This window comes from Massilia litorea, assembly GCF_015101885.1.
Lineage (GTDB): Bacteria > Pseudomonadota > Gammaproteobacteria > Burkholderiales > Burkholderiaceae_D > Telluria > Telluria litorea.
The window spans coordinates 908,412-1,023,754 of the sequence record NZ_CP062941.1; the positions used below are offsets into that span (position 1 = coordinate 908,412).

The window sequence follows — 115,343 nt, forward strand, 5'->3', positions numbered from 1 at the left end:
GCGAACGGCGTGCCGTAGCAAGGGCCTCTGGTAAGATCGCCCCTGACCATGTCCGACCATTCTTCCTCCGATCCCCGCTTCAGCCAGCCCGGCCATCCGCCGGCCACGACCACCGAATTCGAGGGCGTGCGCTCGCTGCACCTGGGCACCTCATGGGAGCAGGGCGCGATGCGCCTGTCTCGCCCGGATGCGATCGAACTCGAATACGTGCAGATGATGATGGCCTGGCTGCTGTTCCAGTCGGCGCCGAAGCACATCGTGCAGCTGGGCCTGGGCAGCGCGGCGCTGACCAAATTCTGCTACCGCCGCTTTCCCGACGCGCGCGTCACCGCGGTCGAACTCAATCCGAACGTGATCGCGATCTGCCGCGCCCTGTTCGAACTGCCGCCGGACGACGAGCGCTTGCAGGTGCGTGAAATGAACGCCTTGGAATTCGTGCTGGACAAGAAAAACCACGGCACGGTCGACGCCTTGCAGGTCGATCTATACGACGAGGAAGCACGCGGCCCGGTGCTCGATACCCCCGAGTTTTACCAGGGCTGCTTCGACTGCCTGACGCCAGGCGGCATCATGACCGCCAACGTGTTCGGGGAGTTCGGCAACTACGACAAGAACCTGGAAGCGATGACGGAGGTGTTCGACGCCGTCGTCTGGCTGCCCGAGGTGCACGACGCGAACATCGTCGTCATCGCCTTCAAAAGCGCGCCGCAGATCGATTTCTCGGTGCTCTATGAGCGCGCGGGCGACATCAAGCGGCGCCTGAACCTGCCCGCGAAGAACTGGGTCGAAGGGCTGAAGGAGTGGATGCGCGACCAGCATGGAGGCTGAGGAAAGCGCATTCAAATCCGCGCCAGGCTGGTCAACACCAGGGGCACCACCAGCACCATCGCGACCAGTATGCGCATCGTTCGGGAGGAGCCGACGCCTGGTCCGGCATTGCCTTTTTCGACAGCGGCCGACCATATGGCGCTGCTGCCGCTGACGATGAGGGCAAAGACGTAAGCGAAAACGACTTTGCCGATCGCCAGGAAGGCAAGGCCGATCTGGCTCTGCTTCTGGTAGTCGATGCCGGCCAGCGTGGAGAACATCCAGCAGCTGCCGATCAGCAGCGGCACGAGCCCCAATCCCATGAGAACGTTGGCGACCCGCAGTTTGTTTTGTGGTTTCATGGCGGCGTAGTTTATAGCGTGTTTTGCCTTGAAAATGCGCACATTGTCACCCGGCGAACAGGCATGCCAGCTAGTGGCACCCCTGCGGCAGCGCCTGCGGCAGGATGCCCTCCGCCGAGCAGGCCCAGGCGATGCGCTTGTGCTCGTCCATCGAGGGTTCGAACACCAGCACGCCGGCGCCTTGCGCGCCCTGGACACCCGCCGTGACGCGCAGCACGGCCGTTTCCGGATCGATGGTCAGCGCGCCCCCGCCGACAGCGACGCCGGCCTGCGCCAGCGTCGGAACCTTGCCGTGTTCGTTCAGGTAACGCTCCACCCTGGTGCTCGCGGCGAGGCCGGCCGCATAGGCGCCGGCAACCGCCGCCTTTTGCTGGTAGCCCTGGTAGGCAGGAATCGCCACCGCCGCCAGCATGCCGGCGATCGCCAGCGTGACCACCGCGCCGCCGGCGCCGCCCGCCACGCCCAGGCGCGGCACGAACAGCGCCAGCAAGGTGGCCAATACGTGCCGGCGCGGCTGTTCGGCTTCGCGCCCGGCGGCCAGCGCGCGCACGGCGGCCATGCGTTTGACTAACCACGGATAGTCGCCGACCAGTTCATGGAAGGACATCCAGAAGCCTTCGGTTTCGCGCGCCTGCTCGATGTAGGCGCTCTTGTTCATGGTGCGCCAGCGGCGTCCGCCGGCCGCCAGCGCGGCGAGGCCGAATTCGGCATTCAGGGGCTGCTCGCAGGCGGCCAGGCCGTGGCGGTCGCAGGTGTACTCGCGCGCCCGCGAATAGGCCGCGCCCACCAGCGGCAGCAGCGAGGCCGGCAGCAGCACCGTGGCCCAGTTCAGGTGCTTGCGCTTGATGTGGCCGATCTCGTGGCCGATATAAAAATTCAGTGCATCCGGGTTGTCGTGCAGCCCATCGACCACGTCCGAATACAGCACCAGGAAGTCGCGGCCGAGAAAACGGGTGGCGAAGGCGTTCAGCGAGCCGCCCATCTGCAGCAGGTAGGCGTCGGGCTCGCGCTCCAGACCGAGCTTGGCGCAGCAGGCCGCGATCTGGCGCTCGAGGTCGGGGAACTGTTCGTGCGTGATGCGCACGCCGGTGCCCTTGATCCAGGAAATCAGGGCCGACTGCGCGAAACAGTAAAACAGGAAGAAGGCCAGGCCATAAGCGAGGGCGATCCAGCCGGCGCCTGTCACCAGGACAGCCCAGACCAGCAAGGAGAGCACGAGCATCAGCGCGAACAGCGTCTTTTCATTCTTGTAAACCAAGTCCATGTCGCCCCGTCCAATAGATTGTTTGTTATTTCAAAATAACAACTATAACTTATTGTTGGCGGGAAACATACCATCATCCTGACTAGGTGTTGCCGAGTAGATACGTGTGATTGGCGTGTTCCCGGGCGCCTTGACCTGACACAAGTCTTCAGAAGTTACGGCGGGCAAGATTCGATGAGACTTCGCGCAGCGCCAGCACGGGCATGGTGCTGCGTCCGGTCTCCCACTTTCGAGTGCAGGCGCGGCCGGGTTTGCGCTTCCGGAGCGGTCAACGCGATCCGTAGCGGCGTTCAGGCGCGATGTCCGCTGGGGCCAGCGCGATGCGGTCGCGGCCGGCCTCCTTCGCCTGGTAGAGCGCCTTGTCGGCGCGGCTGATGGTGTCGGCAAACGGTTCGTCGGCACGCCGTTTGGCCAGCCCGGCGGAGAAGGTGATCTGCCGGCCGTCGAGCCCCGGCACCGTCATCGCACGCACCTGCTCGGCCATCCGCTGCAGCACCGCGCGCGCATCGTCCGGCGCGGCGTCCGGCAGCAGCAACAGGAATTCCTCGCCGCCCCAGCGCGCCAGCACGTCGTTGGCGCGCAGCGCTGCCCGTGCGGTGGCCGAGAACACGCGCAGGACGGCATCGCCGGTCGCGTGGCCGTAGCGGTCGTTCACTTGTTTGAAGAAGTCGATGTCGAGCAGGGCGATGCAGGTGTCGGCGCCCGGCGCATGGCGCCGCTCTTCGCGTTCGAGCACTTCGTTCATGTGGCGCCGGTTGATCAGGGAAGTCAGCTCATCGACGGTGGCCAGCACCTTGATGGTCTCGAGGGCGTCGGACAGTTCGCGCTTCTGGCGCTTGGTGCGCGAGCGGAGTTTGCTCATCTCGCCGCTCAGGAGCGCGGTCGACACCAGTGCGCCGGCCAGGTAGCCGAAGGTCAGCAGCTCGGTGATCGGCGGAAAGCGCAGCGGGTCGTGCGCCTGCAGCCACCACATGGCCGTCCCCATGCCGGCGATGGCAGTGGCCGACAGCATCAGGGTCTGGCGCGGGCGCAGGGCAAACATGCAGAACACGATGATCACTACCGTCATGGTCAGCATGGCCGCACGTAGCGGCCCGGAAATGGCATAGGCCCAGATGGCGCACACCAGCGAAAACGCAGCCTGCGCCACCGCCAGCTGGTCGGGTGCGAGCTTGAACACGCCGTTTGCGCGGATCAGCCCATAAAAAGACAGGGCGCCGCAGGCGCCGAATGCCATCAGGCCGCGCGCCGCGTCGGGATCGCTCAAGCCATGCGCGACTTGCAACGACAGCAGAACGATGCAGATGACATACAGCACCCAGGTCGCGGCCCAGTACTGGAGCATGCGGCGCATGCCGGGATCGATACCGCACAGGAGGGCCGCCAGCCGGCGCAGCGCGTTCACGGCAACCTCCCCCGCGCGGCCGCTGCGGCCTGGCTCCCGGCAAGGCAAAGCGGCCAATCCTGAAAGGTCTGTGATGTCATCGTGGTTCGTGAGCGGCCGACTGGCCTTGCCGAGCTGTGGACGGATGCATGCGTGCGAGCGTTCAGACTTTACTGAACACAGTTGGGAAAGTCGAGATGTTTACTTGAGGTAACGAATCGCCGTGGATAGAGTCGTTGCCATATGACAACGATCGCGTTCGCCTTTGTCAGTCCGGTGACGCGCGCCGTTCGCGCCACCACAGCGCCAGCATGGCGAGCGCGAACAGCACGGCGAACGGCCATTGGAGCAGCGGCCGCCGCGTCGCTGCGGCGGGGACCGGGGTGCGCGCCGCATAGCGCGCGGTCGCATCGCGCCGCTCGGCAGCTTGCCACTGCGGCCAATCCTGCGGCGCGAACACGTAGATCTGGCCGGCGGCCGGCTTCGTTCCGTCGGTCTCCATCCTCAGCCAGCCGGGCGCACGCGGCCAGACCGCCACGCAGGACGCATCGACGCGCTCAAGCCGGCGCTGCCAGTCGAGGATCTGGTTCAAATCCGGGAAACGGACCTTGCCGCGCACGCCGAGTGCGCACATCTCCAGGCGCTGGCCGGGCAGCGGCATCTCGCGCGGCACCAGCCAGTTCACCTCTTCCGCACGCTCGACGCGCAGCGTGTCGAGCACCCCTTGCCACCACAGGGCGAGCGCACGCGGCTCGGTGATGGCCAGGCGGTGCCAGTCGGCGGCGCCCAGCCAGCCGATACGTCCTTTGCCCCACTGGCGGGCCCAGACCGCGTTGCCGTCGCCGGTCCAGGCGCCGGCCACGCGCGTGGCCGGCGCCAGCGGCGCCAGCGGCAGCGGCAGCGCGCCGCCGCTCAGCTTGCCGTCCGCCTGGGCCCGCAGCGGCAGCTGCAGGCTGCGCGACCAGACGCCGGCGTCGTTCGCATTCGCGCCCAGCACCAGCAGCGCCGCGCCTTCGGCCGCCTGCTCCAGCAGCGCCGCGCGCGCGCCTGGGGCTGCCCGCTCGAACCAGGCGGCGTCGATCACCAGCAGATCGGGCGAATCGACCGTTTCGCGCGCGCGCTCGCTGCGGGTGACGGTTTTGCCGAGCGCGACCTGCCAGTCGACCAGGGCGCGGCTTTGCACCAGCAGATCGTTCAGCACGCGCAGGTCGAACGAGGGTGCGCTGAAGCGGCCGCGCACGGACAGCGGACGGGTGTCGTCGACCACCACCGGCACCGGTCCCTCGGCCAGCACTGCGTCCTTCTCGCCCAGCAGGCGCGCTTTCAGCACCAGCGTCTCGGCCAGCGGCGGCAGCCAGGAGACGGTCAGGTCGCCGGCACCGCGCGTCTCCGCCAGTAGCTGCCCGTTTTCGGCCAGCAGCTGCAGGCGCGCCGGCGCCTCGCCGCCGCGCCTCACCGTCAGCGCAAACAGGCGGCCCAGCGCCAGCCGGCGCGGGAAGTCCAGATGCAGCACCTCCTTCTCCGGGACGGTCCATGCCAGCGGGCGCGCGGGCAAATCCGCCCACTGCGCCGCGCGCAGGCCATCGCCTTCGATGCGCAGGCTGCGCACGCCAATGAGCGATGCCGGCGGATCGCGCGGGTCGATCGCCAGCGTGGTGCCGGACTCGCCCGGCATGTCCAGGTTGGAGGCGAGCAGCGCCAGCGCCGCGGCGGCGACCAAAGCCAGCAGCGCGTCGAGGAAGCGCCGCCGCCACAGGTACAGGAGCACGCTGGCCGCGCCGATGAGGACGATCGCCAGGATCATTTGTTGCTTCCTTCACGCCAGGCGCGCGTAAACGGTGTGTGCGTGACCGGTTGCGCCTGGAGCAGCACCGGCGCCTGTTCGATGCCGGCACGCAGCCAGGCCCGCAGCGCGGGACGGCAGTGCAGGCAGCCGTCGAGCACGTCCTGGATCGCGCGCTGGGCCGCCAGGCGCTGTTCGTCGTCCTTCAGGCGCGCGCGTACCCAGTCGTGCGCGGTGCGTGTCCACAGGGCCGGCAGCGCACCCTCGTTGGAGAGTGCCGCCACCAGTTCGCGCAGTTCAGCTGGAATCGCCTCGTTCGAGCCGCCCTGCTCGCGCGCATAGCTGGCGGCGCCGAGGACGTCGCCCGTCATGCGGATGGCTTCCTTGATCGGCGGCGGCACGAAGGCGGTCTTGTGGAGGTAGATGCGGTCGGCCTGCTGCAGCTCCTTGATGGCGGCAAGCGCCTTGTGTTCGGGAGCGAGCGCCGTCTTGGGTTGAATGGCGCGCAGCGACTTTTCGGCGTCCCACATGGCCGCCAGCGCACGCCGCAGGACCTTTTTCGTGCCCTCGTCGTACAGCGTCGCGTTTTCCACCTCGTCGTGGGCGTGGCCGAACTGGTGCAGCACGTCCATCTCGCCGCCCTTTTTTTCGCTCGCTTCGTGTTCTTCGTGTTCTTCGGCGCCGAACAGGCTCGACTCTTCGCCCAGGAACTGGCCGTAGCGGCGGCGCAGCTGGCCCTGGTCCGCCGCTATCGCCTCGCTGCGTTCACGCACCGTCTCCGCGCTCATGCGGGTCGACTTCATGTCGGCAATGAGCTGCTCGGTATCGATGATGATCTGGCGCTGGCTGCGCAGGCTTTGCGGTTTGACCAGCACCGGCATGGCCGAGGTCTCTTCCTCGTCCTCGGGTTCCGGCGCGGGCAGGCGCAGTGTGTATGTAGGCGACTGCACCGTGTGCGGACGCGCCGCGTTGTCGGCCGCGCGCACGAAAAAATAAAGTTCATCGCCGGGCTCCATGCCCAGTTCCGCCAGCGTCCAGGTTTTAGCCCAGTTGCGCAGGCGCGGATTGTTCGAGGCCGGCAGCGGCATCTCGCGGTCGGTGAATTTGATGTTTTCTCCGCTGCCGCGCGCCAGCGTCAGGTGCAGGGTGGCGCGCTGGACGCGATAGTCGTCCTGAACCGACAGGGCCATCGCGGCGGTCGACGCGCCAGTCTTCAGTTCCTGCACCATTTGCGCCGGCTGCGTGACCGTGATCGTCGGCGGCGCATCCGGCGTCACTTTTATCGTATAGCGCGCGCCGCGCCAGCGCCAGAACAGGGATTCGGTGGCGACCAGGGCCGCGCATCGTTCACCCACTTCCAGTTTGCGGCCGTCGCTCAGTTCGAGCGTCGTCGCGCCCGCCTCGGGATTTTTCAAGCACCAGGACACGGAACCGCCTTCGGGCAGGCCGATATCGCGCGGCGCGCCCGTCGTGCGTGCCGCGCCCGTGTAGGCGGGCGGCGTGGCCGTCACCGTCAGTTGCGCAATAGCCGGCGCGGCGGCCGCGGCCTGCGCCGCCGGCCTGGCCGTGTGCGCGCCGGCGGCGGGCTGCTGGCCGAAGAACCACGCCAGTGCCGCCAGCGCCAGCCAGGGCAGCAGCCAGATCAAACCGGTACCGACATGCGCGCGCACGGTGCGGCGCACGGCCGCTCCATCGAGCGCCGCATCCAGCCGCGCCAGCAGGCGCCGGCGCTGCATCCGCGCCAGCGGCGTGTCCGCCTCGACCAGCAAGGCGCTGCTGTCTTCCATGTCCGGGACTGCTGCGTCCAGCCAGCCGGTCCAGCCATAGGTCACCTGCCGGCGCAGGCGCGCGCCATCCCACATGCACCAGGCAACCCAGGCAAGCACGCCGGGCAGCAGGCGCAGGCTCAGCCAGGGCAAGGTGCCCAGCACCCACAGCGGCAGGCGCCGCAACAGGGCCGCACGCCACAGGCGGCGCAGGATGTCAGCGTCGCCGTGCATGGGCCAGGATCCTCTCGAGCGCAAACAGGGCGACCAGCGCCAGCATCAACACATCGCACAGGGCGCCGCTGGCGTAGGCGCGCGCCGGAACCTCCGTGCGCGCAAAGGCGAGCGCCGGCGCGGTGTAGGGAAGCGGTGCGTAGTGCAGTTCGCGCCAGGTTTCGAGCAGCGACCTGGCGGCGGCCGGATCGCCCGGCGGCCAGGCGTTCGAGACCCACACGCGGCCGCGCGCGCCATCGGCATACCGGATGCCCGCGGCCGCCTTCGATTGCGCCAGTTCGACAAAGGCGCCGGCGTCCGTAGCCCACCACAGCGGTACGTGCAGCGTGGCCGGCGGCGCATCTGGCCGGTCCCAGACGATCAGCTCCGTTTTCGGATTCGGCCCGTCGTCGACCACAACGCGCAGGGGTCCGTCCTGCGCGCCGAACAGGCGGCGCCATTCCCCGGCGCGGGTGCTGAAGATCGCCACGTGCGCCTCGACCTGCGGCGCCGGCTTCGCCAGGGTGCGCAGCTCGACAGAACGACCGAACTGCGGCAGCGTTGCCGGCATCGGGACATCGCCCAGCACCAGCAGGCGCGCATCAGGCTTGAACTCGCGCTCGTGGGCGCGGATCCAGGCCAGCGCCGCATTCGCCGGTAGCGGCAGGCGCGCCGCCTCCTCGTAGCCTGCGGCTTTCACTTCGCGTTCGGCCCAGCCGCCGTCCGTGCCGTCGGCCACGATGACCGTATTGCCGCGCCACGGGAAGACCGGATCGGCCAGCCAGGCGATCGCGCAGGCCAGCAGCAGGCAGCGCACGATCAATAAAACAATGTCCGACCAGCGCCAGACCCGCATCTGCTTCGGTTGGGTAGATGGCAGGAAGCGCGCGCTGGCGAGCAGTTCGGCCTTTACCTGCACGCGCTTCTTGCGGTGCCACCAGACCGGCAAAAGCAGCGTCGGCAGCGCCAGCCACCACAGGCTGTTCATCGGCGGCCTCCCTGGCGCAGCATCTGGCGCAGCACCTCACCGGGTGCCTGTTCGATGCGCGCCGCTACCTGCAGCACGTCGTGCGCACGCAAGCCGGCAGTCACCTCCGAAAAATGCTGCTCGCGCTTGCGCAGATAGCCCGCGCGCAGGTCTGCGCCGAAACGGAACACGCCTGCCTCGCGCTCGGGATCGCGGTAGGCGGGACCGCTGCTGAAGCCGCCCGTGCACTCGGCCTCGGTCTGCAGGCAGACGGCTCGCACGTCATGGCGCATGTGGCGCAGGCGCACCAGCGCTTCCGACAGGCTTGATGGCCAGTCGAGGAAATCGGTGGCGGCAAAGATGAGGGACGGCGCACCGGCGAAACGCAAGCCGCTGCGCAGCACGTCCGCATCGGGCAGCATGCCCGCGGCCTGCACCTGTGTCAGTTTGGCCAGCACCCTCTGTAACTGGCGCGGTCCGCGCGCGGCCGGCACCAACTGCGCGCGTCCGTTCGAGAGCACGGCCAGGCCGAAGGCGTCGCCCTGGCGCTGCGCGATCGCGGCAATGCAGGCCAGCAGCGTACGCGCATAGCCCAGCTTGTCGAGTCCCTCGATACTGCGGCTCGGTTCCAGCATCGAGGCGCTGGCGTCCAGCAGCAGCCAGACGGCGACGTGGCTGTCGCGTTCGGCCTCGCGCACGTAATACCGGTCGGCGCGCGCCAGCAGCTTCCAGTCGACGCGGCGCCACTCGTCGCCAGGCGCATAGGCCCGGTACTCGGAGAACTCGACGCCGGCTCCGCGCTCGCGGCCGGCGTGCACGCCCTGCCCCAGTCCCGCCAGCACGTGGCGGATGACGAGTTCGAGGTCGGTCGTGTGCGCAATGAGCGCGGAGCTAGCAAGAACCAATTAATCGACCCGGATCTCGGCGCGGATCGCCTGCAGGATGTCGGCCATCGCGACGTTATCGGCTTCGGCCTCGAAATTGCGCAATACGCGGTGCGCCAGCACCGGCAGCAGCATCGCCGCGATATCGTCGCGCGTGACCGCCAGGCGCCCTGCCATCAGCGCGCGCGCCTTGGCCGCCAGCACCAGCGCCTGGCCGGCGCGCGGACCCGCGCCCCAGCCGACGTGTTTTTTCACAGCCGCGACCGTGGTCTCTTGCGGCCGCGTCGCGCGTACCAGGCGCGTCGCGTAGCGCAGCAGGTGTTCGCCGATGGCGATATCGCGCACCAGCTGCTGCAGGCGCAGCAGCGTTTTCAAATCCATCGCCGGTTCGGCATCCTGCAGGCCCGATTGCGTGGTCCTCGACACCATCATGACTTCTTCGTCTTCGGTCGGGTAGACGACGTCGATGCGCAGCAGGAAACGGTCGAGCTGGGCCTCGGGCAGCGGATAGGTGCCGCTTTGCTCGATCGGGTTCTGCGTGGCCAGCACAAAAAAGGGTTTTGGCAGCACATGGGTGTGGCCGGCAAAGGTGACCGAGCGCTCCTGCATCGCTTCCAGCAACGCCGATTGCGTCTTCGGCGGCGCACGGTTGATCTCGTCGGCCAGCAGCACCTGCGTGAACACGGGGCCGGGCTGGAAACGGAAGGAGCGCTGGCGCGTGGCCTGGTCTTCTTCCAGGATTTCGGTGCCGATGATATCCGAGGGCATCAGGTCAGGCGTGAACTGCACGCGGCGGAACCGCATGTCGGTCGCCTGTGCCAGCGATTTTACGAGCAGCGTTTTACCGAGTCCCGGTACGCCTTCGACCAGGGCATGGCCGCCGGCCAGCAGGCAGGTGACCAGCAGGTCCACTACCTGTTCCTGGCCGATGATCACGCGCGCCATGCTGGTCTTCAGCGCCCCTACCTTCGCCACCAGGTCGGCCACTTCCGACTCGCTCCACGCCACTGCTGCTTGCTCTGCCACTTGATGTTCTGCCACTTAGGCTCCCAACGCATACTGAATGATGTTCACCGCAAAACGGGTATTGTCGACCGCGAGAAACCGTTTGTTCCGGAAGTCGTAATCCCACTCGCAGCCGTAGTCCTTGTTCGAGTACAGCACCCGCACCCTGCCGCCGATCTCGATCGCTTTTAGATATTCGTGCACCAGGTCGTCGCCCCAGCCGTTCAGCTCCACCGAGGTGTTCGGCGGACCGTCGAATTTGAAGAAGCTCGAATACACGGGATGGTTATTCGGGATCTTGCGCAGCGCCGAGCCGCCGAAGATCTTCGCCATCTCGGCCTCGAAGGATTTCGCGAACAGGCCGTCGATATCGTGGTTGCAGTCGTCCACAAAAACGAAGCCGCCGCCGCGCACGTAGCGCTCGAAGTTCTTGCGCTCGGCGGGCGTGAACTGCACCAGCTTGTGTCCGGCCAGGTAGCAGAACGGCGCCTCCAGCACCTTCGGATCGGACAGCGCGATCATCCGCTCGGCCGGATCCACCTTCAGGGTGGTGTACTCGACCAGCGAATTGAGCACGTTGCTGGGCATGCGGATGTCCACATCCCAGTCGCCCGACTCGTACAGCAGGCGGGTGAAGTAAAAATCATAACGTGCCATCACCGAGCCGCCATCTACACCGCGTCGGACAGCGAAGTAAAGTTAAAGTCGCGCACCTTCATCGGCGGCAGCACCATCTGGTAGGGCACCTCGTCGCCGCCGATCACGACCGGCTTGCCGAGTTCCTCGACGTTGTTCAGGATCGTCACCGGGCTCTCGTTGAAACGGAAGTTCTTGATCGGGTACTTGATCTTGCCGTTCTCGACATAGAAGGTGCCGTCGCGCGTCAGGCCCGTCAGCAGCAGCGATTGCGGGTCGACCATGCGGATGTACCAGGTGCGGGTCACGACCACGCCCTTCTTGGTCGAGGCGATCAGCTCTTCCAGCGACTTCGAACCGCCGGCCATGATCATGTTGCCGTGGCCGGCCGTCGGGGCGACGCCCTTCTTCTGCGCCCAGTAGCGCGAATAGTCGAGCGAGGCGATGCGGCCGTTCTTGATGATGTCGGTACGCTGGCGCGCCAGGCCCGACTGGCCGTCCCAGGGCGCGACCGGCACGTCCGGATTCCACGGGTCGGCCCAGACGTTGATCTGTTCGTCGAACAGTTTATCGCCCAGCCGGTTCTTGCCGCCGGCCTTGGTCAGGAAACTGCGGCCCTCGTCGGCGTCGCGCGCCTCGAAGCTGCCGAACATATTGCCCAGCACTTCGGAGGTGGCGGCCGGCTCCAGGATCACCGTGTAGCGGCCCGGCTCCAGCGCTTTCGCATCGACCGAGCGCAGCGCCTTTTCGATGGCGACGCCGGCCGCTTCGCGCGCGTCGAAACGGCGCGCATCGGTGGCCGAGCGCGTGACCCAGCCCGAGCCGCGTCCGTCTTCGGTGCGCACGGTGCAGGTGTAGGCGAGATCGGTCGACTCCTGGAAGCCGAACACGCCGTTCGAATTGGCGATCGCTTCGAAGCGCTTGCCGTCGTTGAAGAAGCCGGCCGCGACCAGGCCAGCCTTCTTCGCCGCCTCGATGCTGTAGGCCGCGACTTGCGCGCGGTACTCGGGATCGATGTCGGCGGTGGCGCGCGCAAAGGTCGGCGTCGCCTTGTATTCCTGCTTGCCCACGGCCGGCATGAATTCCGGGTTTTCCGGCGCCAGGCGCGCCAGCTCCTCGGCGCGGCGCACCGCCTTTTCGAGCGACTTGTCGTCGAACTCGTTCAGGCGCGCGATGCCGGCCTTCTTGCCGAAGGCGACGCGCACCGTCAATTGCATGTCCTCGTTCAGGCCCGCGGTCGAGATGCTGTTGCGCGCGAAGCGCACGTTGCCCTCGCGCTTCCCGTCGATCGAGACACTGCATTCGTCGGCCTTCGAGAATCCGATCACGCGGTCGCAGATGCGTTTTGCTTCTTCCTGGTTCAGCTGTTTCATCGTCTTTTTCCTTAACCGATCTTGCGGGCGGTGTTGATCACGTTGATGCCGTTGAAGCGCGTCGTGCTCGAGCCATGCGAAACCGCGCTGACCTGGCTCGGCTGGCCTTTGCCGTCGAAGAAGGAGCCGCCCATGCGCCAGTCGCGCTCGTCGCAGATGGCGCTGCAGGCGTTCCAGAATTCCTGGGTGTTCGACTGGTAGGCCACATCCTCCAGCGGATTGGTGATCTTGCCGTTCCTGATTTCGTAGAACAGCGTGCCGCCGAACTGGAAGTTGTAGCGCTGCTGGTCGATCGAATACGACCCGCGGCCGACGATATAGATGCCCTTCTTGACGTCCTTGACCATGTCGTCCGGCGTCAGGCGTGCCTTGCCGGCGGCCAGCGATACGTTCGGCATGCGCTGGAACTGCACGTTGCTCCACGAGTCCGCGTAGGAGCAGCCATGCGATTCCTTCTCGCCGATGATGTGGGCCTGGTCGCGCGTGGCCTGGTAATTCACCAGCACGCCGTCCCTGATGATGTCCCATTGTTTGGCGCGCACGCCTTCGTCGTCGTATCCGATCAGGCCCAGGGAACCCGGGGTCGTGCGGTCGGCGATGAAATTCACGCGCTCGGAGCCGAACTTGAAATTCTTTGACTGCCATTTGTCGAGCGTGGCGAAACTGGTGCCGGCGTAGTTGGCCTCAAAGCCGAGCACGCGGTCCAGTTCCGTCGGGTGGCCGACGGCTTCGTGGATGGTCAGGAACAGGTGTTCCGGCGCCAGCACCAGGTCGTATTTGCCCGGCTCGACCGATTTCGCGCTCAGCTTCTCGCGTGCCTGCTTGCCGGCCAGGCGCGCGTCCTCGATCACGTCGTACGATTTCGTGTAGAGCGTGGTCACGCCGCCGGCGGCTTTTACCTTGTCCTGCGCGCGCACGTCGAAGTATTCGTAGCCCATGCTCACCGGTGCGCCGAGTCCGCCGCGCGAGCGGAATTTACCGGTTGCCTTGTCGACGGCGGTGGCGTTGATCGGCGCCCACAGACGGTGGATGTCCTGGTCGATGTAGGAGCCGTCGGTCGAGGCGAAATATTTTTGTTGGTTGATCTGAAAGAGGTTCGCCGTCATGAAGCTGGCGCCTGCCTCCAGGCCGGCTTTATTCGCCGCGATCAGCATCTCGGCCTTGTCCTTTACGGGAACGGCGCGCCAGTCCTTCTTGATCGGCGTGGCCCAGGCGACCTCGCCCACGCCTTTGACGGGCGCCAGCTGCACCGGCTCGGTCTGCAGTTTGGCATTGGCTTTCGCAATCGCCACGGCCTGGCGTGCCGCGGCTGCCACGGCGTCCGGGTTCATGCTGTTGGTGGCGGCAAAACCATAGGCGCCGCCGGCGATCACGCGCACGCCGATGCCGGTCGATTCGGTGTTCGTGATGTTCTCGACGTTCAGGTCGCGCGTCGTGATGAACTGGTTCAGGTAGCGGCCGATGCGCACGTCGCAGTAGGAGGCGCCGGCCTGCGTCGCCGCGTTCAGGGCGGCGTCGGCCAGGGCCTTCTTGAAGCTGAGCGCCATCGGGTTCAGCAGCTCTTCGGCGGCGATCGCGTTGCCGAAGACCGGCACGAGCATGGCGCCCGCCGTGCCGGCGCCGATTTTGAGGAAGCTACGTCGTTCCATTCTGTCTCCAATTACTATGCACGTGTGCATAACGTAGGGTGCACACCGGCCAACGCATATGCCGTCGGCCGCGGGCCGTTTCTTTACACCGCGTCCGACAGCGACGTGAAATTAAAATCCCTGACCTTCATCGCCGGAATCACCATCGGATTCGGCCCCTCGTCGCCACCGAGCACCACCGGCGTGCCGATCTCCTCGATATTGTTGAGCATCGTGACCGGACTCTCGTTGAAGCGGAAGTTTTTAATGGGGTGCTTGATCTTGCCGTTCTCGATATAGAAGGTGCCGTCGCGCGTCAGGCCCGTCAGCAGGACCGATTGCGGGTCGACCATGCGGATGTACCAGGTGCGGGTGACCAGCACGCCCTTCTTGGTATTCGCGATCAGCTCCGCCGTCGATTTATTCGTGCCGCCCATGATGATGTTGCCCGGGCTGCCGACCGGACGTACCCCCTTCTGTTTGGCCCAGAACAGCGAGTAGTCGAGTGCGGCGATGCGGCCGTCCTTGATCAGGTCCTGGCGTTCGCGCGGCAGCATGGTGTCGTCCCATGGCAGCACCGGCACGTCCGGGTTCCAGGGGTCGGCCCAGATATTCACCTGCTGGTCGAACAGTTTATCTCCCAGGCGGTTCTTGCCGCCGGCCTTCGACAGGAAGCTGCGGCCCTCATCGGCGCGGCGTGCATCAAAACCGTTCATCATGTAGTTCAGCAGGTCGCTGGTGGCGGCCGGCTCGAGGATGACGGTATAACGGCCCGGTTCCAGCGCTTTCGCATCGACCGAGCGCAGCGCCTTTTCGATGGCGACATCTGCCGCTTCGCGCGGGTCGAAACGCGCCAGGTCGCGCGCCGAGCGCTTGACCCAGCCCGAACCGCGGCCGTCTTCGGTGCGGATGGTGCAGGTGAAATCGAGCGAAGTCAGGGCCTGGTGGCCGAACACGCCGTTCGAATTGGCGATGGTCTCGAACGAGGTCGAGTCGGTGAGGAAGCCGGCGGCGACCAGGCCCTTCTTGCGGCAGGCCTCGATGCTGTAGGCGGCCGCCTGGGCGCGGATCTCGGGGTCGATGTCGGCGGTCTTCTGGACGAAGGTGTTCGAGGTCTTGAATGGCGACCTGGCGACGGCCGGCATGAATTCCGGGTTTTCCGGCGCCAGGCGCGCCAGGTCTTCCGCGCGGCGCACGACTTTTTCCAGCGACTTGTCGTCGAACTCGTTGATGGTCGCCGTGCCCTGGCGCTTGCCGAAGGCAACGCGCACGGTAATCGCCGTGTCGTCGATCAGGCCGGCCGTCGACACGGCGTTGCGCGCGAAGCGGATGTTGCCGTTGCGCTTGCCGCCGATGGTGACGATGCACTCGTCCGCTTTCGACAGCGACAGCACGCGGTCGCAGATGCGTTTCGTTTGGTCCTGGGTCAGGATGGTCATGAATGTCCTTAGCCGATCTTGCGGGCGGTGTTGATCACGTTGATGCCGTTGAAGCGCGCGGTCGAGGAACCGTGCGAGACGATGCTGATCTGCGGCGGCTGGCCCTTGCCGTCGAAGAAGGAGCCGCCCATGCGCCAGTCCTTCTCGTCGCAGATGCCGGCGCAGGCGCTCCAGAATTCCTGGGTGTTGGCCTGGTAGGCCACGTCTTCCAGCATCTGCCCGATCTTGCCGTCCTTGATTTCGTAGAACAGCTGGCCGCCGAACTGGAAGTTGTAGCGCTGCTGGTCGATCGAGAAGGAACCGTCGCCGACGATATAGATGCCCTTCTTGATCCCCTTGACCATCTCGTCCGGGCTCATCTTCTTCGTACCCGCCTTCAGCGAGACGTTCGGCATGCGCTGGAACTGCACATTGCTCCACGAGTCAGCGTACGAGCAGCCGTGCGATTCCTTCTCGCCGATGATGTGGGCCTGGTCGCGCGTGGCCTGGTAGTTGACCAGGATGCCGTCCTTGATGATGTTCCACTCCTTGCAGCGCACGCCTTCGTCGTCGTAGCCGACCGCGCCGAGCGAACCCGGGGTCGTCTTGTCGGCGACGATGTTCACCAGCGGCGAGCCGTACTTGAAATTCTTCGACTGCCATTTATCGAGCGTGGCGAAACTGGTGCCGGCGTAGTTGGCTTCGTAGCCGAGCACGCGGTCCAGCTCCGTGGGGTGGCCGACCGATTCGTGGATCGTCAGGAACAGGTGTTCCGGCGAGAGCATCAGGTCGTACTTGCCAGGGGTGACCGATTTCGCGGTGAGTTTGCGCTTGGCGTCGCGCCCGGCCGCGCGCGCATCCTCGATCATGTCGTAAGACTGCGTGTAGAGCGTGGCGACGCCGCCGGCGGCCTTGATCTTGTGCTCGGGACGCGCGTCCAGGTATTCGTAGCCCATGCCGACCGGGCTACCCAAGCCGTTACGCGAGCGGAACTTGCCGCTCGCCTTGTCGACGGCGGTCGCGTTAAAGGGTGCCCACAGGCGGTGCAGGTCCTGGTCGATGTAGGAACCGTCGGTCGACGCGAAATACTTCTGCTGGTTCACCTGGAACAGCATCGACTGCATGAAGTTGGCGCCGTTGTCCATGCCGGCCTTGTTCGCGGCGATCAGCAGCTCGGCCTTGTCCTTGATCGGCACCGTGCGCCAGTCCTTTTTGTACGGCGTCGCCCAGCTTACCTCGCCCACGCCTTTGACGGGTGCCAGCTGTACCGGTTCGGTCTGCAGTCTGGCGTTGGCCTTGGCGATCGCGACGGCCTGGCGCGCCGCGTTGGCGATGCCGTCCGGCGTCATGTCGGAGGTGGCGGCGAAGCCGTAGGCGCCGTTGCAGATCACGCGCACGCCGACGCCGGCCGATTCCGTGTTGACGACATTTTCCACGTTCAGGTCGCGCGTGGTGACGAACTGGTTCAGGTAGCGCCCGATGCGCACGTCGCAGTAGGACGCGCCGGCCTTGGTGGCGGCGTTGAGCGCGGTGTCGGCCAGCGCTTTCTTGGCCGCGACGGCCATGGGACTGAGCAGTTCTTCGGCCGCGATCGCACGCCCGGCAACCGGGATGAGCATCGAACCGAATACCAGGGTGCTGATGTTGAGGAAGGTACGACGTTCCATTCTGTCTCCTGAATTCAACCTGCGTCTTGGGGCGGCGCGCACACCGGCACTGCCGCGTATGTATATGTATTCCTCGGTACTTCCTCGCGCTGGAACGCGCGGCAAACCGTTCAACATTATCAGTAACTCAAGCGTTTGAATAGGCAATCTTCATACCAGCCGCAGTGCTGCACAGCAGGCGGTCTTTGCGCGTATTGACAGCGTCCGCAGGGTGTCCGGCTGTCCGCCGCGGACACGCGGCGGACAGTACATACGCGGGACAAGCCACTGGATTCGCTTGACTGCAAGGGTTGCTTGTTCGATCATCGGCGCGGCGGCAACGGCACCGGCCGGCGGCCCCTTACCACAACGGAGATTCCATGAAACGACTGATCCTCGCCGCCTTGTTGGCCGTGAGCGCAGCAGGCGCAGCCAGTGCAGCCCCGGCCGACGACGCCCTGAAAGCCGCCATCGCCGCCGAACACCGCGCGGACAACGCCAAACGCGACGTGTACCGCCATCCGTACGAGACCCTGAGCTTCTTCGGCATCAAGCCGACCATGACGGTGGTGGAACTGGTGCCGGGCGGCGGCTGGTACACCGAGATCCTGGCGCCCTACCTGCGCGACAAGGGCAAGTACATCGGCGCCGGCCAGGCACCCGACAAGAAGGGCGGCCTGGCCTTGCGCGCCAAACTCGATGCGAATCCGGGCTTGTACGGCAAGGCCGCCACCGCCGTGTTCGAGCCGCCCAGCCGTTACGAGATCGCGCCGGCGGGCAGCGTCGACATGGTCCTCACCTTCCGCAACCTGCACAACTGGGTCGGCGACGGCGACGAAGCGGTGCGCACCACCTTCAAGGAGATCTACAAGGTGCTGAAGCCGGGCGGCGTCCTGGGCCTGGTCGACCATCGCCTGCCCGTCTCCATGAAGCAGGACGACAAGGCCTCGAGCGGCTATGTGCACGAGGCCTATGTGATCAAGATGGCCGAGAGCGCAGGTTTCAAACTGGCCGGCAAATCCGAGGTGAACGCCAATCCGAAGGACAAGGCGGATCACGAAAAAGGCGTGTGGACGCTGCCGCCGGTGTTGGCGAACAAGGACAAGGACCGCGAGAAGAATCTGGCGATCGGAGAAAGCGACCGGATGACGCTCAAGTTTGTGAAGCAGTAATCGTCATGGTGGGCACGGGGCGCCCACCATGCAAAACGGGCCGCGTCGAGCGGCCCGTTTTCTTTTACAGCTTCGCCTTCTGCTTCACCGGCGTGAACAGCAAGTCGTGAAAATCGTAGCTGAAGTCGGTCTCACTGGACACCGCCTTCATTTTGACGTGCTCGATGCTGCCGTCGTAGTCGAGCGCGAAGGTGACGTAGGCGTCGGCGTTGAAATTGCGCTCCTTCCAGCGCACGATGAAGGTGTCGTGCTGGAAGTGCTCCATTTCGCCCGTCAAATCAGGCGTGCGCGCAAACGACATGATGAGCTTCCTGCCGTCGCGCTTGATCGTCATCGGGCCGTACCACGGATCGCTGTACTGGCCTTCGTAGGCGTCCAGCGCCAGCGACGGTTTCGACGCGGCGACGCGCGTGGCCGAGGTCTTCTTCAGGCGCGCCAGTTCTTCGGCGTGCTTGCGGTCTTCGTCGTCGGCGATCAGCTTGATCCAGTCGGTCGGCGCGCTGCCGGTCATGTACTGGTCGAGCAGGCGGTATTGCAGCGCGTTGAGGGCGCCGCCGCTCTCCGCATTGGTCAGGATGGCGATGCCCAGTTTCGATTCCGGCACCAGCAGTACGCGCGAATAAAAGCCCTGCAGCGCACCGCCGTGGTTCGCCACCAGTTGGCCCTTGTAGTCGCGCAGCTGGAAGCCCAGGCCATAGGCCAGGAAATTTGGTTTCACCGGCGCCAATGGCCCCTTCGGCTGGCCGATCTTGATCGGCGTCTGCGCGGTCCACATCTCGCGCGACTGCGCTTCGCTGAACAGGCGCAGCTCCTTGCCGTCGGCGCCTTTTACTCCCTCGACACGGCCGCCGTCGAGCAGCACCTTCATCCACTTCGCGATGTCTTCGGCGCTGGTGTTGATGCCGACCGCGCCGACCGCATTATTCACCGGCATCGACTTGACGGCGGCGATCTTGTCGTTGATCTTGCTGTGCGCGTTCGAGGCGTTCGGGTTGGCCGCGCTCTCCGCCAGGCTGGTGGTGGTCGTGTTCATGCCGACCGGTTTCAAAATACGCTCGCGCACCGTGTCGCCCCAGGATTTACCCGACTTCTGGGCGATGATCTTGCCGGCCACGATATACAGCAGGTTGTCGTAGGCGTAGCTGCTGCGGAAGCTGGTCGCCGGCTTTACGTAGCGCAGGCGCTCGATGATTTCGTCGGTCGTAAAATTCGTGGTCGGCCACCACAGCAGGTCGCCCGCGCCGAGTCCCAGGCCGCTGCGGTGGGTCAGCAGGTCGCGCACGGTCATCTCGCGCGTGACATACGGGTCCCACATCTGGAAGTCCGGGAGGTGTTTGACGACCGGGTCGTCCCATTTCAGTTTGCCTTCGTCGACCAGCATCGCCAGTGCGGCGGCCGTAAACGCTTTCGAGTTGGAGGCGATCTCGAACAGGGTCTGGCCGTCGACTTTTGTCGGCGCGCCGAGTTTACGGACACCGAAGCCCTGCGCGGCGACGACCTTGCCGTCCTTGACGACGGCGATCGCGATGCCCGGCACGTCGAAGGCTTTCATGACGCGCGTGACGTCCTGTTCGAGGTCGAAGGCAGGGACGGCGACAGGCGCCGCGGTCGGCACCGCGGCGGGCGCCTCGGAGGCGTAGGCCGCGCTGGCGGAAAACGCGATCAGGATCGCGGCTGCAATGCGTTTCATCTGTTGCACTCTTCGGTTCCTTTACTGTTTGACCATCTGCTTGTCGACACTGCTTTGCGTCTCTGGATGGTAGCGCTCGCGCGCCGCCTTGTACACGTTCTCCGCCCAGGCACGGTCCTCGTCATTCGCGCGCAGCGCCGTGTACAGGGGCACCACGAACTTCTGGCGGCCGACGCTCATCAGGAAGGCCTGCATGTGCGGGCGCACCTCGCGGTAGCCGGCGTGCGCGGCGGCGCGGTAGAAGCGGAAAGCGACTTCGTTGTTGCCGCTCTTCGCCAGGCCGTAGGCGGCGTCGAGTTCTTTCAACCTGGCGGCGTCGGCCTTGCTGTCGATGTCGTTCAAGAATTTCATCCACTCGAGCGCGGTCCAGTCCCTGGTGTCGAGTTTCGACGTCGGCAGATCGCCTTTCAGCCAGCTTGCCGTGGTCGCATCGAGCGCCACCAGGCGCTGCGACTTCGCATGCCGCGCGCTGGCCGGGATGCCGGCACCATGCAACCACTCGTCCAGCTCCGCCTCGCTCATCACCTGCGGGTGCTTCGCCAGCAGCTCGGTGCGCAGGTAGTCGACGAACTGTTCGGTCGTCACGCTCTGGAAGGCATGGCCGTCGAACCAGCCGCGGAGAAAAGGATCGAAGACGGCACGGCCGGCGCGTTCTTCGAGGGTGCGCAGAAGCCAGGCGCCCTTCGGATAGGCCAGGCCTTCGTCGGTATAGGTGCTGGAGGTGGTGTCCGGGTCGCGCGCGAGCAGCGCCTGCTTGTCGACCGGGATCTCCTTGAGCGACTCGATCGCCTCTTCCTGCTCGAGCTGCAGGTTCATGGTCGCGACCTCCTGACCATAGAGCTTTTCCAGGATGCGCGTCGTCACATAGGTCGTGAACCCTTCGTTCAGCCACCAGTGCTTCCACGAGGCGTTGGTGACCAGGTTGCCCGACCAGCTGTGCGCCAGTTCGTGGGCGATCAGGTCGACCAGGCTGCGGTCGCCCGCGATCATGGTGGGCGTCAGGAAGGTCAGGCGCGGGTTCTCCATGCCGCCGATCGGGAAGGAAGGCGGCAGCACCAGCATGTCGTAGCGCCCCCAGCGATACGGGCCATACAGCGATTCGGCGGCGGCGACCATCTTTTCGGTGTCGGCCAGCTCATAGGCCGCGGCCTCGATGCGTTTCGGTTCGGCGTAGACGCCGGTGCGTCCGCCCAGCGTGCGCGCTTCCAGTTCGCCGATGCCGATCGCCAGCAGATACGAGGGAATCGGCTGCGGCATGCTGAACTTCCAGCCACCTTTACCCGTTGCCTTCGGATCGTTATCGGCGCTCATGACCACGCGCAGGCCCTCGGGTGCCTCGATGCGCGCCGTGTAAGTAAAACGCACCGAGGGCGTGTCCTGCACCGGCGCCCAGGAACGGGCGTTGATCGTTTCCGACTGGCTGAACATGAAGGGACGCTTGCCGGACAGGGTCTGCGCCGGCGTGAGCCACTGCAGGGCGCTGGCGGTGGGCGCGGTGCGATAGTAGATGCGGACCTGCGGCGCCTGCCGTGGCAGGTCGATGTGCAGGGCCTGGCCCTTCTCGGCGTCGAACTTGTCGAGCGTGTAGCGCACGGGCGCCCAGCGTCCATGTGCATCGAGCGCTTCGATCTTCGAGATCGCCAGCTCGCGCGTGTCCAGGTCGAGGCGGCGCGCGGCTTTATCCAGCCAGTCGAGCGTCAGGACGGCGTGGCCGGCCAGCGTCTTTTTCGTAAAATCGGCTTTCAGGTCGAGGTGCAGGGCGCGCGTTTTTACCTGGTCGTAGTTGGCGTAGCTCAGCGGGTCGAGGGCGAAAGCTGTGGCGCCGTGCAGGCCGAGGATGGCGCAGGCGGCGGCGCGCAGGAGGGTAAGAGTGTGCATGTGATGAATGGCTGAGCGGAGAGGCGCGAGCAGAATAGCACTTTCATAGAGGCCGCGAAAGCGCGCCTTTACTGACGGCCGTTGTGTGTATTGACGCGCTGCGGATGTGCGGACTCTGCTATGATCCGCGCTCTGCTTAACCTGCCTTATCCGCTGCTCCCTATGGATGCCTTTCTTGTCGCAACCGGCATCGTCGCCCTCGCCGAAATCGGCGACAAGACGCAGCTCCTCGCCTTCCTGCTCGCCGCCCGTTTCCGCCGCCCGCTGCCGATTATCCTCGGCATCTTCGTCGCCACCCTGCTGAACCACGCCTTTGCCGCCGCCGTCGGCGCGCTGGTGAGCGAACTGCTGGGACCATCCGTGATGCGCTGGGTGCTGGGCCTGTCCTTCCTCGCCATGGCGATCTGGGCCCTGATCCCCGATCACGTCGACGAAGCCGATGCGGCGCTGCCGAAACTGGGCGTGTTCATGACGACCCTGCTCGCCTTTTTCCTGGCCGAGATGGGCGACAAGACGCAGGTGGCGACCGTGGCATTGGCGGCGCGTTATACGGAAATCGCGGCGGTGGTGGCCGGGACCACGCTGGGGATGATGATCGCGAACGTGCCGGCCGTGCTGTTCGGGGAGCGGATCGCGAACAAGATTCCGCTCGGGCTGGTGCACGGGATCGCGGCCGTCATCTTCATGGGGCTGGGGATGGCCACGCTGATGGGGGCGGGTAATGGCTACGGGTTTTAGCTGTAGTAAAACCTGTGGCAAGATCAGCGCGTTCTAAAGCGGATCTGGTGCGTATCAACGCGTGTGCACGAGTGCCCACCCTACGTTACGCAACTGCCAACGTGTCAACTGACGTAGGGTGGGCTCTCGAGCCCACGCGTTGACGGACGCATGAAAACCCTTACCGCCAGCGCGTCATCCACTGATCGTAGAACCCCAAATCGCGCGGCACCGCGCCGGGGATCGCGCAGATCGCGCCGGCGAATTCGTTGGCGCGCGCCAGCGTCAGCTCGAGCGGCCAGCCGCGCGCGCGGCCCAGCAGGAAGATCGCCGAGAACGCATCCCCTGCGCCGACCGTGTCGATGACGAAGGGGGGAGAAGGCGCGTCGCGGGTGTCGAGCGTGACGCCGCCGGCGCCGAAGTAGACCGAGCCGCGGTGGCCCAGCGTGACGATCAGCGCCTCCAACCCGAACATCTGCAGCAGCGCCGCGCAGGCGGAGCGCGTTTCGCCGGCCGCCATCGGCGGGTCGTTCGGCCCCAATTGAAAATACCAGCCGAACAGGGCCTGCAGCTCGTCTTCGTTGAGTTTGACGATGTCGGCCGCGTGCAGCGCGTCGGCGACGATTTTTTCGTCGACCTGGCCGTCGCGCAGGTTCAGGTCGAGGTAGCGGGTGGCGCTTGTCGCCGACAGCAAGGCTTTGAGGGTGCCGCGCGAACGCTCGCCGCGCTGGGCCAGGGTGCCGAAATACAGGATGCCGGCGTCGACCGTCTTCACAGCCGCCAGCGCTTCTTCGCGCCCGATGTAGTCGTAGGCCTGGTTGGGCACGATGACGAAGCGGTGCCCTTTCGCGCCGCGCTCGACGATGACGCGGCCGGTTTCCTCGATCGTGTCACGCTGCAGGCCGGCCTGCGACATCGCGAAGCGCTCGAATTCGGCCCGGATCGTCTCGCCGTTGTGGTCGGCGCCGATGCGGGTGATCATCAGTTGCGGCGCCATGAAGGCGGCCAGGTGGCGCGCGACATTGAAGGGCGCGCCGCCGACGATCTGTTCGGTCGCGAAATCGTCGACCAGGGACTCGCCGAAGACGAGCGTCGTCAGCGCGCCGCTCATCCTTCGAACGGCGCCGTGTCGCGGAAGGAGGCGCGTTCGGCCAGCTTGTCGTGCAGCTTCGCCAGGTTCGGATAGTCGTCGCGCCAGGCGATGTCCGGGAAGCGGAAGGCCAGCCAGCCAAGTGCGCAGCCGACGGCGACGTCGGCCAGCGTATACGACTTGCCCATGCAGAAAGGCTGCTCGCCGAGTTTTTCCGCCATCACGGCCAGGCCCGCATGCACCTTGCCCAGCTGGCGTGCCATCCACTGCGGGCTCTGCTGCTCTTGCGGGCGCAGCGTCTTTTCCAGGCGCACCAGCACGGCCGCGTCGAGTACGCCGTCGGCCAGCGCCTCCCACACTTTGACGTCGGCGCGGTCGCGTCCGTTGCCGTTGGCCGGCAGCAGCTTGCACACGGGCGTGAGCGTATCGAGGTATTCGGCGATCACGCGCGAATCGTAGAGGGCGCTGCCGTCTTCCATGACCAGGCAGGGCACCTTGCCCAGCGGGTTGGAAAGGTGGACCTGGGTCTCGGCGGCCCACACGTTGTCGAGCTCAAAGGAATAATCGAGCTTCTTTTCCGCCATGACGACGCGGACCTTGCGCACATAGGGACTGGTGTTCGAACCGATGAGTTTCATAGATGCTCGGAAAGAGGAATTTAATATGAGTATAACATCGGCCCGGCTGGCAAAAACGGCCGTGGGGGCTCGTTTCGCTGTGGCGGCCACAAAGACCGATATCGGCTCCGGTGGTAAAATCCGCGTTTTTGCACGGACCGCCCGCCATGACCGCTACCGCCCCACTCTCCTCCCTGTCGGCCCTGTCGCCGCTCGACGGCCGTTACGCGGCCAAGACCGACAAGCTGCGCCCGATCCTGTCCGAAGCCGGCTTCATGCACCACCGCGTCAAAGTTGAAATCGCCTGGCTGCAGGCGCTGGCGCAGGCAGGTTTTAGCGAGATCAAGCCGTTCTCCGCAGAAGCGAGCGCTCACCTTGACGCCATGGCGGCGAATTTCAGCGAAAGCGACGCCGCCCGCATCAAGGAAATCGAGGCGGTCACCAACCACGACGTGAAGGCGGTCGAGTACTGGCTCAAGGAGCAAGTCAAGGATGTGCCGGAGCTGGTGGCGGCAAGCGAGTTCATCCACTTCGGCTGCACCTCGGAAGACATCAACAACACCAGCCACGGCATGATGCTGAAAGCCGCGCGCGATACCGTGATGCTGCCGGCCCTGCAGGCGATCGTCGCCAAGCTCACCGAGATCGCGCACACCAACGCGGCGCTGCCGATGCTCTCGCGCACCCACGGCCAGACGGCCAGCCCGACCACCCTTGGTAAAGAATTTGCCAACGTCGTCGCGCGCCTGCAGCGTGCAGTAAAACGGATCGCCGACGTCGACATCCTCGGCAAGATGAACGGCGCGGTCGGCAACTACAACGCCCACCTGTCGGCCTACCCCGGCTTCGACTGGCCGGCCTTCTCGAAGGACGTGATCGAGTCGCGGCTTGGCTTAACGTTTAATCCGTACACCATCCAGATCGAGCCGCACGACTACATGGCCGAGATGTTCGATGCGATTGCCCGCGCGAACACCATCCTGCTCGACCTGAACCGCGACATCTGGACCTATGTCTCGCTGGGCTATTTCAAGCAGAAGCTGAAGGCGGGCGAGATCGGTTCGTCGACCATGCCGCATAAAGTCAACCCGATCGACTTCGAGAATTCCGAAGGGAATCTGGGCCTGGCGAACGCCGTGCTGCGCCACATGGCCGACAAGCTGCCGGTCTCGCGCATGCAGCGCGACCTGACCGACTCGACGGTATTGCGCAACATCGGTGTCGGCTTCGGCTACGCCCTGCTCGCCTACGACAGCTGCCTGCGCGGCCTGAACAAGCTGGAAGTCAACGCGGCCAGGCTGGAAGCGGACCTCGATGCGAACTGGGAAGTGCTGGCCGAGCCGGTGCAGACCGTGATGCGCCGTTACGGCATCGAGAATCCCTACGAGCAGCTGAAGGAACTGACCCGCGGCAAGGGCATCACCAGGGAAGCGCTGCGCGAGTTCATCGGGACGCTGGCCGTGCCGCAGGAAGCGAAGAATTTGATGTTGCAGATGACGCCGGCGAATTACATCGGCCTGGCGGCGGAGCTGGCGAAGGCGATTTAAGCGTTCGCGATCCAGTGAGTCAACAGCCCGCGCCGGACATGGCGCGGGCTTTTTTTATTTACGCCCGTCAGTTCTGCCACACCACTCTGACCGCCACCGTGCGCGGCACTTCCGAACGCGTGGCGATTCCCCCGTACTCGGCGTGGCTGCCGTTCAGGTTCGTCGCGGCGACCGACAGGTCCAGATCCGGTCGCAGGCGCCAGCCGAAACGCGCATCGAGGGCGGCATAGCCCGGCACCTGGCCGATATCGAGCGCCCCCACCTTGCGCACGGCGAGCTCGAGTTCGCGCGCCGCGTCGATGCTGTAGGTCGAGCGCAGCTGCAGGTTATGCGAGGGATCGAAGCCCGCCCGCCGCAGGCTGCCGGCGTCGTTGCTGCCGGGTTTCAGCTGAAAACGCTCACGCATGGCCGTCAGTCCGGCCGACAGGCGCCACGATTTCGTTGCCTGGAAACTGCCCCACATTTCGATGCCGTAGCCGTGCCCTTCGCCCAGGTTCGCGAAATCGACTATCGTGCGGCTCGGCCGCAGTTCCTGGGTGCGCAGGTCATCGTAATCGTTGTAGAACAGCGTGGCCGAATACGACAGACGCGGCAGCGGCTGCCCGCGATAGCCCAGTTCGAACACCTTGGCCACCTCCGAGCGCACGCCGGGGCTGCCCGCGAGGATGTAGGGCGGCCGTCCCGGGATATAGGTATCGGCGTCAAGCCGCGAGGGGGCGCGCACCGCACGCGAGGCTGCCGCCCAGAAGGCGTGGCCTGGCGCCCTGCTCCACGACAGGCGCGCGCTCGGCAGGAATTCGGTGCCCGTGTAATCGTTGCGCTCGACCCGGGCACCGACCGTGGCGCGCAGCGTCGGCGCCAGCGTGATCTCGTCCTGGGCAAACAGGCTCAGCCACGTCTGGTTCAGGCGTTCCGGCAGGAAGGCGACATACTGGCTGCCCTGCACATGGTCCCGGCCGTAGCGCGCATTCGCACCCCAGGCCACGTTGTGCGCCCCGATCGGCGCCAGCGTGTGCTGGACCTGCAGGTCGACGATGTCGAGCGACTCGGTAAAGGTCGGCGGCACTTCGCGCCTGGTGTAGTCGTAATACAGCTGGACGTTGACGCTGCCGCCATCCTGCAGCGCATGCTGCCAGCCGCCCGTCAGGTTGGCGCCGTGGGTGTCGACCGTGCCCAGGCCCGGATTGGCTCCGGAAACGGCAATCGTCCCCGGCGCCGGCTGCCCGAACATCCCGCGGTTCACGTTGCCGTTCAGGCTGAAGCGGTCGGCGCCGCGCTCCCAATCGGCCCGAAAACCCACCTGCCCCGCATGCCAGGCATCGTCGATTGCGGCGCCGCTGGCCAGTTCCGTATGCGAGCGTCCCTGCGCCTTGCCATAGACGCGCCAGCCAATGTCGTTCGTGCGTCCGCCCTGGCGAAACGCGATGTCGCCGCCTTCGGTGGCGCCGCGCAGCACGGCGAGACTGCCATGGGTGTCGTGCGCCGAGCGGGTGGTGATGTTGATGACGCCGTTCACGGCGTTCACGCCCCACAGCGTACCGCCCGGGCCGCTGACCACCTCGATCCGTTCGATGTCTTCGAGCAGCAAATCCTGCACATCCCAGAACACGCCGGAAAACAGCGGCGTGTACACCGAACGCCCGTCGATCAGCACCAGCAGTTTATTCGGGGCGCTGTTGCCGCCGCCGTTCAGGCCGCGCGCCGTGATCGCATAGTTCGCACCGTTGACACGCGCCACTTGCAGGTTGGGCGCCAGGCGCAGGACTTCGGGCAGGCTTGCGGCACCCGAGCGGCGGATGTCGTCGGCCGTGATGACGAACACCGCGGCCGGGGCCTCGAGCAGGCGCTCCGGCTTTTTCGACACCGAGGTCACCTGGATATTCGCCAGTTCCTCGATCGACAGGTCAGCAAAATCGGCCCCCTGCGGATCGGCGGCATGGGCATTTGCATGAGCACTACTGGCCAGCGCGGCGGCGAGCAGCAGGACCAGCACCCGTGGGCGTGGCCGGCTTGGGGGAACATTGTACATACGACTCCTCGAAAGGGAACTTTGCCTCTTTTATTCTCAATACGCGCTGGCTCCGATTTTACATTCGACTGTGCCGTGGCTGTGCACGTTTAACAATTCATGCAAGTGTACGAAAAGAAACATGCAGTGCCGAACCACGCATGCCCTTTTTTGCTATAGTTTTCGTTCTGGTCAGTACCAAGGCGACAACAAGCATGCAGCGTTACTCTCTCCCCGCGATCGTCCTGCACTGGCTGATCGCCCTCCTGATCATCGGTACCTTCACGCTGGGCCTGGTGATGACCGACATTCCCGGGCTGACGCCGACCAAGCTGCGCTATTTTTCCTGGCACAAATGGGCGGGTGTAACCGTGCTGTCGCTGGCGACCCTGCGCCTGCTGTGGCGCCTGCGCAGCAAGCCGCCCGCCTATCCCGCCGGCATGGCCCCCTGGCAAAGCCGCGCCGCGCACGGACTGCACGGCCTGCTGTATGTGCTGATGTTTGCCGTGCCGCTGTCCGGCTATTTCTACAGCCTGGCGGCCGGCGTGCCGGTCGTGTATTTTGGCCTGCTTCCCCTGCCGGTCCTGATCGAAGCCGATCCGGTGTTAAAACCCGTGCTCGGCGCCCTGCACTACTGGCTCAACATGGGCCTGGCCGCCCTGGTGGCGATCCACGTGCTGGCCGCTTTAAAACATGTGCTGATCGACCGCGACGGCATCATGGGGCGCATGCTGCCCTTTCCGATTAAAAGAGGAGTTTATAAATGAAACCCGTGCGCGCCCTTGCGCTTGCTTCGCTGTTCGCCAGCGCCCTTGCCGCCTCTCTGTCCACTGCGGCTGTTTTAAAAACCGATCCCGCGAAAAGCAGCGTCGCCGCCGTGTTCAAGCAGATGAACGTGCCGGTCGAAGCGAAATTCAAGACGTTTACGGCATCGATCGACTACGACGCCGCCCGCCCCGAAGCATCGAAGGCGAGCGTCGACATCCAGACCGCCAGCATGGACCTGGGCGACCCCGAATACAATAAAGAGGTTGCCAAGAAAGAGTGGTTCAACACGGCGCAATTTCCGAAAGCGAGTTTTGTCTCGACCTCGATCAAGCCGGCCGCTCCCGGCAAATTGAACGTGGCCGGCAAGCTGACCATCAAGGGCAAGACCGCCGACGTGAATTTCCCGCTGACGGTGAAAACCGAAGCCGGCAAACAGGTTTTTGAAGGGCAGTTGCCGATCAAACGGCTTGCTTTTAATATCGGCGAAGGCGAGTGGAAAGACACCAGCATGGTCGCCGACGAAGTTGTCATCAAATTCCGCGTCACTGCGGGCCAATAATTCACTACCGAGAGACCAATAAATGAAACTGCACCTCCTGATTGCCGCCACCCTTGCCACCAGCGCCGGCTTCGCCTGCGCAGCAGCCGACACCTACAAGATCGAGCCGAACCACACCTACCCGAGCTTCGAAGCCGACCACATGGGCATCTCGGTATGGCGCGGCAAATTCACCAAAACCGACGGCACCATTACGCTCGACCGCGCCGCGAAAACCGGCAGCGTCGACATCACGGTCGACATGAACAGCATCGATTTCGGCCACGAAAAGATGAATGCACACGCGAAGAAGCCGGACATTTTCGACGTCGCCCAATACCCGACCGCCACGTTCAAAGGCAATAAACTGCGCTTCGAAGGCGAGAACCTGGTCGCTGTCGAGGGCGACTTCACCCTGCATGGCGTGACCAAACCACTGACCCTGAACATCGCCAAGTTCAAGTGCATCCAGCACCCGATGCTGAAACGCGAAGTCTGCGGTGCCGACGCACACGGCTTTTTCCTGCGCAGCGATTACGGCGTGAACGCCGGCCTGCCGAATTTTTCGCCTGAAGTGAAACTGGCGATCCAGGTCGAAGCCGTCAAGCAGTAATTCCCCGCTGTAAAACAAAAGCCCCGCTACCTGTCGGCAGCGGGGCTTTTTACATGACAGAACCGACTAAGGCTGATTAACGGCCGTCACGATCCAGGTCGCCCGGAATGGCGCGCTCGACCTTGTGCCATGCGGCACGGCTGGCTGCCTTGGCCTGGTCCCACGACAGGCGCGAGTTGCCGCGGCTGGTGTTCCATTCGTCGGCCAGGTAGTGCTCGTTCTGGTCGTAGCTGCCGGTGTAGCGGCCCTTGCCGTTATAGCCCAGCGCGTAGGCCGGAGCGTAATCGTCGTAGGTGTAGCCAGGGGTGTAATACGACTCGGTTTGATAGGTGTTACGCCAGTGCGCATCTTCCTGGGCTGGATTGACCATGCCGCCGACGCCCTTGCCGGCCATGCCGCCGACCGCTGCGCCGACTGCCGCACCGGCCACCATGCCGATCGGGCCGCCCACGGCGCCGATCGTGGCGCCCGCTGCTGCACCGCCGCCTGCGCCGACGCCCTTGGCCAGGTTATGGTCGTGCAGGTCGTCGCCCGGCTTGGAGTTGACGACTTCGCCGGCACCCTTGCCGGTTGCGCCACCTGCCAGGCCGCCGATCACGGCACCCGCGGCCATGCCGACCGGGCCGCCGACGGCGCCGATCGCTGCGCCTGCCGCTGCGCCACCGGCGCCACCGACGCCTTGCGCCAGGTTATGTTCGTCCAGACGGTCATCGCCTTTCGGATTCACGACTTCGCCAGCGCCACGGCCGGCTGCGCCGCCCGCCAGGCCGCCGACGACCGCACCGGCGGCCATGCCGATCGGGCCGCCCACGGCGCCGAGTGCGGCACCGGTGGCTGCACCGGCGGTGGCGCCGGCGCCCTTGGCCAGGTGGTGTTCGTTCAGGTCGTCACCGGCTTTCGGATTGACGACTTCGCCCACGCCCTTGCCGGCCATGCCGCCGGTGATGCCGCCGATGGCGGCACCAGCGACGGTACCGATCGGACCGGCTGCGGAACCGATGGCGGCACCAGCGAGCGCGCCGCCGACGGCGCCGACGCCGGTGCCGATCACGTGCGAACCGCCTTGTTCGGTCCACGAACGCTCGATGTGGGCAGCGTCTTCGTCGTTACGGGCGTGCACGCCCATCAGGATGCCGCCCTGCTTGATGCCTTCTTCGTAGTGTGCTGCGCGTTCTTCAGGGATACCGGCACCGATCAGCGCGCCGATCAGGCCGCCGGTGATGCCGCCGGCGCCGGCGCCGGCCAGTGCTGCGGCCAGCGGGCCGGCCACGACCAGGCCAAAGCCTGGCAACACGAGGGTGGTGCCGACGGCGGCAATGCCTGCCAGGACGGCGCCGATGGTGCCGCCGATACCGGCGCCGATGCCGGCGCCTTCGGCTGCCTTGCTACCGAGTTCGGTATCGGTGTCGGCGAAGTGGGTGCTGCGGGTCGAATCCGACATCATCAGGTTGACGTCGTCCTTGCTGTAGCCGCGGGTGGAAACGGTATCGTAAGCGCGCTCTGCGCTGGCGCGGTCCGGGAACAGGCCGGTGACCATGCGCGAATTCTGCTTATTGGTGTCGTAGCTCATGATGTATCCCTTTCAAAGGTGTTGTGGTAGTGCGGTCAGGTCTTGCAACAATTCGGTTGCCAGTAGCCGAACAATATGCCCCGACTATTACCCCTTCTGTTCGCTGACGCACTCACTTCACGAGATTCCAAAACGGCAACATTTTCATGAAAAAAAACCCGGCCCGGAACAGGATTTACAGATTCGTCGTCTAACGTTCGTTGCCGCACCGACCCGCTATGTCGACATTCCGTAGACTTTTTCACATGGCCACCGCAATCAATTGGCCTCGGGTAGGTTTTTTTTACTATGAGGAGGAACTAAAATGCTATTCATCATCTGGATCGTCGTCGGTGGTATCCTGGGCTGGCTTGCAAGCATGGTCATGAAGACCGATGCCGAGCAAGGCATGATTCTGAACGTTGTGGTCGGTATCATCGGCGCCTTCCTGGGCGGCTGGTTGCTCTCCCCACTGTTCGGTTCTGGCACTATCAATTCGGATGACTTCAGCGTGTCGTCGCTGCTGGTTTCGTTCCTGGGTGCTGTTATCCTGCTGGCTATCGTCAACCTGCTGCGTCGCGGCCGCGTGCGTTAATCAGTGGTTTGCCCCACATAACCAACGCTTCCACGCGTTGGTTTTTTTTCGTCTGAAGGTTCCCTATGCGCGTTAGTAGAGTCACTGTTTCGATAACCAGCTGCATCCTGACGCTCATCGTCGGCTTTCTCGCTCTCAATTTCATGCCGAGCGAAAAGCAGATCGAGACGCAACTGCCGCGCATGTACGATATCCACGACGCCCAGTTCCGGCGTTCGATGGGGGTACTGCTCGGCCCTCCCATCATTGAAGGCAACAAGGTCGAGACCCTGCTCAACGGCGACCAGATCTTCCCCGCCATGCTGGCCGCCATCCGCGGCGCCCGGAAAACGATCACTTTCGAAACCTATATCTACTGGTCGGAAACGATCGGCGAGGAATTTTCGAATGCCCTGGCCGAGCGCGCGCGCGCCGGCGTGAAAGTACACGTGATGCTCGACTTCATCGGCAGCATGAAGATGAAGGAAGACGCCATGCAGAAAATGCGCGACGCCGGCGTGCAATTGCAGCGCTATCACAAGCCGGCCTGGTGGAAACTCGCGCGCCTGAACAACCGCACGCACCGAAAATTGTTGATTGTCGACGGCAGCGTCGGCTTTACGGGCGGCGTCGGCATCGCCGACCAGTGGCGAGGAAACGCCCAGGATGAAAATCACTGGCGCGATACCCATTTCCGCGTCGAAGGCCCCGTCGTCGGCCAGATGCAGGCCGTGTTTACCGATAACTGGATCAAGGCCACCGGTGTCGTGCTCGATGGCGACGATTATTTTCCGGCCCTGAAAGCCGCCGGCGACATGCCGGCGCAGATGTTTTCCAGCTCGCCGACCGGCGGCAGCGAAAGCATGCACCTGATGTACCTGATGGCGATCACCGCCGCGCGCAAGTCGATCAACATGTCGGCCTCGTATTTCGTGCCCGACGACCTGACGCTGCGCGCGCTCGCCGCCGCCGCCAAGCGCGGCGTCAAGGTGCGCATCATCACGCCGGGCAAGGAAATCGATTCGGACATCGTGCGCCTGGCCTCGCGCGAACGTTGGGGCGACATGTTGAAAGCCGGAGTCGAGATCGCCGAATACCAGCCGACCATGTACCACGTGAAGGCGCTGATCGTCGACTCCCTGATGGTCTCGGTCGGCTCGACCAATTTCGACAACCGCTCGTTTTCCATCAACGACGAGGCAAACCTGAACGTGCTCGACGCCGATTTCGCGCGCGCCCAGGATGCGGTCTTCGACCAGGACTGGCAGCGTGCACGGCGCATGACCTACGCTGCCTGGCAGAACCGCTCGTGGACCGAAAAACTGAGCGGCGAAGTTGCCTCGCTGCTGGGCTCGCAGCTGTAAATACCGGCCTTGCCGGGCCGGAAATAACGGTTGACGAGCCGAGGCGGGATTACGGATACTCTTGGCTGCTCCGTGGGAGCCAGACGTATCCGATAACCCCTCCTGATCGATCGCGAATGAAAAAGACTCTCCTCTCGCTGGCCATCCTGACCAGCTTCGCCGCACAAGCGGACGAAGGCATGTGGATGCCGCAGCAGCTGCCACAAGTAGCCCAGCAACTGAAGGCCGCCGGCCTCGAACTCGACCCGGCAACGCTGACCAAACTGACCGAATTCCCGATGGGCGCGGTGGTGAGCCTGGGCGGCTGCTCGGCATCGTTCGTCTCGCCGCAAGGCCTGGTCGTCACCAACCACCACTGCGTCTACAACAGCGTCGCCGTCAACTCGACGCCGCAGAAAGACCTGCTGGCGAACGGCTTCCTCGCCAAAACCCTGGCCGAGGAAGTGCCGGCAGCGCCAGGCAGCCGCGTGTTCGTGACGGAAGAGGTGACCAAGGTCACCGACCAGATCATCGACGCCAAAGTGGCGCGCTTGACCGGCAAGGCACGGATCGACGCAATCGAAAAGAACCAGAAAGAAATGGTGGCCGCCTGCGAAAAAACGCCGGGTTACCGCTGCACCGTGGCCAGCTACTACGGCGGCCTCGAGTTCTATCGCCTGAAACAGCTGGAAATCCGCGACGTGCGACTGGTGCACGCGCCGCCGGCCGGCGTCGGCAAATTCGGCGGCGACACCGATAACTGGATGTGGCCGCGCCACACCGGTGACTACGGTTTTTATCGCGCCTACGTGAGCAAGGACGGCAAGGCCGCCGACTACGCGAGCGACAACGTCCCTTACGTGCCGAAGCACTTCCTGAAAGTGGCGACCGAAGGCTCGAAGGAAGGCGATTTCATCATGGTCGTCGGCTATCCCGGCCGCACCAACCGCCACCGCCTGCCGTCGGAAGTGCAGTACACCTTCGACTGGAACTATCCGGCCTTCGTGCAAGCCTCGGGTGACGTATTGTCCATCATCGAGCGCGAAACCAAGAACGATCCGGCTGCCAAGCTGAAGTACGCCGGCCAGATCGCCAGCGTCAACAATTACTACAAGAACCGCAAGGGCATGCTGACCTCCTACGGGGACAGCGACTTCCTGGCGCGCAAGACCGCCGAGCACAATGCAATGAAGGCCTGGGTCAACAGCGACGCCGCCCGTAAAAAGCAGTTCGCGGGCGACATCGACGCCGTCGAAAAGCTGATCGCCGAGCGCGACAGCCACACCAAGGAAGGCTTCTACCAAAGCTACGCCCAGCCGCGCTTCCTGGGCTCGGCACGTACCCTGTACCGCCTGGCCAACGAGCGCACCAAGCCGGACGCCGCACGCAAGTCGGGCTACCAGGAACGCGACATGGCGCGCATGACCTCGGTCATCACCGGCCAGGACCGCACCTACGACGAAAAAGTCGACAAGGCGCTGGTCCTGCACTTCCTGAGCAAGTACCTGGCCCAGCCGGCCAAGGAACAGGACACGGCCTTCAACGCCGCCCTCGGCATCCGTTCGGGCATGAGCCAGGACGAACTGAAGGCCGCCATCGACAAGGCCTATGCCGGTTCGAAACTGGCCAACAAGGAAGAGCGCACCGCGTGGCTCAAAAAGTCGCCGGCCGAGTTCAAGGCCAGCAACGACAGCTTCATCAAGGCAGCCGTCGCCATGTATGAATCGGACCTGAAGGACGAAGCCAAAGAGGAAGAACTCGGCGGCAAGATCCAGAAGGCCTATTCCGGCTACATGAAGGCGAAGATCGCCTACATGAATAGCAAGGGCCAGGCCGTCTATCCGGACGCCAACGGCACCCTGCGCGTCACCTTCGGCAAGATCGCCGGCCGCGACCATGGCGCCGACGGCACCGGTGCGTGGACCGCGTTCACCACGGTGAAAGGCGTCGTTGCTAAGCACACCGGCGAAGGCGAATTCAACGCCCCGACCGCCCAGCTGGCCGCCATCAAGGCCAAGGACTTCGGCAAGTTCGTCGATCCTGCACTGAAGACTGTGCCGGTGAACTACCTGGCGACGCTGGACATCACCGGCGGCAACTCGGGTTCGGCAGCGCTGAACAAGCGCGGAGAATTGATCGGCCTGGCCTTCGACGGCACCCTCGATTCCATCATCTCGGACTGGGATTTCAATGCGGCCAATACCCGCGACATCCAGGTCGATATCCGCTACATCCTGTGGAACATGAAGCATGTGGACAAGGCGGATAACCTGCTGAAGGAAATGAACGCGCTGTAACGTAAAGCGGCGCTACGGCGCCCTTTCAAGGCAAAAAGCCACGCTGCCGGAAGGCACGTGGCTTTTTTTTCGTCTTGCCATGCACGCTGTGCCAAATGCTCTTAAACGCGTGGAGTCAGGAGTCCACGCGCTTGTATAGCGTGCACACAAAAACGCCGCGTCGAGCGCGGCGTTGGGCATTACGGTTTCTTGTTCAGCCGGCTATGCCTTACGCTATACAGGAAATACGTCGCCACCGCCGCCGCCATCCAGATGAAGAACACGCGGAAGGTCGGCATCGGCAAATCCTTCATGATGTACAGGCAGGCCGCGATCGACAGGCCCGGCACGACATAGGGGCCGAAGGGCACGCGGAAGCCGTGCTCGGCATCCGGGCCCTGCTTGGCGCGGATCACGGGTACCGCGATCGAGACGACGATAAAGGCCGTCAGCGTGCCCATGCTGACCATGTCCCACAAGAAGGTCGAGTCGACCAGGCCGGCCACCAGGCCCACCACCAGACAGACGATCAGCGTGTTCGAGACGGGTGCGCCGGTGCGCGGGTTCACCTTCTGGAACGTCTTCGGGATCAGGCCGTCGCGGCTGATCGCGTACAGGATGCGCGTCTGGCCGTAGATCGTCACCAGGGTCACCGAGAACACGGAGACGACTGCCCCGGCCGACAGCACCAGCGCCGGCCAGGCTTTACCCGTCACGTTCTGCAGGATCACCGACAGGCCGGCCTGCTGGCCCTCGAACAGGTGCGCGGGCTGCGCGCCCATCGCGGCCACGGCGACCAGCAAATAGAACAGGGTGACGATGACCAGCGCCGCCAGGATACCGATCGGCACGTTGCGGCGCGGGTTGTTCACTTCTTCGCCGGCGGTGGCGATCGTGTCGAGGCCGATGAAGGAGAAGAACACGGTGCCGGCGGCGGCCGTCACGCCGGCCATGCCGGCGAAACCCTTGCTGTTGTCGGTATTGAAGAAGGGGTGAAAATTGTTCGCATCAAAACCGGAGAAGGCGATCACCGAGAAAAAGGCCAGGATGGCCAGCTTGATGACGACCATGACGGCATTCGTCGTGGCCGATTCCTTGGTGCCGCGAATCAGCAGGATGCAGCACATGATCACCAGCAGCACCGGCGGCAAATTGAAATTGCCCGAGTGGACAGTCAAATTGCTGTGGTCGGAGACGAACATCGGCGAACGCAGCTGGGCCGGGATTTCCCAGCCAAAGGCGTTCTGCAAGAAGTTGTTCAGGTAATCGGACCAGCCGATCGCCACCGCACTGCCGGCCAGGCCGTATTCGAGCAGCAGGCAGGCGGCGACGATGAAGGCGGCAAATTCGCCCACCGTCGCGTAGGCAAAGGAGTAGGATGAACCCGATGCGGGTACGCGGCCGGCCAGCTCGGCGTAGCACAGGGCGGTCAGGCCGGCGGTAATCGCGGCGATCAGGAAGGATAGAATGACGGCTGGCCCGGCTTTCGGGACCGCTTCGACCATCGTGAAGAAGATGCCGGTGCCGACGGTGGCGCCGACGCCGATCATCGTCAGCGGGAACAGGCCCAATGTGCGGTTCAGGCCGCCGCCATGGGTCGCCTGGCTGTCTTCGTGCGCGCGCTCAGCCGGTTTGGTGCGAATCAGCTTCTGGCCCAGTGTCAGGTTCACGGTTATCCTTTGTCACGAAATGGAGAAATGGCTGAGCACGGAACGCCGCCAAAGTTCGCGATTATAGGGCCGTTCCGGGCCGTTCGCGAGTTGTTGAGAAAATAGTTTCCCCTAACAATGCATCGGCCATGCGTATTTCGTACCTTAAAATAAACCTGCTCTTTCCTGAAGACATTTTATGCGTCTGACCCGCTTTTCCGACATCGGTTTGCGCGTGCTGATCTACCTCGAGCGCGCCGGCGCACGCCCGCATCCGGTGACGGTCGCCGAGATCGCCTCTCAGTTCGCGATTCCGCAGAATCACCTGGTCAAGGTGGTCGGCCATCTGGCCCGTGCCGGCTGGGTGCGCGCCCTGCGCGGCCGCAACGGCGGCCTGCGCCTGGCCGCCGATCCGCAGCTGCTGACGGTGGGGCAAGTGCTGCGCGAACTCGAAGGCGACGACGAACTGGTCGACTGCGAAGCGATCCGCTGCGCCCTCAGCCTCGATTGCCACCTGCGCGGCATGTTACAAGCCGGGATGCGTGCCTTTTACGCGGAGATGGACCGCTACACGCTGGCGCAGGTCACCGCGGGCGGCACCGGCGAGCAGATCGTCCGGATGCACAAGATGTTCTGGAGTGGCGCCACCGCCGGCACGGCATAAGTACACCTGCCCCATGGAAGGCCCGTGCTGCGGGCTTTTTTTTGAAGTTTAAAGTTGCATTAAAAATGCATAAAAAGGAAACACGATGATCTCCTCCACTTCCCGTCCGTATATCGATGCCAGCGTCCCCGTGCTGCGCGAACATGGTCTCGCCATCACTACCCTGTTCTACAACAACATGTTTGCCGAGTATCCCCAATTGACGCGCCTGTTCAACATGGGCAACCAGGCCAGCGGCGCGCAGCAGCAATCGCTCGCATCGGCCGTGTTTGCCTACGCGGCGAATATCGGCACTCCGGAAGCGCTGGGCCCGGTCGTGAAACGCATCGTCCACAAGCACGTCTCGATCGGCATCCGCGCCGAGCATTACCCGATCGTCGGCCGGCACCTGCTGGCGGCGATTGCGGAAACCCTGGGCGCGGCCGCCACGCAGCCCCTGCTCGACGCCTGGGCCGAAGCCTACGGTTCGCTGGCGAATTTGCTGATCTCCGCCGAAGCCGAGCTGTACAGCACCGCCGGCATCGCGCCGGGAGAGACGCGCCCGATGCGCGTCACCGAGGTCACGCGCGAGAGCGACAATGTGTTGTCGATCCGTTTCGTTGCCGACGACGACAAACCGCTGCCGCCGTTCAAGGCCGGCCAGTACGTCAGCGTCGCCGTCGACCTGCCGGGCGGACGCCACCAGCTGCGCCAGTACAGCCTGTCGGACGCTTTCGGCAAGGACAGCCTGCGCATTTCGGTCAAGCGCGAGGATGCACTTGAAGAAGCGCCGGCCGGCGAAGTTTCGAACTGGATCCATGCAAATGTAAAAGTCGGCAGCGTGCTGCAGGTGACGCATCCGTTCGGCGAATTCACGCCGGACACCGAGTCGGAAGCGCCGATCGTGCTGCTCTCGGCCGGCGTCGGCATCACGCCGATGGTCGGGGCGCTGAACCGCATCGCCCTGGTCCATCCGGAACGCCGCGTGATCTTCGCCCACGCCGCCCGCGATGCGGCCCACCACCCGCTGCAGGCCGACGTCGCCGCGGCGCGGGCCCTCATGCCGAACCTGCATGTCGCGACATTTTATGAGGACGTGGGCAGCGCCGCCGACGGCGTGATGGCCGGGCGGATGGACATTGCGCGCCTGCCGGCCTGGGATCTGGAGCAGACGGACGTCTGGCTGTGCGGCCCGCTGAAGTTCATGCAGGCGCAGTGGATGGCGCTGCTGGACGCCGGCGTGCCGGCGCCGCGCCTGCACCGCGAAGTGTTCGGGCCGGATCTGCTGGATCACCTGCTGTAATTTGTATCTGCATACCGGCGGCCTTGGCGGATGCAACATGCAGGGTGGGCGCCCCGCGCCCACCCTGCAAGACGCTCAACGCTGGCCGAGGCGCGTTTCCCCGAACAGCGTCTTGTACTGGCGCGGCTGCGAACGCCAGTACTGCGGCGGCGCGGCCACCTGCGCACCGAGTTCGGCGGCCGCATGCCATGGCCAGCGCGGGTCGTACAGCATCGCGCGCGCCAGCGCCACCATGTCGGCCTGGCCCGACTGCAGGACGTGCTCGGCCTGCTGCGGCTCGGTGATCAGGCCGACGCCGATGGTCGGCACACCCGTTTCGCGTTTGATACGCTCGGCGAAGACGATCTGGTAGCCGGCACCGACCGGAATTTTCTGCAGCGGAGACACGCCGCCGCTGGAGACGTGGATGAAGTGGCAGCCGCGCTTTTCCAGCTCGTGGGATAACCGGACGCTTTGTTCCACATCCCAGCCGCCTTCGACCCAGTCGGTGGCCGAGATGCGCATGCCGACGCACAGATCCGGCACCGCCGCGCGCACCGCTTCGCACACCTCGAGCGGAAAGCGCATGCGGTTTTCCAGCGAGCCGCCGTAGTCGTCCTCGCGCCGGTTCGCCAGCGGCGACAGGAACTGGTGCAGCAGGTAGCGGTGGGCGCCGTGCAGTTCGATGGCGTCCAGGCCGAGCTGTTGTGCGCGCAGGGCGGCGTCGACGAAACCCTGCTTGATGCGCTGCAGGCCTTCGTGGTCCAGCGCCAGCGGCACGCTCTCGCCTTCGGCATGCGGGACACTCGATGGCGCGACCGTCTGCCAGCCGCGTGGCTGGTCGGGGTGGATGTTGGCGCCGCCTTCCCAGGGCACGTTGCTGGAGGCCTTGCGGCCGGCGTGCGCCAGCTGGATGCCGATTTTAATCGGTGAGTGGCGGCGCATCGCGGCGATGACCGGTTTCAGGGCTTCCAGGTGGGCGTCGGACCACAGGCCCAGGTCGTCGGGCGTGATGCGCCCTTCCGGGGTGACGGCGGTCGCCTCGATGATCAACAAGGCAGCGCCGGACAGGGCCAGGTGGCCGAGGTGGATCATGTGCCAGTCGGTGGCCAGGCCCTCGTCGGCCGAGTACTGGCACATGGGGGCGATGGCGATGCGGTTGGTCAGTTCGAGTGGCCCGAGTCGGTAGGGGCTGAACAGCATGCTCATGGGGACGGCTCCATTCTTGTTCGAATGGGCCAGTCTAGCGAACATGGGCGGATTCTGCAGGCGCACGCAACGCGTGGGCATGCCCACGCGTACGGACCCGTGATCAATCGCGGAAATAAAAAACGCCGCGGACTCCGCGGCGTTTCGATCAATTCACACGCACCACCATCAACCCGGCGCGCAACCCGACTCTGACATCCGGATTCGGGAACACCACCATCTCCTCCTCGTGGAACACCGAATACACGGTCTCCCCGTCGGTGGCGATCACTTCTCCCCGCTTGAGCGAAGCGAAATTCGGCGTCTCGCGACTAAAACCCATGCGGAAATCGTCGGACAGTTTGACGATCTCCTGCGCCACCTTGAACACGTGCGGCGCGGTGCGCGCCGCCGCCTGTTCGCCGCGCAGCAGTGCATCGAGCGCTGCGGAAGCGTCGACAAACTGGGCCATGTTGTTCTGCCCCAGCGTGCCGACCCGTCCCAGCTCCACGGTGCTGCCCGCCGCGGCGTGGTGCTCGGCCGAGTAATAGCTGTAGGTGCCGGCCGATTTCGGATTCATGACGATCGCGCCGATCGCGGCCTGCCCCAGCCAGTCGATCAATGCTTGCTTGCCGTGGTCGGCGATCAGGTCCGGCACGATCGCGAACATCGGGTAGTGCGAAGCGCGGATCGCCGTGTGCAGGTCCAGGTGCCAGCGCACCGGGCCGGTGCCCGCGAAGAAGGCGTCGGTGGCGGCGATCATCTCGTCCGCCCGTGCAGCCTCCGCTGTCCCGGCCAGCGCTCCGCGATCGGGCTTGAACATGCGGTTCAAGTCGGCGTCGATGAAACGCTTGCCGGCGGCGATCGCCTCGACATTCCCGACGCAGAGCATCAGGTCCACCGCCAGCGCTGCAGGCGCGCGTGAAAGGGCTTCGATCACGTGCGCGACCATTTCGATCGGCCCGGTCTCGTCGCCATGCACGCCGACCGACAGCAGCACCGCCGGCCGGGTCACGGGCTGCACACCCTTCACCGTCAGGATGCCCTTTGCGGGCAACCCGACGACGAAGCCGGCGTCGCGGAAGCGCTGCGCGACCGTGCCGAAATCGGCTTCGGCCAGCGCGCGCACCGCGTCAGGCACCTGATGGAGGGACGGTGCGCTCATGGTCTCAAGCCGCCAGGCGTTCCGGATTCGAGCCTTCCGACAGCGACCAGACGTCCAGCATTGCCTGTTCGAGGTCGGTGGCCGGCGCGTAACCGGTCAGGCCCATCTCCGACGTGACCTTGTCGACCGCCGCCAGCGCATCGCCGCTGCCGGCACGCTCGATCACCTGCAGCAGCAGGCGCTGCTGGGTGCGGCGCAATGCCTGCATCGCGTAGTTGCGCAGCTGTTCCTGCGACTTGCTTTGCGGCGGCAACTTGAGGCCGCGCTCCAGCGTGTCGATGCCGGCGCGCTCGCGCAGCGCCATGCCGACCTGCAGGAACTGGGCCAGCGACATGCCGCTTGGGCGCTGCACGGAGACGGCGGCGAACAGGAAAGTCGCCAGCGACTCGATGGTCTCAACAAGCTTCCAGGCCTGCACGAAGCGGCCGTTCAGGCCCGCATGGCCGTCTGCCTCCGACTTGGCAGGCATCAGCTGGCGCACCTGCTCGCTGTTGGCGAACAGCTGCGACAGTTCCTGCATGCCGTCGGCGCCCTGCGGCAGCGAGAGCACGCCTTCGATCACGGCGCGCAGCAGCGCACGGGTGCGCTGGTCGACCGCGACCGACACTTCACGCGGCACGCTCAGGGCATCGGCGTCGAGCGCGTCGAACACCGGCGCCAGGTTCAGCGCCGACCAGGCACGGCCCCAGGCTTTCACGACTTCCGCTTCGTCGACGCGGTGTTCGGCAGCCAGGTCGCGGATCATCAGCGGGCCGCAGCGGTTGACCGCCTCGTTCGCCAGCACCGTGGCCAGGATCGCATTCGCCAGCGGGTGATCGAGCGGGTCGCGGGTCGCGACCAGCTGGGCCGGGAAGTACGGACGCAGTACCGTCTCGGCCCAGGGTTCGTCGGTCAGCGGCAGCGCGGCCAGGATGCGTTTAAAACGGTTCTTGACGTTGGCGACGACGACCGCCAGTTCCGGCGCGGTGAGGCCGACGCCGAGCGCTTTGCGGCGCTGCAGTTCGGTGTCCGTCGGCAGCTGTTCCAGCTCGCGCGAGACGGCGCCCTCGGCTTCCAGGCTGGTGATCAGGGCAGCGTAGGCGTCGACGACCGAGCCGTTCTGCTGCGCCTGCACTTCGCGGGTCAGCAAATGGGTCTGCTGCGTGTTGTCGCGCAGGACCAGTTTTTCGACGTCGCCCGTCATCTCGTTCAGGATGCGGTTACGGTCCGCTTCCGGCAGCTTGCCGAGATTGACTTCGGTATCGAGCCAGATCTTGATGTTGACTTCGTGGTCCGAGCAGTCCACGCCGGCCGAGTTGTCGATCGCATCGGTGAAGATGCGGCCGCCAGCCAGTGCGAATTCGATGCGGCCGGCCTGGGTCGCGCCCAGGTTGCCGCCTTCGGAGACCACCTTGCAGCGCAGTTCGTTGCCGTTGACGCGGATCCGGTCATTGGCGCGGTCTTTGACTTGCGCATGGGTTTCGGTCGAGGCCTTGATATAGGTACCGATGCCGCCGTTGTAGAACAGGTCCACCGGTGCCAGCAGGATGCGGTGCATCAGCTCTTCCGGAGCGAGCGAGGTCTCTTCGATGTCCAGCGCAGCACGCACCTGCGGCGACAGTTCGATCGAACGGGCGTTACGTGGGAACACGCCGCCGCCCTGGGAGATCAGGCTCTTGTCGTAGTCTTCCCACGACGAACGCGGCAGCGCGAACATGCGCTGGCGTTCGGCGAACGAGACCGCGACGTCCGGGGTCGGATCCAGGAAGATGTGGCGGTGGTCGAAGGCCGCCAGCACTTTTAATTGACGCGACAGCAGCACGCCGTTGCCGAACACGTCGCCCGACATGTCGCCCACGCCGACCATCGAGATCGGGGTCGTGCTCATGTCGTGGCCGATTTCGTAGAAGTGGCGTTTGACGGCTTCGAAGGCGCCCTTCGCGGTGATGCCCATCTTCTTGTGGTCGTAGCCGTTCGAGCCGCCCGAGGCAAACGCGTCGCCCAGCCAGAAGCCACGCTGGACGGCGATGCTGTTGGCGATGTCGGAGAAGGTCGCGGTGCCCTTGTCGGCGGCGACCACCAGGTACGGATCGTCCTGGTCGTAGCGCACGGTGTTATCCGGTGCCACGATCGCGCCGCGCACGCGGTTGTCGGTCACTTCCAGCAGGCTGGCGATGAACAGGCGGTAGACGCTCTCGCCCTCAGCCGCCACGGTTTCGCGCACGGCGTCCTTCGGCATCTGCTTGCAGACGAAGCCGCCCTTCGAGCCGGCCGGCACGATGACGGCATTTTTCACCATCTGCGCCTTCACCAGGCCGAGGACTTCGGTGCGGTAGTCTTCCATGCGGTCCGACCAGCGCAGGCCGCCGCGGGCGACCGGGCCGCCGCGCAGGTGCACGCCTTCGAAGCGGCGCGAGAACACATAGATCTCGCGGTAAGGACGCGGTTCCGGTGCCAGCGACAGGTTGCTGGTGTCGAACTTGAAAATGATCTTTTCGCCGTCGTTCTGGAAGTAGTTGGTGCGCACGGTCGCCAGCGCCAGCTCGACCAGGGCGGCCATGATTTCTTCGGTGTCGGCGTGGTTCACGCTCGACAGGCCGGCTTTCAGCGAGGCCAGCTTCGCGGTGCCTTCGCCGCGTTCGGACTCGGACAGGGCGGGATTAAAACGCTGCAGGAAGGCGGTGACGAACTCTTTGACCAATGCCGGCTGGGCGCGCAGCGTTTCCGCCATGTAGCGCACCGAGAACTTCGAGCCGAGCTGGCGCCAGTAGCTGATATAGCCGCGCACCAGCTGCACTTCGCGCACCGACAGGCCGCCTTCGATGGTCAGCCCGTTCAGGCGACCGTCTTCGGCTTCGTTGTTGAACAGCGCGGAAAACAGCTCTTCGGCCACCGGCGCGATGCCGGCTTTGACCAGTTTGTTGCCGCTCTCGTCGTCCACGGCCAGCGCGGTGACGTGGTGGCGCACGCCGTCGGTGGTCGTGATAGCCCAGGTCTGCTCGCGGTCGACCGCGATGCCTGCGTTCTGCAGGGCCGGCAGGATGCGCGACAGCGAGGGCACGTTCTCGCCCGAGTACAGGCGGATCGAGGCGTCGTGGGCTTCGTTGCCGGCGCCGCTGCCCGGTTCGATGCGCACGGCGACGCGGTCTTGCTGGCCGATGTTGAGCATGGCCTGCAGGTCGCGGAAGGCGACGTCCGGCGCGGTCGCGGTGACGAAGGAGACCGGCAGGTTGGCGCCCATCTTGCGCAGGCTGCTGCGCTGCGCGTGTTCTTCGACGCCGTTGGTCATGGCGGCAAAGCGGTCGTGCCAGCCGTCCAGCACCGCCAGCAGCGGCTGCTGGATGTCGGTTTCCAGGTCGAGCGGATAGCGGGCAGCATGCGCGATCAGGTAGACACGGGCCAGCGGGCCGTCGGCCACCAGGGTCTGCACGCGCACATCATGCGCGCCCGAGCTTTCCTTCAGGGCTTGCGCCAGGCTGGTGGCGACGGCGGCGCTGTAGCGCTCGCGCGGCAGGTAGACCAGCGTGTTCAGGTGGCGGCCATACACGTCGCGGCGGGCAAAGACTTTTGGACGCGGCTGCTTGTACAGCGAGACGACCGAGCTGCACACCTGCGCCAGCCATTCCGGATCGGCTTCCAGCGCTTCGGTGCGCGGCAGGGATTCGAGGATCTCGAGGAATTTCTCGGCGCGGAAACCTTCCTGGCGCACGCCGGCCAGGCTCAGGACTTTCGCCACGCGGCCGCGCGCGAACGGCAGGCGCGCCAGCGGGGTCGAGGTGGCGGCGCGGGTGAACAGGCCGACGAAGCAGTGCTCGCCGAGGATGTTGCCCTGGGCGTCGGTGTGGCGCACGCCAATAAAATCGAGCGGCTGGTCGCGGTGCAGGGTTCCCTCGACGTCGGCCTTCACGATCGACAGCGTTTCGGCGCGGCCGGCCAGGGTATTGAGTTCGCCCGGGATGTTCGCCAGGCAGGTGCCGTAGACCGGATGCGCGGTGTCCTTCAGCACGCCGATGCGGCTCGGGATGTCGCGTGCCAGCTCGGTCTGGCCGGGCTGGACGACATAGTATGCGTAGCCGAAGGGTTCGAAGCCTTCATTTTTCGCCCACTCGAGGAAGGCCGCCACTTCCTGGCCGGCCGGGGTATTGCCGGCTGCCGCGGCGGCGGCGACGGCGGTCATGCGGTCGCCCATGGCGACGGCATCGCGGTGCACGACGGCGGCATCGTTGGCGACCATGCGGATACGCGCGGTCAGCTTGTCGAGTTCTTCGAAGGCCAGTTCGTCGTTCAGCAGCACCAGCACATACGATTCAAGAGGAGACCCGGCGCTGCCGACGGCGGTCACGACCCCGTTCGCGTCACGCTGGACCGGCAGCACGGCGTTCATCACGCCGGCGGCCAGGACGCGCTCCTTGCGCAGTGCCATGACGAAGGAATCGACCAGGTAAGGCATGTCGTCGTTGAGGATCAGCAGCGCCGTCGCCATGCCGCCCTTGGTGTCGGTGTAGCGCAGTTGCGCGATCTGGCAGCCCTGCGAAGTGCGCTTCGCGGCCTGCGTGAAACCGTCCCACAGGACGGGGGCCAGCGCTTGCGGCGCGGTGCCGGCCAGATCTTCTTCGTCGAGTGATCCGAGCCAGGCGCTGATCAGGGCGCGGACTTGTTCGGTCGCGCCGGCAGCGGGCTGGTTGGTCACCAGGTTGAGGGTCTGCGTACGCAAATCTTGCGACATGTCGTTCATTGTTGCTTCTCCAAAGCTTGATGTTGTCGCCCGTACGCGCTACGGCTTGTGGCTTTGCGCGCACCGGCGTTTGGTGGACAGGGTTGTCCCGTCCAGGTCCTTGGCTTCCTTGTCCCGGAAGCGTGTAACTCGTTCCGATTCGAGACGGTGCGTTGTGCGCCAGTCCCGGTTCTTTGCTGCTGTACCGCGTGGGCTCGGAGAGCCCACCCTACGTTACGCGACTGCTTCGGGTGCACCGTAGGGTGGGCTCTCGAGCCCACGCGTCATCACCGCTTGATCAACGGCGCCTTAACTCAAATCGTACAAACCCGGCAATCCAAGAATGCCTTCCAGCGCCTCCAGCGCCGCCGTGCATTCCAGCGCGAGCTGCGGATCCGCCAGATCCTTCGGCTCCACCCGATCCCGGTAATGCCGCTCGACCCAGCCCACCAGCTGCGCGTACAGCGCTTCGGTCATGATCACGCCCTGGTGCATGCTTGCTGCCTGGTCGTCGGTCAGCGCCACGCGCAAGCGCAGGCAGGCCGGTCCGCCGCCGTTGCGCATGCTCTGGCGCAGGTCGAATTCGAGCAGCTCGTCGATCGGACCGCCGCTGGCGACCAGACCGGCCAGATACGCCGACACCGCCGCGTTCTCGCGGCATTCATGCGGCACCAGCAGCGCCATCTTGCCATCGGTTTTTGTGAGCAGCTGGCTGTTGAACAGGTAGCTGGCCACCGCATCGGCCACCGGCACCATGGCGCCCGCCACCCGCACCGGCACGAAGTCGGCGCCCACGCCCGCAACCGAGCGGCGCAGCGCGTCGATGGTCGAGGCCTCGTCGGCAAACGCTTCCTCATGATAGAACAGGACGTTGCCGTTGCCGACGGCGATGACGTCGTTGTGAAACACGCCCTGGTCGATCACGTCCGGGTTCTGCGCCGCAAACACGGTGCGCGCCGGATCGAGGCCGTGCAGGCGCGCCACGGCTTGCGAGGCTTCCAGGGTCTGGCGCGCCGGATATTTTTTCGGGAACGGCGCCGACGGATCGAACTCCACGCGGCCATAGACAAAAAACTCGACACCGGCCGCGCCGTGGTTGGCGGCGAAACGGGTGTGGTTCGCCGCGCCCTCGTCCCCAAAAGCCGGCGTCGACGGCAGTGGGTCGTGCACGACAAAGTGATCGTGGTTCCTGAAAATCGCGCGCAGCGTGCGCGTGGCCTGCGCGTGCTCTTCCGAGCGGTGCAGTTTGTTGTTCAGGTTCGCGGCCGTGAAGTGGACGCGGCCGTCGCGGGTATCGGCCGAGGGGCTGACGGTGGCCGCGTTCGCGGTCCACATCGGCGCCGCCGACCAGGCGCAGGACAGGATCACGGGCGCTTCGCGCCAGGCCTGGGCCAGTACATCGGCATCGGTGCCCGAGAAGCCGAGGCTGCGCAGCAGGCGGAAATTCGGGCGCGCCTGCGGCGGCATCACGGCTTGCGCGAAGCCGCGTGCGGCCAAATCCCGCATCTTGGTCAGGCCCTGCAGGGCGGCCAGGCGCGGGTTCGAGGCGCTCCTCACATTGCTGAAGGACGCGACGTTCCCGAAGGAGAGGCCGGCGTAGTTGTGCGACGGACCGACAAGGCCATCGAAATTGTATTCGCGAGCGTTACGCATGATTAAAACACCAGTCCCGGCGACAGCTTGGCCGGCATTTCGAGTTCGGACGTCTCGATCGAGGCGACCGGGTAAGCGCAGTAATCCGCAGCATAATACGCGCTTGGGCGGTGATTGCCGGATTTGCCGACGCCGCCGAACGGCGCCGAGCTGGCCGCACCGGTGGTCGGACGGTTCCAGTTGACGATGCCGGCGCGGGCGCGCACGGCGAAACGCTTCCACAGCTCTTCCGACGGCGACAGCAGCGCGGCCGCCAGGCCGAATTCGGTGGCGTTCGCGACCTTCACCGCCTGGTCGAAGTCTTTTACGCGCACGACCTGCAGCAGCGGGCCGAACCACTCTTCGTCCGGAATGCCCTGCGCATCGGTCACGTCGACGATGCCGGCGGTAACAAAACCCGCGTTCGGATCGAGCTGGCGCATCTGCAGCAGCACCTTGCCGCCCTTCGCTTCCATCTCGGCCTGTGCCTGGACCAGGCGCGCGGCGACGGTGCTTGATACCACCGGACCCATGAAGGGCTGCGGCTCGGCCTTCGAGGCGCCGACCTGCAGCTTACTGGCCACTTCCACCAGACGGTCAATAAATGCCTGGCCTTCCGGCGTGTCCTGCACCACCAGGCGGCGCGCGCAGGTGCAGCGCTGGCCGGCGGAGATAAAAGCGGACATCACGGTATGGTGCACGGCGGCGTCGATATCCCGGGGGTTGGAACTGAGATCCCAGACCACGAGCGGGTTGTTGCCGCCCATTTCCAGCGCCAGCATCTTGCCCGGCTGGCCGCCGAACTGTTTATGCAGGGCGGCCCCGGTCTGGCTGCTGCCGGTGAACAGCACGCCGTCGATCAGCGGGTCCTGGCCGAGCGCGATGCCGGTGTCGCGGCCGCCGTTGACCAGGTTCAGCACGCCCTTCGGCAAGCCGGCCTGCTCCCACAGCTGCACGGTTTTGACGGCGGTACGCGGCGCGTATTCGCTCGGCTTGAAGACGACCGTGTTCCCTGCGATCAGGGCAGGCACGATGTGGCCGTTCGGCAGGTGGCCCGGGAAGTTATACGGACCGAAGACGGCGAACACGCCGTGCGGACGGTGGCGCAGGACGGCATTGCCGTCGGCAACCTTGGCCGCCGTCTCGCCGGTACGCGCACCGTAGGACTGCACCGAGATGTCGATTTTATTCGCCATGGTCGCCACTTCCGTGCGCGCTTCCCACAGCGGTTTGCCCACTTCCTCGGCGATGATGGACGCCAGCTCTTCCGCGTGTTCCTTCAGCAGGTCGCGGAACCGGGTGGCGATGCCGATGCGCTCTTCCAGCGGGCGCAGGGCCCAGTCCTCGAAGGCGTCGTGCGCGGCCCGGGCGGCGCGGGCGACATCGTCCGCCGTCGATTCCTTGCTGGTCCAGGTCTGGCGGCCGCTGGACGGGTCGATCGTGACCAGTTCCGCGCCACTTCCCGCAGACCATTCGCCGTTAATAAAATTCGACAGGTTAGCCATTGTTCTTCCTTACGTTAAGTGACAGCGTGCGTACCGGCTCGCCCGCCTGGACGTGCAGCAGCGCCAGTTCCTGCGCCGAGAGGCAGACTTCGGCGCCGTCGATCGTCGTCTGCGCCAGCACCATCCGGAAATCGTCGAGCTTCGTGTTCGACACCAGCAGGCATTCGGTTTCGCCCTGCGGCCGGCCTTCGTTGGCAACGCGCAGCACGCTGTCGCGCACCGAACGCAGTTCTTTTACGCGTCCCTGCAGCACCGGACCGGCGTCAAAGATATCGACATAGCCCTCGTAGTGCATGCCCTCCTGCTCCAGCAGTTTCCGGGCCGGCAGGGTCGAGCGGTGCACCTGGCCGATGACTTCGCGCGCCGACTCCGGCAGGTAGTCGACGTACAGCGGCTGGCGCGGCATCAGCTCGGCGATAAAGGATTTCTTGCCCATCGCGGTCAGGCCGTCGACATGGTTGAAATCCATCTTGAAGAAGTGGCGGCCGAGTCCCTCGTAGAACGGGCTGGTGCCGTCTTCGGTGAGGTAGCCGCGCATCTCGGCGATGATCTTCTCGGTGAACAGCTGCTGGAACTGGGCGATGAACAGGAAACGGCTTTTGGACAGCCACTTGCCGTTGTAGCCCTTGCGGTAGTCCGGCTGCAGGAACAGCGAGCACAGCTCGGTCGCACCCGTCAGGTCGTTCGACAGGTACAAGGTCTCCATGCGCGTAAACACGTTCAGTTCGCGGCTGGAGTGGACCAGGGTGCCGATGCGGTAGTTATAGAACGGCTCGTTCATGCCGACCGCAGCCTTGATGGCGCAGACGCCGGCCAGGCGGCCGGTCTCGGTGTCTTCCAGCACGAACATGTAGTCGCGCTCTTCGGGCGGAATGGTTTCATGAAACGAGGCGACGGCGCAGGCGACCCGGTCGCCCAGCATTTGCCGGTCCGGCTTCAGCGTGGTCATGCCGCCGCCGACCTCGCGCGCCATCTCGATCAGCGGGTCGAGGTCCGATGCAGCAATGGAACGAATGACGAGCATGGTGCCTCTCTCAGATTCTGACGCAGATGACGTTGTCGCCGGGCGCCACGCCCAGCGCCTGCTGTGCCGCGAGCGGCAGGGACAGGACGTCGGAGGTGTCGCATGGCGGGCAAGCCACGGTGATGGCGCGGAAGCGCTCGGCATTCGTCGCCACCGCATAGGTGACGAAGTGCTCGGCTGCGCCCTCCTGTGCAGTCTCGACGCGGCGGTGCTGCGAGCCGCAGAACGAACGCAGCGACAGTTTATGGGCGGCCAGGATCGGGCCGCCGTCGAAGATGTCGACATATTCGTCCGCTTCGAAGCCTTCGGCCGTCAGCAGGTCGAAGGCCAGCTGGCCGCCGGGATGGATCTGGCCCATCGCCGCCTGGGCGTCGCCCGGCAGCAGCGGCACATAGACCGGATAGTGCGGCATCAGCTCGACGATGATCGTGCGATTGCGTGAGCCGCCGATGACGCGCTCGGCGTCGAGGAAATCCATCTTGAAAAACTTGCGGCCGAGCGCATTCCAGAACGGCGACTGGCCGTCTGCATCGGTGACGCCGGCCAGCGGCACGAAGAAGCGGTCGCCGAAGCGGTGCGGCGCCAGCACCGCGTACAGCAGGCGCGCACGCGACAGCAAAGCCGCCTCGATACCCGCGTGTTCGCGGTCGCGCAAATGAAAACCGGCCAGCTGCGAGCAGGCCGTCAGTTCCGAGCACAGGGTCAGCGCATGCACGCTGTGCGAGATGTTGAGGTCGCGCGAGACTTGCTGGATCACGTCGTTGCGGAACGCAAAATAGGTGCCGTTCGAGCCGGCCGACGCGTGCACGGCGGCCGTGCCGACGATGTCACCACTGGTCGACTCTTCCAGCACGAACAGGTAGGACTCCTCGCTCGGGATATCGACTTGCGCCGCGAACGACGCGATCGAACGCTCGACGAAGGCGCCGATCGTGTCGCGCGTGCGCGGCAGCGTGTGCACGCCGGGCGTGATCACGGCAGCCAGGCGCTCGAGCGCGTCGACATCCGCGAGTTCTACCGGACGGACAACGTACATGTGGTCTCCCTTGAAGGGTTCAGTGCGAACGAATCCCGGCCGCGTGGGCCGGGACGATACTGCAAGCGTGAGCGCTTAAGCGGCGGCGAGGAACTCGTCGACGGCGGCGCGCAGGATGCGATCGGCTTCCGCGATCTGCGCGTCCGACACGATCAGCGCCGGCGCCATGCGGATGACGTCGGGACCGGCGATCAGGAGCATCAGGCCCATCTTCTCGGCGATCTTGGTGACGTCCTTGGCGCGGCCTTTAAAACCTTCGGCCAGCGGCAGGCCGATCAAGAGGCCCAGGCCGCGCGCCTTGCCGAACAGCTGCGGATAGTCGGCGGTCAGCTTCTCCAGGTTGGCGAAGATTTTGGCGCTGGCTTCTTTCACGCGCGCCAGGAAGGCCGGCTGGTTGATCATCTCGACCACGTTCAGCGCGACGGTTGCGGCCAGCGGATTGCCGCCGTAGGTAGTGCCGTGCGAGCCGACGTTGAAGTGCTGGGCGATCTCCTCGGTGGTCAGCATCGCGCCGATCGGGTAGCCGTTGCCGAGTGCCTTTGCGCTGGTGAGGATGTCCGGGATGACCGGGGTGTCCATGTAGGCGTAGAGGGCGCCGGTACGGCCCACGCCCGACTGCACTTCATCAAAAATCAGCAGTGCGCCGGTCTTGTCGCAGAACTCGCGCAGCGCCGCCAGGTACTCGTGGTTACCCGGAATCACACCGCCCTCGCCCTGGATCGGCTCGACGATCACGGCCGCGACGTCGTCGAGGATCGCGGCGCGCGCGGCTTCGATGTCGTTGTACGGGATGTGGTTGATCTCTTGCGGCAGCGGCTCGAAACCTTCGGTGTACTTCGGCTGGCCGCCGACGGACACCGTGAACAGCGTGCGGCCGTGGAAGGACGACAGGCAGGAGATGATGCGCGATTTATGGGGACCGAACTTGGTGTGCGCGTACTTGCGCGCCAGTTTCAGGGCCGCTTCGTTCGCTTCCGCGCCCGAGTTGCAGAAGAAGGCGCGGTCGGCAAAGGTCGCTTCGACCAGCGCCGAAGCCAGGCGCAGCACCGGCTCGTTGGTGTAGCCGTTACCGAGGTGCCACAGGGTGTTGATCTGCTTGGTCAGCGCGTCGACCAGCACCGGGTTGGCGTGGCCGAGGCTCGAGACGGCGATACCGGAGGTGAAGTCGAGGTAATGCTTGTCTTCCTGGTCCCACACGTCCAGTCCCGCAGCGCGCACCGGCACCATCGCGGCCGGAGCGTAGGTCGGAACGAGGACTTCGTCGAAGGTCTGCCGAGTGACAGGCCGCGTTGTGACACCCGAATCAAGCTTTGCATTCATGACTTTTTCCTCATCCAGAAGTAGTGACAGGCGCGCCGGGACGCGGGCGCCGAGTCTGGTCATTATAAGGAGGATGGGCTGGCGGGTTCTTGCAGAAGTGCGACGGGGATTTTCATTTTTGGCCGATGAGACCATCCCGGTGGGCCTCGATATCCCCACGGGACTGGCTGGTACTGTCGCTGACCCGCTGCTTCCGGTTAGGTACCGCAAGTAGCGTGACACCTCTTCTACCAGTTCAGCAAGACCAGGCAGGAAGCGAGATTCGCTACAATTGGATCGCCTGTTGGATCGGCGTTACCGCCCCGACAGCCTGATCGAATCCCGAAGGGAATAGCATATGACGCACATAGAAGTTTCGACAATCGGCTTTACTAAAAAGTCGGCAGAAACTTTTTTCAGCCTTTTGCGAAACGCAAACGTGCGAACGGTGCTCGACGTACGCTTGAACAACACTTCGCAGCTTGCGGGTTTCGCTAAAAAAGCGGATTTGCGATTTTTACTGTCCGAACTCCTGGGTGTTCAATATATCGAGCTAGGTGAACTGGCGCCTGAGAAGGAGATGCTGCAACGTTACCAACTGAAGGAAATGACATGGGACGATTATGCAAGCGCCTATCTGGAATTGCTCGCACGGCGCCGCGTGGAGAGCAATCTGGACGTTTCCTTATTCGACGGGGGATGTCTGCTATGCAGCGAGGACAAACCTCATCAGTGCCATCGGCGGCTTGCGGTCGAGTATCTCAACTCGCGCTGGAACGGAAAATTGAAGATTTCCCATCTCGTTTAGTTTTCATGGCAGGTCCGGCACCCGGACGCCACCTCAGCCATATATCGAAAGGGCACGTAGAAAAATGAAGAGCAGTTCGAACGGCGGCCTGGTGTATTCCACCGATAGCGGGCGCATGTGCCCCGAATGCCGGCAACCCGTCGCGCAATGCGTATGCAAGAAAAAGGCTGTCACCGCAGGCGATGGAACGGTGCGCGTGTCACGCCAGACGAAAGGCCGCGGCGGGAAAAGTGTGACCCTCATCAAGGGACTGGCGCTCGATCCCACCGCACTGGCGCTACTGGGCAAGCAATTGCGCACTGCATGCGGTTCAGGCGGAACGGTAAAAGACGGTGTCATCGAGATCCAGGGCGACCACTGTGAGCTGGTCATGGAAACACTTACAAAGCTTGGCCATCAACCGAAACGCGCCGGCGGCTGAGTTGCAGCTGCGCCGGGCCAGCGCTCCAACGACCGTATGCAGCCCTATCGTTGCCTGGCCGGCGTCACCGCCGGCTCGACATTGCGTAGCGTAACCAGCGCCCGATATTCGGTATCGTCCAGCACGAATTCAAGGCGCGCCTGCGGCGGATAACTCGTCTTGATCAGCATTGCCGACGCCATTTTGGCGTCGAATGCAGTACGCACCCAGCCGGACAGCGCCTGTGGCCGCTGGTGCGGTGCTTCACGCAGGATTTCGGTGATCGCCCGGAGATGCTCGGGATGGTCGCGCTGGACGCGCGCGAGTGCGCCGGGCGTGTCGAGGTCGACCTGATGCACGGCCCCAAAATCAGCGTGGGCGGAAAAGGCGACGCTGGCAAGCAGCGCGGCCAATATGGTTCTCATGGCGCACCTCCTTCAAGAATACGCCCAGTCTACTCCCGGCATCGGCCAGCGGACCAACGCCTAAGCAGCGAACGGCTATTCGGCAAGCCGCCTCTGCCGCTCCTCGCGCGGCGTATTCCCGAACAGCGCCCCAAACGCCGTCGAAAAATGCGACCCCGACGAAAACCCGCACATCAGCCCCACCTGCACGATCGAGTTGTTCGTGTCGAGCAGCAACTGACGCGCCCGGTTCAAGCGCAGTTCCAGGTAATAGCGTGACGGCAGACTGCCGAGATACTGCTTGAACAAGCGCTCCAGCTGCCGCCGCGACACGCCCGCCAGCTGGGCAATCTCGTCGGTCGACAACGGCTCTTCGATATTCGCTTCCATCAAGGTCACCGCTTCCGTCAGTTTCGGCTGCAGCGTTCCGAAGCGCGCCTGCAGGGCCACGCGCTGGCGCTCCTCGCGGCCGCGCACGCGGTCGACGCACAGCAGCTCTTTGACGGGCGCCTGCACGTTGGATCCAAAAATGATGTCGATCAGGGTCAGTGCAAAATCGACGGAGGCGGCGCCGCCGCAGCAGGTCAGACGGTTGCCGTCGATCTCGTACAGGTGCGGGGTAAAGATGGCCTGGTCGGCGCGGCTGTCGGCGTCGGCGTACAGCGACCAGGGGAAGGCGGTGCGCACGCCGTTCAGGGCGCCGGCTTCCGCCAGCCACAGCACGCCGGCACCGACGCCGCCCCAGAAGGGCGCGGCGCGGCAGCGTTCGACCAGGGCGCGGAAGTTGGCGGGTTTTAGTCCTGCCTGCGCTTCGTCGGCGGCCAGCAGCACCAGGTGCCAGTGGCGCTGGGCGTCGCTGGTAAATTTGTCGGGGCTGCGCACGTCGACGTGCAGGCGCTCGGGGCCAAGGATCTTGGCGGCCTGGCGCAAGGGCTGGACCAGGCCGGACCAGGTCAAGGAATCCGGTTCGCCCGCGTTGATCAACAGGATGCGCAGCGGCCGTTCCTGCGCCAGGACGGACAGTTCAGCTTGCGGCATCGGGGCAGATTGGGGGCGTCATCACTCGGGGGCAAGCGCGGCGGCGGGCCGGCGTTCGGAATTCCATTGACTGACTATCATACCGGAGATCAACAGCAAGCCGCCCAGCCAGCCGCGTCCCGTCATCGCTTCTCCCAGCCAGAAATAGCCGAAGAAGGCGGCAGCCGCCGGCTCGAAGGCGTAGACGACGGCCGCCTCGTTGGCCGTGGTGCGCGACTGGCCCCAGGTCTGCAGCGAAATAATGGCGGCAGTCGCTACCACGCCGAGGTAGGCGAAGTTCCAGGCGTGCTGGCCGATGGCAGTCACGACACCGCCGAACCAGGCGCTGCGTGCGGCGGCGTCGCCCGGCACCTCGCGCGCCAGCAGCCAGAGCGCGGCGCAGACGGCGACGGTGGTGATTTGGCCCGCAGTGACGGTAAGCAGGTTCGTCGCACGCTGGGTGTGCACTTCCATGACCTTGATGTACACGCCGAAGCAGAGCGCACACATCAGCGCGAGCGAGTCGCCGAGGCCCCAGCCGCCGCCATCCCAGCACAGGGCGGCCAGTCCGGCGAGCGACATGGCCAGCGCCAGCACGATGCGGCGCTCGGGCAGGCGTCCGGCCAGCACGCCCAGCAGCGGCACGACCAGCACGTTCAGGCCGCAAATAAACGCGTTGCGATTGGAACTGGTCAGCGCCAGGCCCTCGACCTGGAAAATAAAGCAGAAGAATAACAAGACGCCCAGCAGCGCGCCCGAGCGCAGGTCGTGGGCCCTGGCGCGCCACAGGAAGGGCGACAACAGCAAGGCTGCCAGGGCGAAGCGCACCAGGATGATCCACACCGCCGAGAAATGCCCCGTTAAATCTTTCATGGCCGGGAAAGTCGTGCCCCAGACCAGGGTGACGAGCAGCAAGGCGAGGATGCCGTGGAGGTGGCGGGTCATAAATGTGGCAAATCGGCAAAAGCGACTATGGTACGCGCCTCGGCAGTAAAAGGCGAACCGTGGGCCAGTGAACTCCATGGACGGCTATAATTCCAGTACATGGGGGAACGATATTTAACAAGCGTCCGCTTGCTGGCCGAATGCCTGCAAGGCTTCGAGCGGTATTCGGGCGAAACGGTGCGGCAATACGGTTTGACGCACGCGCAATTCGACATCATCGCCACGCTGGGCAACACGGATGGGATGAGCTACAAGGAACTCGGCGAGCGCACCCTGATCACAAAGGGTACGCTGACGGGCGTCATCGAACGCCTCGAACAGAAGGGCATCGTGCTGCGCGAACGCAGCAGCGACGACAAGCGTTCGTTCCAGGTGCGCCTGACCGATGCGGGAGAAAGCGTGTTCCGCGAAGTGTTCCCGAAGGTAGTTGCCCACGGCAGGCAGTTATTTGCCGATTACAGCGACGCCGAATTCGACGAGATGGATGGCGCGTTGAAGAAGCTGCGTGAGCGCATTGGTAACGCCGGGCGCCCGTCCCTCTTATCTCTACAACAAAAGGAAGAATCTTGAAAACCACCCTGCTCGAGGGCAAAACGCCCGCCCATTTCGACAAGCACATCATTGGCAATATCCTGCTCGACGTGGCGACCGAGGAAGAAGTCCGCCAGCACAAGATGCTGATCGGCGTGCGCAACGAAGCCGGCGAAATCTACCGCCTGATCGGCGCAGCGAAATTGAACAATTTCATGAACGCCGTCGAAGAGCTGATCGACCTCGGCCTGGTCGACGAGCTGCAGGACACCGAAGAGCTGCGCGACGGCTGCGACGCGATTTTCAGCGAAGAGTAAGCACCCGCCGCGCGCAGGCCGGCGCCGTTGTAAAAGTGCCGCCGGGCAAATATTGCCTGGGGCACGTCTGTACATCAGAGTATAATTTTTCGATGGACAGACTCGACGCCCTTAAAAGTATCGCGGCCCAGGCCATTCGCGGCGAACTCAGCTTCCCGACGAATGTCGACGCCACCCTCAGGCTGCAGCAAGCCCTGAACGATCCCGAATGCCACGCCGATATGGCGGCCCGCCTGGTCCAGGCCGAGCCGCTGCTGGCGGCGCGCACCGTGGCGATCGCCAATTCCGTTACCTATAACCGCTCCGGCAACGATGTGACCAATGTACGCGCGGCCGTGCAGCGCGTGGGTTTCCGCACCCTGGGCGCGCTGGCGGCGAGCGTCATCGTGCGCCAGCTGAGCAGCGAAATTACCGATCCCGCCCTGCGCGCGCGCGCCGATGCCCTGTGGCGCCACTCGGCCCACGTGGCCGCGCTGGCGCAGGTGATCGCACGCCGGGTGTCGTTTGTCGATCCGGAAACGGCGATGTTTGCCGGCATCGTGCACGAGGTCGGCGGCTTTTATATGCTCTCGAAGGCGCAGGCGTATCCGGGCTTGCTCGATGGCGATGCCGAAGAATGGCTGGAACATGGCGAAGTCGCGGTCGGACGCGGCGTGTTGCTGCGGCTGGGCGTGCCGGCGCCGGTGATGGGGGCGATCGAGGCCATGTGGAACGGCATGCGCGCCCTGCCGCCGGAAACCCTCGGTGACACCTTATTGCTGGCGAACGATTTGTCGCCGGTGGCCTCTCCCCTGCTCGAGCGTCCGGGTGCGACGACGGTGCAGGCGGCGGCGACCATCGATTTCGCGGTGGGCGACGGGACGCTGGCGCGCATCATGGAAGAGTCGGCGCACGAGGTGCAGAGTTTGACGTCGGCGTTGTTGTAATCGCGTTGTAATCGATTTGCGTCGATATTTCCCGACCACCCGGGATCTCATTTCCCCAAAAAAAATGCCCGCTCAGGGAGCGGGCAAAGTCCAAAACTAGGGATGTCCTGAAAGAGACAGCTCCATATTAGTTCCCGATTCCCGCACGCTCTGTGCGCCACTTCACACATTTAACGTTTTCTCGGCCGTTGCGAAAAAACCATCAGGGGCAAAAAAAAACCCGCTCCGAGGGGGAGCGGGTGAAGTCCAAAACTAGGGATGTCCTGAAAGAGACAGTTCCACTATACGGTTTCGCTATCTCGGCTCTCTGTGCGACAACTCACACATGAGACCGGTATTTCACATTTCGCCTACTTCGTTGCGAAAATCGATATGCAGACTGGGCAAAATGGTGAAAAAAGCCACAACGAGAATGAAAAATGCCGCCTGATTGAAGTCAGGCGGCATTTTTTTTGGCCGGGGCATGCACGCATGCCCTTGACGATCAGACGACGGCGCCGTCCGTTTCGTCCTTTTCCTTGACCGGCTTGATCAGGTCTTCGCGCTTCACACCGAACCACATGGCCAGTGCCGCGGCCACGAACACCGACGAATAGATACCGAAGCAGATACCGATCGTCAGCGCCAGCGCGAAATGGTGCAGCGATGGACCGCCGAAGAACAGCATCGACAGCACCATCATCTGGGTCGATGCGTGGGTGATGATGGTCCGCGAGATGGTGCTGGTGATGGCGTGGTCGATGACCTCGGTCACGCTCATCTTGCGCTGCTTGCGGAAGGTTTCGCGGATCCGGTCGAAGATGACGACCGATTCGTTGACCGAGTAACCCAGCACGGCGAGCACGGCCGCCAGGACGGTCAGCGAGAATTCCCACTGGAAGAAGGCGAAGAAGCCCAGGATGATGACGACGTCGTGCAGGTTCGCCAGGATGGCGGCGACCGCGAATTTCCATTCGAAGCGCACGGCGAGATAGACCACCACGCCGATCACCACCATGAGCAGCGCGTTCAGGCCGTCGTGGGCCAGTTCGTCGCCGACCTGGGGACCGACGAAGTCGACGCGCTGCAGCGTGACGACTTCTGCGCCGGCGGCATTTGCGCAGCTGGTGCGCGCCACTTGCTGGCCCTTCTCGAGCACCGTGATCTGCTTGGGCGTGCCGCCTTCGGACGCGCAGACGGCAGCGAAAGCCTGGTTCGAGGCGGTCGCGCCGCTGGCGTTCTTGACTGGCGGCAGGCGCAGCATGATGTCCTGCGCGGTACCGAAGCTGGCCACCTCGGGCGCTTCATAGCCGATGCCGCGCAGCGTGCCGCGGATCTTTTCCTGGTCGGCCGCATGCGGATAACGCAGCTCCATCACGGTACCGCCGGTGAATTCGACCGAGAAATTCAGGTGCTTGGTCACCAGGAAGAACACCGCCGCAACGAAGGTCAGCGCCGAGATCACGTTGAAGATCAAGGCGTGGCGCATGAACGGGATGTCCCGTTTGATTTTGAAAAATTCCATGACGATTCCCTAGTCCTTATTTCTTTTCAGCGGGCAGGCCCGGGGTCCAGACGGTGCCCACGGACAGCTTCGTGACCTTCTTGCCGCGACGGCCGTACCACAGGTTGACGATGCCGCGCATGACGAACACGGCCGAGAACATCGAGGTCAGGATGCCCAGGGTGTGCACGACGGCAAAGCCGCGCACGGCGCCCGAACCGAAGATCAGCAGCGCCAGGCCGACGATCAGGGTGGTGACGTTCGAGTCGAAAATCGTGTCCCAGGCGTGGCTGAAGCCATGCGTGATCGCCTGTTGCGGCGTGGCGCCGCCACGCAGCTCTTCACGGATGCGCTCGTTGATCAGCACGTTCGCGTCGATCGCCATACCGAGCGCCAGCGCAATTGCCGCGATACCCGGCAGGGTCAGCGTGGCCTGGAGCATCGACAGCAGCGCCAGCAGGAACAGCACGTTGGCCGCCAGCGCCAGTGCACTGAAGACGCCGAACATGTTGTAGTAGATGATCATGAAGACGGTAATGGCCAGGAAGCCCCAGACCGTCGAGTGCAGGCCGCGGCTGATGTTTTCGGCACCCAGCTGCGGGCCGACCACGCGTTCTTCAATGAATTCCATCGGCGCCGACAGGGCGCCCGAGCGCAGCAGCAGCGCCAGTTCGTTGGCGTCTTCGATGCTGCCGATGCCGGTGATCTGGAAAGTCGAGCCCAGTTCGCCCTGGATAGTCGGCGCCGTCGGCACGGTGTACTTGCCCTTTTCTTTCAACAGGACCGCCATGCGCTTGCCGATGTTCTCTCGGGTCACGAGGCGGATCTTGCGGCCGCCGTCGCCGTTCAGGTCGATCGACACGGCAGGCTGCTGGTTCTGGTCGAAGGTAGCGACCGCGCTGGAGATATAGTCGCCGGTCAAAATAATATCTTTCGAGACCACGACCGGAGCGCCGCGGCCTTCGGTGAACAGTTCCGAGTTCAGCGGCACTGCGGCCGACAGTTCGGTGCCTGGCGTCACGGTCGGATCGACCATGCGCATTTCCAGGGTCGCGGTGCGGCCGATGATGTCTTTCGCGCGGGCCACGTCCTGCACGCCCGGCAATTGCACGACGATACGGTCGGCGCCCTGGCGCTGGATGACCGGTTCGGTCACGCCCAGTTCATTGATACGTTTGGACAGCGTCGTGATGTTCTGGTTCACGCCCTCTTCCACGGTGCGCTTGAGCGCTTCCGGCTTCAGGGTCACCAGGAGCTTGAGGTCGCTGCCGTCGGCGGCGTCCGCCAATTGCAGGTCCTGAACCTGGCTCGACAGCACGCTGCGGGCGGCGGCGCGGGTTTCGGCATCGCGGAAGGTCACTTCCACGGTGTTGCCGCTACGCTCGATGCCGGCGTGGCGCACGTTCTTGTCGCGCAGGATGCTGCGCACGCTCGCTTGCGTGCCCTTCATCTTGGTTTCCAGCACGGCCTTGGCATCGACCTGCAGCAGGAAGTGGACGCCGCCGCGCAAGTCGAGGCCGAGGTTCATCGGCAGCGCACGCAGTTTCTGCATCCAGGCGGGGGTATTCTTCACCAGGTTGACGGTGACGATGTAATCGGGGTCGGCCTGGTCGCGGTTGAGCTGGCGCTCGAGCGCGAGCTTGGCCTTGAACTGGGCGTCGGTCGTGTCGAAGCGTGCACGCACGGCCGTCGAGTTGCCGGTGCCTTCCAGAGACACTTGTTTAGCCGGAACACCTTCGCGTGTGAGCACATCCGCGACGCGGGCCGTGGTGTCGCTCGTGATCTTGACCGCGGTCTTGCCGGTCGTAACCTGCAACGCCGGCGATTCGCCGAAGTAATTAGGCGCCGTGTACAGCGCACCCAGCAGGAGCGCGACAGCGATCAGTATGTATTTCCAGACGGGATAGCGATTCATAGTGTTCCAGCGTTGGGTGTTGAGCGACAGCGGCCCGGGGGCCGCGGCGCAGGCTTACAGGGACTTCAGGGTACCCTTCGGCAGCAGCGTGGTGACTGCGTTCTTCTGCACGACCATTTCGGTACCGGTCGCCACTTCCAGGGTGACGTAGGCGTCTTTCACCTGCACCACACGGCCCAGGATGCCGCCGGCGGTGACGACTTCGTCGCCCTTGGCCAGCGCTTCCATCATCGACTTCATTTCCTTCTGGCGCTTCTGCTGGGGACGGATCATCAGGAAGTACATGACCACGAACATGATGAGCAGCGGAGCGAAGGTCGTCAGGTTGCCCATCAGGCCAGGGTCGGCAGCGGTGGTGGTTTGCGCGTACGCGTTGGAAATGAACACAAGGACTCCGATTGTGAGATAAAAAAAACAGCGCTGTATTCTAGCACCGGCGAACTGCCAGCGGCCATTCCGCACCATGTGGGAATGACATTCATAAATTGCAAGGTGGAAATTGGGGGCGAGATCATTTTGTACGGTCCGCCCCGGCATGACCGCGTGGGCACGGAGTGCCCACCTACAACATCACACCCCGCGGGCGCGATCGGCTGCGAACTTCAGGCGGAAGCCGTGGAAGCCATCGGCGTCGATCGCGTCGCGGATCTCCTGCATCAGTTTCAGGTAATAGTGCAGGTTGTGAATCGTATTCAGCCGCGCGCCCAGGATTTCGTTCGAACGGTGCAGGTGGTGCAAATACGCGCGCGAAAAATTCTTGCAGCAGTAGCAGTCGCAGGACTCGTCCAGCGGCCCCGTGTCTTCTTTATAACGCGCGTTCTTGATCTTGACGTCGCCGAAGCGCGTGAACAGCCAGCCGTTACGGGCGTTCCGGGTTGGCATCACGCAGTCGAACATGTCGACGCCGTTGGCCACGCCTTCGACCAGGTCTTCCGGCGTGCCGACGCCCATCAGGTAATGCGGCTTGTTTTCCGGCAGGCGCGGGCCGACGTGGGCCAGGATGCGCTTCATGTCTTCCTTCGGCTCGCCCACCGACAGGCCGCCGATGGCCAGGCCCGGGAAGTCGATGTCCTGCAAGCCCGCCAGCGATTCGTCGCGCAGGTGCTCGTACATGCCGCCCTGGACGATGCCGAACAGCGCGTTCGGATTTTCTCCGCCCTTGAATTCGTTCATCGAGCGCTGGGCCCAGCGCAGCGACATGCGCATCGATTTCGCCGCTTCCTCTGCGGTGGCGGCGCGGCCGTCGATCTCGTAGGGCGTGCATTCGTCGAACTGCATCACGATGTCCGAATTGAGCGCGCGCTGGATCTGCATCGACACTTCCGGCGACAGGAATTTACGCGAACCGTCGATCGGCGAGGCGAAGGTAACGCCCTCTTCCGTGATCTTGCGCATCGCGCCCAGCGAAAACACCTGGAAACCGCCCGAATCGGTCAGGATCGGTTTATCCCAGCCCATGAAGCCATGCAGCCCGCCGAACTTGTTCAGCACTTCCGTGCCGGGACGCAGCCACAAGTGAAAAGTGTTGCCGAGGATGATCTGGGAGCCGACTTCTTTCAGCTCGACCGGGTCCATGGCCTTGACGGAACCGTAGGTCCCGACCGGCATGAAGATCGGCGTCTCGATGGTGCCGTGGTTGACTTTCAAACGGCCGCGGCGCGCGTGCGACAGGCCGCTGGTGTCTTTTTTGAGGAGCGTAAATTCGAGCATCGGGTGTTATAGACGTGATTGGGTTGTCAGCAGCATGGCGTCGCCGTAGCTGAAGAAACGGTATTCGTTGGCGATCGCATGGGCATAGGCCTTGCGGATCTCGGCGTAACCGGCAAAGGCCGACACCAGCATCAGCAGGGTCGACTTCGGCAGGTGAAAATTGGTGATCAGGCGCGTCACCGTCCTGAACTTGTAGCCCGGCGTGATGAACAGCGCCGTGTCGGCGCTGCCGGCGACGAGTTCACCCGATTGCGAGGCCGATTCCAGCGCGCGCAGACTCGTGGTGCCGACGGCGACCACATCGCGCCCGGCCGCTTTCGCAGCGCGCACGGCGTCGACCGTCTCTTGCCCGATGGTGTACCACTCGGTGTGCATGTTGTGCTGCGAGAGGTCCTCCACGCGCACCGGTTGGAAGGTTCCGGCGCCCACGTGCAGGGTGACGTAGGCGAAGTTCACGCCCTTGGCCGCCAGTTTATCGAGCAGCGGCTGGTCGAAATGCAGGCCGGCGGTCGGCGCGGCAACTGCCCCCGGCTCCTTCGAATACACGGTCTGGTAACGCTGCTCATCGAATTCGTCGGCCGCGTGTTCGATATAGGGCGGCAGCGGCAGGCGGCCGTGCGCTTCGATCAGCTCGAACACGTCGCCCTCGAAATGAAGCGTAAAGAATTCGCCGGCGCGCTCGCCGGCGGTGACATCGAATGCGTCGGCCAGGCGGATGCGGTTGCCGGGCTTCGGCGACTTCGAGGCACGCACCTGGGCCAGCACGGTGCGGTTGTCCAGCACGCGCTCGACCAGCACCTCCACTTGCCCGCCGCTCTCCTTCACGCCGAAGAAGCGCGCTTTTAATACGCGCGTGTTGTTCATCACGAGCAGGTCGCCGGCTTGCAACTGGTCGACGATGTCGGCGAAATGGCGGTCGGTGATGTGCTCGCCATCGAGTTGCAGGAGGCGTGAAGCGCTGCGGTCAGGCAGGGGCAATTGCGCGATGCGCTCGGGCGGCAGGTCGAAATCGAAATCGGAAAGCGAGTACATTGTCTTCAATTCTGGGAAAATAAGTGCTGGCAGCCTTACAATATGGCCCCAAGTACGTGCGGCGAACCCTCTATTTTACGCTGACCACGGCCAAACTGCTGCATCTATGCCCGCTCCCAAGACTCCTCCCGCTCCGAAAACGACACAAACCAGGCTCGCCAAGCTCGGCCTGCGCAGCGACATGGACCTGATCCTGCACCTGCCGCTGCGCTACGAGGACGAGACGAAAATCGTGCCGATCCGCGAGGCCTGCCTGCGCGGCGGCCATGTGTCGCAGGTCGAGGGCGTCGTCATCAAGAACGAGATCGCGCTGAAACCGCGGCGCCAGCTGCTGGTGACCATCGCCGACGACAGCGGAGAATTGCTGCTGCGCTTCATGAATTTCTACGGCAGCCAGGTGAAACAGCTGGCCGAAGGCGTGCGCGTGCGCGCGCGCACCGAAATCAAGCATGGCTTCTTCGGCGCCGAGATGGTGCATCCGACCTATAAAGTCGTCAACGAGAATGCGCCGCTGCCGACTTCCCTGACGCCGGTGTACCCGTCGGGAGAAGGCCTGTCGCAGCCGATCCTGCGCCGTGCGATTGCCGAGGCGATGCGGCGCGTGGACTGGACCGACACCGTGCCGCCGGCCATTCGCCGCCAGATGGACCTGATGGATTTCCAGCCGGCCGTGAAACTGCTGCACTATCCGCCGGTCGATGTCGACGAATACGCGCTGATGGAAAAGTCGCATCCGGCCTGGACGCGCATGAAGTTCGACGAACTGCTGGCGCAGCAGCTGTCGCTGAAACGCGCCCAGCGCGCGCGCCGCGACAAGGGCGCGCCGCACCTGCGCGCGATGGGCCAGATGACCGAAGGGCTGCTGGGCGCCCTGCCGTTTTCCCTCACCGGCGCCCAGCAACGGGTCCTGCAGGAGATCCGCGCCGACCTGCGCGAGGGCTATCCGATGCAGCGCCTGCTGCAGGGCGACGTCGGCAGCGGCAAGACGGTCGTTGCGGCCCTGGCCGCCGCGCAGGCGATCGACTCCGGCTACCAGGCGGCCTTGATGGCGCCGACCGAGATCCTCGCCGAACAGCATTTTCGTAAAATCGCGGCATGGATGGAGCCGCTCGGCGTCAAGGTCGCCTGGCTGACCGGCAGCCTCAAAAAGAAGGACAAGACGGCGGCCAACGAGATGGTCGAGTCGGGCGAAGCGCGGCTGGTGGTCGGCACGCACGCGCTGATCCAGGACACGGTGCAGTTCGCCAAACTGGGCCTGGTGATCGTCGACGAGCAGCACCGCTTCGGCGTCGGCCAGCGCCTCACGCTGCGCAACAAGGGCAGCGAGGGCCTGGTGCCGCACCAGTTGATGATGTCGGCCACGCCGATCCCGCGCACGCTGGCCATGACCTATTACGCCGATCTCGAGGTGTCGGTGATCGACGAGCTGCCGCCGGGCCGCAGCCCGATCGTCACCCGCGCCATCGACCAGAACCGGCGGGACGAAGTCATCGAGCGCGTGCACGCGGCCGCGCTCGAGGGGCGGCAGGTGTACTGGGTGTGTCCGCTCATCGAAGAATCGGAAGCGCTGCAGCTGCAGACGGCGACGGAGACCTACGAGACCCTGGCCGAAGCCCTGCCCGATTTGCAGGTGGGCCTGGTGCACGGACGCATGAAGCCGGCCGAGAAGCAGGCGGTGATGGATGCGTTTACGGCTGCCGAGGTGCACGTGCTGGTGGCGACCACGGTGATCGAGGTCGGCGTCGACGTGCCGAACGCCTCGCTGATGGTCATTGAACATGCCGAGCGTTTCGGCTTGTCGCAGCTGCACCAGCTGCGCGGGCGCGTCGGGCGTGGATCGGCGGCCAGCGTCTGCCTGCTGCTGTATCAGAGCCCGCTGGGCCAGGTGGCGAAACAGCGCTTGCTGACGATGCGCGAGACGACCGACGGTTTTGAAATTGCGCGGCGCGACCTGGAGATCCGCGGACCGGGCGAATTCCTGGGCGCGCGCCAGTCGGGGCAGGCGATGCTGCGTTTTGCCGACCTGGAGACCGACCAGTGGTTAGTGGAACATGCGCGCGATATCGCGGCGAGTTTATTGGAGAGCGAGACCGGGCCGAATGTGGAGATCGTGGATGCGCACCTGGCGCGCTGGCTGGGTGGACGCGAGGAGTTCCTGAAGGTCTGAACGGGGTTCGCAGGGTGGGCGGGTTCTCCGCCCACCCTACGCTACTCGCCGATCGCGATATGTTGTCAACATGCATACGCCGCGGCGCGGCGCAGCCTAGCCGGCGTCGTCGGCTGCGTAGCGCAGCCCGATCTGGCGCCGGATTTCGTCCATCACTTCCATCAGCGCCAGCGTTTCGTCGTGCGTCATGCCGGGGCTTTCGACAAGGCCCGCGCGCCAGCAGCGCTGCGCCTCGATCGCTTCGTGCACATAGCCATTGCCGAGATAGGGCGTGTCGATCGTGCGCACGCTGCCGTCTTCCAGCGCCACGGTAATCGAACGCGCGCGGTGGAACATGGTGTTCATGCGGATGTGCCCGCGCGATCCCGAGACCGTCAGCTCGCCCGGCGTGCGCGCCTGGAAGGAACAGCTGCAGACCGACATGCCGCCGCCCTCGTGCTTCATGGTGAACGCGGTCTGCACGTCGACGCCGGTCGGTCCCATCTCGGCCTGCGCCTTGACCTCGCGCACGGGACCGAGCAGGCTGGCGGCGATCGACAGCGGATAGATGCCGAGGTCGAGCAGCGCGCCGCCACCCAGCGCCGGATTGAAGACGCGGTGCTCGGGGCCGAAGGTGGCGGTAAACCCGAAGTCGGCGACGACCTGGTGCACGGAACCGATCTCGCCCGCCGCGATCAGGCGTTTTACTTGCGCCAGGGCCGGCATGAAGCGGGTCCACATCGCCTCCATCAGGAACAGGCGTCTGGAACGCGCGAGCGCGACGACCTGCCCGGCCTCAAACCGGTTCATCGTGAACGGTTTTTCGACCAGTACACCCTTGCCGGCGCCCAGCGCCAGCATCGCATTCCCGGCGTGCTGCGGGTGGGGTGTGGCGACGTAGACCAGGTCGATGCCGTCTGCCTCGGCAAGCGCCTCGTAGGAGCCGAAGGCGGCGGCGCGGAATTCCGCGGCGAAGGCCTCGGCCTTGTCGATACTGCGCGAGGCGACGCCGGCCAGGACCGCGCCCGGGACATCCTGCAGCGCGGTCGCGAACGCACGCGCGATCTTGCCGGTGCCGAGGATCCCCCAACGAACCGTGTCCACCATGGCTACTCCCTTTATGTTTATTTACGCCGCCCGTTTTGGGCGGAATACGGTCGTGTCGAGATAAAAGGCCTGGTCCTGCTCCGGCCACCAACCCGGTACGCCCAGCACCGGCAGCGGCGTAAAGCTGGAGGTAGTCAGCCCTTCCGCGCGCAGTAGCTGCGCCACCGTGTCGTCGATCCAGGCGCGTTGGCCGGCGGCGTCAAAGCTGAACCAGGCATCGGGCGCGAACACGATGCGCACATGCGCCGTGATCGCCTTGCGCGGAGCGACCAGCTTTTCCATCAACGCGTGGCCGAACAGCCACAGCTGGGCGTCAGGGCCGAACATGGCGCGCTTTTCGAACAGCGCAGCGTCCCAGCAGTGCGCGCGCAGTTCGTCGACCAGCGCCCGCCCCTCGCTCGATGCGCGCACCACCAGCAGTGCCGCGTTCTCATCAAAAATGGTGGCGGCGTCGCGCGCCGGACCACGTGCCTTATTGCCGCCGGCCGCCGCGATCTGCGCCGCCTGCAGGGCGTTCAGCTCGCGTTTTATGAGCGGAAAAGTCTGCCACACCAGGCCATTGAAAAAGTCGTGCAGGTTGTCGCGCGTCGGCACCTTCCCCGTGGCGCTGATGAACTCTTCGTACGCCGTCCCCTCGGGCAGCGACTCCTGGGGCACGAAACTGATCGGCAAATCCCGGTGGTTGCGCAGCGCCAGCAGGGCGGCGTGGCGATTAAAAGCGCCGGCGAACTCCTCGCCCTCGAGACGCAGGGCTTCCCAGGCGGGACGCACGGCGTCGTACCACGGCCGCGCCCAGTCGATCTGGGCAAGTTCGGACGGCAAAGCGGACACTTACAGCATCTTCCAGTCGATGCGCTCACCGGCGTTCAGCGGCACCAGTGCGTTGTCCCCCATCGGCACGGTGGCCGGCAGCGTCCACGATTCGCGCGTCAGGGTGACGGTGCCTTCATTACGTGGCAGGCCGTAGAAGGCCGGGCCGTTGAAGCTGGCGAAGGCTTCGAGCTTGTCGAGCGCACCGGCGTCGGCAAAGGCCTGCGTGTAGAGCTCCATCGCGTGCAAGGCCGTGTAGCAGCCGGCGCAGCCGCAGCTCGACTCTTTCGCGCCGATCGCGTGCGGCGCCGAATCGGTGCCGAGGAAGAAGCGCTCGTCGCCGCTGGTGGCGGCCGTCACCAGCGCCAGGCGGTGTTCCTCGCGCTTGAGCACCGGCAGGCAGTAATAGTGCGGACGAATCCCGCCGCGGAAGATCTCGTTGCGGTTGTAGAGCAGGTGGTGCGCGGTGATGGTCGCGGCGATCGGGCCTTCGGCTTCGGCCACATATTGCGCCGCATCCTTGGTCGTGATGTGCTCGAAGACGATCGACAGCGCCGGCAGGTCGCGGCGCAGCGGACGCATCACGCGCTCGATGAAGACGGCCTCGCGGTCGAACAGGTCGATGTCGTGGTCGGTGACTTCGCCATGCACCAGCAGCGGCATGCCGACTTCCTGCATGACTTCGAGGACTTTATAGCAGTTGCGCAGGTCGGTCACGCCGGCATCCGAATTCGTCGTGGCGCCGGCTGGGTACAGCTTGACCGCATGAATAAAACCGCTGTCCATCGCGCGCCGGATCTCGTCCGGATCGGTATTGTTGGTCAGGTACAGCGTCATCAGCGGTTCAAAGCTCATCCCTTCCGGCAGCGCCGCCAGGATGCGCTCGCGGTAGGCGGCGGCGGCGACCGTCGTGGTGACCGGCGGCTTCAGGTTCGGCATCACGATCGCGCGCGCGAACTGGCGCGCCGTATGCGGCAGCACGCTGGCCAGCGCCGCGCCGTCGCGCAGGTGCAGGTGCCAGTCGTCTGGACGGGTGATGGTGATGGAGTTGGGGGTCTCGATGGTGGACATGGCGGCTCTCGGATTGCGGACCCCGATATTGTACCTGCACCCATTCCGGACGCGCACACGAGCACTGCGGCGCCTGGGGGCATGAGTCTGCCTCAGCGACTAGGAATCGGCTGAAAAAACGGGGTGCAGGGCACTGCCAGGGCATTTGCCGATCAAATTGAAAGGAATTGTTGTTTTCGGCTTCTATCTACATACGGAAAGGGACTGCCATGGGTAGGCGTCAACGCTTCATCAGGTCCAGAAAGATTGCACAGTATGTCGAAACCGCGCATGCACCGCTCAACCAGGTGCAGGACGAGGTCGCAGCGCGGCTCGGTATGCATGCGCAGGAACATTCGCTACGCTGGTCGAAGCGTGCGCTCGAGTACATGTTCGGCGCAATCGAGACGGAAAAACTCGACGATCTCACGCGGGAGCAGGTGATGGATGCTTTGGAAAAGGTGATCACCCAAGTACGAAGCGAGCAACGAAACGAGACCGAAATATCGAACGCCGTTCTTGTGCGGACGTTCCGCAGGTGGCCCTGCCCCCGGCCCTGGTGCTGACCATGCCCGACGACAATCCGAAGAAATTCGCTGTCGACCTGATGGTCGAAGTTGCCAAACAGCTCATTACCCTGGCAAGCGGCGCCCTGGTTCTGTCGATCTCATTCATGGACTTTATTGGAGGCGATGCCCCTTCCGCCCTTCATGGCTTCTGGCTGGTAATCGCGTCCTGGATCATGTTCCTGGCCAGTATCTTGACGGGTTTGCTTGCCCTGGGCGCGCTGGCGGCAGTGGCCCATCTGCACGGCCAGTTCGATGTCGACACTCCGATGGCGCGCCTGCTGCTGGCACTTCAACAGCTGCTCTTCATTGTTGCTTTCGCAGCCTTTGTCTGGTTTGCCATCGAAAACTATGGCGTATGAACTTGCAGCAAGCCTGGAACATCGGAGATTGCATCGCAATGGCAATGTGCTTCTGGCGTTTCCATGAAAACCGCGACGATCCGACAATCTCGGCGGTGCGGCGTCAGCGCGACGATCCTTGTTTGTAGGGTCGTGGCGCCCATCGCATTCAGTGGATAATTTTCGCCAAAAATTCCCGCGCCCGCTCCGAGCGCGGCGCGCTGAAGAAGGCGTCCGCCTGACTGTCCTCGACGATGCGGCCGTGGTCCATGAAGACGATCCGGTCCGCCACCTTGCGCGCAAAGCCCATTTCGTGGGTTACGACCATCATCGTCATGCCGTCCTGGGCCAGACCCACCATCACGTCGAGCACCTCGCCGATCATTTCCGGGTCGAGCGCGGAGGTCGGTTCGTCGAAGAGCATCGCCACCGGGTCCATCGCCAGCGCCCGTGCGATTGCCACGCGCTGCTGCTGGCCGCCCGATAACTGGGCCGGGAACTTGTCCTGGTGCGCCAGCAGGCCGACGCGGTCCAGGTAGCGCAAACCGCGTTCGGTCGCCTCCCCTTTCGTCCGTCCCAGCACTTTTATCTGCGCCAGCGTCAGGTTGTCGCGCACCGACAGGTGCGGGAACAATTCGAAGTTCTGGAACACCATGCCGATCTTCGCTCGCAGCTGCGGCAGGTCGGTCTTGCGGTCCGTGACCGTCACGCCGTCGACCCGAATGAGGCCCTGCTGCACCGGTTCCAGGCCGTTGACGGTCTTGATCAGGGTCGACTTGCCGGAACCGGACGGCCCGCAGACCACGACGACGTCGCCCCGGGCCACCTGCGTGCTGCAATCGGCGAGCACCTGGACCTCGCCATACCATTTGCTGACCCTGTCGATTTCAATCATGTTTCAACATTCCTGCCATACCTCTGAGCGTGCTTGACAGCACTAACAGCCCCTAGGATACTGCGGAACTTGCCAATATACTCAGAACGAACCCCCGTTCGCTCTTGGAACCACCACCATTTTGATCCCCCGGCACGCACAGGACCCATCCTGCATGCCGGGCCGAACGCGCAGGCCGACAACAGGAATCAGCCCATGAACAATCGAAACCGTCTCACCACTTATATCCTGATCGGCCTCGTGCTGGGCGTCGTCGTCGGCTACTTCGTCAACGCGAACACCGCCGACCCGAAAGGCTTCGCCGACACGATGGCGCTGGTGACGACCCTGTTCCTGCGCCTGATTAAGATGATCATCGCGCCGCTGGTCTTCTCGACCCTGGTGGTCGGCATCGCCAAGATGGGCGACGCCAAGGAAGTCGGCCGTATCGGCGTCAAGGCGCTGGGCTGGTTCGTGATCGCCTCGATCCTCTCGCTGTCGCTGGGCCTGGTCCTGGTGAACCTGTTCCGTCCGGGCGACGCGATGGCGCTCTCGGGCCACCTGCCGGCAATCGGCACCAAGACCGACATCGTCACTTCGGGCCTGACCCTCAAGGAATTCATCACCCACCTGGTGCCGTCCTCGATCGTCGACGGCATGGCCAAGAACGAGATCCTGCAAATCGTCGTGTTCTCGATCTTCTTCGGCACGGCCGCCGCCGCCGTCGGCGCGCGCGCCACGCCGCTGATCGACGCGGTCGACGGCGTCGCCCACATCATGCTGAAAGTGACCGGCTATGTGATGAACTTCGCGCCGATCGCCGTGTTCGCGGCGGTGGCCGGCATCGTCGCCAAGAGCGGCCTGGGCGTGCTGCAGACCTACGGCATCTTCATGGCCGAGTTCTACCTCGGTATCGTGCTGCTGTGGGTGATCCTGATCCTGATCGGCATGGCCTTCCTCGGCCCGCGCGTGCTGCGCCTGATCGGCCTGCTGAAGGAGCCGACCCTGCTGGCCTTCTCGACCGCCTCGTCGGAAGCGGCCTTCCCGAAAACCCTGGAGGGCCTGGAGCGCTTCGGCGTCAAGAACCGCCTGGCCGCCTTCGTGCTGCCGATCGGTTACTCGTTCAACCTGGACGGCTCGATGATGTACTGCACCTTCGCCGCCGTCTTCATCGCCCAGGCCTACGGCATCGACCTGCCGCTGTCGACCCAGATCACGATGATGCTGGTGCTGATGCTGACCTCGAAGGGCATGGCCGGCGTGCCGCGCGCCTCGCTGGTCGTGATCGCCGCCACGCTGGCCCAGTTCAACATCCCGGAAGCCGGCCTCCTGCTCCTGCTGGGCATCGACCACTTCCTCGACATGGCGCGCTCGGCGACCAACGTCATCGGCAACGGCATCGCTACCGCCGTCGTCGCGAAATGGGAAGGCGACCTCGAGGAAATGGTGCCGCAGAAGGATGTCGCCACCGCTCCGCTGCGCTGATCGGCAGATAGCACGCACATGAGGCCTTCCAGCGATGGGAGGCCTTTTTTTCATCATGAGAAGACGGGAGACAAGCGTATGAAACAGCTGGCCGCGGCAGGATTGCTGCTTGCACTGAACGGCGCCCAGGGCGCCACGCAGACGGTCGATTGCGGCCGTCTGCTCGACGTAAAAAGCGGCACCTGGCGCGAGCGCGTCAGCATCGTGATCGAGAACGGCGCCATTCAATCGGTCGGCCCGATGGCGCAAGCGGCGGACCATATCGATTTGTCCGGCAAATCCTGCCTGCCGGGGCTGATCGACATGCACGTCCATCTCACTAGCGAGACCCAGCCGGCCGTCGACGCCTACCGCGACCGTCTCACCGCCGACCCGGCCGACATGGCCTACCGCTCGGTGAAATACGCCGAGCGCACGCTGCTGGCCGGTTTCACCACGGTGCGCGACCTCGGCGCCGAGCAGGCGCTGAACGTGTCGCTGAAGCGCGCGATCGCGGCCGGATCGATTCCCGGACCGCGCATGTTCACGGCCGGGAAAGCGATTGCCACCACAGGCGGCCATGCCGACCCGACCAACAACCTGTCGCACTTCCTGGGCGAGGCCATCGGTACGCCAGGACCCGTCGAAGGCGTGATCGACAGCCCCGAACAGGGCCGGCAAGCCGTGCGTGCCCGCTACAAGGAAGGCGCGGACCTGATCAAGATTACCGCCACCGGCGGCGTGCTGAGCCAGGCGGCGAATGGCCAGAATTCGCAGTACACCGAGGACGAGCTGCGCGCCATCGTCAGCACCGCGAAAGACTACGGTTTCCGGGTTGCCGCGCACGCGCACGGCGCCGAAGGCATCAAACGCGCCTTGCGCGCCGGCGTCGACTCGATCGAGCACGGCACGCTGATGGATGACGAGAGCCTGGCCCTGTTCAGGAAGACCGGCGGCTGGTACGTTCCCACCATTTCGGCCGGACGCTATGTCGCGGACAAGGCGAAGGACCCGAATTATTACTCGGCCCTGGTGCGCCCAAAGGCCGCCGCGATCGGCCCGCAGCTGCAGGCGACGTTCGCGCGCGCGCACAAGGCCGGCGTGAAAATCGCCTTTGGTACCGATGCCGGCGTCTTCCCCCACGGAGAGAACGCCAAGGAATTCGGCTACATGGTGGAAGCGGGCATGACGCCGCTCGAGGCGATCCGCGCCGCCACCGTGCACGCCGCCACCCTGCTCGACCAGGCGCAGCGCCTCGGCCGCGTCGAGCCGGGCTTCGCAGCCGACATCGTCGCGGTCGACGGCGATCCGCTGCGTGACGTCAAGCTGCTCGAACAAGTGAAATTCGTGATGAAGGACGGCGTCGTCTACAAGAAGCTGTAAGTTTTGCGACGCCCTATTTAAGGAGATGTATATGCTGTTCCGTCAAACCGCCCGCTCGGCCGCCGCGCTGTTCGGATTCCTGTTCTGCCTTGCATTCGCGGCGCAGGCCCAGACCGCTTCCGTCAAACTGCCGAACGTGACCATCCTCGCCACCGGCGGCACCATCGCCGGCACCGGCGCCACCAGCACCACCACCGTCGGCTACACGGCGGCGACCGTCGGCGTGCAGGCGCTGATCCAGGCCGTGCCCGAGATGACGAAGATCGCCAACGTCAGCGGCGAGCAGGTGTTCCAGATCGCCAGCGAAAACATGGGCAACGAGCACTGGCTGACCCTGGCCAAGCGCGTCAACACCTTGTTGGCCCAATCGAATGTGGACGGCATCGTCATCACCCACGGCACCGACACGCTGGAAGAGACGGCATACTTCCTGAACCTGGTGGTCAAGAGCAGGAAGCCCGTGGTGCTGGTGGGCTCGATGCGTCCATCGACCGCCATGTCGGCCGACGGCCCGGCCAACCTGTACAACGCGGTGCTGCTGGCCGGCGCGCCGGACGCCGTGGGACGCGGCGTGCTGGTCGTCCTGAACGACCAGATCAACGGCGCACGCGACGTCACCAAGACGAACACGACCTCCCTCGATACGTTCAAGACGCCGGAGCTGGGCATGCTCGGCTACATCGTCGGCGGCAAGCCCTTCTTCTATCGGGCGTCGGCCCGCAAGCACACGGTCGAGACCGAATTCGACGTGATGAATTTGTCGGCGCTGCCGCAAGTGGAGATCGCCTACGCGCATGCGAACGTGGGGCCGGTGGCGATCGAGGCGCTGGTGGCTTCGGGCGCCAAGGGGCTGGTGCATGCGGGCGTGGGCGACGGCTCGCTGCCGGCGAAGGTGCGTCCGGCATTGTCGAGCGCGCGCAAAAAGGGCGTGCTCATCGTGCGTTCGTCGCGGGTCGGCCAGGGCATCGTGGCGAGGAATGGCGAGGCGAACGATGACGAGCTCGATTTCGTGGCGGGGGATAACCTGTCGCCGCAGAAGGCGCGCATCCTGCTGATGCTGGCCTTGACCAGGACGACCAATACGCGCGATATCCAGCGGATGTTTTATACGTATTGATGCGTTTATGCGAATGTGGCGCTATTGCGTGAAGCGCTGCCGGTTTGCTTGATCCGCGTGGGCTCGGAGAGCCCACCCTACGGGACAGGTTAACGATCCGGGTTGCGTGTGATCTGGCTGTTATCGGTAACCGTAGGGTGGGCTCTCGAGCCCACGCGGATTAAAAATACCGATAACACCTCACGCAACAGCGCCGATCACTCCCCCTGCAACTCCAAAGGCGAACTCGCCAATTCCTCATCCGGCCGCGCCAGCTGCCGCTCCCACATCTGCGCGTATAAACCGCGCGCCGCGAGCAAGCTCTGATGCGTGCCGCGCTCGACGATCTTCCCATGATCGAGCACGATGATCTGCTGCGCGTCCGCGATCGTCGACAACCTGTGCGCGATCACCAGCGTGGTGCGGTGCTTCGCGATCTCTTTTAACTGCGCCTGGATCGCCTGCTCCGACTTCGAATCGAGCGCCGACGTCGCCTCGTCGAAAATCAAAATGGCCGGATTCTTCAGCAAGGTCCGTGCAATCGCCACCCGCTGCTTCTCCCCGCCCGACAGTTTCAGGCCACGCTCGCCGACCATCGTTGCATAGCCGTCCGGCAGGCTCTCGATGAAATCGTGGATCGATGCGGCACGCGCCGCGGCGACGATGTCTTCCTTGCTTGCGCCCGGCCGACCATAGGCGATGTTGTATTCGATCGTGTCGTTGAACAGCACCGTATCCTGCGGCACGATGCCGATCGCCGCACGCAGCGAGGCTTGCGTGATGTTGCGGATGTCCTGGCCGTCGATGCTGATCGCGCCGCGGTTCACGTCGTAGAAGCGGAACAGCAGGCGCGACAGCGTCGATTTGCCCGAGCCGCTGTGGCCGACCACGGCGGTCGTGGTCCCTGCGGGGATGGCGAAGTCGACGTCGAACAGGATTTGCCGCTTGGTCTCGTAGCTGAATTCGACGTGCGAGAACTCGACACGTGCGCCGCGCGCGACCAGTGGCTGCGCGCCCGGCGTATCGGCCACTTCGCGGTTCTGGTCGAGCAGGCCGAATAAACGCTCCATGTCGGCCAACGCCTGCTTGATCTCGCGGTAGATCACGCCCAAAAAATTCAGCGGGATGTACAGCTGGATCATGAACGAGTTCACCAGCACCAGGTCGCCCAGCGACATCGTGCCGGCGATCACGCCCTCGGTCGCGCGCCACAGGATCAGGGTGACGGCGGTGGCGATGATCAGCGACTGCCCCGTGTTCAGCACGGACAGGGAGGTCTGCGAGCGCACCGCGGCGTTCTCGTAGCTTTGTAAACCCTGGTCGTAGCGCTTGGCCTCGTAATCCTCGTTGCCGAAGTATTTCACCGTTTCGTAGTTGATCAGCGAATCGATCGCCTTGGTGTTCGCCTTCGAATCGAGGTCGTTCATCGTGCGCCGGAAGTGGGTGCGCCATTCGGTGACCACGACCGTAAAGGTGATGTAGGTCGCCAGCGCGACGGCGGTGATGATGCTGAACCACTTGTCGTAGTTGATGACCAGGTAGCCCAGCACCAGCGTGATCTCGACCAGGGTCGGCAGCACGTTGAAGAGCGAATACGAGATCAGCGAATTCACGCCGCGCGTGCCGCGTTCAATGTCTCGCGTCATGCCGCCGGTCTGGCGGTTCAAATGAAAACGCAGCGACAGCGCGTGCAGGTGGCGGAACACTTTTAAGGCAATCGTGCGCACCGCGCGCTGCGTCACGCGCGCGAACAGGAATTCGCGCAGTTCCGTAAACACCGTGGTCGACAGGCGCAACAGGCCGTAGGCGACCAGCGCGCCCAGCGGCAGAACGAGCAGTGCCTGCGGATGGGCAGGATCGATCGCGAGTTGGTCGATGAGCTTTTTCAGCACCAGCGGCACACCGACGTTGGCCATTTTCGCGCCGATCAACGCGCCGAGGGCGGCGATCACGCGCCATTTATAGACCCACAGGTAGGGGAACAGGGTTTTCAGGGTCGCCCAGTCGCTGCGCTGTCGGCCTTTCGCGTCTGGAGGCGGAGGGGGATTCGTGGAATGGCGTCGCATGGCAGGGGTCCGGGATTTATGGTTCAATTCGGGACGATTGTAGCTTTTCACGAGAAAACAAGATGACCACGCCAGAAAACACCGCTCCTGTCCATACCAACCGCCTGCCGGAAGGAAAGATGCCGCAGCTGCGTGTGATGCCGGGCCCGCCCGACGCGAACGTGTATGGCGACGTCTTCGGCGGCTGGATCATGGCGCAGGTCGACATCGCCGGTTCGCTGCCGGCCACGCGCCGCGCCAACGGCCGCGTCGCGACGATTGCCGTCAACTCCTTCCTGTTCAAGAACCCGGTGTTCGTCGGCGACCTGCTGTCGTTTTACGCCGACATCGTCAAGGTAGGCAACACCTCGATCACGGTCTATGTCGAGGTCTATGCCGAGCGCAACCGCCTGCAGTCGAACATCGTCAAGGTGACCGAGGCGACGCTGACCTATGTCGCCACCGGCCCCGACCGCAAGCCGCGCCAGCTGCCGCCGATCGAGTCGCTGATCTCGCATCCATAAGCAGTGAACAACGCGCGCCGCGGTTTTCTACTCGATGCGGCGCGGCTGGCGGCGGCCGGCGCCACCGGTCTCGGCGTCGCCAGCAGCGCCGGTGCGGCGGGCGCGATGTATCCGTTTTCGCTCGGCGTTGCCTCCGGCTCGCCGCTGCCCGAGTCGGTCATCCTCTGGACCCGTATCCTGCCCGATCCGCTGAATGCGGCGTCAAGCCCGCCGCTGGCCTTGAGCGTGCGCTGGGAAGTGGCCGAGGACGAGGCCATCCGCAATATCGTCGCGCGGGGCAGCGCCGTGGCCGCTCCCGAACTCGCGCACAGCGTCCATGTCGAGCCGGCCGGCTTGCGCCCGGACCGCTGGTACTGGTACCGCTTCATGCTGGGCGATGCCGTCAGTCCGGTCGGGAGAACGCGCACGGCGCCCGCAGGCGCTGCGTTGCCGTCGAAACTGAAGCTTGCCGTCGCCTCCTGCCAGCACTGGGAATTCGGACACTACGCCGCGCACCGCCATATTGCCGCTGCCGCGCCCGACCTGGTCGCCTTCCTCGGCGACTACATCTACGAGTGGGGGCCCTACCGGCTGCGCCATCCGGACCGGGCGACCCGCAGCGACGAATCGTTCACGCTGGCGCAGTACCGCGCGCGCTATGCGCAATACAAGAGCGACCGCGATTTACAAGCGGCGCACCTGGCCGCGCCCTGGATCGTGACCTGGGACGACCACGAAGTGGCCAACGACTACGCCGGCGACGTCGACGAGCGGCTCTCGCCCGACTTCGCCGCGCGGCGGGCCGCGGCGTATCAAGCCTTTTACGAGCACATGCCGCTGCGCCTTCCTGTCCCGCGCGACGGGCGCTTCGGCGCCATCCGCATGTTCCAGCGCTACGACTGGGGCCGCCTGGCGCGCTTCCACGTGCTCGACGACCGCCAGTACCGTTCTCCATTGCCCTGTTCGAAGCCGGGACGCGGCGGTTCGAACGTGGTGCTGGCGCGCGCCTGCGACGCGCTGCGCGACCCGAGCCGCACGATGCTGGGGCCGAGCAGGAAGCCTGGCTGGCGCAGGGTTTGTTGTCCTCGCGCGCGCAGTGGAACATCCTGGCCCAGCAGACGCCGATGGCGCAGTCGAGCGGCGTGCCGATCCAGTCTCCCGAGGATGGGCGCTTCTGGACCGATGGCTGGGATGGCTATCCGCTGGCGCGGAGACGATTGCTCGATACGCTGGCGAGCAGCGGCGCGAGAAATCCACTGGTGCTGGCGGGGGACGTGCACACCTTTTATGCGAGCGAACTGCGCCGCGATTTTTCGCGGCCGGTGTCGAAGGCGAATCCGGTGGCGGCGGCGGAGCTGTGCGGTACTTCGGTTACCTCGAGTTCTCGGCCGCAACAGCGCACGCAGGAGAATGTCGAGCGCAATCCGCACATGCTGTACGGGCGCAGCGACCGGCGCGGCTACATGCTGATCGAGCTGACGCCGGGGGCGGCGAATGCGCGCTTCATGGCGCTCGACGACGTGCGCGATGCGGGGTCGGGGCAGTCGGTACTGGCGTCGTTTGCCCTTGGGAGTCCGGCGACGCGGATCGCGCGCGCCTGACCGTGGGATTCGACCGTTGCGGTCGAAACGGTTTTAGCTCCGTGCGAGTGGAGCGAACGCGTGGGCACAAGTGCCCACCCTACGTTACACGCTGGCCGCGGACTGCGACAAACGTGTTGGCTGATGTGCACCGTACGGGGTCATTGATGCCAATGGCATCAATGACGGGTTCACCGGGCTCTCGAGCCCACGCGTTTCACAAGATGATCTGCCTGTGCCTCGGCAGAACGGATGCCTACGCCATCAGGCCGACTGCTTCTCGTCGCGCAGCTCGCGCCGCAGGATCTTGCCAACGTTGGTCTTCGGCAGGGTCTCGCGGAATTCGATCAGGCGCGGGCGTTTATAACCGGTCAGCTCTTCCTTGCAGAACTCCATCAGCGTCTCGACGGTCAGTGCCGGGTCCTTTTTGACCACGTACAGCTTGACCGCCTCGCCCGAATGCTTGTCCGGCACGCCGACGCAGGCCACTTCCAGCACGCCCGGGTGCGAAGCGACGACGTTCTCGACTTCGTTCGGGTACACGTTGAAACCCGAGACCAGGATCATGTCCTTCTTGCGGTCGACGATGCGGGTGAAGCCGCGTTCGTCCATGATGCCGATGTCGCCCGTTTTCAGGAAGCCGTCCGCCGTCATGACCTTGGCCGTTTCGTCGTCGCGTTTCCAGTAGCCGGCCATCACCTGCGGGCCGCGCACGGCGATTTCTCCGGACTGGCCGAAGGGGACGGGTTTGTCCGCTTCGTCGAGGATCACCACTTCGGTCGAGGGCAGCGGCAGGCCGATGGTGCCGGTGAAATCGGTGATGTCGCAGCGGTTCGCGGTGACGACCGGAGACGTCTCGGACAAACCATACCCTTCAACAATTGGGGTGCCGGTAATCTTGAGCCATTTGTCGGCCACCGCTTGCTGCACCGCCATGCCGCCGCCCGGGCACACCAGGTAGCTCGAGTGGTCGAGGTTCGCAAAGGCCGGCTGGTTGACCAGGCCGTTATACAGGGTGTTCACGGCCGGGAACACGTTGATCCGGTACTTGCCCAGTTCCTTGATAAAACCGTCCATGTCGCGCGGGTTCGGGATCAGGACGTTCATTCCGCCCAGGCGCATGCCGAGCAGGGCGCAGACGGTGAGCGCATAGATGTGGTACAGCGGCAGCGCGCACATGAACTGCAGCTGCTGGCCGCTCGGGGCGCGGCCGAGAGAAGGACCGAACCAGGCTTCGTTCTGCAGCACGTTGGCCAGCACGTTCTTGTGCAGCAGGACCGCGCCCTTCGAGACGCCCGTGGTGCCGCCCGTGTACTGCAGGAAGGCGATGTCGTCATGCCCGAGTTTCACCGGCTTGAAGGTCAGGCGCGCGCCCTCGGCCAGCACCTTGTTGAAACCGATCGAACCCGGCAGCGACCAGCCCGGCACCATCTTTTTCACTTTACGGACGACGAAGTTGACGATGGTTCCCTTTACGCCGCCCAGCAAATCGCCCATGGTGCCGACGATGACGTGTTTGACGGGTGTATTCGCAATCACCTGCTCCACCGTGTGCGCGAAGTTCTCGAGCACCACCAGGGCCTCGGCGCCCGAATCCTTCAACTGGTGCTGCAGTTCGCGCGGGGTGTACAGCGGGTTGACGTTGACGATGGTGTAGCCGCCGCGCAGGGCCGCGGCCATCGCCACCGGGTATTGCAGGACGTTGGGCAGCATGATCGCCACGCGCGCGCCCGGCTGCAGGCCGCGGCTCTGGAACCAGGCGGCCATGTTGGCCGACATGCGATCGAGCTCGGCGTAGGTGATGGCCTTGTCCATGCAGGCGAAGGCGTTCTGGGCCGCGTACTTGCGGAAGGACTCTTCCAGCAAATGGGTCAGGGAGCGGTATTGCGTCGGGTCGATCTCCGCCGCCACCCCCGCCTGGTACGACTTGAGCCAAAACTTGTCCATTGATGCCTCGCCTTCTTGAATGCTGTGTGTCCAATAAATGCAAAGCCGCCCGATTTGGCGGGCGGCTTTGCCAACCGACACGCTGGTAACTACACCGGCGTGTCAGGCTGCTTGCTTTTGCGTTGTCTGCTGTTCGTCGCGCAGCGCGCGCCGCAGGATCTTGCCGACGTTGGTCTTCGGCAGTTCGTCGCGGAATTCGATGTATTTCGGTTTCTTGTAGCCGGTGAACTGCTGCTTGCAGTAGTCCATTAGCGCGGCTTCGGTCAGGTTCGGATCGCGGCGCACCACGAACACCTTCACCGCCTCGCCCGAGTGCTCGTCCGGCACGCCGACGACCGCGCATTCGAGCACGCCCGGGTGGCCTGCGATCACGCCTTCGAGTTCGTTCGGGTACACATTGAAACCCGAGACCAGGATCATGTCCTTCTTGCGGTCGACGATTTTCACGTAGCCGCGTTCGTCCATGGTGCCGATGTCGCCCGACTTGAAGAAGCCGTCGGCCGTCATGACCTTGGCCGTTTCGTCCGGACGGTTCCAGTAGCCGGCCATCACCTGCGGTCCGCGGATCGCGATCTCGCCCGGCTGGCCGAGCGGTACCGGATTGCCGTCGTCGTCGAGGATGGCGATGTCGGTCGAGGGCACCGGCAGGCCGATCGTACCGGTAAAACCCTGCTCGTCGGCGCGGTTGCAGGTGGCCACCGGCGAGGTTTCCGACAAGCCGTAACCCTCGATGATGCTCTTGCCCGTCGCTTGCCTGAACTTGTCGTTCACCGCCTGCTGCACCGCCATGCCGCCGCCATTGGCCGTCTTCAGCATCGAAAAGTCGAGGCTGGCGAAGTCCGGATGGTTGACCAGCGCGTTATACAGCGTGTTCACCGCCGGCAGCGTGGTGATCTTGTACTTGCCCAGTTCCTTGATGAAGCCAGGGATGTCGCGCGGGTTCGGGATCAGGATGTTCAGGGCGCCGACGCGCATGCCCCACATGGCACACGCGGTCAGCGCGAAGATGTGGTACAGCGGCAGCGCGCAGACGATGGTCGGGAACTCCACGTGCGGCGGCTGCGAGTTTGCCGGTTCGGCCCAGGCTTCGGCCTGCAGCACGTTGGCGATCACGTTGCGGTGGGTGAGCGTGGCGCCCTTCGAGACGCCCGTGGTGCCGCCCGTGTACTGCAGGAAGGCGACGTCGGACGCGCTGATCGTGGGCTTATCGAAGGGCATCTTGCCGCCCTGGGACAGGGCGTCCTTGAAGCGCACCATGTTCGGCAGCGCAAAGTCCGGCACCATCTTTTTCACGTTACGCACGACGAAGTTGACCAGCATGCCCTTGGCGCCGCCGAGCAGTTCTCCCATGCTGGCGACGACGACGTGGCGCACCGCGGTGTTTTTCAGCACCTGCTCGACCGTGTGCGCGAAGTTCTCGAGCACGATGATCGCTTCGCTGCCCGAGTCCTTCAACTGGTGCTCGAGTTCGCGCGCGGTGTACAGGGGATTGACGTTCACCACCGTGTAGCCGGCGCGCAGGATGGCGGCGATCGCGATCGGGTACTGCAGCACGTTCGGCATCATCACCGCCACGCGCGCGCCCTTGCTCATGCCGCGGCTTTGCAGCCAGGCGGCCATGCGCTTCGAGCACTCGTCGAGCTCGGCGTAAGTCAGGAAGCGGTCCATGCAGACATACGCGTTGTTCTGTGCGTACTTCTGGAAGGACTCTTCCAGCAAGTGGACGAGCGAGGTGTACTGGTCGGGATTGATCTCGGCGGGGACGCCGGGGGGGTACGACTTCAGCCAAATTTTGTCCATCAGGTGCCCTCTGTCTCAATAGGTCGTTATCGTCCACGGCGCCGCGTACTAGCGAAAGCCACCCTGGCGTGCATTATGCCTTTGCTATTGAATGTGATGCTATCGGGCAGCGCCTGCATACGCAAGCGCTTTTGGCACGATTGGAACAGGCACTCTACGGCATGGCTGCATTGGTGCGCTGCACCATGTAATTCGCCGGCGGCGCAGCGACGTCGATCAGCTTGAGGGCATGGGTGCGCTCGGTTTTATCGAGTTTCGCCAGGCGGTTCACCTTGCGGTAAAACGCGCTGAAATCCTTTTCGCCTTTGAGCATCGCGCGGAAGGCCGGCACGTAGTCGTTGTAGGTGGCAATCGAGGCCAGGTGGGCGTTCGACAGCGGCTCGGCGAAGAAGCGGTCGTAGCCGGCGTAGCCGCCCCAGTTCGCTTTTAAAACCTGGTATTCCTCCTTCAGCGCGATGAACAGGCGCGCCTTGGCGATGCGTTTATCCTCGTCGGGCACGATCGAGGCATAGGTGCGTTCCAGCTCTTTCCGGTACTTCAGCAGCAGCGCCAGAAAATCTTTTCTGCGCACCGTGTAGCGCGCATAGCCCTCGCGCATGGCCGGGTTCCCGAAGCGTTCCAGCCACAACTCGACGCCGGCCTCTTCCACCGCGCTGGCGAAGGATTCATTGAAACGCGAGTCGCCCGCGACATAAGTCACCTGGTGCGCCAGCTCGTGGAAAATCAGGCGTGCCAGTTCCGCATCGGGATAGTTAATAAAAGTCGAGATCAGGGGATCGCTGAACCAGCCGAGGGTCGAATAGGCGCTGACGCCGCCGACTTCGACGTCGCGGCCTTCGGCCCGCAATTGTCTGGCATAGGCCTGGGCGTCGTCCTTGCTGTAGTAGCCGCGATAGTTGACGCAGCCGGCCACCGGGAAGCACCACTGCAGCGGTTTCATCGACAGCTCGGGCGTGGCGACGACGTTCCACAGCACATACTGGCGTTTCAGGGCGGCGTAGTTTTTATAGCTGTCGTTGTCGGGCAGGCCCATTTGCTGGACCGCGAAGCGGCGGATCTGGCGCGCCGTTTCCAGGCGGTGCCGGAGGGAGGTGTTGGTGGCCGGGTCGGCCAGCCAGTCATCGATGGGTCGTGCGTCGGAGAGGAGTTCGAGTTGGCCCTGGGCGGCCTGGGTGTAGTAATTCAGAGTAGAACAACTGGCAAGTAAGGAGACGGCGCCGGCGGCGGCGCTCACGAGGAGCGCGCGCCGGAAAAACGGGGAGAGTTTACGGGGTAGTTTCTTCATGTCCGGGTTGGAGCGCGGCCTTTTCAACCTGCACCAGGGTGTCGTAGAAAGTGGGCGCCCGACCCATGTCGGTCAGGCGCTGGCTGGTCACTTCATTGGCGTTCTTGCCGTCTTTGGAAAGCTTCTTCCACCAGATCGACAGGCCCACCACGAGGCCCGGTCGCGCTTTCTCGGTCACGCGCGCCTTGGCAACAAAAGAGCCGCGGTCGTTAAAAATACGCGCCATGTCACCGTGCTTGAGGCCGCGTGGGGCGGCGTCGTTCGGGTGGATGTCGAGGTGCGGCTCGCCCTCGGTTGCACGTAGGCTCTGAACATTGACAAAGGTTGAGTTCAGGAAGTTCCGGGCCGGCGGAGAAATCATCGCCAGCGGATATTTTTTGGCCAGCGCCGGATTCGAGGCCACCGATTCGTAAGGCGGAATATAGGTCGGCAGCGGATCGAGGCCATCGTTCGCCATCGTCGCGGAATAGAATTCGCACTTGCCCGAAGGCGTAGGAAAACCGCCTTCGGCGAACGGCGCGTCCGGCATGTTCAGCTTTTGCCAGCCCTTCTGTTTCAGCGACTCCCAATCGAAGTGGATCGCGCGCGTATGCGTCTTGTCGAAGGCTTGCGCGGCGAGTTCGTCGTCGGATTCGAGGAAGCAGGGATCCGTCAGCCCCATACGTGCCGCAAGCAACCTGAAAATTTCGCTGTTCGGCTTGGCCTCGCCCATCGGCGCGATTGCCGCGTTATTCGCCATCATGTACAGGTGGCCATACGCCAGGTGCGCATCGACGTGTTCGAGTTGGGTCGTGGCCGGCAGCAGGATGTCGGCGTAGTCGGCGCTGTCGGTCTGGAACTGTTCCAGCACGACAGTGAACAAATCCTCGCGCTCGAAACCTTGCTGCACCTTGGCCGAATCGGGTGCGATCGCCAGCGGGTTGGCGTTGTAGACGATGACGGCTTCGACCTGCGGCCCGAATTCGGCCGATGCAGGTTTTAACAGATCGTCGCCGATGGTCGTCATGTTGATCGTGCGCGGGTTGCGGCCGGCCAGCAGATCGGGGCGCTGTAACTTGGCTTTATTCGCCGGGAAGGAACCCGAGGTCGAGAGCTGGATACCGCCGGCCGCATGGCGCCAGGCGCCGACCAGGGCCGGCAGGCAGCTCATGTTGCGCACCGCCATGCCGCCACCGCGCGCACGCTGCACGCCATAGTTGCAGCGGATCGCGACCGGTTCGCCGCGCAGCGCCGTATTTCCGTACAGGCGCGCCAGGTCGACCACCTCGGCCGCCGTGACGCCGCAGGTCTCGGCAGTGCGCTCCGGCGTCCACTCGGCGGCGCGCTCTTTCAGTTCCTCGAAGCCGAGGGTGTGGCGGGCAATGTAATCGTGGTCGATCAGGTTTTCCTCGATCAGCACGTGCATCAGGCCGAGCGCAAAGGCGGCGTCGGTGCCGGGCAGCAGCGCGATGTGCTGGTGGCACTTCTCGGCCGTCAGCGAGCGGTAGGGGTCGATCGCGATCAGTTTCGCGCCGCGGCGTTTCGCTTCCTGGGCGCGCATCCAGAAGTGCAGGTTCGAGGCGATCGGATTGCCGCCCCAGATGATGATCAGTTTCGCGTCCTGGAACTGCTCCATGTCGGTGCCGATCGAGGCGCCGACCGTGTATTTGTAGCCCGTAAAACCGGCGGTGGCGCAAATCGTGCGATCGAGCAGCGAGGCGCCGATCTTGTTGAAGAAGCGCATCGACATCGCCTCACCTTGCACCAGGCCCATGGTGCCGCAATAGCTGTAGGGCAGGATCGCTTCCGGATCGCGCTCCGCGATCGGTTTCAGGCGCGCAGCGATCTCGTCGAGCGCCTGGTCCCAGCTGATGCGCTCGAAACGTCCCTCCCCCTTCTTGCCGACGCGGCGCATCGGATACAACACCCGGTCCGGCGAATAGGTGCGCTCGACGTAGCGCGACACTTTCGTACACAGCACGCCCGCCGTGGTCGGATGCTCCGGATCGCCGCGCACCTCGGTCGCGACACCATCTTCGACGGTGACCAGCAAGGCGCAGGTATCGGGGCAATCGTGGGGACAGGCGGCGCGGACTTGGGTGATGGACATCGGGGACTATTCTCGGGAAAAACGTCGATAAACCAATACTTTATCTGATTCCGCCGGGGCTGGTGACGGGGGATGGATTTCCCACGTTGAGGCGGGCTACAATGGTTCACAGACCTTGCAATTACGTCCATGTACACAGGGAGAACAAGATGAGACTCGTGGAACCCATCCTCGCGTTCCAGGCCGAGCTGGAAGCAATCCGCCGCGACCTGCACGCCCATCCGGAACTCTGCTACGAAGAGCACCGCACCTCCGACGTCGTCGCCGCGCGCCTGGCCGACTGGGGCATCCCCGTCGTGCGCGGGCTCGGCGGCACCGGCGTGGTCGGCATCATCAAGAACGGCAGCTCAAGCCGTGCGATCGGCCTGCGCGCCGACATGGATGCGCTGCCGATGCAGGAACTCAACACATTTGACCATGCGTCGCGCCACCCCGGCAAGATGCATGCGTGTGGCCATGACGGTCATACATCGATGTTGCTGGGTGCAGCCCACTATTTGTCGCGTCACCGCAACTTTGACGGTACGGTGTACCTGATTTTCCAGCCGGCCGAAGAAGGCGGCGCCGGCGCCCGGCGCATGATCGAGGACGGCCTGTTCGAACAATTCCCGATGGAGGCGGTCTACGGCATGCACAACTGGCCGGGCCTGCCGGCGGGCAGCTTCGGCGTGATCCCGGGGCCGATGATGGCGTCCAGTAACGAGTTTCGCGTGGTGGTCAAAGGGAAAGGCGCGCATGCGGCGCAACCGCATCGCGGCATCGATCCGGTGATGGTGGCGGTGCAGATTGCACAAGCCTGGCAGACCATCGTCTCGCGCGAAAAGAATCCGCTGGACACCGCGGTGCTGTCGATCACGCAGATCCACGCGGGCAGCGCCACCAATGTCATTCCCGACGAAGCCGTGATGATCGGCACCGTGCGCACCTTCTCGACCGAGGTGCTCGATTTGATCCAGCAGCGCATGGAGCAAATGGCGAAGGGGATCGCGGCCGGCTTCAATGCGGGCGTCGATTTCGGCTTCAAGCGCAACTATCCGCCGCTGGTCAACCATCCGGAGCAGACCGCGTTCGCCGTCGAGGCGATGCGCGCCGTGGTGGGCGACGCCAATGTGAACGTCAAGGTCGAACCGACCATGGGGGCGGAAGATTTCGCCTTCATGCTGCAGGCGAAGCCGGGGTGCTATGTCTTTATTGGCAACGGCGATGGCGAGCACCGGTCGGGCGGGCATGGCTTAGGACCGTGCCAGCTGCATAACGGGAGTTATGATTTCAATGACCAGTTGCTGCCGATCGGGGCCAGTTATTGGGTGAAGTTGGTCGAGACGGGGTTGCCGGTCGGTTGATGTTGCCGCCATGTGTGAGGGCGCCGATGTGCGGGCGATGATAACGCGTGGGCTCGAGAGCCCGGTGAACCCGTCATTGATGCCATTGGCATCAATGACCCCGTACGGTGCACCGCAGCCACGGGGTTCAGCGTAACGTAGGGTGGGCTCTCGAGCCCACGCGTTGTACCTCTGCTCACCCGCTACGGCAACAAATCCGGCCCGCTGCCAACGCGCTGCCCCGGATTGATCCGCTCCAGCGCCAACAAAGCCGCCGCGTGATCGGCACTGCCGAACTCTCCTTCGATCGACTCGTAACTGCGTGCCGCCGCACTCGTCAGCGGCAACACCAACCCCGCCTCCGCTGCTGCCGCCAGCACATTGTGCATATCCTTTAACTGGCTTTTCACCTGCCCGCCGGGCATGAAATTGCGGTCCAGCATGCGCTGGCCGTGTACCTCGAGGATGCGGCTGCCGGCGAAGCCGCCGCGGATCGCATCGCGCACGGCCGCCGGATCGGCGCCGGCCGCCTGCGCCAGCAGCAGGGCCTCGGCGACGACGTTGATGGTGGCGCCGACGATCAGTTGATTGCACAGCTTGGCGACCTGGCCGCTGCCGTTCGGACCGACGAGTTGGGCGCTGCCGAGGACGGCGAGCACGGGCGCGGCCTCCTGAAAATCGTGCAGGCTGCCGCCGGCCATGATCGCCAGCGTGCCCGCCTCGGCGCCGCCGACGCCGCCCGACACCGGCGCGTCCAGGAAGCGCATGCCGTGGGCCCCCAGGCGCGCATGGAAGCCCAGGGCCTCGTCGTGGCGCGTCGAACTCATGTCGATCCAGAGGGCGCCCGGCGCCAGCGCCGGCAGGGCCGCCTCGATGGTCGCGCCGACGGCGGGCCCCGCTTCCAGCATCGAGATCACGATGGCGGCGCCGGCCACGGCTTCTTCCACCGAAGCACAGGGAACGGCGCCGAGTCCGGCCAGCAGCTGCGCCTTGGCGGCGGTCCGGTTCCAGACGCGCGGGGCGAAGCCGGCTTCGGCCAGGCGGGCGGCCATCGGGCGGCCCATCAGGCCAATGCCGAGGACGGCGACAAGGGGATGCGGCATGCGGTTCCTTTCGAATTCATGATGTGCGCTACGTGCTTTTGTTCGCGCTAGTACAATATTTGGATTCGCCAGCGTGGACTGGCGTATACCTTTACGAAAGCAATTATGGCCTCTAATAAAAAAATTGCCACCCTTGCCGGACTCGCCATCGCCCTGCTCGCGGGCCGTGCAAGCGCTGCCGACAACGGCTGGATCGATTCTGCTTCGGTCGAGTTCGGCTCCGGCTCGAAAGTGCGCATCGGCCGCCTGGCGGTCCAGAAGAACTGGGATGCGCAGTGGTTCGCCTCGAACGGGCGCCACCTGTCGGGCTACTGGGACCTGTCGGCTGCCTACTGGCGCGGCACGGCTTACCGCAACGTGGACGGCCAGCACCAGAACCTGGCCGTGGTCGGGATCACGCCGGTGCTGCGTTACCAGCGCGACGACAAGCTCGGCTGGTATGCCGAAGGCGGCATCGGCGCCAACCTGTTCTCCGAGCTGTACAACAACAGCGACAACCGGCTGTCGACCGCCTTCCAGTTCGGCGACCACATCGGCATCGGCTATGTCACCGCGAACAAATGGGATCTCGGCCTGAAGTTCCAGCATTATTCGAACGCCAGCATCAAGCGCCCGAACAGCGGCGTCAACTTGCTGGTAGCGAGCGCCCGCTACCAGTTCTGACCAGCCAGTCACAGGCGGATGCCGTCAAGACGGCGTCCGCTTGAAATCGGCATCTCATGATTTATGTGACAATCCGGAGAGGCATGCGCACCCACCGGATGAGGCCCGTTTGAACAGTTCCACCGTCAAAACCTATTTGCCCTGGCTGGTCGCCACTGCCCTGTTCATGGAGCAGCTCGACGCCACCGTCGTCAATACCGCCATTCCCAGCATCGCGCTCAGCCTCGGGGTCACGCCGCTGAGCCTGAAATCGGTCGTCACCAGTTATATCCTGGGCCTTGCGGTCGGCATTCCCGTCAGTGGCTGGATGGCCGACCGTTTCGGCACGCGCCGCGTGTTTCTCATCGCGATCGGCATCTTTACCCTTGCCTCGGTCCTGTGCGGCCTGGCGCCGAATGCGCAGATGATGACGGCCGCGCGCCTGCTGCAGGGGCTGGGCGGAGCGATGATGATGCCGGTCGGGCGCCTGGCGATCGTGCGCACCTTCCCGAAATCGGAACTGCTCGGGGCCATGAATTTCGTCATCATCCCGGCCCTGATCGGCCCCCTGCTGGGCCCGACCGTGGGCGGCCTGATGGTGCACTGGACCTCCTGGCGCGCGATCTTCTTCATCAACGTGCCGTTCGGCCTGATTGCGATGTATCTGGTCTGGCGCCACATGCCGGACTACCACGGCGACGAGCGCCGTCCGCTCGACGTCCTCGGCCTGATCTTGTTCAGTTCCGGTACCGCCATCCTGTCCTGGCTGCTGGAAATCTTCGGCGAGCATACCCAGAGCGTCCCGACGATGATCTTGCTGCTGGCGGTCTCGGTCGGCCTGCTTGCCGCCTATGCCTGGCATGCGAGCCGCATCAAGTTCCCGCTGCTGCGCCTGGCCCTGCTCAAGGTGCGCACCTTCCGGATCTCGGTGGTCGGCGGCTTCGTGACCCGCCTCGGCGTCGGCGGCCTGCCCTTCCTGCTGCCCCTGCTCTACCAGTTGGGCCTGGGCTTGCCGGCCTGGCAGTCGGGCTTGCTGATGATGCCGTCGGCAGCGGCGGCGATGGGCATGAAACTGATCGCGCCAAAAGTGCTGGCGCGCTTCGGCTACCGCCAGGTGCTGGTATTCAATACCTTGTTTATCGGCCTGACGATCGCCCTGTACGGCCTGGTCGGGCGGGAAACGCCGCTGGCCGCCATCGTCTGCATTAGCCTGATGCAGGGCTTCTTCAATTCGCTGCAGTTTTCCAGCATGAACACGCTGGCCTATGCCGACATCGAGGCCGGCGACACGAGCATGGCAAGTACCATCTCGAGCTCGTTCCAGCAATTGTCGATGAGTTTCGGCCTGGCGGCGGGATCGCTGGTGACGGCCTGGTTCCTGGGCCGCGTGCCGCAGACCAATCAGGTGCTGGTGACCGGCGCCCTGCACCACGCCTTCTGGGCCCTGGCCGTCATGACGGTACTGTCGGCGGCGATTTTCTGGCGCTTGCGCCGCAAGGATGGCGACAGCATCAGCCGCGGCCGTGCCGTCGCCAAAGAGGCCGAGCCGGTGGCGCAGTAGCGATTCAGGTACCGGTGGCGGGCGCCGGGTCGACCGTCAGCCGCGCCAGCACCCTTTCGCGGTTGTGCATGACGAAGCCGACGAAGGCCGGCTCCTTGACCGCCAGGCGCAGGATGCCGGGCAGCAGGGGATAACAGAAGACGGCGACCTTGCGCACGGCCTCGTCGTTCGCCAGCGCCGCGCGGGCCGCGGCCTCGCTGCCGCCCAACATCGGCATCAGCGAAGCCCGGTGCCGCGAGACGATCGCATTCAAGGGGGCGGCCAGTTTGTCGGCCAGGGCGGATGGTTCGGGGGCAGCGTGCATCGTCATCTCCAAGTGGTCATCACCTGGGAAGTTTGCCGCATGGAAAATAGAGCGCGCTGAGCTGAAACAATCAGCCCGCTTCTTCGACCGTATCGGTCAGGTAATCGGACGCCGCTGCCTCGCGCCGCACCGGCCGCCACTGCAGCGCGACGATCACGACCAGCACAACGGCGCAGGCCAGCCAGATCGACCACAGCGTGTGGGTCAGGAAATGTGCGCCTCTTAATTGCTGCATCCAGCCGACCAGGCCGCCGAACAGCATCGCTGCCAGCGCCACCAGGCGCGCGCCCTGAGGCCGGCGCGGCAGCCAGTACACGCAGAGCGACACCAGCCACAGCGCACTGGATGCATGTCCGGCCGGCAGGCAATGTCCGGGATGGACGCCCAGCGGCAGGGCATCGAACAGACGCAGATAGGGCTCGGTACCGCCATAGCGCGCCAGGTCCCAAGGGCAGTGAGCGACGCTTGCCTGCTTGAGCATACTGATCACAAGCGGAACCAGCATAGCGGACAGGCCCACGACGCGCAGCCGCAAGCGGTCCACTGGCGCGCGCCCGGCGCCGGGACGCCAGGCATCCCAGACAGCGGCGGCAATGAAATACGCCGCTCCCAGCGTCAGCAGGGTTTTCAGGATTACATGGCTAAAGGTCTCGGTCAGCCACGCATGGCGCCAGGTAAATGCCTTGAGACCGGCGTTGTACATGCGGTCCGCAAGCATCAGGTCGATATCGGTAGAAAGCCCGATCCAGAGGATGATGAGGGCAGTGGCGAGCAGGCCGGCGCAGACCAACAAGGCCTGGCGTGCACTGACCAGTTTTGATGTGGTGGTCGGCATCACGAACCCCGGGTACAAGCGCGGAACAGGTCGAGTTTCGGGTTCAGCACCGCCGTGTTCACGTCGAGCATGCCGAGCACCGAGTGGAATACGTTATCGTGCGACATCGGCTGGTCGCGGCGCGCCGCCAGGCAGGTGCGGTCGATGTGGAAGCGCGAACTGAACCCGTCGGACATCCACAGCATCATCGGCACGTGGGTCTGCTCGCTCGGCGCGAACATGTAGGGCGCGCCGTGCAGGTACATGTTGTTCTCGCCCAGCGATTCGCCGTGGTCGGAAAAATACAGCATCGCCGTATCGATGCCTTCGTTCGAGGCGGTCTGGCGCAGCAGGTCGATCGTCTTGCTCAGGAAATAATCGGTGTACAAGATGGTGTTGTCGTAGGCGGCCTCGATCGATTCGCGCGAACACTTTTCGAATTCGTTGGTATTGCAGACCGGGCCGAAGCGCCCGAATCCGGCCGGGTAACGGCGGGCATAGGCGGGGCCGTGGCTGCCCTTCTGGTGCAGCACGACCACCAGGTTGCCCGTGCTCTTGCGGATCAGGTCGGGCAGGCCTGCCAGCAGGCGTTCGTCATAGCATTCGTCGCCTGCGCAGAAAGGATCGCCCGGCTTGGCTTGCGACAGGTCTTCGAAACCGACCCGGGCGCAGACGCCCTTGCAACCCGAGTTGTTGTCGCGCCAGAGCACCTGGAAGCCGGCATGGGCCAGGACGTCGAGCAAGCCCTCCTGGCTGGCGGCCTTGGTTTCCGAATAATGTTCGCGGCCGAGGGCGGAAAACACGCAGGGAACCGAGACGGCGGTTGCGGTGCCGCAGGACGACACTTGCGAGAAGTTGATCAGGCCAGCCTGGCGCGCCAGCAGCGGATTGGTGTTGCGTTGGTAGCCGTTGAGCGAAAAATTCTTGGCGCGCGCCGTTTCGCCGACCACCAGGATCGTTACCGTGCGGCGTGTTTGTCCGACCCAGGTCTGCCCTTTCATGGCATCGCGGCCGAGCGGCGCGATGACGACCGGGGTGCTCCACCTGCCGCGCAAGTAACCATGCACGGCCTGGATGGTATTGGTAGGGGTCAGCAGGAAGCGCAGCTCGCGGTGTTCACGCACAGTCGGCGCCAGGCTTTTGAAGAGCAAGAACAGCAGCAGCACGGCGACCAGCAGCGAACCGCCGGCAATGCCCAAACGCTTGAGCAGGCCCTTTACTCCTTGCGGAAAGCCGACATTCGCGCGCGCGATCAGGAACGAAGGGAGCAAACCGAGCAGGCCGACGGTCAGGACCATTTTCCAGCTGAAGAGTTCGAGCGCCTCCCGGGTATCGGTTTCGAACACATTCTGGATCATTGCCTTGTCGATGACGATGCCATAGGCGGCAATGAAATAGCTGGCACTGGCGGCGATCAGGACGAGGGCGATCAGGACCGGTTTGGCAATGAAGCGAAAGCTGGCCAGGGTCAGGAAGGCGTTAAAGAACAACACGATGATGACGAAGGAACCGAGCAGCAGCGGCAGGTTGTTCAGCGTCAGGCCGCCCGTCGCGCGGGTCAGGGTCGACCAGAACGTGAGATTGCCGGCGGACGCCAGCAGCAAGGCCACGGCCAGGGTCAGAAGGGGCGCGCTGATGCGCCGGGCGAAGAATTTGTCCAAGGTCATCCGTCAAAGCATCGCGGCCAGGCTTGGCCACGTATCCATCGAGAATAGCGAAGGACGCGTCAGGCTGCGGTCAGCTGGACGTTAAGAGTGCGTGAAATCGCCGGCGAAATCGATGGTGAAGCGGCTGCCGCCGCCGGGACGGTCTTCGTAGCCGAGCCTGGCGCCGAGGTATTCGCAGATCCGCAGCACGAGCGACAGGCCGAGCCCGGTGCCGGCCGAGCCGCGCGAGGGAATGCCGGCGGCGGAGGCGCCGGTACGGGCCAGGGTATCACGCACGGCGGCGGGCAGTCCGGGGCCGGTGTCCTCGACCACGACGCGCCCCGGGGCCAGGGCGACCGTGACGGCGCCCTGCTCCGTGTACTGGCAGGCGTTGCGCACCAGGTTGCCGATGGCGGCGGCGCACAGTTCGGCCGGGGCCTGGATCGCGAAGACGGGGCCGTCGTAGTAATCGAGCTCGACGGGCTTATCCGCCACCAGGGGCCGGTACCGTTCCACTTCGCGTGCGGCGATCGCCTCGACGGGTACCGGCGGCATCCGGCCGAGCTCGGGCGAGCGCGCCAGCAACAGCAGGACCGTGACGCATTCGGCCGCCTCGTGGGCGGCGCGGTAGATCCGTTCGGCCGGAGCGCGCATCGCCTCGTTCGCGGCATTCGCCATCAGGATCTCGGCCGCGCCCATGATCACGGTCAGCGGACTGCGCAGCTCGTGGCTGACGTCGCCCGTGAAGAAGCGCTCGCGGTCGAGGAAGGCGCGCAGTTCGGTGGTGTGGGCTTCGAGTGCGCGCGCCAGGATGCCGAGTTCGTCCTTGCGCTCGAGCCCGGGGAGCGGCGAGCCGCCGCGGGCGACGGCCTCAGCCAGTTCGCTGATCGGGTTGACGACCCGGCGCGCGACGAAGCGGCCCAGGAAGCCCGCCAGGATCAGGAAACCGAGGAAGAAGACGGCGAACATCGAATACACGACGAGTTCGACTTTTTCGTAATCGCTTTCATGGTCGACGACGACATACGGACCGGCCGCATCGGCGCCGGAAAGCACGTGCAGACCGACGCCGTCGACGTCGACGTCGGACACGCCCTGCGGCAGGCCGCGCAGCGACAGGGGAATCGCTTCGCCGCGTTGAAACCGCAATCCCGACGGCAGGTCGACCGCCAGCCCGGCCGCCTGGCGCGGCAGCGCCCATTTCGCCACCTCGGCCAGGCGGTTGTCGACCAGGTGCATCTCCACGCCTTCAACCGCTACCGTGGCAATCAGGGAAAAGAACAGCGACAGCACGATGCCGAAGGAGACAAAGGCGACGACGATGCGCCGGCGCAGGGAATCAGCGGGGCGCATCGGGAAGCGCCAGGCGGTAGCCGACGCCGGGGACGGTGAGTAGCATGGGATAGCTAAAAGGTTTGTCGACCGCCTGGCGCAGCGCGTGGATATGGGTGCGCAGCGCGTCGCTGTCGGGACGGTCTTCGCCCCACACCGCCTGCTCGAGGGCCTCGCGCGGGACAATGCGCGGTGCCGCTTTCAATAAAGCGTGCAGCAGGATGTAACCGGTGCGGGTGAGGGTGAACGCCTGGCCGGCACGGCTGGCCTGCTGGGTATCGGGATCGAACACCAGTTCGCCGAAGCGCAGTTTGCTGCTGCCCGCGTTGCGCCCTTCCGAACGCCGCACCAGCGCCTTCAGGCGCACGTCGAGCTCGACCAGGGAAAACGGCTTGACCAGGTAATCGTCGGCGCCGCTGTCGAAGCCGGCGACCTTGTCCGAAAGGCTGTCACGCGCAGTCAGCATCAGGACTGGCGTGGCGATCGACAGCTCGCCGCGCAGCTTTTCGCACAGTTCAAGTCCATTCAAGCCGGGCAGGCCGATATCGAGCACGATGACGTCGTATTCGTTTTCCGAGGCGAGTGCGAGCGCCGCATAACCATTACGGGCCGAGTCGAGGACATGGCCTTTCGCCTCGAGGAAACCGTACAGGTTGGCCAGGATGTCGGGATGGTCTTCGACGATGAGAATGCGCATGGGGCTATTGTAAGACGAGCTGTCCATTGCCGTGGGGCGGTGCCGAAAATCTGCCCGAATTGCGCGATTTTGCGGGCGAAAAAAAACCCGCTCAGATTACTGAGCGGGTTTTTTCTTTATAACTAGCCTGACGATAACCTACTTTCACACTGGTTGCAGCACTATCATCGGCGCAAAGTCGTTTCACGGTCCTGTTCGGGATGGGAAGGGGTGGGACCGACTTGCTATGGTCATCAGGCATGACTTGTACGAGGCGCAGTTCTCATGAACTGCGACTCAGAATCTGGAGGAAGTAAAGTTTGGTAGTGTGTATCAACAAACAGCACACTGTATTCAATTGAACTATACCTGCTAAGGTTATAGGGACAAGCCGTACGGGCAATTAGTACTGGTTAGCTTAATGCATTACTGCACTTCCACACCCAGCCTATCAACGTCCTGGTCTCGAACGACCCTTCAAGGAGCTCAAGGCTCCGGGAAATCTCATCTCAAGGCAAGTTTCCCGCTTAGATGCTTTCAGCGGTTATCTCTTCCGAACTTAGCTACCCGGCAATGCCACTGGCGTGACAACCGGTACACCAGAGGTTCGTCCACTCCGGTCCTCTCGTACTAGGAGCAGCCCCCTTCAAATTTCCAACGCCCACGGCAGATAGGGACCAAACTGTCTCACGACGTTTTAAACCCAGCTCACGTACCACTTTAAATGGCGAACAGCCATACCCTTGGGACCGGCTACAGCCCCAGGATGTGATGAGCCGACATCGAGGTGCCAAACTCCCCCGTCGATATGAACTCTTGGGAGGAATCAGCCTGTTATCCCCAGAGTACCTTTTATCCGTTGAGCGATGGCCCTTCCATACAGAACCACCGGATCACTATGTCCTACTTTCGTACCTGCTCGACTTGTCGGTCTCGCAGTTAAGCACGCTTATGCCATTGCACTATTAGCACGATGTCCGACCGTACCTAGCGTACCTTCGAACTCCTCCGTTACACTTTAGGAGGAGACCGCCCCAGTCAAACTGCCTACCATGCACTGTCCCCGATCCGGATAACGGACCAAGGTTAGAACCTCAAACAAACCAGGGTGGTATTTCAAGGATGGCTCCACGAGAACTGGCGTCCCCGCTTCAAAGCCTCCCACCTATCCTACACAGATTGGTTCAAAGTCCAATGCAAAGCTACAGTAAAGGTTCATGGGGTCTTTCCGTCTAGCCGCGGGTAGATTGCATCATCACAAACATTTCAACTTCGCTGAGTCTCGGGAGGAGACAGTGTGGCCATCGTTACGCCATTCGTGCAGGTCGGAACTTACCCGACAAGGAATTTCGCTACCTTAGGACCGTTATAGTTACGGCCGCCGTTTACTGGGACTTCAATCAAGAGCTTGCACCCCATCATTTAATCTTCCAGCACCGGGCAGGCGTCACACCCTATACGTCCACTTTCGTGTTTGCAGAGTGCTGTGTTTTTATTAAACAGTCGCAGCCACCAGTTTATTGCAACCCTTTCACCCTTCCACAGTAAAGTGGTCAAGCTACCGGGGCGTACCTTTTCCCGAAGTTACGGTACCAATTTGCCGAGTTCCTTCTCCCGAGTTCTCTCAAGCGCCTTAGAATACTCATCTCGCCCACCTGTGTCGGTTTGCGGTACGGTCTCGTATGACTGAAGCTTAGAGGCTTTTCTTGGAACCACTTCCGATTGCTTCGCAGCATAAAGCCGCTCGTCCCACCCCCTTGAATTGCGCGCCCGGATTTGCCTAAGCGCCTTCTATGAGGCAGAAACTGACTATTCCAACAGTCAGACAACCTTCCGCGATCCGTCCCCCCATCGCATCATACGACGGTGCAGGAATATTAACCTGCTTCCCATCAGCTACGCATCTCTGCCTCGCCTTAGGGGCCGACTCACCCTGCTCCGATGAACGTTGAACAGGAAACCTTGGGCTTACGGCGTGGAGGCTTTTCACCCCCATTATCGCTACTCATGTCAGCATTCGCACTTCTGATACCTCCAGCATCCTTCACAAGACACCTTCGCAGGCTTACAGAACGCTCTCCTACCATATGCTTACGCATATCCGCAGCTTCGGTGACTGGCTTAGCCCCGTTACATCTTCCGCGCAGGACGACTCGATCAGTGAGCTATTACGCTTTCTTTAAATGGTGGCTGCTTCTAAGCCAACATCCTGACTGTTTTAGCCTTCCCACTTCGTTTTCCACTTAGCCAATCTTTGGGACCTTAGCTGGCGGTCTGGGTTGTTTCCCTCTTGACGCCGGACGTTAGCACCCGACGTCTGTCTCCCAAGCTCGCACTCATCGGTATTCGGAGTTTGCAATGGTTTGGTAAGTCGCAATGACCCCCTAGCCATAACAGTGCTCTACCCCCGATGGTGATACTTGAGGCACTACCTAAATAGTTTTCGGAGAGAACCAGCTATTTCCAAGTTTGTTTAGCCTTTCACCCCTACCCACAGCTCATCCCCTAATTTTTCAACATTAGTGGGTTCGGACCTCCAGGGCGTGTTACCGCACCTTCATCCTGGCCATGGGTAGATCACTTGGTTTCGGGTCTACACCCAGCGACTGTCGCCCTGTTCGGACTCGATTTCTCTACGGCTCCCCTATTCGGTTAACCTCGCCACTGAATGTAAGTCGCTGACCCATTATACAAAAGGTACGCCGTCACGGAACAAGTCCGCTCCGACTGTTTGTATGCACACGGTTTCAGGATCTATTTCACTCCCCTCCCGGGGTTCTTTTCGCCTTTCCCTCACGGTACTGGTTCACTATCGGTCGATTACGAGTATTTAGCCTTGGAGGATGGTCCCCCCATGTTCAGACAGGATTTCTCGTGTCCCGCCCTACTTGTCGTACGCTTAGTACCACCGGTCTGATTTCGTGTACGGGGCTATCACCCGCTATGGCGCCTATTTCCAGAAGCTTCCACTATCAGTCCGACTATCACGTACAGGCTCTTCCCATTTCGCTCGCCACTACTTTGGGAATCTCGGTTGATTTCTTTTCCTGCAGCTACTTAGATGTTTCAGTTCGCCGCGTTCGCTTTGCATGCCTATGTATTCAGCATGCAATGACCTTAAAGGCCGGGTTTCCCCATTCGGAAATCTGCGGATCAAAGTGTGTTTGCTCACTCCCCGCAGCTTATCGCAAGCTACTACGTCCTTCATCGCCTGTAATCGCCAAGGCATCCACCATGTGCACTTATTCGCTTGTCCCTATAACGTTAGCCCCTGCTTTTATACAGGGAGCGTTACAGTTCAAGGAGTACAGCTTGTTGCATGTTTGTTGATTCTTACTACTACCCTAAGTGTGCACTTTTACATGCACGCTTAAAAAAACTTTACTTCTTCCAGATTGTTAAAGAACAGAACAACAGTGATCTCGAAAAGATCAAACCTAAATCGCAACCAGAACCTGGCTGACTTACGTTTGAACTTTAATGGTGGAGGATGACGGGATCGAACCGACGACCCCCTGCTTGCAAAGCAGGTGCTCTCCCAGCTGAGCTAATCCCCCTTATTGGGTTGGCCAATAACCTGGTAGGGCTGGTTGGACTCGAACCAACGACCCCCGCGTTATCAACACGGTGCTCTAACCAGCTGAGCTACAGCCCCGAAACTGTGTTCTTTGTTCAACAGTCGATAAGTGTGAGCGTTTGGTGACTGGGTTCAAGACCCGGTGCTACTCTAGAAAGGAGGTGATCCAGCCGCACCTTCCGATACGGCTACCTTGTTACGACTTCACCCCAGTCACGAATCCTACCGTGGTAAGCGCCCTCCTTGCGGTTAAGCTACCTACTTCTGGTAAAACCCGCTCCCATGGTGTGACGGGCGGTGTGTACAAGACCCGGGAACGTATTCACCGCGACATGCTGATCCGCGATTACTAGCGATTCCAACTTCACGCAGTCGAGTTGCAGACTGCGATCCGGACTACGATACACTTTCTGGGATTAGCTCCCCCTCGCGGGTTGGCGGCCCTCTGTATGTACCATTGTATGACGTGTGAAGCCCTACCCATAAGGGCCATGAGGACTTGACGTCATCCCCACCTTCCTCCGGTTTGTCACCGGCAGTCTCATTAGAGTGCTCAACTGAATGTAGCAACTAATGACAAGGGTTGCGCTCGTTGCGGGACTTAACCCAACATCTCACGACACGAGCTGACGACAGCCATGCAGCACCTGTGTTCAGGTTCCCTTTCGGGCACGCTCAGATCTCTCCAAGCTTCCTGACATGTCAAGGGTAGGTAAGGTTTTTCGCGTTGCATCGAATTAATCCACATCATCCACCGCTTGTGCGGGTCCCCGTCAATTCCTTTGAGTTTTAATCTTGCGACCGTACTCCCCAGGCGGTCTACTTCACGCGTTAGCTGCGTTACCAAGTTAATTAAAACCCGACAACTAGTAGACATCGTTTAGGGCGTGGACTACCAGGGTATCTAATCCTGTTTGCTCCCCACGCTTTCGTGCATGAGCGTCAATCTTGACCCAGGGGGCTGCCTTCGCCATCGGTGTTCCTCCACATCTCTACGCATTTCACTGCTACACGTGGAATTCTACCCCCCTCTGCCAGATTCAAGCCTTGCAGTCTCCATCGCAATTCCCAGGTTGAGCCCGGGGCTTTCACGACAGACTTACAAAACCGCCTGCGCACGCTTTACGCCCAGTAATTCCGATTAACGCTTGCACCCTACGTATTACCGCGGCTGCTGGCACGTAGTTAGCCGGTGCTTATTCTTCAGGTACCGTCATTAGCAGAGGATATTAGCCCCTACCGTTTCTTCCCTGACAAAAGAGCTTTACAACCCGAAGGCCTTCTTCACTCACGCGGCATTGCTGGATCAGGCTTGCGCCCATTGTCCAAAATTCCCCACTGCTGCCTCCCGTAGGAGTCTGGACCGTGTCTCAGTTCCAGTGTGGCTGGTCGTCCTCTCAGACCAGCTACTGATCGTGGCCTTGGTGAGCCTTTACCTCACCAACTAGCTAATCAGATATCGGCCGCTCCAGGAGCATGAGGTCTTGCGATCCCCCACTTTCATCCTTAGATCGTATGCGGTATTAGCGTAACTTTCGCTACGTTATCCCCCACTCTTGGGTACGTTCCGATATATTACTCACCCGTTCGCCACTCGCCACCAGGGTTGCCCCCGTGCTGCCGTTCGACTTGCATGTGTAAAGCATGCCGCCAGCGTTCAATCTGAGCCAGGATCAAACTCTTCAGTTCAATCTCTGTTTGTTGGCATTTCTGCCACCGCTATTGCTAGCGGGTCGCTCACTCAAAATACTGACCGTCATCTCATTGCTGAGACAACGTATTTCTTTTTTGTGAACATTTGATAATTTAAGTAATCAGCTGAACTAGTCAGCCGGCACCTTCATCAAACGCCCACACTTATCGACTGTTAATTGTTAAAGAACTTGGCTCCCGCCGAGGGCGGTACTGCCTTGCTGTGTTCTGCGAATCGTTTTGTTCGTCAGCAGCAGAGGAAGAAGATTATGAAGCAATTTCTGTTTCTCGTCGACTTCTTTTTTGCTACACCGCAGAGTCTGCGGCTTCCTGCTGTCAAGACAACTACTTGATTTCGTTGTCGTTTTCAGCAGGAGGCGAATTATAGCGAATCCTGTCGGTGGGCTGCAAGCCCTTTTTGTGCGCTGCCGCGACAAGGCCCCACTTGCACCGTCAGAAGAAAATAATGCCGCCGAGCGCGACGCCGTTCATCTTGTCGCGCGGACCTGCGAACGCCTTCGAGCGGGTCTGCCCCCCTTCCGCCACCAGGGTGATTGCACTGTTGAGGGCGTAGTAGGCGCCCAAGGTGACGTTGGCATTCGACTTCAGCCCGCCGGTGCCGGCGGTATCGTCGCTATTCTTGCTGTGGCCATAACTCAGGCCAAGCTTGAGCTGGTCCGAGACCTTGTAGGTGCCTTGCACCAGTAGGTGCCTGCTGCGCACCCGCCCCTGGTCGGCATCGGACAGGATGCCCAGCCCTCTGCCGCTCTGGACATTCAGCAGTACCCCCGCCGGTCCGGACTGGTACAACACGCCCGCCTCGATCGCATGCATCGTCAGGTCCGGCGTGCCCGCCGCCCGCGAGTCGAAGCGCTGCGCCTTGGCGCCGAGCCAGGCCTTGATATCGCCCTGCGTGAAGGTCAGCTGCGCCTGGAACTGCGGCGTGGAACCGGCCGTGTAGGCGGAAGGGGCGACCACGGGCGTGTCGTCCACCGGGCTCATCAGGCCAAGGTCGACGCTCAGCCCCGAGGCCGATTTCGGCGTCGTATAGGCAATCTGCCCATAATGGTTGAGATAGGCATAGCCGGCGCCGATGTGGCCCAGCGCGACACGCCCGCGCTGGGTCGCCTGCACGGGGGCACCGACGCCCATCAGGGTCATGTCGTTGAGGATCGCATTCGCGCCGAAGATGCCATAGTCGCGCCCCAGCTTGACCGTGCCAAGGGCTGCATTCCCAAAACTGAAGAAGGCCTGGCGCACGTCGACCCCGCTGTTCTGCGCGATCGCGCTGTCGGTGGCCGTGTGGGCGTAGATGCCGATCAGCGCCTTGACGTCGTACCCGCCCAGCTGCGACGCGGCGGAGGTGACCAGTCCGCTCGGCAGCAGGCCGTTGCCGATCGTCGTGCGGCTGTCGCGGCCGCCGCAGCCGAGTGCCTCGCCGCCCAGCGCCAGGCCGCCCACCTGGGCACCGGAGCAATCGACGAAGGTGTAATAGGCGTTGACGTTGCCGCCCACCGATACCGTCCAGTCTCCCGCCTTGATGTCGACCGCCAGCGCCGGCTGCATGCATGCGGCCAGCGCACCCAGTACTGTTGTTGCATGAAATTTCGAGACCCGCCTGTTCATCGCCGTCTCCTCGGTTATGTGGTGTGCATGAAGGGATGCACCCGACAGCGATGGCAAATCTCGTGCCCAGCAGTTCACGGGGTGAAAACGACGGTGTAGTCCCTCCTTCTGCTCAAAAACTGATCAGTAAATGGTCCGGCAGCGTGTCAGCTGTGCTGTTTGCTGAGCGGCGAACTCGGCATTATGGAAGAGCGTGGCTGGCCACGCAGCAGCGCGTATTCCTCGTCCGTGAACAGGCGCGAGCGGGTGAGGAAACGGCGGCCGGTGCCGTTATCGAGCGAGAACATGCCGCCGTTGCCGGCGACGACATCGATGATCAGCTGGGTGTGCTCCCAGTAGCCGAACTGCTCCATCCCCATATAAAAGGGGGTGTCGCCCAGCTGGCCAAGGCAGACGTCGGTGTCGCTCAGGTTGAACTCCCCCACCGGGTAGCACATCGGCGCGCTGCCGTCGCAGCAGCCGCCGGACTGGAAGAACATCAGCGGACCATGGCGCCGCCGCAGCTCGTCGAGGAACTCCAGCGCGGCGGGCGTTGCGGTCACGCGCTCGGGCGAAGTCGTCATGCATCACCTCCTGGTCCGTACAAGATGGACCCGCGGCGCAGGCAGCGCCGCGGGATTGCCTGCTCAGAAGAAGCCGAGCGCCTTCGGGCTGTAGCTCACCAGGAGGTTCTTGGTCTGCTGGTAGTGGTCGAGCATCATCTTGTGGTTCTCGCGGCCGATGCCCGACTGCTTATAGCCGCCGAAGGCCGCATGCGCCGGGTACAGGTGGTAGCAGTTGGTCCAGACGCGGCCGGCCTGGATCGCACGGCCCATGCGGAAGGCGCGCGAAGCGTCGCGCGTCCACAACCCGGCCCCCAGGCCGTACAGGGTGTCGTTGGCGATCCGCAGCGCATCGGCCTCATCCTTGAAGGTCGTGACCGAGACCACCGGCCCGAAGATCTCTTCCTGGAAGATGCGCATCTTGTTGTCGCCCTTGAACACGGTCGGGCGCACATAGTAGCCCTCGGCCAGCTCGCCGCCCTGCACGTTGCGCTCGCCGCCGGCCAGCACCTCGGCGCCTTCCTGACGGCCGATGTCGAGATAGGACAGGATTTTTTCCAGTTGCTCCTGCGAAGCCTGGGCACCGATCATGGTCGACGAATCGAGCGGATTGCCCTGCTTGATCGCCGCCACCCGCGCCAGCGCGCGCTCGATGAAGCGCTCATAAATCGATTCCTGGACCAGCACGCGCGAGGGGCAGGTGCACACCTCTCCCTGGTTCAGCGCGAACATGGCAAAACCTTCCAGGCACTTGTCGAAGAATTCGTCGTCCTGGTCCATCACGTCGGCAAAGAAAATGTTCGGCGATTTGCCGCCCAGTTCCAGCGTGACCGGAATCAGGTTCTGCGCCGCATAGCCCATGATCAGGCGGCCGGTGCCGGTCTCGCCCGTAAACGCGATCTTCGCGATGCGCTTGCTGGAGGCCAGCGGCTTGCCCGCTTCCAGGCCGAACCCATTGACGACGTTGATCACGCCCGGCGGCAGCAAATCGCCGATCAGTTCCATCAGCACCATGATCGAGGCCGGAGTCTGTTCGGCCGGTTTCAGGACGACACAGTTGCCGGCGGCGAGGGCCGGTGCCAGCTTCCACACCGCCATCAGGATCGGGAAGTTCCAGGGAATGATCTGGCCGACCACGCCCAGCGGTTCATGGAAGTGATAGGCATAGGTTTCGTGGTCGATCTGGGCGATCGAGCCCTCCTGGGCGCGGATGGCGCCGGCAAAATAACGGAAGTGGTCGATGGCGAGCGGAATGTCGGCCGCCATCGTTTCGCGGATCGGCTTGCCATTGTCGATGGTCTCGGCGGTGGCGATCATCGTTAAATTCTGCTCGATGCGGTCGGCGATTTTATTCAGGATGTTGGCGCGCTCGGCCGGAGAGGTCTTGCCCCAGGCCTCTTTCGCCTCGTGGGCGGCGTCGAGGGCCAGCTCGATGTCCTCGGCAGTCGAACGGGCGATCTCGCAGAAAGGCTGGCCGGTGATCGGCGTGACGTTCGGGAAGTACTCCCCCTTGACTGGCGCCACGTACTTGCCGCCGATGTAGTTGTCGTAGCGCTGCTTGAACGGGTTGGCAACGCCGAGCTTGCTGATGTCCGCGAGATTCATGTCATCCTCTTGAATTGGTGGTTGTAGTGACCGTTGAGTGGCCGTTGGCGGCAACGGATGTGTCGAAGCACGCCCCGACTGCCGCAAGCGCCGTGCCAGGCCTTCCTGCCCCGCAAGGCCGAGTTGGACCTGCCCGTTTCCGGTACACCTGTTCCAAACCGGGGACAGCACAACGGAACAGGCGAGCACGGCGAGCACGCGCCTCTCGTGTGAGGCGCACGCACAGGCCGGCCGCGATCGCGCGAACCAATGCACCGCCGGCGGTGTCGATCATGCTCGCAAGGGCCGTGCCATGCATGCGTGGGCGCGTTTTCGGCGTGGCAGGTATATTGCTTATCAAATTGGCACCACCCTGCCCGAGCAGGGAGCAATCACAACCTGGAGAGACAATGACGCAACATGCATTTCGCTTGAACGCGATCGCCGCCCTCTGCGCCTGCTGGCCGCTGGCACTGTTCGCGGCCGATCAGCCGCAGCCGCCGCAGACGCCGGAGCAGGCCGCGCAGAGCCCGATGAACATCGTCGTCGTGACCGGCAGCCGCGACGAGCACACCAGCTTTGACCTGCCAGCCGCCATCGACGTGATCGACGCCTCGCAGATCCGCGACACCCAGCCGCGCGTGAATGCCTCCGAGGTGCTGTCCGCGGTGCCGGGCCTGGTCGCGCGCGACCGCCAGAACTACGCGCAGGATTTGCAGATCTCCTCGCGCGGCTTCGGCGCCCGTTCCGCCTTCGGCGTGCGCGGCGTGCGCCTGATCGCCGACGGCATCCCGGCCACCATGCCCGATGGCCAGGGCCAGGCCGCCACCTTCAACCTCGACATGGCCGAACGCATCGAAGTGTTGCGCGGCCCCTTCTCGGCCCTGTACGGCAACCACTCCGGCGGCGTCGTGCAGCTGTTTACGCGCGATCCGAAAGGAGCGCCCAGTATCGAAACCAGCGTCACCGGCGGCAGCGACGGCATGCGCAAGCTCGACGTGAATGCCCAGGGCAAAACGGGCGCCGTCGGCTACCTGCTCGACGTTTCCCGTTTCGACACCGACGGTTTTCGCGACCACGGCGCAGCGCGGCGCGACCAGGCCTATGCCAAGCTGACCGCAGCTACCTCGGAGACGTCCCGCCTCGTGCTGACCGCCAGCGGCCTGCGCCAGGACGACACGCAGGACCCGCTCGGCGTCACCTGGGCGACTTACCTGCGCGATCCGCGCGCCGGCGAGATCGACACCACCGATACCCAGTTGCCGCAGCGCACCCTGGCCGAGCGCTACAACACCCGGAAAAGCATCGATCACAAGCAGGCCGGGCTGACCTGGGAGAGCCGCTTCGGCGCCAACCGGCTGCAAATGACGGCCTACGGCGGCAACCGGCGCGTGGTGCAGTACCAGGCGTTCTCGCGCGGCTTCCAGGCGCCGCCGACCCACTCGGGCGGCGTGGTCGACTTCGACCGCGATTTCTACGGCGTCGACCTCAACTGGCGCGACGTGCGCGAACTCGCCGGCGGCACCCTGCGCACCACCGTCGGCATCGACGCCAGCCGTTCGACCGACTCGCGCCAGGGCTTCGAGAACTTCGTCGGCAACGAATTCGGCGTCCGCGGACGCCTGCGCCGCGACGAAGAGGACAAGGTGTCGAATCTCGACCCTTACCTGCAGATGGAATGGGAGCGCGACAAGTGGGTCGTCACGGGCGGCCTGCGCCGCAGCCGCGTGACCTTCGAGGTCGCCGACCGTTATCTGTCGAACGGCAATGACAGCGGAGAAGTGCGCTACAGCCACACGACGCCGCTGGTCGGCGTGCTCTACAAAGTCTCACCGACCCTGAACGTGTATGCCAGCGCCGCGCGCGGCTTCGAGACCCCGACCCTGAACGAGCTGTTCTATTCGGGCACGGGCACCGGTTTCAATTTCAATGTGCAGCCGGCCACCAGCACCCACCTCGAGGCGGGCGTCAAAACCCTGCTCGGCAAGGACATCCGGCTGAATGCGGCGCTGTTCCAGGTCAAAACCCAGGACGAGCTGGTAGTCGACGCCTCCAGCGGCGGGCGCACCAGTTATCGTAACGCCAGCGCCACGCTGCGCCAGGGCGGCGAGTTGTCGCTCGACGCCGACCTGGGCGCCGGCTGGAATGCGAAGCTGGCCGTGTCGGCGCTGCGCGCGATCTACGACGAAGCATTTGGAAACGTGCCCCAGGGCAGCCGCCTGCCGGGCGTGCCCCGCACCAGCGTTTTCGGCGAGCTGGGCTGGAAGGAAGCAAGCGGCCGCTGGGGCGCGGCGCTGGAGACGATCGCCAACGGCCGCGTGTATGCGGAAGACACGAATACCGCCCAGCCGGCGCCCGGCTATGCCATCTTCAATGCGCGGGCCCAGGCCAGCCAGCAGCTGGGCGGCTGGCGTTTCAAAGAGTTCGTGCGCCTGAACAACCTGTTCGACCGCCAGTATGTGGGCTCGGTGATCGTCGGCGACGCGAACCGGCGCTTTTATGAAGGCGCGCAGGGCAGGAACTGGGTGCTGGGGGTGAGTGGACAGTATCAGTTTTAACTGGACATTCACACCGGCGCCGTCGCCTTGCCCGGCAGCGCCGCGGCCGCGCCCGGATACAGGCGCAGCAGCGTCGCGTCGGTCGCCGCCTCGATCACCGCGAACAGGCGCGCCGCTGCCGCACCCAGGTCGGGTGCGGCGCGCACGTCCTGCCACAGCGTCCCCAGCGACTGACTGGCCAGGGCGGCCTCGACTTCGGCCTGCCAGAAGGCCGGCGCTTCGCTTTCGATGTAGTTGCCGCGCCCGCGACCGAAGTGCGCCACGGCCAGGTAGCGCAGCACGGCCCCGGTCAGCAGGGTCTGGAGAAAAGCGTCGGCGAACTGCACGCCCGGCTTGTCGTTGTCGCTGCGCTGGTTGAAACCCCAGGCCGCGCCCGCTGCCGTCAGGCCGCCGACGAGCGCGCCGAGCAGTGCGCCGCCGCCCAAAGTCAGGCCGCCCGCCATCAGGTCGGCCGAGAGACCCGTGGCCGCGCCCGAGACCACGGCCCCGAGCAAACCTGCTTGTGCCTTGTCGATCGGCGCGCGCACCGAAAAGTTTTCGCGCACGCGGGTGTTGATCGCGCGCGCTTCTCCGGGATCGACCTTGTGCAGTACCAGCATGCGCATGGTCGCCTTGTTGATCTCTCCGTTCAGGCGTTCGACCAGGGCCGCCATCGCCGCTTCATAGCGCTGCTGCCGGTCCTTGTTGAGGCCGACCGCCTTCATGGCCGTGCGCAGGAAGCCGCCGCCCTCTTCCACGACCGGCTGGCTGTCGCGCGCGGCGGCTGCCACCTGCTCGGCGCAGATGCGCAGGGCGCTGGCATAGCGCTGGCGGTTGTGCTCTTCCCAGGCCGTGCGCAGGCGCGCATAGCCGGCCTGTTTTTCGGGTGCGACCAGCGGCGCCACCGCTTCGTAGAACACGTGTTCGTGCACCCAGCAGCGCGCAAACGCATCCAGCGCCAGCACCTCGCGCACCACCGGAAAGCGCGCCAGGTGCTTTTTCCATTCCTGCTGCTCGGCGCCCTCCTGCGCACCAGGGCGCGGCGGCCCCATCTGGTTGAGCAGGACGACCACCGGTTTTCCGAGCCATTCGAGGATGTTCATTTCCGCCGGCAGGTAGCCGGCGTCGCCCGGCGCTTCCGAGGAATTGACGAGGTAGAGGACGACGTCGGCTTCGTCCTTGGCTGCTCGTAAAGCCTGCTGGCTGAGCCAGAACGGACGGTCGCGGTAGCGGTCGAAGACTTCGCGCAGGAACCAGCCGATCGGATTGCCCGTCAGCGCCAGGCGTTTGAGTAATCGCACCGAGTCGCCGAAGCCGGGCGTGTCCCACAGCAGCAGGGTGTCGCCTGCGGCGCTGGTTTGCAGCGGATGGGCTTCGGCGAAGGTCGTCACGTGGGCGGCGTCGCGCACCTCGCCGACGTCGGCGCCCACCAGGGTGCGCGCCAGGGTCGTCTTGCCGTTGTTCGTGTGCGAGACCAGCGCGAACTGGATTTTGACCGCGATGTTATCCACGTCTTCGTTCATCGCAGCTCCGGCAGGGCCAGGCCCGCGCCCAGTTCGATCGGGCGTTTGGCTGGATCGACCAGGTTGACCACCGTGGCGGCGGTGCCGTGAAAACTGCAGAACTGGCGCCACAGGGCGATGCGTTCGTTCACACGCGCGTCCAGCCCGGCCTGGCCGGCGCCACGTTCGGTCAGGCTCGATTCGTCCAGCAAGACGGCCACGCCGCGGCGGCTGTTGCGGACCAGGTAGTCGAGGAAGGCGCCGTGGTTTTCCTTTTCCGGCGTGGCGGACAGGCTGAACAGTGCAGCGGTGACGGTGACGCCCGCTTCTTCGAGAGGCGTGGCGCCCATGGCCTCCTTCGGTTCCTCGCCATACGGCACCGTGGGGCGCAGCAGCACGCGCGCCTGGGCGCCGAGCGCCATCGCGGCCACCGTCCACAGGCCGCGGTCGCGCGCCTCATCGAGGGTAAAACTGTAGGGCAGCACGCGCAGCACGGCCGGGGTGCCGGCGCCGATGCTGTCGGCCAGCTTGCGGAAATAGGGGTGTTCCAGCTCGAGCGGGAAGCGGCGCGCGAGGCGCCGCGCGCGCCAGCCGGCAAAGGCGGCCAGGACCAGGCGCGGCAGCACCACCAGCAGCAGGATCGTCGCGCCATACAAGTGTACCCAGCGCTCGCCGCCGATGGCCGGGGTGGCCGGGGTGCCGGCACTGAAACGCAGCGCTTCGATGTCGGCCAGGCTAAAACCCTGGAGGAAGGGGAAGAGGAAGAGCACCGGCTTGAACAGCCAGGACAGCAGGGTGTGGACTTGCGTGGCGTCGAGGAAGGTGCTTTCCCAGCCGGCCACATATTGGGTCAGCAGGCCGCGCGCGTACAGAGAGAGGACGGCCCCCAGGGCAAAGGCGGCGGCCGACAGGTGGACGGTGCGCGACAGGCGCGCGCGCGTCAGCGGCTCGCTCAGCACGGCCCACTCGGCCATGAAGTTGGTCATGCCGGTGGCCAGCGCGCCCGGCAGCTTGCGCGGCAATGCCGCCTTGCCGACGCTGAGGCGGCTCAGTAAACCCTTCCCCGCCCAGCCGGTCTTGCGGCCCGGGATGAAAGCCCAGATCAGCAGGATCAGGTAGACCAGCAAGTTCCAGCCGATGATGAACAACAAAGGCGCCGACAGCAGGTCGACCCGGTGCGGATCGGCGATGCGGTCGAGCAGCGCGCCGGCGAACAGCGCCAGCACCGGCAGCGCGGCCCAGATGCCGGGCAAGCCGAGGCCGCGGCGCCCGAAGGTGGCGAAGGCCGGCGTGCGCTCGCCCAGGCGTTTGATGATCTGTTCCGAGCGCTGCTCGAGAAAATGTTCCTGGGTCACCGCCGCCTTGCTGTCGGCCGCCTGCCAGGCCGCCAGTTCGCGCGCGCTGCGGCTGGCGTACTTGCGGTCGTCTTCGCTCAGCACCTGGTGGCCGGTATCGGCGCTTTCGATCGCGCGCACCAGCACGACCCGCCGTGCAACTTGTTCGTTCATGCTCGCCCTGTTTTATTGGATTGGCAACTTCACAAGCTCGATTGTGCACCAGATTGCCGCCCTACCCCAGCACGGGCCGCTCGCGTCAGCTCGACCGTAGCAAAACTACGCATGTACGATTGACTTCAATCGAGCACGAGCGTAGCGTCTCCCCTACTGTATTGATGAGCTTCCCGGCAGAGGTAGCGAAAGTACAGCAAGCACCTACTGACGGTGCCCTTATACACGCTTAAAAATATAAACAGATATCGGAGACTGACATGCAACGCACACTACTCGCCGCCCTGATCACGGGCGCCCTCCTCGGCGCCCCGGCCTGGGCCGCCATCAACCCGAATGCGCTCGGCGCCGCCTATGACGCCACCAAGGCGAATGTCACTTTTAAAGTGTATTCGGGCAAGGCCACGCGCATCGAGCTCTACCTGTACAGCACCGCCACCGGCACCGCCGAAAAGGCGAAATATGTGATGACGAATATGAGCGGGATCTGGAGCGTGACGATTCCGACCGCCACCCTCAGCAGCCTGGGCCTGAGCGGCACCCTGTATTACGGCTACCGCGCCTGGGGCCCGAACTGGCCCTACAACGCGAGCTGGACCAAGGGTTCCAGCCTCGGCTTCCTCAGCGACGTCGACACCGCCGGCAACCGTTTTAATCCAAACAAGCTGCTCACCGACCCGTACGCGCTGGAGCTGAGCCACGACCCGACCACGGCGACGATGACCAACGGCACTATCTACGCCAGCGGCGCCACCTACCGCAACATCGACAGCGGCTCCTCGGCACCGAAAGGCATCGTGCTCGCCGGCGACACGCAAACGATCGGCACCAAGCCGACCCGCGCACTGAAGGACGATGTCGTCTACGAAGCCCATGTGCGCGGCCTGACGATGAACGACAGCAGCATCACGGCGGCCTACCGCGGCACCTACAAGGGAGCGAGCCTGAAAGCGGCGGCCCTGGCCGCGCTCGGCGTGACGGCCATCGAATTCCTGCCGGTGCAGGAAACGCAGAACGACACCAACGACAACGATCCGACCAGCACCACGGGCGATAACTACTGGGGCTACATGACCCTGAACTATTTCGCCCCCGACCGCCGCTATGCCTATGACAAGACCCCGGGCGGCCCGACGCGCGAATTCAAGGAAATGGTCAAAGCCTTCCACGACAACGGCATCAAGGTGCTGGTCGACGTCGTCTACAACCATACCGGCGAAGGCGGCGCCTGGTCGCCGACCGACACGACGACCTATAACCTGTACGGCATGCGCGGCCTGGACAACCCGACTTATTACAGCCTGACTTCGGATTTCCAGAATTCCTGGGACAACACTGGCGTCGGCGGCAACTACAACACCCGCAACACGGTTGCCCAGAACCTGATCGTCGATTCGCTCGCCTACTGGCGCGACAAGCTGGGCGTGGACGGCTACCGCTTCGACCTGGCCTCGGTGCTCGGCAACACCTGCCAGCACGGCTGCTACAACTTCGACAAGATGGACGCCGGCAATGCCCTGAACCGCATCGTGGCCGAACTGCCGCCACGGCCCGCGGCCGGCGGAAGCGGCGTCGACCTGATCGCCGAACCATGGGCGATCGGCGGCAATTCCTACCAGGTAGGCGGCTTCCCGAGCGGCTGGGCCGAGTGGAATGGCGGCTACCGCGATGTCGTGCGCCAGGCGCAGAACAAACTCGGCAGCGTGGCGATCACGACCGGCCAGATGGCGACGCGCTTCGCCGGTTCCAGCGATTTATACGGCGACGATGGCCGCAAGCCCTGGCATTCGATCAATTTTATTACCGCCCATGACGGTTTTACCTTGAAAGACCTGTACAGCTGCAACAGCAAGAACAACGGCCAGGCCTGGCCGTATGGCGTCAGCGATGGCGGCGAGGACAATAACAACAGCTGGGACCAGGGCGGTATCGCGGCTGACCAGAGAAAAGCCGCACGCAACGGCGTCGCGCTGATGATGCTGTCGGCCGGGGTGCCGATGCTCGTCGGCGGCGACGAGGCGCTGCGCAGCATCAACTGCAACAACAACCCCTACAACCTCGATTCCTCGGCCAACTGGCTGAACTGGACCCGCAGCACCGACCAGAGCAACTTCGAGGCGTTTACGAAAGCGATGATCGCTTTCCGCAAGGCCCATCCGGCCCTGCGTCCGGCGAATTTCTATTCGAGCGTGGACAACAACGGCAACGTGATGGAACAGCTGCGCTGGTTCAAGCCCGACGGCGGCGTCGCCGATGCGACCTATTTTAATGACGCCAACAACCATGCGATCGCCTGGCGCATCGACGGTTCGGAGTTCGGCGATAGCGCGTCAAGCATCTATGTCGCCCATAACGCCTGGAGCGCGCAGGTGAACTTCACGCTGCCGTGGCCGGGCGCGAATAAAAGCTGGTACCGAGTCACCGATACCTGCACCTGGGCCGAAGGTCCGGCGCAGGTCCAGGCGCCGGGGACCGAGGTCGCGGTCGGCGGGGAAAACACGAGTTATGGCTTGTGCGGCCGGGGTACGCTGCTCCTGATCGCCAAGTAAAGGTAAACGCGTTCGCAAGTCTGGCGCTGCAGGTCGTCACCTGGCATGCGGCGCCAGCCGTATGAATCGTGCCGGCGGCCTCGTTTCAGTGGCGGCCGTAGTGTCCATATCCGCCGCGATAGCCGCCGTGGTGGTGCCCGTAAAACCCGAAACCCAGGCCGATGGAAACGGGCGGGCCGACATAGGTGGGATAGCCGGAATAATACGGGTCGTAGGCGCTGGCATAGGGCGGCGCATAGACGCAGCCTCCGAGCCCGCCAGCGAGCAGCAGTACGACCAGGGAACGTCGTGCCGCGCGTTTGAGTCGCATGTCCATGTCAGCCTCCGAGCACCATCCTGCGTTGTAGTCTAGGCGGGGCTGCCGTGCTTGCAATGGGCGTTACATTCCGCTTACAACTTCGAGCGGCAGGGTCAACTATGACCACTGACAGGGTCTCATGTTCCCCACGATTGCAGGCTGGCTGATGCCGGTCTGTAGTTCGCCATGTGCGCTGCACAGAACGCTGGCAAGTATTCAAAAATAAGCGAAACTCGCCGACAATCCGACGGCCGATCGGTGTATTCTGCACAACAGATGGGGTGCCAAACTCACAAAACAGTCCAGAAACTGACAGTCGCCCGCACTGGCGCTCGTCATGGACTTAGGAGACAGTATGTCGAAGTTTGCCGTGGATCACGTCAAGCGCGTCCATTCGGTCGTCCACGACCGGATCGGCGCTGACTGCATTGGGGCCGGCAACCGGATCACCCGGTCCTGGATCCGGTGCCTGAACGAATACCAACTCAATCCCGACAGCTGCGCCGAGCCCGAAGTGGTGGCGCCGATCGAACTGCAGGAGCGCCAGGAACGGCTGGCCGACGTGCAGGCCGTCGCCAAGGTCGAGATGACGAACCTGTACCAGCAGCTGGCCGGTTCCGGCTACGCGATCATGCTGACCGACCGCGAAGGCGTGCTGCTCAATTATTTCGGCGACCCCGCCTTTACCCATGCCGCCTCCAAAACCGGGCTGATGCAGGGCGCGGTCTGGAGCGAGCGCGTGCAGGGGACCAACGGCATGGGCACCTGCCTGGTCGAACGCCGTCCGCTGACCGTCCACCAGGACGAACACTACCTGTCGCGCAATATCGGCCTGTCCTGCGCCGCGGCCCCGATCTTCGACCATGAAGGCGAACTGGTCGGCGTGCTCGACGCCTCCGGCGAATCGCGCCTGGCCCAGCAGCACACGCTGGCCCTGGTCAGCATGTCGGTACAGATGATCGAGAACCGGGTTTTCCTGCACCAGTTCCGCCACGACTACATCCTGCGCTTCCACAACCGCCCCGAATTCGTCGGCACCCTGAGCGAAGGCGCAATTGCGCTGAGCATCACGGGTACGGTGCTGGCCGCGAGCCGGGCCGCCCTCTCCCTGCTCGGCTACACCCGTCCGGAGGAGATCGTCGGGCGCGATGTCTGCGAACTGTTCAACATCACCTTCCCGGGGCTGGTCGACAGCAGCACCCGGCGCGCCTTCCACCCGGTGCCGATATTCGAAGTGCGCAGCAACGCGCGCTTTTTCGCCGTCGTCTACCAGCCGGTGGCGCATTCCAACGCGCGCCGTCCCCAGCGCGGCGCGGCCCTGCCCACACCGGCTGAAACCAGTGCGCTCGATGCGCTGCACCTGGGCGACCCGGCAATGCGTGCCAATGTGGACACCGCCAGGCGGGTCATGGAGCGCAACGTGTCCATCGTGCTGCTCGGCGAAACCGGCAGCGGCAAGGAACGTTTTGCGCGCGCGATGCATTTGTCGAGCAGCCGCGCCAGCCGCCCTTTTATCGCGATCAATTGCGCCTCGATCCCGGAATCCCTGATCGAGAGCGAACTGTTCGGTTATCGGCCGGGCGCCTTCACCGGGGCCAGCAAGGAGGGGCAGCGCGGCAAGCTGCTGCAGGCGAACGGCGGTACCCTGTTCCTGGATGAGATCGGCGACATGCCGGTCGCCCTGCAAGCCAGGCTGCTGCGCGTGCTCGAGGAGCGCGAAGTCGTGCCGCTCGGCGGGGAAACCCCGGTCAAGCTCGACATCCGCCTGATCAGCGCCACCCATTGCGACCTCCTGCAGAAGATCGAGAGCGGCGCCTTCCGCGAGGATTTGTATTACCGGCTGCAAGGCGTGACCTTCACCATGCCGCCGCTGCGCGACCGCCAGGACCGCTGCGCGCTGATCCGCCAGCTGGCGCTGGAAGAAAGCGACGCCGGCTGTCCGGTCGAGCTCGACGACAAGCTGCTGGCTGTGCTCGACCGCCAGCACTGGCCCGGCAACCTGCGCCAGCTGCGCCACCTGCTGCGCACCATGATCGCGCTGCGCGCAACGGACCGCCTCACCTTGGAGGACTTGCCGCCGGAATACCGCCACGGCCTGGTGGAAGCCGGCGCCGCTGCGATCACGCCGGCGGCCGGTTCCGCGTCGGCAGGCGCTGCCGTGTCTGCTGTCCTGCCTGCCCCCGCGCCCGGTAACAAGCCCGGCGCAGGACTCAACCCCTTCGAGTGCGCCGAACGCGAGGTACTGCTGCAGGAACTCAAACGCCATCAATGGAACCTGAGCGGCGTTGCCCGTGAGCTCAACATCAGCCGCAACACCCTGTA

The 115,343-nt window shown here is 64.0% G+C and carries 89 protein-coding genes, 2 tRNA genes, 3 rRNA genes and 1 pseudogene (2 of these 95 cut by a window edge); 33 read left to right on the top strand and 62 right to left on the bottom strand.

Annotated features, from left to right (window positions below):
• Nucleotides 1–18: the final stretch of a glutathione S-transferase family protein gene (locus LPB04_RS04070; protein WP_193687486.1), read on the top strand. It extends 582 nt beyond the left edge of the window; the window shows 18 of its 600 coding nt (coding positions 583–600); the start codon falls outside the window, past its left edge; its stop codon occupies nucleotides 16–18.
• A 30-nt stretch (nucleotides 19–48) separates the two neighbouring features.
• The gene (locus LPB04_RS04075; protein ID WP_193687487.1) at nucleotides 49–828 is read left to right on the top strand and encodes a spermine/spermidine synthase domain-containing protein; all 780 of its coding nucleotides are present in this window, start codon (nucleotides 49–51) and stop codon (nucleotides 826–828) included.
• 11 nt (nucleotides 829–839) lie between these two features.
• Here LPB04_RS04075 and LPB04_RS04080 read toward each other — a convergent pair whose 3' ends face one another.
• From LPB04_RS04080 to LPB04_RS04140, 13 genes are all read right to left on the bottom strand, one after another.
• Nucleotides 840–1,211 carry a hypothetical protein gene (locus tag LPB04_RS04080; RefSeq protein WP_193687488.1) on the bottom strand — a complete coding sequence of 124 codons (372 nt, stop codon included), beginning with the start codon at nucleotides 1,209–1,211 and terminating at the stop codon, nucleotides 840–842.
• A 28-nt stretch (nucleotides 1,212–1,239) separates the two neighbouring features.
• Entirely contained in the window at nucleotides 1,240–2,433 is a 1,194-nt protein-coding gene (locus LPB04_RS04085) for a M48 family metalloprotease (RefSeq protein WP_193687489.1), read from the bottom strand.
• Between the two features lie 268 nt (nucleotides 2,434–2,701).
• Nucleotides 2,702–3,838, bottom strand: a complete 1,137-nt coding sequence (locus LPB04_RS04090; RefSeq protein WP_193687490.1) for a diguanylate cyclase — start codon at nucleotides 3,836–3,838, stop codon at nucleotides 2,702–2,704.
• 247 nt (nucleotides 3,839–4,085) lie between these two features.
• Nucleotides 4,086–5,621, bottom strand: a complete 1,536-nt coding sequence (locus tag LPB04_RS04095) for a hypothetical protein (RefSeq protein ID WP_193687491.1) — start codon at nucleotides 5,619–5,621, stop codon at nucleotides 4,086–4,088.
• Nucleotides 5,618–7,600: a DUF4175 family protein gene (locus tag LPB04_RS04100; protein ID WP_193687492.1), complete on the bottom strand. Its 1,983-nt coding sequence runs from the start codon at nucleotides 7,598–7,600 to the stop codon at nucleotides 5,618–5,620. Before LPB04_RS04100 ends, LPB04_RS04095 begins: the two co-directional genes overlap by 4 nt.
• A complete protein-coding gene (locus LPB04_RS04105; protein ID WP_193687493.1) occupies nucleotides 7,584–8,567 on the bottom strand; it encodes a BatA domain-containing protein in 984 nt (327 codons plus the stop codon). The genes LPB04_RS04100 and LPB04_RS04105 overlap by 17 nt, the downstream gene beginning before the upstream one ends.
• Nucleotides 8,564–9,451: a DUF58 domain-containing protein gene (locus LPB04_RS04110; protein ID WP_193687494.1), complete on the bottom strand. Its 888-nt coding sequence runs from the start codon at nucleotides 9,449–9,451 to the stop codon at nucleotides 8,564–8,566. The genes LPB04_RS04105 and LPB04_RS04110 overlap by 4 nt, the downstream gene beginning before the upstream one ends.
• A complete protein-coding gene (locus LPB04_RS04115; protein WP_193687495.1) occupies nucleotides 9,452–10,456 on the bottom strand; it encodes an AAA family ATPase in 1,005 nt (334 codons plus the stop codon). It lies immediately after the preceding gene.
• Between the two features lie 15 nt (nucleotides 10,457–10,471).
• Complete coding sequence (locus LPB04_RS04120; RefSeq protein WP_193687496.1) at nucleotides 10,472–11,092, bottom strand: DUF4159 domain-containing protein; 621 nt, start codon at nucleotides 11,090–11,092, stop codon at nucleotides 10,472–10,474.
• A 14-nt stretch (nucleotides 11,093–11,106) separates the two neighbouring features.
• Nucleotides 11,107–12,444 carry a TldD/PmbA family protein gene (locus LPB04_RS04125; protein WP_193687497.1) on the bottom strand — a complete coding sequence of 446 codons (1,338 nt, stop codon included), beginning with the start codon at nucleotides 12,442–12,444 and terminating at the stop codon, nucleotides 11,107–11,109.
• 11 nt (nucleotides 12,445–12,455) lie between these two features.
• Nucleotides 12,456–14,093: a TldD/PmbA family protein gene (locus LPB04_RS04130; RefSeq protein ID WP_193687498.1), complete on the bottom strand. Its 1,638-nt coding sequence runs from the start codon at nucleotides 14,091–14,093 to the stop codon at nucleotides 12,456–12,458.
• 83 nt (nucleotides 14,094–14,176) lie between these two features.
• Nucleotides 14,177–15,511 (bottom strand): TldD/PmbA family protein, encoded by a 1,335-nt coding sequence (locus LPB04_RS04135; RefSeq protein ID WP_193687499.1) that lies wholly within the window; start codon nucleotides 15,509–15,511, stop codon nucleotides 14,177–14,179.
• An 8-nt stretch (nucleotides 15,512–15,519) separates the two neighbouring features.
• Nucleotides 15,520–17,157, bottom strand: a complete 1,638-nt coding sequence (locus LPB04_RS04140) for a TldD/PmbA family protein (RefSeq protein ID WP_193687500.1) — start codon at nucleotides 17,155–17,157, stop codon at nucleotides 15,520–15,522.
• Between the two features lie 359 nt (nucleotides 17,158–17,516).
• Between LPB04_RS04140 and LPB04_RS04145 the strand changes: the two genes are divergently transcribed.
• The gene (locus LPB04_RS04145; RefSeq protein ID WP_193687501.1) at nucleotides 17,517–18,308 is read left to right on the top strand and encodes a class I SAM-dependent methyltransferase; all 792 of its coding nucleotides are present in this window, start codon (nucleotides 17,517–17,519) and stop codon (nucleotides 18,306–18,308) included.
• 64 nt (nucleotides 18,309–18,372) lie between these two features.
• Here LPB04_RS04145 and LPB04_RS04150 read toward each other — a convergent pair whose 3' ends face one another.
• Both LPB04_RS04150 and LPB04_RS04155 read right to left on the bottom strand, forming a co-directional pair.
• Nucleotides 18,373–19,998: a serine hydrolase gene (locus LPB04_RS04150; RefSeq protein WP_193687502.1), complete on the bottom strand. Its 1,626-nt coding sequence runs from the start codon at nucleotides 19,996–19,998 to the stop codon at nucleotides 18,373–18,375.
• 21 nt (nucleotides 19,999–20,019) lie between these two features.
• The gene (locus LPB04_RS04155) at nucleotides 20,020–21,876 is read right to left on the bottom strand and encodes a M1 family metallopeptidase (RefSeq protein WP_193687503.1); all 1,857 of its coding nucleotides are present in this window, start codon (nucleotides 21,874–21,876) and stop codon (nucleotides 20,020–20,022) included.
• A gap of 162 nt (nucleotides 21,877–22,038) precedes the next feature.
• Here LPB04_RS04155 and LPB04_RS04160 point away from each other — a divergent pair, with 162 nt between their 5' ends.
• Nucleotides 22,039–22,614, top strand: a complete 576-nt coding sequence (locus LPB04_RS04160) for a TMEM165/GDT1 family protein (RefSeq protein WP_193687504.1) — start codon at nucleotides 22,039–22,041, stop codon at nucleotides 22,612–22,614.
• Between the two features lie 160 nt (nucleotides 22,615–22,774).
• Here LPB04_RS04160 and LPB04_RS04165 read toward each other — a convergent pair whose 3' ends face one another.
• Both LPB04_RS04165 and LPB04_RS04170 read right to left on the bottom strand, forming a co-directional pair.
• Nucleotides 22,775–23,704: a PfkB family carbohydrate kinase gene (locus tag LPB04_RS04165; RefSeq protein WP_193687505.1), complete on the bottom strand. Its 930-nt coding sequence runs from the start codon at nucleotides 23,702–23,704 to the stop codon at nucleotides 22,775–22,777.
• Nucleotides 23,701–24,321: a glutathione S-transferase C-terminal domain-containing protein gene (locus LPB04_RS04170; RefSeq protein WP_193687506.1), complete on the bottom strand. Its 621-nt coding sequence runs from the start codon at nucleotides 24,319–24,321 to the stop codon at nucleotides 23,701–23,703. The genes LPB04_RS04165 and LPB04_RS04170 overlap by 4 nt, the downstream gene beginning before the upstream one ends.
• Nucleotides 24,322–24,467: 146 nt before the next feature.
• Here LPB04_RS04170 and purB point away from each other — a divergent pair, with 146 nt between their 5' ends.
• The gene (gene purB, locus LPB04_RS04175) at nucleotides 24,468–25,847 is read left to right on the top strand and encodes an adenylosuccinate lyase (protein ID WP_193687507.1); all 1,380 of its coding nucleotides are present in this window, start codon (nucleotides 24,468–24,470) and stop codon (nucleotides 25,845–25,847) included.
• A gap of 67 nt (nucleotides 25,848–25,914) precedes the next feature.
• Here purB and LPB04_RS04180 read toward each other — a convergent pair whose 3' ends face one another.
• On the bottom strand, nucleotides 25,915–27,876 hold the full coding sequence (locus LPB04_RS04180; RefSeq protein WP_193687508.1) for a TonB-dependent receptor plug domain-containing protein: 1,962 nt from the start codon (nucleotides 27,874–27,876) through the stop codon (nucleotides 25,915–25,917).
• A gap of 194 nt (nucleotides 27,877–28,070) precedes the next feature.
• Here LPB04_RS04180 and LPB04_RS04185 point away from each other — a divergent pair, with 194 nt between their 5' ends.
• The 3 genes from LPB04_RS04185 to LPB04_RS04195 are packed head-to-tail and all read left to right on the top strand — an operon-like array spanning nucleotide 28,071 to nucleotide 29,774.
• Nucleotides 28,071–28,622, top strand: a complete 552-nt coding sequence (locus LPB04_RS04185; protein WP_193687509.1) for a cytochrome b — start codon at nucleotides 28,071–28,073, stop codon at nucleotides 28,620–28,622.
• Nucleotides 28,619–29,182, top strand: a complete 564-nt coding sequence (locus tag LPB04_RS04190; RefSeq protein ID WP_193687510.1) for a YceI family protein — start codon at nucleotides 28,619–28,621, stop codon at nucleotides 29,180–29,182. Before LPB04_RS04185 ends, LPB04_RS04190 begins: the two co-directional genes overlap by 4 nt.
• A 22-nt stretch (nucleotides 29,183–29,204) precedes the next feature.
• Nucleotides 29,205–29,774, top strand: a complete 570-nt coding sequence (locus LPB04_RS04195) for a YceI family protein (protein WP_193687511.1) — start codon at nucleotides 29,205–29,207, stop codon at nucleotides 29,772–29,774.
• Nucleotides 29,775–29,850: 76 nt separating this feature from the next.
• Here LPB04_RS04195 and LPB04_RS04200 read toward each other — a convergent pair whose 3' ends face one another.
• Nucleotides 29,851–31,344 (bottom strand): hypothetical protein, encoded by a 1,494-nt coding sequence (locus LPB04_RS04200; RefSeq protein ID WP_227496609.1) that lies wholly within the window; start codon nucleotides 31,342–31,344, stop codon nucleotides 29,851–29,853.
• Nucleotides 31,345–31,648: 304 nt separating this feature from the next.
• On the opposite strand from LPB04_RS04200, the gene LPB04_RS04205 reads away from it, so the two are divergent.
• From LPB04_RS04205 to LPB04_RS04215, 3 genes are all read left to right on the top strand, one after another.
• The gene (locus LPB04_RS04205) at nucleotides 31,649–31,918 is read left to right on the top strand and encodes a GlsB/YeaQ/YmgE family stress response membrane protein (RefSeq protein ID WP_091876165.1); all 270 of its coding nucleotides are present in this window, start codon (nucleotides 31,649–31,651) and stop codon (nucleotides 31,916–31,918) included.
• Nucleotides 31,919–32,061: 143 nt separating this feature from the next.
• Complete coding sequence (cls, locus tag LPB04_RS04210; protein WP_193687512.1) at nucleotides 32,062–33,261, top strand: cardiolipin synthase; 1,200 nt, start codon at nucleotides 32,062–32,064, stop codon at nucleotides 33,259–33,261.
• A gap of 116 nt (nucleotides 33,262–33,377) precedes the next feature.
• Nucleotides 33,378–35,537, top strand: a complete 2,160-nt coding sequence (locus tag LPB04_RS04215) for a S46 family peptidase (RefSeq protein ID WP_193687513.1) — start codon at nucleotides 33,378–33,380, stop codon at nucleotides 35,535–35,537.
• 179 nt (nucleotides 35,538–35,716) lie between these two features.
• Here the strand turns inward: LPB04_RS04215 and LPB04_RS04220 are convergent, their stop codons facing one another.
• A complete protein-coding gene (locus tag LPB04_RS04220; RefSeq protein ID WP_193687514.1) occupies nucleotides 35,717–37,186 on the bottom strand; it encodes an APC family permease in 1,470 nt (489 codons plus the stop codon).
• 178 nt (nucleotides 37,187–37,364) lie between these two features.
• Here LPB04_RS04220 and LPB04_RS04225 point away from each other — a divergent pair, with 178 nt between their 5' ends.
• Nucleotides 37,365–37,829: an RrF2 family transcriptional regulator gene (locus LPB04_RS04225; protein ID WP_193687515.1), complete on the top strand. Its 465-nt coding sequence runs from the start codon at nucleotides 37,365–37,367 to the stop codon at nucleotides 37,827–37,829.
• An 85-nt stretch (nucleotides 37,830–37,914) separates the two neighbouring features.
• Nucleotides 37,915–39,111, top strand: a complete 1,197-nt coding sequence (locus tag LPB04_RS04230; protein WP_193687516.1) for a globin domain-containing protein — start codon at nucleotides 37,915–37,917, stop codon at nucleotides 39,109–39,111.
• A gap of 75 nt (nucleotides 39,112–39,186) precedes the next feature.
• Here the strand turns inward: LPB04_RS04230 and LPB04_RS04235 are convergent, their stop codons facing one another.
• The 8 genes from LPB04_RS04235 to astC all read right to left on the bottom strand — a co-directional run bounded on the left by LPB04_RS04235 (nucleotide 39,187) and on the right by astC (nucleotide 52,653).
• Nucleotides 39,187–40,299, bottom strand: a complete 1,113-nt coding sequence (locus tag LPB04_RS04235) for an NADH:flavin oxidoreductase/NADH oxidase (RefSeq protein WP_193687517.1) — start codon at nucleotides 40,297–40,299, stop codon at nucleotides 39,187–39,189.
• A 148-nt stretch (nucleotides 40,300–40,447) separates the two neighbouring features.
• Entirely contained in the window at nucleotides 40,448–41,443 is a 996-nt protein-coding gene (locus LPB04_RS04240) for a succinylglutamate desuccinylase (RefSeq protein WP_193687518.1), read from the bottom strand.
• A gap of 4 nt (nucleotides 41,444–41,447) precedes the next feature.
• Nucleotides 41,448–46,157, bottom strand: coding sequence for an NAD-glutamate dehydrogenase domain-containing protein (locus tag LPB04_RS04245; RefSeq protein WP_193687519.1), 4,710 nt, complete (start codon nucleotides 46,155–46,157; stop codon nucleotides 41,448–41,450).
• A 288-nt stretch (nucleotides 46,158–46,445) separates the two neighbouring features.
• A complete protein-coding gene (astB, locus tag LPB04_RS04250) occupies nucleotides 46,446–47,789 on the bottom strand; it encodes an N-succinylarginine dihydrolase (protein ID WP_193687520.1) in 1,344 nt (447 codons plus the stop codon).
• A gap of 2 nt (nucleotides 47,790–47,791) precedes the next feature.
• Nucleotides 47,792–49,273: a succinylglutamate-semialdehyde dehydrogenase gene (gene astD / locus LPB04_RS04255; protein WP_193687521.1), complete on the bottom strand. Its 1,482-nt coding sequence runs from the start codon at nucleotides 49,271–49,273 to the stop codon at nucleotides 47,792–47,794.
• On the bottom strand, nucleotides 49,266–50,297 hold the full coding sequence (gene astA / locus LPB04_RS04260; protein WP_193687522.1) for an arginine N-succinyltransferase: 1,032 nt from the start codon (nucleotides 50,295–50,297) through the stop codon (nucleotides 49,266–49,268). Before astA ends, astD begins: the two co-directional genes overlap by 8 nt.
• A 10-nt stretch (nucleotides 50,298–50,307) precedes the next feature.
• Nucleotides 50,308–51,333, bottom strand: coding sequence for an arginine N-succinyltransferase (locus LPB04_RS04265; protein ID WP_193687523.1), 1,026 nt, complete (start codon nucleotides 51,331–51,333; stop codon nucleotides 50,308–50,310).
• Nucleotides 51,334–51,408: 75 nt separating this feature from the next.
• Entirely contained in the window at nucleotides 51,409–52,653 is a 1,245-nt protein-coding gene (gene astC / locus LPB04_RS04270; protein WP_193687524.1) for an acetylornithine/succinylornithine family transaminase, read from the bottom strand.
• A gap of 337 nt (nucleotides 52,654–52,990) precedes the next feature.
• Between astC and LPB04_RS04275 the strand changes: the two genes are divergently transcribed.
• The gene (locus LPB04_RS04275; protein ID WP_193687525.1) at nucleotides 52,991–53,440 is read left to right on the top strand and encodes a DUF488 domain-containing protein; all 450 of its coding nucleotides are present in this window, start codon (nucleotides 52,991–52,993) and stop codon (nucleotides 53,438–53,440) included.
• Between the two features lie 64 nt (nucleotides 53,441–53,504).
• Nucleotides 53,505–53,861 (top strand): translation initiation factor Sui1, encoded by a 357-nt coding sequence (locus LPB04_RS04280; protein WP_193687526.1) that lies wholly within the window; start codon nucleotides 53,505–53,507, stop codon nucleotides 53,859–53,861.
• A gap of 44 nt (nucleotides 53,862–53,905) precedes the next feature.
• Here the strand turns inward: LPB04_RS04280 and LPB04_RS04285 are convergent, their stop codons facing one another.
• From LPB04_RS04285 to LPB04_RS04295, 3 genes are all read right to left on the bottom strand, one after another.
• On the bottom strand, nucleotides 53,906–54,265 hold the full coding sequence (locus tag LPB04_RS04285; RefSeq protein ID WP_193687527.1) for a hypothetical protein: 360 nt from the start codon (nucleotides 54,263–54,265) through the stop codon (nucleotides 53,906–53,908).
• A 75-nt stretch (nucleotides 54,266–54,340) separates the two neighbouring features.
• The gene (locus LPB04_RS04290) at nucleotides 54,341–55,282 is read right to left on the bottom strand and encodes a GlxA family transcriptional regulator (protein ID WP_193687528.1); all 942 of its coding nucleotides are present in this window, start codon (nucleotides 55,280–55,282) and stop codon (nucleotides 54,341–54,343) included.
• 21 nt (nucleotides 55,283–55,303) lie between these two features.
• Complete coding sequence (locus LPB04_RS04295; protein ID WP_193687529.1) at nucleotides 55,304–56,206, bottom strand: DMT family transporter; 903 nt, start codon at nucleotides 56,204–56,206, stop codon at nucleotides 55,304–55,306.
• 99 nt (nucleotides 56,207–56,305) lie between these two features.
• On the opposite strand from LPB04_RS04295, the gene LPB04_RS04300 reads away from it, so the two are divergent.
• The 3 genes from LPB04_RS04300 (at nucleotide 56,306) to LPB04_RS04310 (ending at nucleotide 57,980) form a co-directional block, all read left to right on the top strand.
• Entirely contained in the window at nucleotides 56,306–56,776 is a 471-nt protein-coding gene (locus tag LPB04_RS04300; protein ID WP_193687530.1) for a MarR family winged helix-turn-helix transcriptional regulator, read from the top strand.
• Nucleotides 56,773–57,054 carry a hypothetical protein gene (locus LPB04_RS04305; RefSeq protein WP_193687531.1) on the top strand — a complete coding sequence of 94 codons (282 nt, stop codon included), beginning with the start codon at nucleotides 56,773–56,775 and terminating at the stop codon, nucleotides 57,052–57,054. The genes LPB04_RS04300 and LPB04_RS04305 overlap by 4 nt, the downstream gene beginning before the upstream one ends.
• Before the next feature lie 92 nt (nucleotides 57,055–57,146).
• Nucleotides 57,147–57,980, top strand: coding sequence for an HDOD domain-containing protein (locus LPB04_RS04310; RefSeq protein ID WP_193687532.1), 834 nt, complete (start codon nucleotides 57,147–57,149; stop codon nucleotides 57,978–57,980).
• A gap of 484 nt (nucleotides 57,981–58,464) precedes the next feature.
• Here the strand turns inward: LPB04_RS04310 and secF are convergent, their stop codons facing one another.
• The 5 genes from secF to queA all read right to left on the bottom strand — a co-directional run bounded on the left by secF (nucleotide 58,465) and on the right by queA (nucleotide 64,120).
• Nucleotides 58,465–59,484 (bottom strand): protein translocase subunit SecF, encoded by a 1,020-nt coding sequence (gene secF, locus LPB04_RS04315; protein WP_193687533.1) that lies wholly within the window; start codon nucleotides 59,482–59,484, stop codon nucleotides 58,465–58,467.
• A gap of 16 nt (nucleotides 59,485–59,500) precedes the next feature.
• The gene (gene secD, locus LPB04_RS04320) at nucleotides 59,501–61,378 is read right to left on the bottom strand and encodes a protein translocase subunit SecD (protein ID WP_193687534.1); all 1,878 of its coding nucleotides are present in this window, start codon (nucleotides 61,376–61,378) and stop codon (nucleotides 59,501–59,503) included.
• 54 nt (nucleotides 61,379–61,432) lie between these two features.
• A complete protein-coding gene (gene yajC, locus LPB04_RS04325; RefSeq protein WP_193687535.1) occupies nucleotides 61,433–61,765 on the bottom strand; it encodes a preprotein translocase subunit YajC in 333 nt (110 codons plus the stop codon).
• Nucleotides 61,766–61,948: 183 nt separating this feature from the next.
• Nucleotides 61,949–63,088, bottom strand: coding sequence for a tRNA guanosine(34) transglycosylase Tgt (gene tgt, locus LPB04_RS04330; protein WP_193687536.1), 1,140 nt, complete (start codon nucleotides 63,086–63,088; stop codon nucleotides 61,949–61,951).
• Between the two features lie 6 nt (nucleotides 63,089–63,094).
• Nucleotides 63,095–64,120, bottom strand: a complete 1,026-nt coding sequence (gene queA, locus LPB04_RS04335; RefSeq protein ID WP_193687537.1) for a tRNA preQ1(34) S-adenosylmethionine ribosyltransferase-isomerase QueA — start codon at nucleotides 64,118–64,120, stop codon at nucleotides 63,095–63,097.
• A gap of 106 nt (nucleotides 64,121–64,226) precedes the next feature.
• Between queA and recG the strand changes: the two genes are divergently transcribed.
• Nucleotides 64,227–66,287 carry an ATP-dependent DNA helicase RecG gene (gene recG, locus LPB04_RS04340; protein WP_193687538.1) on the top strand — a complete coding sequence of 687 codons (2,061 nt, stop codon included), beginning with the start codon at nucleotides 64,227–64,229 and terminating at the stop codon, nucleotides 66,285–66,287.
• Nucleotides 66,288–66,383: 96 nt separating this feature from the next.
• Here the strand turns inward: recG and LPB04_RS04345 are convergent, their stop codons facing one another.
• From LPB04_RS04345 to pyrC, 3 genes are read right to left on the bottom strand one after another with little or no spacing between them, the layout of a single operon-like run.
• Nucleotides 66,384–67,373 carry a Gfo/Idh/MocA family protein gene (locus tag LPB04_RS04345; protein ID WP_193687539.1) on the bottom strand — a complete coding sequence of 330 codons (990 nt, stop codon included), beginning with the start codon at nucleotides 67,371–67,373 and terminating at the stop codon, nucleotides 66,384–66,386.
• A 21-nt stretch (nucleotides 67,374–67,394) separates the two neighbouring features.
• Complete coding sequence (locus LPB04_RS04350) at nucleotides 67,395–68,204, bottom strand: DUF3025 domain-containing protein (RefSeq protein WP_193687540.1); 810 nt, start codon at nucleotides 68,202–68,204, stop codon at nucleotides 67,395–67,397.
• Nucleotides 68,205–69,254, bottom strand: a complete 1,050-nt coding sequence (gene pyrC / locus LPB04_RS04355) for a dihydroorotase (protein WP_193687541.1) — start codon at nucleotides 69,252–69,254, stop codon at nucleotides 68,205–68,207.
• Nucleotides 69,255–69,463: 209 nt separating this feature from the next.
• Between pyrC and LPB04_RS04360 the strand changes: the two genes are divergently transcribed.
• A complete protein-coding gene (locus LPB04_RS04360; RefSeq protein WP_193687542.1) occupies nucleotides 69,464–69,799 on the top strand; it encodes a hypothetical protein in 336 nt (111 codons plus the stop codon).
• Nucleotides 69,800–69,801: 2 nt separating this feature from the next.
• Complete coding sequence (locus LPB04_RS04365) at nucleotides 69,802–70,161, top strand: hypothetical protein (protein ID WP_193687543.1); 360 nt, start codon at nucleotides 69,802–69,804, stop codon at nucleotides 70,159–70,161.
• Between the two features lie 148 nt (nucleotides 70,162–70,309).
• On the opposite strand, the gene LPB04_RS04370 is transcribed toward LPB04_RS04365, so the two are convergent.
• Complete coding sequence (locus LPB04_RS04370) at nucleotides 70,310–71,035, bottom strand: amino acid ABC transporter ATP-binding protein (RefSeq protein ID WP_193687544.1); 726 nt, start codon at nucleotides 71,033–71,035, stop codon at nucleotides 70,310–70,312.
• Nucleotides 71,036–71,230: 195 nt separating this feature from the next.
• Here LPB04_RS04370 and LPB04_RS04375 point away from each other — a divergent pair, with 195 nt between their 5' ends.
• The 3 genes from LPB04_RS04375 to LPB04_RS04385 all read left to right on the top strand — a co-directional run bounded on the left by LPB04_RS04375 (nucleotide 71,231) and on the right by LPB04_RS04385 (nucleotide 74,978).
• Nucleotides 71,231–72,499 carry a dicarboxylate/amino acid:cation symporter gene (locus LPB04_RS04375; RefSeq protein WP_193687545.1) on the top strand — a complete coding sequence of 423 codons (1,269 nt, stop codon included), beginning with the start codon at nucleotides 71,231–71,233 and terminating at the stop codon, nucleotides 72,497–72,499.
• Between the two features lie 78 nt (nucleotides 72,500–72,577).
• Nucleotides 72,578–73,861 carry a metal-dependent hydrolase family protein gene (locus LPB04_RS04380; RefSeq protein ID WP_193687546.1) on the top strand — a complete coding sequence of 428 codons (1,284 nt, stop codon included), beginning with the start codon at nucleotides 72,578–72,580 and terminating at the stop codon, nucleotides 73,859–73,861.
• Nucleotides 73,862–73,892: 31 nt separating this feature from the next.
• Nucleotides 73,893–74,978: a type II asparaginase gene (locus LPB04_RS04385; RefSeq protein WP_193687547.1), complete on the top strand. Its 1,086-nt coding sequence runs from the start codon at nucleotides 73,893–73,895 to the stop codon at nucleotides 74,976–74,978.
• Nucleotides 74,979–75,175: 197 nt separating this feature from the next.
• Here the strand turns inward: LPB04_RS04385 and LPB04_RS04390 are convergent, their stop codons facing one another.
• Nucleotides 75,176–77,023, bottom strand: a complete 1,848-nt coding sequence (locus LPB04_RS04390) for an ABCB family ABC transporter ATP-binding protein/permease (protein WP_193687548.1) — start codon at nucleotides 77,021–77,023, stop codon at nucleotides 75,176–75,178.
• A 62-nt stretch (nucleotides 77,024–77,085) separates the two neighbouring features.
• Between LPB04_RS04390 and LPB04_RS04395 the strand changes: the two genes are divergently transcribed.
• The 3 genes and pseudogenes from LPB04_RS04395 to LPB04_RS24330 all read left to right on the top strand — a co-directional run bounded on the left by LPB04_RS04395 (nucleotide 77,086) and on the right by LPB04_RS24330 (nucleotide 79,106).
• Entirely contained in the window at nucleotides 77,086–77,526 is a 441-nt protein-coding gene (locus tag LPB04_RS04395; protein ID WP_136221782.1) for an acyl-CoA thioesterase, read from the top strand.
• A 105-nt stretch (nucleotides 77,527–77,631) separates the two neighbouring features.
• Nucleotides 77,632–78,950 (top strand): annotated as a pseudogene (locus LPB04_RS04400) (alkaline phosphatase D family protein); the annotation flags it as partial.
• 18 nt (nucleotides 78,951–78,968) lie between these two features.
• The gene (locus LPB04_RS24330) at nucleotides 78,969–79,106 is read left to right on the top strand and encodes a hypothetical protein (protein WP_307727351.1); all 138 of its coding nucleotides are present in this window, start codon (nucleotides 78,969–78,971) and stop codon (nucleotides 79,104–79,106) included.
• Between the two features lie 243 nt (nucleotides 79,107–79,349).
• On the opposite strand, the gene LPB04_RS04405 is transcribed toward LPB04_RS24330, so the two are convergent.
• From LPB04_RS04405 to LPB04_RS04420, 4 genes are all read right to left on the bottom strand, one after another.
• On the bottom strand, nucleotides 79,350–81,032 hold the full coding sequence (locus LPB04_RS04405) for a long-chain-fatty-acid--CoA ligase (RefSeq protein ID WP_193687549.1): 1,683 nt from the start codon (nucleotides 81,030–81,032) through the stop codon (nucleotides 79,350–79,352).
• 102 nt (nucleotides 81,033–81,134) lie between these two features.
• The gene (locus LPB04_RS04410) at nucleotides 81,135–82,832 is read right to left on the bottom strand and encodes a long-chain-fatty-acid--CoA ligase (protein WP_193687550.1); all 1,698 of its coding nucleotides are present in this window, start codon (nucleotides 82,830–82,832) and stop codon (nucleotides 81,135–81,137) included.
• Between the two features lie 154 nt (nucleotides 82,833–82,986).
• The gene (locus tag LPB04_RS04415; protein WP_193687551.1) at nucleotides 82,987–84,117 is read right to left on the bottom strand and encodes an aminopeptidase; all 1,131 of its coding nucleotides are present in this window, start codon (nucleotides 84,115–84,117) and stop codon (nucleotides 82,987–82,989) included.
• Nucleotides 84,098–86,206 carry a molybdopterin-containing oxidoreductase family protein gene (locus LPB04_RS04420; protein WP_193687552.1) on the bottom strand — a complete coding sequence of 703 codons (2,109 nt, stop codon included), beginning with the start codon at nucleotides 86,204–86,206 and terminating at the stop codon, nucleotides 84,098–84,100. Before LPB04_RS04420 ends, LPB04_RS04415 begins: the two co-directional genes overlap by 20 nt.
• Nucleotides 86,207–86,355: 149 nt before the next feature.
• Here LPB04_RS04420 and LPB04_RS04425 point away from each other — a divergent pair, with 149 nt between their 5' ends.
• On the top strand, nucleotides 86,356–87,549 hold the full coding sequence (locus tag LPB04_RS04425; RefSeq protein ID WP_193687553.1) for a M20 aminoacylase family protein: 1,194 nt from the start codon (nucleotides 86,356–86,358) through the stop codon (nucleotides 87,547–87,549).
• Between the two features lie 182 nt (nucleotides 87,550–87,731).
• Here LPB04_RS04425 and LPB04_RS04430 read toward each other — a convergent pair whose 3' ends face one another.
• Nucleotides 87,732–88,631 carry an NAD(P)-dependent oxidoreductase gene (locus LPB04_RS04430; RefSeq protein ID WP_193687554.1) on the bottom strand — a complete coding sequence of 300 codons (900 nt, stop codon included), beginning with the start codon at nucleotides 88,629–88,631 and terminating at the stop codon, nucleotides 87,732–87,734.
• Between the two features lie 105 nt (nucleotides 88,632–88,736).
• On the opposite strand from LPB04_RS04430, the gene LPB04_RS04435 reads away from it, so the two are divergent.
• Together LPB04_RS04435 and LPB04_RS04440 are read left to right on the top strand one after the other, a co-directional pair.
• Nucleotides 88,737–89,294, top strand: coding sequence for an acyloxyacyl hydrolase (locus LPB04_RS04435; protein ID WP_193687555.1), 558 nt, complete (start codon nucleotides 88,737–88,739; stop codon nucleotides 89,292–89,294).
• Nucleotides 89,295–89,403: 109 nt separating this feature from the next.
• Entirely contained in the window at nucleotides 89,404–90,834 is a 1,431-nt protein-coding gene (locus tag LPB04_RS04440; RefSeq protein WP_267878247.1) for a DHA2 family efflux MFS transporter permease subunit, read from the top strand.
• A 4-nt stretch (nucleotides 90,835–90,838) separates the two neighbouring features.
• On the opposite strand, the gene LPB04_RS04445 is transcribed toward LPB04_RS04440, so the two are convergent.
• The 13 genes from LPB04_RS04445 to adh all read right to left on the bottom strand — a co-directional run bounded on the left by LPB04_RS04445 (nucleotide 90,839) and on the right by adh (nucleotide 104,648).
• Nucleotides 90,839–91,138, bottom strand: a complete 300-nt coding sequence (locus tag LPB04_RS04445; RefSeq protein ID WP_193687556.1) for a hypothetical protein — start codon at nucleotides 91,136–91,138, stop codon at nucleotides 90,839–90,841.
• Nucleotides 91,139–91,208: 70 nt separating this feature from the next.
• Entirely contained in the window at nucleotides 91,209–91,973 is a 765-nt protein-coding gene (locus tag LPB04_RS04450; protein ID WP_193687557.1) for a phosphatase PAP2 family protein, read from the bottom strand.
• A complete protein-coding gene (locus LPB04_RS04455) occupies nucleotides 91,973–93,613 on the bottom strand; it encodes a phosphoethanolamine transferase (RefSeq protein WP_227496610.1) in 1,641 nt (546 codons plus the stop codon). The genes LPB04_RS04450 and LPB04_RS04455 overlap by 1 nt, the downstream gene beginning before the upstream one ends.
• Before the next feature lie 87 nt (nucleotides 93,614–93,700).
• Complete coding sequence (locus LPB04_RS04460) at nucleotides 93,701–94,951, bottom strand: sensor histidine kinase (protein ID WP_193687559.1); 1,251 nt, start codon at nucleotides 94,949–94,951, stop codon at nucleotides 93,701–93,703.
• Nucleotides 94,938–95,627, bottom strand: a complete 690-nt coding sequence (locus tag LPB04_RS04465; RefSeq protein ID WP_193687560.1) for a response regulator transcription factor — start codon at nucleotides 95,625–95,627, stop codon at nucleotides 94,938–94,940. The genes LPB04_RS04460 and LPB04_RS04465 overlap by 14 nt, the downstream gene beginning before the upstream one ends.
• A gap of 125 nt (nucleotides 95,628–95,752) precedes the next feature.
• Nucleotides 95,753–95,865 (bottom strand): 5S ribosomal RNA (gene rrf, locus LPB04_RS04470).
• A gap of 123 nt (nucleotides 95,866–95,988) precedes the next feature.
• Nucleotides 95,989–98,862: ribosomal RNA gene (locus LPB04_RS04475) — 23S ribosomal RNA — on the bottom strand.
• A 225-nt stretch (nucleotides 98,863–99,087) separates the two neighbouring features.
• Nucleotides 99,088–99,163, bottom strand: a tRNA-Ala gene (locus LPB04_RS04480).
• 21 nt (nucleotides 99,164–99,184) lie between these two features.
• Nucleotides 99,185–99,261, bottom strand: a tRNA-Ile gene (locus LPB04_RS04485).
• A 76-nt stretch (nucleotides 99,262–99,337) separates the two neighbouring features.
• Nucleotides 99,338–100,872 (bottom strand): 16S ribosomal RNA (locus LPB04_RS04490).
• Together the 16S, 23S and 5S rRNA genes with 2 tRNA genes alongside form the textbook arrangement of a ribosomal RNA operon.
• A gap of 456 nt (nucleotides 100,873–101,328) precedes the next feature.
• Nucleotides 101,329–102,501, bottom strand: a complete 1,173-nt coding sequence (locus LPB04_RS04495; RefSeq protein ID WP_227496611.1) for a porin — start codon at nucleotides 102,499–102,501, stop codon at nucleotides 101,329–101,331.
• Between the two features lie 146 nt (nucleotides 102,502–102,647).
• Complete coding sequence (locus LPB04_RS04500) at nucleotides 102,648–103,064, bottom strand: DUF779 domain-containing protein (RefSeq protein WP_193687561.1); 417 nt, start codon at nucleotides 103,062–103,064, stop codon at nucleotides 102,648–102,650.
• A gap of 63 nt (nucleotides 103,065–103,127) precedes the next feature.
• Nucleotides 103,128–104,648, bottom strand: coding sequence for an aldehyde dehydrogenase (gene adh / locus LPB04_RS04505; protein WP_193687562.1), 1,521 nt, complete (start codon nucleotides 104,646–104,648; stop codon nucleotides 103,128–103,130).
• Between the two features lie 389 nt (nucleotides 104,649–105,037).
• Here adh and LPB04_RS04510 point away from each other — a divergent pair, with 389 nt between their 5' ends.
• Nucleotides 105,038–107,185: a TonB-dependent receptor family protein gene (locus LPB04_RS04510; RefSeq protein ID WP_193687563.1), complete on the top strand. Its 2,148-nt coding sequence runs from the start codon at nucleotides 105,038–105,040 to the stop codon at nucleotides 107,183–107,185.
• 8 nt (nucleotides 107,186–107,193) lie between these two features.
• On the opposite strand, the gene LPB04_RS04515 is transcribed toward LPB04_RS04510, so the two are convergent.
• Entirely contained in the window at nucleotides 107,194–108,687 is a 1,494-nt protein-coding gene (locus LPB04_RS04515) for a GTPase domain-containing protein (RefSeq protein WP_193687564.1), read from the bottom strand.
• Complete coding sequence (locus tag LPB04_RS04520) at nucleotides 108,684–110,174, bottom strand: DUF2868 domain-containing protein (protein WP_193687565.1); 1,491 nt, start codon at nucleotides 110,172–110,174, stop codon at nucleotides 108,684–108,686. The genes LPB04_RS04515 and LPB04_RS04520 overlap by 4 nt, the downstream gene beginning before the upstream one ends.
• Before the next feature lie 260 nt (nucleotides 110,175–110,434).
• Here LPB04_RS04520 and LPB04_RS04525 point away from each other — a divergent pair, with 260 nt between their 5' ends.
• On the top strand, nucleotides 110,435–112,723 hold the full coding sequence (locus LPB04_RS04525; protein ID WP_193687566.1) for an isoamylase: 2,289 nt from the start codon (nucleotides 110,435–110,437) through the stop codon (nucleotides 112,721–112,723).
• 85 nt (nucleotides 112,724–112,808) lie between these two features.
• On the opposite strand, the gene LPB04_RS04530 is transcribed toward LPB04_RS04525, so the two are convergent.
• A complete protein-coding gene (locus tag LPB04_RS04530) occupies nucleotides 112,809–113,033 on the bottom strand; it encodes a hypothetical protein (protein WP_227496612.1) in 225 nt (74 codons plus the stop codon).
• A 343-nt stretch (nucleotides 113,034–113,376) separates the two neighbouring features.
• Between LPB04_RS04530 and LPB04_RS04535 the strand changes: the two genes are divergently transcribed.
• Nucleotides 113,377–115,343, top strand: the 5' portion of a protein-coding gene (locus tag LPB04_RS04535) for a sigma-54-dependent Fis family transcriptional regulator (protein WP_193687568.1). The gene runs 55 nt beyond the window's last position; 1,967 of the gene's 2,022 nt are visible here — the first part of the coding sequence; its start codon is at nucleotides 113,377–113,379; its stop codon lies off the right edge, out of view.

Coding starts and splice junctions, on each gene's coding strand:
- LPB04_RS04075 (WP_193687487.1), top strand. CDS start 49: ATGTCCGACCATTCTTCCTCCGATCCCCGCTTCAGCCAGCCCGGCCAT.
- LPB04_RS04085 (WP_193687489.1), bottom strand. CDS start 2,433: ATGGACTTGGTTTACAAGAATGAAAAGACGCTGTTCGCGCTGATGCTC.
- LPB04_RS04095 (WP_193687491.1), bottom strand. CDS start 5,621: ATGATCCTGGCGATCGTCCTCATCGGCGCGGCCAGCGTGCTCCTGTAC.
- LPB04_RS04100 (WP_193687492.1), bottom strand. CDS start 7,600: ATGCACGGCGACGCTGACATCCTGCGCCGCCTGTGGCGTGCGGCCCTG.
- LPB04_RS04105 (WP_193687493.1), bottom strand. CDS start 8,567: ATGAACAGCCTGTGGTGGCTGGCGCTGCCGACGCTGCTTTTGCCGGTC.
- LPB04_RS04120 (WP_193687496.1), bottom strand. CDS start 11,092: ATGGCACGTTATGATTTTTACTTCACCCGCCTGCTGTACGAGTCGGGC.
- LPB04_RS04125 (WP_193687497.1), bottom strand. CDS start 12,444: ATGAAACAGCTGAACCAGGAAGAAGCAAAACGCATCTGCGACCGCGTG.
- LPB04_RS04130 (WP_193687498.1), bottom strand. CDS start 14,093: ATGGAACGACGTAGCTTCCTCAAAATCGGCGCCGGCACGGCGGGCGCC.
- LPB04_RS04135 (WP_193687499.1), bottom strand. CDS start 15,511: ATGACCATCCTGACCCAGGACCAAACGAAACGCATCTGCGACCGCGTG.
- LPB04_RS04140 (WP_193687500.1), bottom strand. CDS start 17,157: ATGGAACGTCGTACCTTCCTCAACATCAGCACCCTGGTATTCGGTTCG.
- LPB04_RS04145 (WP_193687501.1), top strand. CDS start 17,517: ATGAAACGACTGATCCTCGCCGCCTTGTTGGCCGTGAGCGCAGCAGGC.
- LPB04_RS04150 (WP_193687502.1), bottom strand. CDS start 19,998: ATGAAACGCATTGCAGCCGCGATCCTGATCGCGTTTTCCGCCAGCGCG.
- LPB04_RS04155 (WP_193687503.1), bottom strand. CDS start 21,876: ATGCACACTCTTACCCTCCTGCGCGCCGCCGCCTGCGCCATCCTCGGC.
- LPB04_RS04160 (WP_193687504.1), top strand. CDS start 22,039: ATGGATGCCTTTCTTGTCGCAACCGGCATCGTCGCCCTCGCCGAAATC.
- LPB04_RS04165 (WP_193687505.1), bottom strand. CDS start 23,704: ATGAGCGGCGCGCTGACGACGCTCGTCTTCGGCGAGTCCCTGGTCGAC.
- LPB04_RS04170 (WP_193687506.1), bottom strand. CDS start 24,321: ATGAAACTCATCGGTTCGAACACCAGTCCCTATGTGCGCAAGGTCCGC.
- purB (WP_193687507.1), top strand. CDS start 24,468: ATGACCGCTACCGCCCCACTCTCCTCCCTGTCGGCCCTGTCGCCGCTC.
- LPB04_RS04180 (WP_193687508.1), bottom strand. CDS start 27,876: ATGTACAATGTTCCCCCAAGCCGGCCACGCCCACGGGTGCTGGTCCTG.
- LPB04_RS04185 (WP_193687509.1), top strand. CDS start 28,071: ATGCAGCGTTACTCTCTCCCCGCGATCGTCCTGCACTGGCTGATCGCC.
- LPB04_RS04190 (WP_193687510.1), top strand. CDS start 28,619: ATGAAACCCGTGCGCGCCCTTGCGCTTGCTTCGCTGTTCGCCAGCGCC.
- LPB04_RS04195 (WP_193687511.1), top strand. CDS start 29,205: ATGAAACTGCACCTCCTGATTGCCGCCACCCTTGCCACCAGCGCCGGC.
- LPB04_RS04200 (WP_227496609.1), bottom strand. CDS start 31,344: ATGAGCTACGACACCAATAAGCAGAATTCGCGCATGGTCACCGGCCTG.
- LPB04_RS04205 (WP_091876165.1), top strand. CDS start 31,649: ATGCTATTCATCATCTGGATCGTCGTCGGTGGTATCCTGGGCTGGCTT.
- cls (WP_193687512.1), top strand. CDS start 32,062: ATGCCGAGCGAAAAGCAGATCGAGACGCAACTGCCGCGCATGTACGAT.
- LPB04_RS04215 (WP_193687513.1), top strand. CDS start 33,378: ATGAAAAAGACTCTCCTCTCGCTGGCCATCCTGACCAGCTTCGCCGCA.
- LPB04_RS04225 (WP_193687515.1), top strand. CDS start 37,365: ATGCGTCTGACCCGCTTTTCCGACATCGGTTTGCGCGTGCTGATCTAC.
- LPB04_RS04230 (WP_193687516.1), top strand. CDS start 37,915: ATGATCTCCTCCACTTCCCGTCCGTATATCGATGCCAGCGTCCCCGTG.
- LPB04_RS04235 (WP_193687517.1), bottom strand. CDS start 40,299: ATGAGCATGCTGTTCAGCCCCTACCGACTCGGGCCACTCGAACTGACC.
- LPB04_RS04240 (WP_193687518.1), bottom strand. CDS start 41,443: ATGAGCGCACCGTCCCTCCATCAGGTGCCTGACGCGGTGCGCGCGCTG.
- LPB04_RS04245 (WP_193687519.1), bottom strand. CDS start 46,157: ATGAACGACATGTCGCAAGATTTGCGTACGCAGACCCTCAACCTGGTG.
- astB (WP_193687520.1), bottom strand. CDS start 47,789: ATGCGTAACGCTCGCGAATACAATTTCGATGGCCTTGTCGGTCCGTCG.
- astD (WP_193687521.1), bottom strand. CDS start 49,273: ATGGCTAACCTGTCGAATTTTATTAACGGCGAATGGTCTGCGGGAAGT.
- astA (WP_193687522.1), bottom strand. CDS start 50,297: ATGCTCGTCATTCGTTCCATTGCTGCATCGGACCTCGACCCGCTGATC.
- LPB04_RS04265 (WP_193687523.1), bottom strand. CDS start 51,333: ATGTACGTTGTCCGTCCGGTAGAACTCGCGGATGTCGACGCGCTCGAG.
- astC (WP_193687524.1), bottom strand. CDS start 52,653: ATGAATGCAAAGCTTGATTCGGGTGTCACAACGCGGCCTGTCACTCGG.
- LPB04_RS04275 (WP_193687525.1), top strand. CDS start 52,991: ATGACGCACATAGAAGTTTCGACAATCGGCTTTACTAAAAAGTCGGCA.
- LPB04_RS04280 (WP_193687526.1), top strand. CDS start 53,505: ATGAAGAGCAGTTCGAACGGCGGCCTGGTGTATTCCACCGATAGCGGG.
- LPB04_RS04285 (WP_193687527.1), bottom strand. CDS start 54,265: ATGAGAACCATATTGGCCGCGCTGCTTGCCAGCGTCGCCTTTTCCGCC.
- LPB04_RS04290 (WP_193687528.1), bottom strand. CDS start 55,282: ATGCCGCAAGCTGAACTGTCCGTCCTGGCGCAGGAACGGCCGCTGCGC.
- LPB04_RS04295 (WP_193687529.1), bottom strand. CDS start 56,206: ATGACCCGCCACCTCCACGGCATCCTCGCCTTGCTGCTCGTCACCCTG.
- LPB04_RS04300 (WP_193687530.1), top strand. CDS start 56,306: ATGGGGGAACGATATTTAACAAGCGTCCGCTTGCTGGCCGAATGCCTG.
- LPB04_RS04310 (WP_193687532.1), top strand. CDS start 57,147: ATGGACAGACTCGACGCCCTTAAAAGTATCGCGGCCCAGGCCATTCGC.
- secF (WP_193687533.1), bottom strand. CDS start 59,484: ATGGAATTTTTCAAAATCAAACGGGACATCCCGTTCATGCGCCACGCC.
- secD (WP_193687534.1), bottom strand. CDS start 61,378: ATGAATCGCTATCCCGTCTGGAAATACATACTGATCGCTGTCGCGCTC.
- tgt (WP_193687536.1), bottom strand. CDS start 63,088: ATGCTCGAATTTACGCTCCTCAAAAAAGACACCAGCGGCCTGTCGCAC.
- queA (WP_193687537.1), bottom strand. CDS start 64,120: ATGTACTCGCTTTCCGATTTCGATTTCGACCTGCCGCCCGAGCGCATC.
- recG (WP_193687538.1), top strand. CDS start 64,227: ATGCCCGCTCCCAAGACTCCTCCCGCTCCGAAAACGACACAAACCAGG.
- LPB04_RS04345 (WP_193687539.1), bottom strand. CDS start 67,373: ATGGTGGACACGGTTCGTTGGGGGATCCTCGGCACCGGCAAGATCGCG.
- pyrC (WP_193687541.1), bottom strand. CDS start 69,254: ATGTCCACCATCGAGACCCCCAACTCCATCACCATCACCCGTCCAGAC.
- LPB04_RS04360 (WP_193687542.1), top strand. CDS start 69,464: ATGGGTAGGCGTCAACGCTTCATCAGGTCCAGAAAGATTGCACAGTAT.
- LPB04_RS04365 (WP_193687543.1), top strand. CDS start 69,802: ATGCCCGACGACAATCCGAAGAAATTCGCTGTCGACCTGATGGTCGAA.
- LPB04_RS04370 (WP_193687544.1), bottom strand. CDS start 71,035: ATGATTGAAATCGACAGGGTCAGCAAATGGTATGGCGAGGTCCAGGTG.
- LPB04_RS04375 (WP_193687545.1), top strand. CDS start 71,231: ATGAACAATCGAAACCGTCTCACCACTTATATCCTGATCGGCCTCGTG.
- LPB04_RS04380 (WP_193687546.1), top strand. CDS start 72,578: ATGAAACAGCTGGCCGCGGCAGGATTGCTGCTTGCACTGAACGGCGCC.
- LPB04_RS04385 (WP_193687547.1), top strand. CDS start 73,893: ATGCTGTTCCGTCAAACCGCCCGCTCGGCCGCCGCGCTGTTCGGATTC.
- LPB04_RS04390 (WP_193687548.1), bottom strand. CDS start 77,023: ATGCGACGCCATTCCACGAATCCCCCTCCGCCTCCAGACGCGAAAGGC.
- LPB04_RS04395 (WP_136221782.1), top strand. CDS start 77,086: ATGACCACGCCAGAAAACACCGCTCCTGTCCATACCAACCGCCTGCCG.
- LPB04_RS24330 (WP_307727351.1), top strand. CDS start 78,969: ATGCTGATCGAGCTGACGCCGGGGGCGGCGAATGCGCGCTTCATGGCG.
- LPB04_RS04405 (WP_193687549.1), bottom strand. CDS start 81,032: ATGGACAAGTTTTGGCTCAAGTCGTACCAGGCGGGGGTGGCGGCGGAG.
- LPB04_RS04410 (WP_193687550.1), bottom strand. CDS start 82,832: ATGGACAAAATTTGGCTGAAGTCGTACCCCCCCGGCGTCCCCGCCGAG.
- LPB04_RS04415 (WP_193687551.1), bottom strand. CDS start 84,117: ATGAAGAAACTACCCCGTAAACTCTCCCCGTTTTTCCGGCGCGCGCTC.
- LPB04_RS04420 (WP_193687552.1), bottom strand. CDS start 86,206: ATGTCCATCACCCAAGTCCGCGCCGCCTGTCCCCACGATTGCCCCGAT.
- LPB04_RS04425 (WP_193687553.1), top strand. CDS start 86,356: ATGAGACTCGTGGAACCCATCCTCGCGTTCCAGGCCGAGCTGGAAGCA.
- LPB04_RS04430 (WP_193687554.1), bottom strand. CDS start 88,631: ATGCCGCATCCCCTTGTCGCCGTCCTCGGCATTGGCCTGATGGGCCGC.
- LPB04_RS04435 (WP_193687555.1), top strand. CDS start 88,737: ATGGCCTCTAATAAAAAAATTGCCACCCTTGCCGGACTCGCCATCGCC.
- LPB04_RS04445 (WP_193687556.1), bottom strand. CDS start 91,138: ATGCACGCTGCCCCCGAACCATCCGCCCTGGCCGACAAACTGGCCGCC.
- LPB04_RS04450 (WP_193687557.1), bottom strand. CDS start 91,973: ATGCCGACCACCACATCAAAACTGGTCAGTGCACGCCAGGCCTTGTTG.
- LPB04_RS04460 (WP_193687559.1), bottom strand. CDS start 94,951: ATGCGCCCCGCTGATTCCCTGCGCCGGCGCATCGTCGTCGCCTTTGTC.
- LPB04_RS04465 (WP_193687560.1), bottom strand. CDS start 95,627: ATGCGCATTCTCATCGTCGAAGACCATCCCGACATCCTGGCCAACCTG.
- LPB04_RS04495 (WP_227496611.1), bottom strand. CDS start 102,501: ATGAACAGGCGGGTCTCGAAATTTCATGCAACAACAGTACTGGGTGCG.
- LPB04_RS04500 (WP_193687561.1), bottom strand. CDS start 103,064: ATGACGACTTCGCCCGAGCGCGTGACCGCAACGCCCGCCGCGCTGGAG.
- adh (WP_193687562.1), bottom strand. CDS start 104,648: ATGAATCTCGCGGACATCAGCAAGCTCGGCGTTGCCAACCCGTTCAAG.
- LPB04_RS04510 (WP_193687563.1), top strand. CDS start 105,038: ATGACGCAACATGCATTTCGCTTGAACGCGATCGCCGCCCTCTGCGCC.
- LPB04_RS04515 (WP_193687564.1), bottom strand. CDS start 108,687: ATGAACGAAGACGTGGATAACATCGCGGTCAAAATCCAGTTCGCGCTG.
- LPB04_RS04520 (WP_193687565.1), bottom strand. CDS start 110,174: ATGAACGAACAAGTTGCACGGCGGGTCGTGCTGGTGCGCGCGATCGAA.
- LPB04_RS04525 (WP_193687566.1), top strand. CDS start 110,435: ATGCAACGCACACTACTCGCCGCCCTGATCACGGGCGCCCTCCTCGGC.
- LPB04_RS04530 (WP_227496612.1), bottom strand. CDS start 113,033: ATGCGACTCAAACGCGCGGCACGACGTTCCCTGGTCGTACTGCTGCTC.